The sequence below is a fragment of the Pseudomonas extremaustralis genome, assembly GCF_900102035.1.
Taxonomy (GTDB): domain Bacteria; phylum Pseudomonadota; class Gammaproteobacteria; order Pseudomonadales; family Pseudomonadaceae; genus Aquipseudomonas; species Aquipseudomonas extremaustralis.
Genome location: NZ_LT629689.1, coordinates 3,109,537 through 3,222,797 on the forward strand (window position 1 = coordinate 3,109,537; position 113,261 = coordinate 3,222,797).

At 61.4% G+C, this 113,261-nt stretch carries 108 protein-coding genes, 1 tRNA gene and 2 pseudogenes (2 of these 111 only partly in view); 47 read left to right on the forward strand and 64 right to left on the reverse strand.

All coding sequences use genetic code 11. The annotated features are described in order from the left end of the window. Positions 1-212, reverse strand: partial view of a two-component system response regulator RssB gene (rssB, locus tag BLR63_RS14225; protein ID WP_010566475.1) — the 5' portion only. 970 nt of this gene lie to the left of the window's left edge; only the first 212 of its 1,182 coding nucleotides appear in the window; it begins with the start codon at positions 210-212; its stop codon lies beyond the left edge, outside the window. A gap of 276 nt (positions 213-488) precedes the next feature. On the opposite strand from rssB, the gene BLR63_RS14235 reads away from it, so the two are divergent. Beyond that, on the forward strand, positions 489-785 hold the full coding sequence (locus tag BLR63_RS14235) for a PilZ domain-containing protein (RefSeq protein ID WP_010566473.1): 297 nt from the start codon (positions 489-491) through the stop codon (positions 783-785). A gap of 61 nt (positions 786-846) precedes the next feature. On the opposite strand, the gene BLR63_RS14240 is transcribed toward BLR63_RS14235, so the two are convergent. After that, complete coding sequence (locus tag BLR63_RS14240; protein WP_010566472.1) at positions 847-1,536, reverse strand: MlaA family lipoprotein; 690 nt, start codon at positions 1,534-1,536, stop codon at positions 847-849. 195 nt (positions 1,537-1,731) lie between these two features. Here BLR63_RS14240 and BLR63_RS14245 point away from each other — a divergent pair, with 195 nt between their 5' ends. Together BLR63_RS14245 and BLR63_RS14250 are read left to right on the forward strand one after the other, a co-directional pair. Then, the gene (locus BLR63_RS14245) at positions 1,732-2,340 is read left to right on the forward strand and encodes a hypothetical protein (RefSeq protein WP_010566471.1); all 609 of its coding nucleotides are present in this window, start codon (positions 1,732-1,734) and stop codon (positions 2,338-2,340) included. Positions 2,341-2,450: 110 nt separating this feature from the next. Next, positions 2,451-2,717, forward strand: a complete 267-nt coding sequence (locus BLR63_RS14250) for a DUF4404 family protein (RefSeq protein WP_010566470.1) — start codon at positions 2,451-2,453, stop codon at positions 2,715-2,717. A gap of 152 nt (positions 2,718-2,869) precedes the next feature. On the opposite strand, the gene queF is transcribed toward BLR63_RS14250, so the two are convergent. Together queF and copI are read right to left on the reverse strand one after the other, a co-directional pair. Beyond that, complete coding sequence (gene queF, locus BLR63_RS14255) at positions 2,870-3,700, reverse strand: NADPH-dependent 7-cyano-7-deazaguanine reductase QueF (RefSeq protein ID WP_010566469.1); 831 nt, start codon at positions 3,698-3,700, stop codon at positions 2,870-2,872. 65 nt (positions 3,701-3,765) lie between these two features. After that, the gene (gene copI / locus BLR63_RS14260) at positions 3,766-4,287 is read right to left on the reverse strand and encodes a copper-resistant cuproprotein CopI (protein WP_010566468.1); all 522 of its coding nucleotides are present in this window, start codon (positions 4,285-4,287) and stop codon (positions 3,766-3,768) included. Positions 4,288-4,443: 156 nt separating this feature from the next. Here copI and BLR63_RS14265 point away from each other — a divergent pair, with 156 nt between their 5' ends. After that, entirely contained in the window at positions 4,444-5,124 is a 681-nt protein-coding gene (locus BLR63_RS14265) for a heavy metal response regulator transcription factor (RefSeq protein ID WP_010566467.1), read from the forward strand. Continuing rightward, the gene (locus tag BLR63_RS14270; RefSeq protein WP_010566466.1) at positions 5,121-6,476 is read left to right on the forward strand and encodes a heavy metal sensor histidine kinase; all 1,356 of its coding nucleotides are present in this window, start codon (positions 5,121-5,123) and stop codon (positions 6,474-6,476) included. The genes BLR63_RS14265 and BLR63_RS14270 overlap by 4 nt, the downstream gene beginning before the upstream one ends. Before the next feature lie 99 nt (positions 6,477-6,575). On the opposite strand, the gene BLR63_RS14275 is transcribed toward BLR63_RS14270, so the two are convergent. Genes BLR63_RS14275 through BLR63_RS14285 form a run of 3 tightly spaced genes read right to left on the reverse strand, consistent with a single transcriptional unit; the run spans position 6,576 to position 9,821 of the window. Next, positions 6,576-7,820, reverse strand: coding sequence for a lipoprotein-releasing ABC transporter permease subunit (locus BLR63_RS14275; RefSeq protein ID WP_010566465.1), 1,245 nt, complete (start codon positions 7,818-7,820; stop codon positions 6,576-6,578). A 59-nt stretch (positions 7,821-7,879) separates the two neighbouring features. After that, on the reverse strand, positions 7,880-8,563 hold the full coding sequence (gene lolD / locus BLR63_RS14280; protein WP_162830773.1) for a lipoprotein-releasing ABC transporter ATP-binding protein LolD: 684 nt from the start codon (positions 8,561-8,563) through the stop codon (positions 7,880-7,882). Positions 8,564-8,570: 7 nt separating this feature from the next. Further along, complete coding sequence (locus tag BLR63_RS14285) at positions 8,571-9,821, reverse strand: lipoprotein-releasing ABC transporter permease subunit (RefSeq protein WP_010566463.1); 1,251 nt, start codon at positions 9,819-9,821, stop codon at positions 8,571-8,573. 94 nt (positions 9,822-9,915) lie between these two features. Here BLR63_RS14285 and BLR63_RS14290 point away from each other — a divergent pair, with 94 nt between their 5' ends. Further along, positions 9,916-10,500 (forward strand): PilZ domain-containing protein, encoded by a 585-nt coding sequence (locus BLR63_RS14290; protein ID WP_010566462.1) that lies wholly within the window; start codon positions 9,916-9,918, stop codon positions 10,498-10,500. A gap of 42 nt (positions 10,501-10,542) precedes the next feature. Then, on the forward strand, positions 10,543-11,265 hold the full coding sequence (locus BLR63_RS14295) for a glycerophosphodiester phosphodiesterase (protein WP_010566461.1): 723 nt from the start codon (positions 10,543-10,545) through the stop codon (positions 11,263-11,265). Between the two features lie 42 nt (positions 11,266-11,307). Here BLR63_RS14295 and sthA read toward each other — a convergent pair whose 3' ends face one another. Together sthA and BLR63_RS14305 are read right to left on the reverse strand one after the other, a co-directional pair. Beyond that, positions 11,308-12,702 (reverse strand): Si-specific NAD(P)(+) transhydrogenase, encoded by a 1,395-nt coding sequence (sthA, locus tag BLR63_RS14300; RefSeq protein ID WP_010566460.1) that lies wholly within the window; start codon positions 12,700-12,702, stop codon positions 11,308-11,310. A 188-nt stretch (positions 12,703-12,890) separates the two neighbouring features. After that, on the reverse strand, positions 12,891-13,901 hold the full coding sequence (locus BLR63_RS14305) for an FAD:protein FMN transferase (protein ID WP_010566459.1): 1,011 nt from the start codon (positions 13,899-13,901) through the stop codon (positions 12,891-12,893). A 64-nt stretch (positions 13,902-13,965) separates the two neighbouring features. On the opposite strand from BLR63_RS14305, the gene BLR63_RS14310 reads away from it, so the two are divergent. Both BLR63_RS14310 and BLR63_RS14315 read left to right on the forward strand, forming a co-directional pair. After that, complete coding sequence (locus tag BLR63_RS14310; RefSeq protein ID WP_042947235.1) at positions 13,966-14,499, forward strand: chalcone isomerase family protein; 534 nt, start codon at positions 13,966-13,968, stop codon at positions 14,497-14,499. Between the two features lie 223 nt (positions 14,500-14,722). Then, positions 14,723-15,823: an IS110 family RNA-guided transposase gene (locus tag BLR63_RS14315; RefSeq protein ID WP_042948040.1), complete on the forward strand. Its 1,101-nt coding sequence runs from the start codon at positions 14,723-14,725 to the stop codon at positions 15,821-15,823. A 377-nt stretch (positions 15,824-16,200) separates the two neighbouring features. Here BLR63_RS14315 and BLR63_RS14320 read toward each other — a convergent pair whose 3' ends face one another. Continuing rightward, entirely contained in the window at positions 16,201-17,664 is a 1,464-nt protein-coding gene (locus BLR63_RS14320) for a glyceraldehyde-3-phosphate dehydrogenase (protein WP_042946537.1), read from the reverse strand. Between the two features lie 340 nt (positions 17,665-18,004). Between BLR63_RS14320 and mfd the strand changes: the two genes are divergently transcribed. Genes mfd through BLR63_RS14335 form a run of 3 tightly spaced genes read left to right on the forward strand, consistent with a single transcriptional unit; the run spans position 18,005 to position 24,735 of the window. Beyond that, on the forward strand, positions 18,005-21,454 hold the full coding sequence (gene mfd / locus BLR63_RS14325) for a transcription-repair coupling factor (RefSeq protein WP_010563756.1): 3,450 nt from the start codon (positions 18,005-18,007) through the stop codon (positions 21,452-21,454). Between the two features lie 11 nt (positions 21,455-21,465). Then, positions 21,466-22,032, forward strand: coding sequence for a CsiV family protein (locus BLR63_RS14330; RefSeq protein WP_010563755.1), 567 nt, complete (start codon positions 21,466-21,468; stop codon positions 22,030-22,032). Positions 22,033-22,041: 9 nt separating this feature from the next. Then, positions 22,042-24,735 carry a DEAD/DEAH box helicase gene (locus BLR63_RS14335; RefSeq protein WP_010563754.1) on the forward strand — a complete coding sequence of 898 codons (2,694 nt, stop codon included), beginning with the start codon at positions 22,042-22,044 and terminating at the stop codon, positions 24,733-24,735. A gap of 57 nt (positions 24,736-24,792) precedes the next feature. Here BLR63_RS14335 and nagZ read toward each other — a convergent pair whose 3' ends face one another. Beyond that, positions 24,793-25,791, reverse strand: coding sequence for a beta-N-acetylhexosaminidase (gene nagZ / locus BLR63_RS14340; RefSeq protein WP_193384739.1), 999 nt, complete (start codon positions 25,789-25,791; stop codon positions 24,793-24,795). A 155-nt stretch (positions 25,792-25,946) separates the two neighbouring features. Then, complete coding sequence (gene psrA, locus BLR63_RS14345) at positions 25,947-26,654, reverse strand: transcriptional regulator PsrA (RefSeq protein ID WP_010563752.1); 708 nt, start codon at positions 26,652-26,654, stop codon at positions 25,947-25,949. Between the two features lie 263 nt (positions 26,655-26,917). Between psrA and lexA the strand changes: the two genes are divergently transcribed. Further along, the gene (lexA, locus tag BLR63_RS14350) at positions 26,918-27,526 is read left to right on the forward strand and encodes a transcriptional repressor LexA (protein ID WP_003172575.1); all 609 of its coding nucleotides are present in this window, start codon (positions 26,918-26,920) and stop codon (positions 27,524-27,526) included. Positions 27,527-27,536: 10 nt separating this feature from the next. Further along, positions 27,537-28,010, forward strand: a complete 474-nt coding sequence (gene sulA, locus BLR63_RS14355; protein ID WP_010563751.1) for an SOS-induced cell division inhibitor SulA — start codon at positions 27,537-27,539, stop codon at positions 28,008-28,010. Between the two features lie 30 nt (positions 28,011-28,040). Here the strand turns inward: sulA and BLR63_RS14360 are convergent, their stop codons facing one another. The 7 genes from BLR63_RS14360 to BLR63_RS14390 form a co-directional block, all read right to left on the reverse strand. Then, on the reverse strand, positions 28,041-28,274 hold the full coding sequence (locus BLR63_RS14360) for a hypothetical protein (RefSeq protein ID WP_010212068.1): 234 nt from the start codon (positions 28,272-28,274) through the stop codon (positions 28,041-28,043). A 118-nt stretch (positions 28,275-28,392) separates the two neighbouring features. Further along, positions 28,393-28,914, reverse strand: coding sequence for a DUF6586 family protein (locus BLR63_RS14365; RefSeq protein WP_010563750.1), 522 nt, complete (start codon positions 28,912-28,914; stop codon positions 28,393-28,395). Positions 28,915-29,104: 190 nt separating this feature from the next. Next, the gene (gene topA / locus BLR63_RS14370) at positions 29,105-31,726 is read right to left on the reverse strand and encodes a type I DNA topoisomerase (protein ID WP_010563749.1); all 2,622 of its coding nucleotides are present in this window, start codon (positions 31,724-31,726) and stop codon (positions 29,105-29,107) included. 114 nt (positions 31,727-31,840) lie between these two features. Beyond that, positions 31,841-32,077, reverse strand: a complete 237-nt coding sequence (locus tag BLR63_RS14375; RefSeq protein WP_010563748.1) for a DUF1653 domain-containing protein — start codon at positions 32,075-32,077, stop codon at positions 31,841-31,843. 96 nt (positions 32,078-32,173) lie between these two features. Further along, positions 32,174-33,349 (reverse strand): acetyl-CoA C-acyltransferase FadA, encoded by a 1,176-nt coding sequence (gene fadA, locus BLR63_RS14380; protein ID WP_010563747.1) that lies wholly within the window; start codon positions 33,347-33,349, stop codon positions 32,174-32,176. 29 nt (positions 33,350-33,378) lie between these two features. Continuing rightward, entirely contained in the window at positions 33,379-35,526 is a 2,148-nt protein-coding gene (gene fadB / locus BLR63_RS14385; RefSeq protein ID WP_010563746.1) for a fatty acid oxidation complex subunit alpha FadB, read from the reverse strand. Positions 35,527-36,123: 597 nt separating this feature from the next. Beyond that, positions 36,124-36,561 (reverse strand): hypothetical protein, encoded by a 438-nt coding sequence (locus BLR63_RS14390; RefSeq protein ID WP_010563745.1) that lies wholly within the window; start codon positions 36,559-36,561, stop codon positions 36,124-36,126. A 106-nt stretch (positions 36,562-36,667) separates the two neighbouring features. Between BLR63_RS14390 and BLR63_RS14395 the strand changes: the two genes are divergently transcribed. Next, positions 36,668-37,114: a universal stress protein gene (locus tag BLR63_RS14395; RefSeq protein WP_010563744.1), complete on the forward strand. Its 447-nt coding sequence runs from the start codon at positions 36,668-36,670 to the stop codon at positions 37,112-37,114. A 65-nt stretch (positions 37,115-37,179) separates the two neighbouring features. Here BLR63_RS14395 and BLR63_RS14400 read toward each other — a convergent pair whose 3' ends face one another. Beyond that, positions 37,180-39,099 carry an ATP-binding cassette domain-containing protein gene (locus BLR63_RS14400; RefSeq protein WP_010563743.1) on the reverse strand — a complete coding sequence of 640 codons (1,920 nt, stop codon included), beginning with the start codon at positions 39,097-39,099 and terminating at the stop codon, positions 37,180-37,182. A gap of 213 nt (positions 39,100-39,312) precedes the next feature. On the opposite strand from BLR63_RS14400, the gene BLR63_RS14405 reads away from it, so the two are divergent. Beyond that, on the forward strand, positions 39,313-41,241 hold the full coding sequence (locus tag BLR63_RS14405) for a transglycosylase SLT domain-containing protein (protein ID WP_010563742.1): 1,929 nt from the start codon (positions 39,313-39,315) through the stop codon (positions 41,239-41,241). Positions 41,242-41,305: 64 nt separating this feature from the next. Here BLR63_RS14405 and BLR63_RS14410 read toward each other — a convergent pair whose 3' ends face one another. Beyond that, positions 41,306-43,090: an ABC transporter ATP-binding protein/permease gene (locus BLR63_RS14410; protein WP_162097528.1), complete on the reverse strand. Its 1,785-nt coding sequence runs from the start codon at positions 43,088-43,090 to the stop codon at positions 41,306-41,308. A gap of 245 nt (positions 43,091-43,335) precedes the next feature. Here BLR63_RS14410 and BLR63_RS31495 point away from each other — a divergent pair, with 245 nt between their 5' ends. Beyond that, positions 43,336-43,509, forward strand: coding sequence for a PA1571 family protein (locus BLR63_RS31495; RefSeq protein ID WP_010563740.1), 174 nt, complete (start codon positions 43,336-43,338; stop codon positions 43,507-43,509). A gap of 127 nt (positions 43,510-43,636) precedes the next feature. Here the strand turns inward: BLR63_RS31495 and pdxB are convergent, their stop codons facing one another. Continuing rightward, positions 43,637-44,779: a 4-phosphoerythronate dehydrogenase PdxB gene (gene pdxB / locus BLR63_RS14415; protein ID WP_010563739.1), complete on the reverse strand. Its 1,143-nt coding sequence runs from the start codon at positions 44,777-44,779 to the stop codon at positions 43,637-43,639. Positions 44,780-44,919: 140 nt separating this feature from the next. On the opposite strand from pdxB, the gene BLR63_RS14420 reads away from it, so the two are divergent. Then, positions 44,920-46,302, forward strand: coding sequence for an MATE family efflux transporter (locus BLR63_RS14420; protein WP_010563738.1), 1,383 nt, complete (start codon positions 44,920-44,922; stop codon positions 46,300-46,302). A gap of 5 nt (positions 46,303-46,307) precedes the next feature. Here the strand turns inward: BLR63_RS14420 and tusA are convergent, their stop codons facing one another. After that, positions 46,308-46,559, reverse strand: a complete 252-nt coding sequence (gene tusA / locus BLR63_RS14425) for a sulfurtransferase TusA (protein WP_010563737.1) — start codon at positions 46,557-46,559, stop codon at positions 46,308-46,310. A 27-nt stretch (positions 46,560-46,586) separates the two neighbouring features. Continuing rightward, a complete protein-coding gene (gene rlmM, locus BLR63_RS14430; RefSeq protein ID WP_010563736.1) occupies positions 46,587-47,663 on the reverse strand; it encodes a 23S rRNA (cytidine(2498)-2'-O)-methyltransferase RlmM in 1,077 nt (358 codons plus the stop codon). 196 nt (positions 47,664-47,859) lie between these two features. Between rlmM and acnA the strand changes: the two genes are divergently transcribed. Beyond that, positions 47,860-50,601: an aconitate hydratase AcnA gene (acnA, locus tag BLR63_RS14435; RefSeq protein ID WP_010563735.1), complete on the forward strand. Its 2,742-nt coding sequence runs from the start codon at positions 47,860-47,862 to the stop codon at positions 50,599-50,601. A gap of 121 nt (positions 50,602-50,722) precedes the next feature. On the opposite strand, the gene BLR63_RS14440 is transcribed toward acnA, so the two are convergent. Next, the gene (locus BLR63_RS14440; protein ID WP_010563734.1) at positions 50,723-51,661 is read right to left on the reverse strand and encodes an aspartyl/asparaginyl beta-hydroxylase domain-containing protein; all 939 of its coding nucleotides are present in this window, start codon (positions 51,659-51,661) and stop codon (positions 50,723-50,725) included. 143 nt (positions 51,662-51,804) lie between these two features. Next, positions 51,805-52,779, reverse strand: coding sequence for a cysteine synthase A (gene cysK / locus BLR63_RS14445; protein ID WP_010563733.1), 975 nt, complete (start codon positions 52,777-52,779; stop codon positions 51,805-51,807). Positions 52,780-52,905: 126 nt separating this feature from the next. On the opposite strand from cysK, the gene BLR63_RS14450 reads away from it, so the two are divergent. From BLR63_RS14450 to BLR63_RS14460, 3 genes are all read left to right on the forward strand, one after another. Continuing rightward, positions 52,906-53,982 carry a DUF748 domain-containing protein gene (locus BLR63_RS14450; RefSeq protein ID WP_010563732.1) on the forward strand — a complete coding sequence of 359 codons (1,077 nt, stop codon included), beginning with the start codon at positions 52,906-52,908 and terminating at the stop codon, positions 53,980-53,982. A 213-nt stretch (positions 53,983-54,195) separates the two neighbouring features. Next, positions 54,196-55,041, forward strand: coding sequence for an AAA family ATPase (locus BLR63_RS14455; RefSeq protein WP_003210690.1), 846 nt, complete (start codon positions 54,196-54,198; stop codon positions 55,039-55,041). After that, positions 55,041-56,219, forward strand: a complete 1,179-nt coding sequence (locus tag BLR63_RS14460) for a vWA domain-containing protein (protein ID WP_010563731.1) — start codon at positions 55,041-55,043, stop codon at positions 56,217-56,219. Before BLR63_RS14455 ends, BLR63_RS14460 begins: the two co-directional genes overlap by 1 nt. Before the next feature lie 76 nt (positions 56,220-56,295). Here the strand turns inward: BLR63_RS14460 and BLR63_RS14465 are convergent, their stop codons facing one another. The 6 genes from BLR63_RS14465 to BLR63_RS14490 all read right to left on the reverse strand — a co-directional run bounded on the left by BLR63_RS14465 (position 56,296) and on the right by BLR63_RS14490 (position 60,677). Beyond that, positions 56,296-57,210, reverse strand: coding sequence for a 5-oxoprolinase subunit C family protein (locus tag BLR63_RS14465; protein ID WP_010563730.1), 915 nt, complete (start codon positions 57,208-57,210; stop codon positions 56,296-56,298). Continuing rightward, complete coding sequence (pxpB, locus tag BLR63_RS14470; protein ID WP_010563729.1) at positions 57,207-57,911, reverse strand: 5-oxoprolinase subunit PxpB; 705 nt, start codon at positions 57,909-57,911, stop codon at positions 57,207-57,209. Before pxpB ends, BLR63_RS14465 begins: the two co-directional genes overlap by 4 nt. Next, on the reverse strand, positions 57,908-58,648 hold the full coding sequence (locus tag BLR63_RS14475) for a 5-oxoprolinase subunit PxpA (protein ID WP_010563728.1): 741 nt from the start codon (positions 58,646-58,648) through the stop codon (positions 57,908-57,910). The genes pxpB and BLR63_RS14475 overlap by 4 nt, the downstream gene beginning before the upstream one ends. Before the next feature lie 134 nt (positions 58,649-58,782). Further along, on the reverse strand, positions 58,783-59,325 hold the full coding sequence (locus tag BLR63_RS14480) for a DUF2937 family protein (RefSeq protein WP_010563727.1): 543 nt from the start codon (positions 59,323-59,325) through the stop codon (positions 58,783-58,785). An 11-nt stretch (positions 59,326-59,336) separates the two neighbouring features. Beyond that, complete coding sequence (locus BLR63_RS14485) at positions 59,337-60,113, reverse strand: class II glutamine amidotransferase (protein WP_010563726.1); 777 nt, start codon at positions 60,111-60,113, stop codon at positions 59,337-59,339. Positions 60,114-60,143: 30 nt separating this feature from the next. Next, positions 60,144-60,677: a hypothetical protein gene (locus tag BLR63_RS14490; protein WP_010563725.1), complete on the reverse strand. Its 534-nt coding sequence runs from the start codon at positions 60,675-60,677 to the stop codon at positions 60,144-60,146. Positions 60,678-60,698: 21 nt separating this feature from the next. Between BLR63_RS14490 and BLR63_RS14495 the strand changes: the two genes are divergently transcribed. Then, positions 60,699-62,765 (forward strand): S9 family peptidase, encoded by a 2,067-nt coding sequence (locus BLR63_RS14495; RefSeq protein ID WP_010563724.1) that lies wholly within the window; start codon positions 60,699-60,701, stop codon positions 62,763-62,765. On the opposite strand, the gene BLR63_RS14500 is transcribed toward BLR63_RS14495, so the two are convergent. After that, complete coding sequence (locus BLR63_RS14500) at positions 62,762-63,040, reverse strand: hypothetical protein (RefSeq protein ID WP_010563723.1); 279 nt, start codon at positions 63,038-63,040, stop codon at positions 62,762-62,764. The genes BLR63_RS14495 and BLR63_RS14500 overlap by 4 nt on opposite strands. A 78-nt stretch (positions 63,041-63,118) precedes the next feature. Between BLR63_RS14500 and BLR63_RS14505 the strand changes: the two genes are divergently transcribed. From BLR63_RS14505 to BLR63_RS14520, 4 genes are all read left to right on the forward strand, one after another. Further along, complete coding sequence (locus BLR63_RS14505) at positions 63,119-63,805, forward strand: spermidine synthase (protein WP_010563722.1); 687 nt, start codon at positions 63,119-63,121, stop codon at positions 63,803-63,805. 58 nt (positions 63,806-63,863) lie between these two features. Next, positions 63,864-64,238 (forward strand): YajD family HNH nuclease, encoded by a 375-nt coding sequence (locus tag BLR63_RS14510; protein ID WP_003210675.1) that lies wholly within the window; start codon positions 63,864-63,866, stop codon positions 64,236-64,238. 123 nt (positions 64,239-64,361) lie between these two features. Further along, positions 64,362-64,829, forward strand: a complete 468-nt coding sequence (locus tag BLR63_RS14515) for an RNA methyltransferase (RefSeq protein WP_010563721.1) — start codon at positions 64,362-64,364, stop codon at positions 64,827-64,829. A gap of 67 nt (positions 64,830-64,896) precedes the next feature. Continuing rightward, the gene (locus BLR63_RS14520) at positions 64,897-65,247 is read left to right on the forward strand and encodes a YgaP family membrane protein (protein WP_010563720.1); all 351 of its coding nucleotides are present in this window, start codon (positions 64,897-64,899) and stop codon (positions 65,245-65,247) included. 131 nt (positions 65,248-65,378) lie between these two features. Here the strand turns inward: BLR63_RS14520 and BLR63_RS14525 are convergent, their stop codons facing one another. Then, positions 65,379-66,599, reverse strand: coding sequence for a hypothetical protein (locus tag BLR63_RS14525; RefSeq protein ID WP_010563719.1), 1,221 nt, complete (start codon positions 66,597-66,599; stop codon positions 65,379-65,381). Positions 66,600-66,612: 13 nt separating this feature from the next. After that, positions 66,613-67,062 (reverse strand): YcgN family cysteine cluster protein, encoded by a 450-nt coding sequence (locus BLR63_RS14530; RefSeq protein WP_010563718.1) that lies wholly within the window; start codon positions 67,060-67,062, stop codon positions 66,613-66,615. Between the two features lie 153 nt (positions 67,063-67,215). On the opposite strand from BLR63_RS14530, the gene BLR63_RS14535 reads away from it, so the two are divergent. Further along, complete coding sequence (locus BLR63_RS14535; RefSeq protein WP_010563717.1) at positions 67,216-67,809, forward strand: nitroreductase family protein; 594 nt, start codon at positions 67,216-67,218, stop codon at positions 67,807-67,809. Between the two features lie 109 nt (positions 67,810-67,918). On the opposite strand, the gene BLR63_RS14540 is transcribed toward BLR63_RS14535, so the two are convergent. From BLR63_RS14540 to BLR63_RS14560, 5 genes are all read right to left on the reverse strand, one after another. Next, on the reverse strand, positions 67,919-68,851 hold the full coding sequence (locus BLR63_RS14540) for a D-2-hydroxyacid dehydrogenase (protein WP_010563716.1): 933 nt from the start codon (positions 68,849-68,851) through the stop codon (positions 67,919-67,921). A gap of 107 nt (positions 68,852-68,958) precedes the next feature. Next, the gene (locus tag BLR63_RS14545; RefSeq protein ID WP_010563715.1) at positions 68,959-69,252 is read right to left on the reverse strand and encodes a YcgL domain-containing protein; all 294 of its coding nucleotides are present in this window, start codon (positions 69,250-69,252) and stop codon (positions 68,959-68,961) included. Beyond that, the gene (rnd, locus tag BLR63_RS14550; protein ID WP_010563714.1) at positions 69,249-70,382 is read right to left on the reverse strand and encodes a ribonuclease D; all 1,134 of its coding nucleotides are present in this window, start codon (positions 70,380-70,382) and stop codon (positions 69,249-69,251) included. Before rnd ends, BLR63_RS14545 begins: the two co-directional genes overlap by 4 nt. A gap of 122 nt (positions 70,383-70,504) precedes the next feature. Further along, positions 70,505-71,104, reverse strand: coding sequence for a class I SAM-dependent methyltransferase (locus BLR63_RS14555; RefSeq protein WP_010563713.1), 600 nt, complete (start codon positions 71,102-71,104; stop codon positions 70,505-70,507). A 101-nt stretch (positions 71,105-71,205) separates the two neighbouring features. Beyond that, positions 71,206-72,576 (reverse strand): glutamine synthetase family protein, encoded by a 1,371-nt coding sequence (locus tag BLR63_RS14560; RefSeq protein ID WP_010563712.1) that lies wholly within the window; start codon positions 72,574-72,576, stop codon positions 71,206-71,208. 355 nt (positions 72,577-72,931) lie between these two features. On the opposite strand from BLR63_RS14560, the gene BLR63_RS14565 reads away from it, so the two are divergent. Next, complete coding sequence (locus BLR63_RS14565) at positions 72,932-73,771, forward strand: cache domain-containing protein (RefSeq protein WP_010563711.1); 840 nt, start codon at positions 72,932-72,934, stop codon at positions 73,769-73,771. A gap of 2 nt (positions 73,772-73,773) precedes the next feature. Here the strand turns inward: BLR63_RS14565 and BLR63_RS14570 are convergent, their stop codons facing one another. Further along, positions 73,774-75,291 (reverse strand): MDR family MFS transporter, encoded by a 1,518-nt coding sequence (locus BLR63_RS14570; RefSeq protein ID WP_050901319.1) that lies wholly within the window; start codon positions 75,289-75,291, stop codon positions 73,774-73,776. Positions 75,292-75,357: 66 nt separating this feature from the next. Next, positions 75,358-76,542 carry a 4-hydroxybenzoate 3-monooxygenase gene (gene pobA / locus BLR63_RS14575; RefSeq protein ID WP_179130351.1) on the reverse strand — a complete coding sequence of 395 codons (1,185 nt, stop codon included), beginning with the start codon at positions 76,540-76,542 and terminating at the stop codon, positions 75,358-75,360. Between the two features lie 188 nt (positions 76,543-76,730). Between pobA and BLR63_RS14580 the strand changes: the two genes are divergently transcribed. Next, the gene (locus tag BLR63_RS14580; protein WP_010563708.1) at positions 76,731-77,609 is read left to right on the forward strand and encodes a helix-turn-helix domain-containing protein; all 879 of its coding nucleotides are present in this window, start codon (positions 76,731-76,733) and stop codon (positions 77,607-77,609) included. A 129-nt stretch (positions 77,610-77,738) separates the two neighbouring features. On the opposite strand, the gene BLR63_RS14585 is transcribed toward BLR63_RS14580, so the two are convergent. After that, on the reverse strand, positions 77,739-78,644 hold the full coding sequence (locus tag BLR63_RS14585; protein ID WP_010563707.1) for a LysR family transcriptional regulator: 906 nt from the start codon (positions 78,642-78,644) through the stop codon (positions 77,739-77,741). A 144-nt stretch (positions 78,645-78,788) separates the two neighbouring features. On the opposite strand from BLR63_RS14585, the gene BLR63_RS14590 reads away from it, so the two are divergent. Further along, positions 78,789-79,403 (forward strand): NAD(P)-dependent oxidoreductase, encoded by a 615-nt coding sequence (locus BLR63_RS14590; RefSeq protein ID WP_010563706.1) that lies wholly within the window; start codon positions 78,789-78,791, stop codon positions 79,401-79,403. A 107-nt stretch (positions 79,404-79,510) separates the two neighbouring features. Here BLR63_RS14590 and BLR63_RS14595 read toward each other — a convergent pair whose 3' ends face one another. Beyond that, complete coding sequence (locus tag BLR63_RS14595; protein WP_010563705.1) at positions 79,511-80,386, reverse strand: LysR substrate-binding domain-containing protein; 876 nt, start codon at positions 80,384-80,386, stop codon at positions 79,511-79,513. A 111-nt stretch (positions 80,387-80,497) separates the two neighbouring features. Here BLR63_RS14595 and BLR63_RS14600 point away from each other — a divergent pair, with 111 nt between their 5' ends. The 4 genes and pseudogenes from BLR63_RS14600 to BLR63_RS14615 all read left to right on the forward strand — a co-directional run bounded on the left by BLR63_RS14600 (position 80,498) and on the right by BLR63_RS14615 (position 85,999). Then, the gene (locus BLR63_RS14600; RefSeq protein ID WP_010563704.1) at positions 80,498-82,123 is read left to right on the forward strand and encodes a 5-guanidino-2-oxopentanoate decarboxylase; all 1,626 of its coding nucleotides are present in this window, start codon (positions 80,498-80,500) and stop codon (positions 82,121-82,123) included. Further along, on the forward strand, positions 82,120-83,562 hold the full coding sequence (locus BLR63_RS14605) for an aldehyde dehydrogenase family protein (RefSeq protein ID WP_010563703.1): 1,443 nt from the start codon (positions 82,120-82,122) through the stop codon (positions 83,560-83,562). The genes BLR63_RS14600 and BLR63_RS14605 overlap by 4 nt, the downstream gene beginning before the upstream one ends. Before the next feature lie 176 nt (positions 83,563-83,738). Beyond that, entirely contained in the window at positions 83,739-84,926 is a 1,188-nt protein-coding gene (locus tag BLR63_RS14610) for a cyanate transporter (protein WP_010563702.1), read from the forward strand. 138 nt (positions 84,927-85,064) lie between these two features. Continuing rightward, positions 85,065-85,999: pseudogene (locus BLR63_RS14615) on the forward strand (LysR substrate-binding domain-containing protein). Between the two features lie 3 nt (positions 86,000-86,002). Here BLR63_RS14615 and BLR63_RS14620 read toward each other — a convergent pair. Both BLR63_RS14620 and BLR63_RS14625 read right to left on the reverse strand, forming a co-directional pair. Further along, entirely contained in the window at positions 86,003-86,365 is a 363-nt protein-coding gene (locus BLR63_RS14620) for a 5-carboxymethyl-2-hydroxymuconate Delta-isomerase (RefSeq protein WP_010563700.1), read from the reverse strand. Between the two features lie 55 nt (positions 86,366-86,420). Then, positions 86,421-87,344, reverse strand: a complete 924-nt coding sequence (locus tag BLR63_RS14625) for a LysR substrate-binding domain-containing protein (RefSeq protein ID WP_010563699.1) — start codon at positions 87,342-87,344, stop codon at positions 86,421-86,423. 127 nt (positions 87,345-87,471) lie between these two features. On the opposite strand from BLR63_RS14625, the gene BLR63_RS31500 reads away from it, so the two are divergent. Next, entirely contained in the window at positions 87,472-87,648 is a 177-nt protein-coding gene (locus BLR63_RS31500; RefSeq protein ID WP_162830756.1) for a hypothetical protein, read from the forward strand. A 36-nt stretch (positions 87,649-87,684) separates the two neighbouring features. On the opposite strand, the gene BLR63_RS31505 is transcribed toward BLR63_RS31500, so the two are convergent. Further along, complete coding sequence (locus BLR63_RS31505; protein WP_162830755.1) at positions 87,685-87,831, reverse strand: hypothetical protein; 147 nt, start codon at positions 87,829-87,831, stop codon at positions 87,685-87,687. Positions 87,832-88,030: 199 nt separating this feature from the next. On the opposite strand from BLR63_RS31505, the gene tcuC reads away from it, so the two are divergent. Together tcuC and BLR63_RS14640 are read left to right on the forward strand one after the other, a co-directional pair. Continuing rightward, positions 88,031-89,338 carry an MFS transporter gene (gene tcuC, locus BLR63_RS14635; protein WP_010563698.1) on the forward strand — a complete coding sequence of 436 codons (1,308 nt, stop codon included), beginning with the start codon at positions 88,031-88,033 and terminating at the stop codon, positions 89,336-89,338. Next, entirely contained in the window at positions 89,335-90,093 is a 759-nt protein-coding gene (locus BLR63_RS14640) for a substrate-binding domain-containing protein (protein WP_010563697.1), read from the forward strand. Before tcuC ends, BLR63_RS14640 begins: the two co-directional genes overlap by 4 nt. Here BLR63_RS14640 and BLR63_RS14645 read toward each other — a convergent pair. Beyond that, positions 90,085-90,987 carry a LysR family transcriptional regulator gene (locus BLR63_RS14645; RefSeq protein WP_010563696.1) on the reverse strand — a complete coding sequence of 301 codons (903 nt, stop codon included), beginning with the start codon at positions 90,985-90,987 and terminating at the stop codon, positions 90,085-90,087. The two genes, BLR63_RS14640 and BLR63_RS14645, sit on opposite strands and share 9 nt — an antisense overlap. A gap of 273 nt (positions 90,988-91,260) precedes the next feature. Between BLR63_RS14645 and BLR63_RS14650 the strand changes: the two genes are divergently transcribed. Further along, positions 91,261-91,473, forward strand: a complete 213-nt coding sequence (locus BLR63_RS14650) for a cold-shock protein (protein ID WP_010563695.1) — start codon at positions 91,261-91,263, stop codon at positions 91,471-91,473. Positions 91,474-91,542: 69 nt separating this feature from the next. Next, positions 91,543-91,752, forward strand: a complete 210-nt coding sequence (locus tag BLR63_RS14655) for a cold-shock protein (protein ID WP_010563694.1) — start codon at positions 91,543-91,545, stop codon at positions 91,750-91,752. Between the two features lie 46 nt (positions 91,753-91,798). On the opposite strand, the gene BLR63_RS14660 is transcribed toward BLR63_RS14655, so the two are convergent. From BLR63_RS14660 to dapA, 6 genes are all read right to left on the reverse strand, one after another. Then, positions 91,799-93,424 carry a methyl-accepting chemotaxis protein gene (locus BLR63_RS14660; protein WP_010563693.1) on the reverse strand — a complete coding sequence of 542 codons (1,626 nt, stop codon included), beginning with the start codon at positions 93,422-93,424 and terminating at the stop codon, positions 91,799-91,801. A 288-nt stretch (positions 93,425-93,712) separates the two neighbouring features. Further along, a tRNA-Ser gene (locus BLR63_RS14665) sits at positions 93,713-93,802 on the reverse strand. 83 nt (positions 93,803-93,885) lie between these two features. Next, positions 93,886-94,599 (reverse strand): phosphoribosylaminoimidazolesuccinocarboxamide synthase, encoded by a 714-nt coding sequence (gene purC, locus BLR63_RS14670; RefSeq protein WP_010563692.1) that lies wholly within the window; start codon positions 94,597-94,599, stop codon positions 93,886-93,888. A gap of 27 nt (positions 94,600-94,626) precedes the next feature. Then, positions 94,627-95,385, reverse strand: a complete 759-nt coding sequence (locus BLR63_RS14675; protein ID WP_010563691.1) for an MBL fold metallo-hydrolase — start codon at positions 95,383-95,385, stop codon at positions 94,627-94,629. A gap of 4 nt (positions 95,386-95,389) precedes the next feature. Next, positions 95,390-96,505 carry an outer membrane protein assembly factor BamC gene (gene bamC, locus BLR63_RS14680; RefSeq protein ID WP_010563690.1) on the reverse strand — a complete coding sequence of 372 codons (1,116 nt, stop codon included), beginning with the start codon at positions 96,503-96,505 and terminating at the stop codon, positions 95,390-95,392. A gap of 17 nt (positions 96,506-96,522) precedes the next feature. Beyond that, the gene (gene dapA, locus BLR63_RS14685) at positions 96,523-97,401 is read right to left on the reverse strand and encodes a 4-hydroxy-tetrahydrodipicolinate synthase (RefSeq protein WP_010563689.1); all 879 of its coding nucleotides are present in this window, start codon (positions 97,399-97,401) and stop codon (positions 96,523-96,525) included. 273 nt (positions 97,402-97,674) lie between these two features. Between dapA and BLR63_RS14690 the strand changes: the two genes are divergently transcribed. Both BLR63_RS14690 and BLR63_RS14695 read left to right on the forward strand, forming a co-directional pair. After that, positions 97,675-98,235: a glycine cleavage system protein R gene (locus tag BLR63_RS14690; RefSeq protein WP_003172487.1), complete on the forward strand. Its 561-nt coding sequence runs from the start codon at positions 97,675-97,677 to the stop codon at positions 98,233-98,235. 10 nt (positions 98,236-98,245) lie between these two features. Next, a complete protein-coding gene (locus tag BLR63_RS14695; protein ID WP_010563688.1) occupies positions 98,246-98,719 on the forward strand; it encodes a peroxiredoxin in 474 nt (157 codons plus the stop codon). Between the two features lie 135 nt (positions 98,720-98,854). Here BLR63_RS14695 and BLR63_RS14700 read toward each other — a convergent pair whose 3' ends face one another. After that, on the reverse strand, positions 98,855-99,925 hold the full coding sequence (locus BLR63_RS14700) for an AI-2E family transporter (RefSeq protein ID WP_010563687.1): 1,071 nt from the start codon (positions 99,923-99,925) through the stop codon (positions 98,855-98,857). Between the two features lie 31 nt (positions 99,926-99,956). Next, entirely contained in the window at positions 99,957-100,196 is a 240-nt protein-coding gene (locus BLR63_RS14705; RefSeq protein WP_003172483.1) for a sulfurtransferase TusA family protein, read from the reverse strand. 95 nt (positions 100,197-100,291) lie between these two features. On the opposite strand from BLR63_RS14705, the pseudogene BLR63_RS14710 reads away from it, so the two are divergent. Then, positions 100,292-101,724 (forward strand): annotated as a pseudogene (locus BLR63_RS14710) (M48 family metalloprotease). Positions 101,725-101,798: 74 nt separating this feature from the next. Here BLR63_RS14710 and BLR63_RS14715 read toward each other — a convergent pair. From BLR63_RS14715 to rpoE, 4 genes are all read right to left on the reverse strand, one after another. After that, a complete protein-coding gene (locus BLR63_RS14715; protein ID WP_010563685.1) occupies positions 101,799-103,235 on the reverse strand; it encodes a DegQ family serine endoprotease in 1,437 nt (478 codons plus the stop codon). Between the two features lie 235 nt (positions 103,236-103,470). Next, complete coding sequence (locus BLR63_RS14720; protein ID WP_010563684.1) at positions 103,471-104,433, reverse strand: MucB/RseB C-terminal domain-containing protein; 963 nt, start codon at positions 104,431-104,433, stop codon at positions 103,471-103,473. Positions 104,434-104,449: 16 nt separating this feature from the next. Next, positions 104,450-105,037 (reverse strand): sigma-E factor negative regulatory protein, encoded by a 588-nt coding sequence (locus BLR63_RS14725; protein WP_010563683.1) that lies wholly within the window; start codon positions 105,035-105,037, stop codon positions 104,450-104,452. A 32-nt stretch (positions 105,038-105,069) separates the two neighbouring features. Beyond that, positions 105,070-105,651, reverse strand: coding sequence for an RNA polymerase sigma factor RpoE (gene rpoE / locus BLR63_RS14730; protein WP_003172477.1), 582 nt, complete (start codon positions 105,649-105,651; stop codon positions 105,070-105,072). A gap of 463 nt (positions 105,652-106,114) precedes the next feature. Between rpoE and nadB the strand changes: the two genes are divergently transcribed. Then, complete coding sequence (nadB, locus tag BLR63_RS14735; protein WP_010563682.1) at positions 106,115-107,731, forward strand: L-aspartate oxidase; 1,617 nt, start codon at positions 106,115-106,117, stop codon at positions 107,729-107,731. Here the strand turns inward: nadB and BLR63_RS14740 are convergent. Both BLR63_RS14740 and BLR63_RS14745 read right to left on the reverse strand, forming a co-directional pair. After that, positions 107,700-108,146 (reverse strand): protein YgfX, encoded by a 447-nt coding sequence (locus tag BLR63_RS14740; protein ID WP_010563681.1) that lies wholly within the window; start codon positions 108,144-108,146, stop codon positions 107,700-107,702. The two genes, nadB and BLR63_RS14740, sit on opposite strands and share 32 nt — an antisense overlap. After that, entirely contained in the window at positions 108,130-108,384 is a 255-nt protein-coding gene (locus BLR63_RS14745) for an FAD assembly factor SdhE (RefSeq protein WP_010563680.1), read from the reverse strand. Before BLR63_RS14745 ends, BLR63_RS14740 begins: the two co-directional genes overlap by 17 nt. Before the next feature lie 140 nt (positions 108,385-108,524). Between BLR63_RS14745 and ygfZ the strand changes: the two genes are divergently transcribed. Continuing rightward, entirely contained in the window at positions 108,525-109,466 is a 942-nt protein-coding gene (ygfZ, locus tag BLR63_RS14750; RefSeq protein ID WP_010563679.1) for a CAF17-like 4Fe-4S cluster assembly/insertion protein YgfZ, read from the forward strand. A 35-nt stretch (positions 109,467-109,501) separates the two neighbouring features. Continuing rightward, positions 109,502-110,323: an HDOD domain-containing protein gene (locus BLR63_RS14755; RefSeq protein WP_010563678.1), complete on the forward strand. Its 822-nt coding sequence runs from the start codon at positions 109,502-109,504 to the stop codon at positions 110,321-110,323. Here BLR63_RS14755 and BLR63_RS14760 read toward each other — a convergent pair whose 3' ends face one another. Together BLR63_RS14760 and BLR63_RS14765 are read right to left on the reverse strand one after the other, a co-directional pair. Next, entirely contained in the window at positions 110,324-111,709 is a 1,386-nt protein-coding gene (locus BLR63_RS14760; protein WP_010563677.1) for a sensor histidine kinase, read from the reverse strand. After that, complete coding sequence (locus BLR63_RS14765; RefSeq protein WP_010563676.1) at positions 111,702-112,373, reverse strand: response regulator; 672 nt, start codon at positions 112,371-112,373, stop codon at positions 111,702-111,704. Before BLR63_RS14765 ends, BLR63_RS14760 begins: the two co-directional genes overlap by 8 nt. 235 nt (positions 112,374-112,608) lie before the next feature. Here BLR63_RS14765 and BLR63_RS14770 point away from each other — a divergent pair, with 235 nt between their 5' ends. After that, positions 112,609-113,261, forward strand: the 5' portion of a protein-coding gene (locus BLR63_RS14770; RefSeq protein ID WP_010563675.1) for an OprD family porin. It continues 640 nt past the right edge of the window; the window shows 653 of its 1,293 coding nt (coding positions 1-653); the start codon lies at positions 112,609-112,611; its stop codon lies off the right edge, out of view.

Below are 113,261 nucleotides of genomic sequence, written 5' to 3' on the forward strand. Positions count from 1 at the left end.
ACCTGACGAATCAGTTCGAGGCCGCCCATCTGGGGCATGCGCAGATCGCAGATCACGAGGTCGGGCTTGTCATGCTCGAACACCTGGAGACCCTGTTGACCATTGCTGGCCTGCAGGACGCTGAAGCCACTGTCTTCCAAATAGGCCGCAAGGCTTGCGCGCACTACTTCGTCGTCATCGATTATCAGCAGCGTGGCACTGGTTTTTGGCATGTGGGCAAACGGCGCCAGAATTAGGTTGGCGTAGGTGGCTCGGCAATGGCCGGGCTCACATACTGGATTCGCTTTCTAGCCTCTCTGCCCTACAAACTATGGGGGTTTTTCCCACGCACAATGGTAAAGCAGAGGTGCCCTTCTAAGGCGCAGACGGTACTCCCATCCGCCAGGGGTTTCAAGCTCATGCCGATGGTCGCCGAGCGTCTTTACATCGCAAATCACCGGGAGTTATAAGAACAGCCATCACCACAACACAAAGTAAGGATGGAAGCTGTGAGCGAACACGAGCGCGACTATGCTGAAAAACGCGATTTCATCCGCATGCGAGTGGATGCCGATGTGTCTTTGATCCACGCCGGGCAGGAAATTGACGGGGTTTGCGTGGACCTCTCCAGCTCCGGCATGCAGGTGCAAGCACCTCGCCAGTTCGCGGTGGGCGATCAGCTGACCGTGCGCATCGAGTCCGAGCATGCTGCCCTCGCCGGCCTGGAAGCTGACACCCAGGTAGTGTGGGCGAAGAACGAGGGCGACGGTCAGCATCTGGGGCTGAAGATCCTGAAAATGCGCTGATACCCGCGCACAAAAAAGGCGACCACAGGGTCGCCTCTTTTTCGTTTCAAGACATCGTAGTCTAGAAGTCGTCGACGACCTTGCCATCCTTGACCTTGAACTCGCGGTTCTGCAGGTAGGCGTTGCGGATAAAGGTGTACTTGTCGCCGGTGATCAGCTTCTCGCTGTCGAGCAGACTGGCGCGCGTATCGACGATATTCAGGCCGAAGGTGCTGTTGCGCCAGCCGATATCGTTCATGTAGCGGTAAGGCTGGGTGTAGCTGTCCACGTATTTGGACGGCGCATCACGCAAAGTGCTTGGGCCCAGCAGAGGAAGCATCACGTAGGGACCACTGCCCACGCCCCAATAGCCCAGGGTCTGGCCGAAGTCTTCATCGCTGCGCTGCAGCCCCATTTTGGTGCCGACATCGATAAAGCCCAGCACGCCAAACGTGGTGTTCATCAACAGCCGGGCCGTGTCCACGCCCGCCGCATGCGGCTTGAGTTGCAGCACGTTGTTGGCCAGGTTGCCGACATCACCGATATTGCGGAAAAAGTTGTGCACGCCATCCTGCACGAATTGCGGCGTCACAAATTGATAGCCTTGAGCCAACGGCTTGAGGGCATAAGTATCAACGGTATCGTTGAAGGTGAAGATGGGACGGTTGATGCTTTCCCATGGATCATCTTCCGATGCAGCTTGTGCGGCGAACGGTGCCAGCAGGACAGTGGCACACACTGATAGCTGAGCGAAGTAGTGGCTCCAGCGCATAGCTTTTGCTCCTTGAATGGTCTGTCATGGGCGCTATGCCCTGAATAAGGTGGCCAGTATATGACGGAAATATGCAATTAGGCAGCAGCCTGGAAACGACAGACAGGAAATGTTCAAGATTCCTACAATTCATCGTGCTGTCATAGCGTTGTCATCTTACCCCGATAGCGTCACAGCTATTTCAGGGATGTCGAGATGCGTCACGCCGAGATTGCCACCGCTACCACGCCTGCCTTGACGGCTGTCTTGTTTGGCCTGAGTGGATGCTTGGTGGACTTCGGTTCCCGGGCACGCACCGATTCTCTCCCTCCGGATTCCCAAGCGACGCCGGGCGCCCTGAAAATCCTGCGCAGCCTGAAGGAACAGGGCATCCCCTGCGCCTGGCTGGATGAACTGCCACCCTCGGTGACGACCCCGCTGGCCGCTGCATTGCCGGACTGGCTCAAGGCCGCATCGCCCTCCCCTGTCCGCTGGCCTGCCCCCCATGCCTGCTGGCAAGCCTTGATGGAGCTGAATATCGAGCGCCTGGAAGGCTGTGTCCTGGTCAGCGGCGAGCCGCGCTTACTGCAATCGGCGCTGAACGCAGGGCTGTGGACCATCGGCCTGGCCTCCTGCGGCTCGCTGTGCGGCATGGCCCCTGAACAGTGGCAGGCCCTGAGCGATCAGGAACGCGAGCGCAAACGCGGCAAGGCCACGGTGGCACTGTACGGGTTGGGCGTGCATTCGGTGATCGATCATCTGGGCGAACTCGGCAGTTGCCTGGCCGACATCAGCCTGCGCCAGCTCAAAGGCGAAAAGCCCTGATCAAGATCATGCACAGACGGCGCCGGTAGATTAATCTACAGCTCCTCTCATAGACCTTTCCCGGCGTGCCGTGGTCTATGCCAGTGCCTATCGATAAAAGGAAAACCGCCATGCCTGCCCGCGAAAAACTGCAAGAACAGGTCAACATCCTGCGCGAGCAACTGGAACAAGACCCACCGCTGTCAGCCGAAAAGCGTGAAGCGCTGGAAGCCTTGCTTGCCAAGTTCGAAGTGCAACTTGAACTGGAACCGGCTACCCAGCCACCCAGCATCGCTGACGATGTGAACCGGGCGGTGGAAGGTTTCGAATTGGACCATCCGGGCATTGCCGGGACATTGCGAAATATCGTGATAACCCTGGGCAATATCGGAATCTGACCCCCTTTGTAGGCGCCCGGCTTGCCAGGCGCCTACAAAATCAGGAGCGAGCTTGCTCGCGAAAAACCCGAGAGCACCGCGCAGCTTCAGGTTCCCCGCGTTAATCGTTGACGACTTTCGCGAGCAAGCTCGCTGCTACAGATACGGTGTGTTTATTGGCGGACCAGGCGCACGTTCTGGAACGCCACATCTTCCGTACTGCGATACGGGTTGATATCCAGCCCACCCCGCCGCACATACCGCGCATACACCGTCAACTTCTCAGGTTTCAGCAAACGCTGAAGGTCGAGAAAGATGCGCTCCACGCATTGCTCATGGAAATCCGAGTGCTGGCGAAAGCTCACCAGGTACTCCAGCAGGCTGGCGTGATCCAGTGCCGAACCCCGATAGTCCACCGCCACACTGCCCCAATCGGGCTGGCTGGTGACCGGGCAGTTGGACTTGAGCAGATGGCTGTGCACGCGCTCCTCGACGATGCGCGAATCATCGCAACGCAGCAATTCCGGGCGCGGGTGCTCGTAGTTGCTGACGCTGATATCCAGGTCGTCAATGCAGATACCCGGCAGGGCCTGCACACCTTCGGCCTCGACATCGGCCAGGCTGCGGATGCGCACGTTCACAGGCTTGCCGGCAGCGGCACTGAGATCGGTGCGCAAGATCGCTTCCAGGCTCGGCACATCAGCAAACACGGTCTGGTTGAGGGAGTTGAGGTACAGCTTGAACGACTTGGACTCGATGATGTTCGGCGAATCGGCCGGGATGCTGAACTCGCCAATGGCCACCACTGGCTTGCCCGACGGCAGCAGCCAGGACAACTCGAAGCAGTTCCAGAAATCCACGCCCTTGTACGGCAGGGTTTCGGCGCTCAGGCCCAGCTCAGCCCATTTGGCAGCGCGCGGAATCGGGAACAGCAACGAAGGAGTGTAGGTGCAAATGTATTCACTGGACTTGCCCAGCGGCGAATGTTCGGCTGCGGGATGCATGGCGGAAACCTGGCTAAATAAACCCCGCCAGTCTACCAGCCTTTGCCCCCGCCCTTAACACGCACTCATTTGACGTTGATCTTGCCCACCATGCCCGCCTGGTAGTGCCCAGGAATATTGCAAGCAAACTCCAGGCCCGTGGCCTTGCTGAACGTCCAGGTCAACTCGGCGGTTTTGCCCGGCTCGACCAGTACGCTATTGGGGTCATCGTGCTTCATCCCGCCCATTTCGCCGTGGCCCATGGCGCTATGGTCCATCTTGCCCATGCCGGTGGCGTTCATCATACCGCCGGACTGCATCTGCATCATTTGCTTCTGGTGCTCAGCATGCATGGCCGCGTCGCCCAGGTTGAACTCATGGAGCAACTGGCCTTTGTTGACCAACACAAAGTGCACGGTTTCACCGGCCTTGACATCCAGGGACTTGGGCGAAAAAGACATATCCTGCATCACCACTTCCACGGTGCGCGTGGCCTTGTCGGCAGACGCCGGCTGGCCGAATGCATAAGTATGAGCCGTGTCAGCCATCGCCCCGACACTCAACGCCAACAGGCAGCTCGCCAACAACAGGGGGGTACGCAACGCCATCTCAATTCTCCAAAGGTGTGGGATCAGTCTGTGGACCACTTTAAGATTGCAGCGCTGCCAGCCAGCTGACTGCTAGATTACAACTTTGTCAGGTTGCGCCCCTCCTCTGGCCACCACGGTATAAAGCCCGACGTGACCCGCTGCCAAGAGCTGCCCATGAAACTGCTGATCGTCGAAGACCAACCCAAAACCGGCCATTACCTGCGCCAAGGCTTGGCCGAGGCCGGCTTTACCACCGAGCTGGTGGCCGACGGTACCAGTGGCCAGCACCTGGCACTGACCGGCGACTATGACCTATTGATCCTCGATGTGATGCTGCCCGGTCGCGATGGCTGGCAAATCCTGCAAGCCGTGCGCAACGCGGGCCTGGATACGCCCGTGCTGTTCCTGACCGCCCGTGATGCCGTGGAAGATCGCGTGCATGGCCTGGAGCTGGGCGCCGACGATTACCTGGTCAAGCCTTTCGCGTTTTCCGAGCTGCTGGCGCGCGTGCGCAGCCTGTTGCGGCGTGGCAGCAGCGCACCACAGGAAACCGCCCTGCAACTGGCCGACCTGCGCCTGGACCTGATTCGCCGCCGTGTCGAACGGGCCGGCCAACGTATCGACCTCACTGCCAAGGAATTTTCCCTGCTCGAACTGCTGCTGCGTCGCCAGGGCGAAGTGCTGCCCAAGTCGCTGATCGCCTCCCAGGTGTGGGACATGAACTTCGACAGTGACACCAACATCATCGAAGTGGCGATCCGCCGTCTGCGCTTGAAAGTCGACGACAATTTCCCCGACAAACTGATCCACACCGTGCGCGGCATGGGCTATGTGCTGGAGGAACGGTGCAATTGATCAAGCGCCTGTCCCTGACCAGCCGCCTGGCCCTGCTGTTTGCCGGCTGCACCGCGGTTGTGTCGTTGCTGGCCGGCGTGCTGTTCAACCACGCCAGCGAAGCGCACTTTATCGAGCTGGACCAGCAATTGCTCGACAGCAAGCTGGTCGTGCTGCGCAACACCTTGCAGGGGGTCGACTCGGCGCAATCATTGGCCCGACGAGAAGCGCAACTGCGCGCCGAACTCAATCGCCAGCCCGATCTTGCCTTGCGCGTCACAGCAGGCGAACAGCGCTGGTTCGATGGGGCAGCGGGCGTCACCCTGCCCGAAACCCCTGGCCTGCACAGCCTGCAAAACGCTGGCACCGATTATCGGGTGTACAACGCGTCGTTGCGGCCAGAGCAGCCGGATTCGCCGCAGTTGAGCCTGATACTCGACATCACCCATCACCAGCACTTCCTACAGCGCATGCAGCACCTGATCTGGCTCACCGTCGGCCTGTCGGCGCTGGCCACTGCCTTGCTCGGCGCCTGGGCGGCGCGCAGTGGTCTGCGGCCTTTGCGCCGCATGGGCGAAGTGGCCGCCAGCGTGTCCGCCCACTCCCTGACCCAGCGCCTGCCCCAGCAGCACATGCCGGCGGAACTGGCGGAACTGGCCCAGGCTTTCAACGCGATGCTCGGTCGCCTCGACGACGCGTTCCAGCGCCTCTCGGCTTTCTCGGCCGATATCGCCCACGAACTGCGCACGCCCCTGTCGAATCTGCTGACCCACACCCAGGTGATCCTCACCCAGCCGCGCGCGCTGGAGGATTATCGCGAGGCGCTGCACAGCAATCTGGAAGAGCTGCAATGGATGGCGCAGTTGGTCAACGACATGCTCTACCTGGCCAAAGCCGACCACGGCCTGCTGATACCCAAGCGTGAACCGTTGGCACTGGCGGATGAAGTGGAAGCGTTGCTGGAGTTCTTTGCCCTGCTCGCCGAGGACGCACAGGTCAGCCTGATACGCGAAGGTACGGCTCACGCGGTCGGCGATCGCGGCATGTTGCGCCGAGCCTTATCGAATCTGCTGGATAACGCGCTACGGTTTACGCCGGCGGGTGGCGAAGTGCGAGTAACCATGGCGGAAACGGCACCGGGCGTGACGGTGACGGTGGAGAACAGCGGGGAAGGCATTCCGGCGGCGTTGCTGCCAAGGTTGTTCGACCGCTTCTACCGGGCCGACCCGGCCCGCCATGAAGGCAGCAGCGAACACGCGGGGCTGGGGCTGGCAATTACCCAGTCGATTGTGCGGGCCCATGGGGGGCGAATTTATTGCGAGTCCGAGGCGGGGTGGACGCGGTTTGTGATCGAGTTGCCAAGGATAGTTTGATGCAAGCGGTTCCGGCGCTATCGGGAGCAAGTCCCCCCACATTTTTGATCGGTGAATGCATTCAAATGTGGGGCTTGCTCCCGATAGCAGTCTTGAATCCTACGAATATCTCAAGGCATGTGCCGGCTCAATCTTCGCCGCCCGATACGCCGGGTAAATCGTCGCCAAGAAACTCAACACAAACCCGGCTGTGCAAATCAGCAATACATCCCCACCTTGCAGTTCCGAAGGCAGGTTGCTGACGAAATACACATCCGAACTGAAGATATGCTGCCCGGTCACCCGCTCCAGCCAGCCCACCAGCTCACTCACATTCAGCGCCGCAATCACCCCAAGCACGCCGCCGATCAAGGTACCGACGATGCCGATCACCGTGCCCTGCACCATGAAGATCGCCATGATCTGCCGCGGCGTGGCGCCGATGGTACGCAGGATCGCGATGTCCGCGCCCTTGTCGTTCACCACCATGATCAACGTGGCGATGATGTTGAACGCCGCCACGGCAACGATCATCAACAACAGCAGGCCGATCATGGTCTTTTCCATTTTCATCGCACTGAACAGGCTGCCCTGGGTGTGAGTCCAGTCGTCCGCCTTGTAGGCCGCACCGAGGCTGGCGGCAATGTCCGCCGAGACCTTGGGCGCCGCGTACAAGTCTTTTACCGCCAGGCGCACACTCTGCACCTGGTTCGGCTGCCAATGCTGGATTTGCGCGGCGTCGGCCATATGGATCAACGCCATGGAACCGTCCAGCTCGGCGCCGACCTTGAAGATGCCGACTACGTTCAATCGCTGCATGCGCGGGGTGATACCGCCCGGTGCGCTGCTGATTTCCGGGACGATCAGGGTCAGCTTGTCGCCCACGTTCAGGCGAAAGCGCCGTGCGGTGATTTCGCCGACCACCACGCCGAACTCGCCGGGTTTCAGGTCTTCAAGTTTGCCCCGCACAATATGCTGGGCCACGATCGACACCTTGCCTTCCTGGGCCGGATCAACGCCGCTGATCTCGATCGGTTGCATGGCGCCCTTGTAGGAGAACATGCCGTCCATCTGTGTGAACGGTACCGCAGCGGTGACTTGCGGATTCTTCATCGCGGCGGCAGCCACCGGCTGCCAATCGTCGATCGGGTTCACGCCGACGATGGTGGCATGGGGCACCATGCCGAGGATGCGCGAGCTCATTTCGCGCTGGAAGCCGTTCATCACCGACAGCACCACGATCATCGCCAGCACACCCAGGGCGAGGCCGATCATCGAGGTCATCGAGATGAACGAAACAAAACGGTTGCGGCGCTTGGCGCGGGTATAGCGCGTGCCGATGAAAATCGATAACGGTCTGAACATGGGCTTGCACCGCCTGAAAAAATGAAAAAGCCCGACGCCAGGCGCCAGGCTGAAACGGGTCAGATGGCGACCAGATGACCTTCCTGCAGGTGCAACACGCGGTCCATCTGCCGAGCCATGCTCATGTCATGGGTCACCACCAGGAACGCGGTGCGCATCTGGGTGCTCAGTTCCAGCATCAAGTCCTTGATGCCCTGGGCGGTGTGGGAGTCGAGGTTGCCGGTCGGCTCGTCGAGCATCACCAGGCCCGGGTTGTTCACCAGGGCGCGGGCAATCGCCACGCGCTGGCGTTCGCCGCCGGACAATTCCGCCGGCTTGTGCTCCAGGCGATGGCCGAGGCCGACACGCTCCAGCAATGCGGTGGCACGCTGGCGCGCCTCCGGGATCGCGGTCTTGCCGATCAGCAGCGGCATGCACACGTTTTCCAGGGCGGTGAACTCCGGCAACAGGTGGTGGAACTGGTACACGAAGCCCAGCGAACGGTTGCGCAATTGGCCACGGGCTTTCTCGCCAAGGGCCGACAACTCCTCGCCGGCCAGCCACACGCTGCCCTGGGACGGCGTGTCGAGGCCGCCCAACAGGTTAAGCAAGGTACTTTTGCCGGAACCGGAACTGCCGACGATCGCCACGCGCTCGCCTGGGTGAAGTTCCAGTTGCAGGTTGGACAGCACCACAACCGATTCAGGGCCTTCCTCGTAGGATTTGCCCAGGTTGCGGCAGCTCAGGATTGCTTTTTCACTCATGCCCGATTCACTCATAACGTAAGGCCTGTGCTGGCTGGGTACGTGCCGCGCGCCAGGCTGGATACAGGGTGGCAAGGAAACTCAGGACCAACGCAGCGCCGCCCACCATCAACACGTCCTGGGACTGAACCTGGGACGGCAAGTAGTCGATGAAGTACACGTCGGCGTTGAGAAACTTGTGGCCGATCAGGGTTTCGAGGCCGGCGATGGCGGCGCTGACGTTCAGCGCAGCCAGAATGCCCACCGCCGTGCCGATCAAGGTGCCGACCACACCGATCACCGTGCCCTGCACCATGAAGATCGCCATGATCTGCCCCGGCGTGGCGCCAAGGGTACGCAGGATGGCGATGTCGCCCTTCTTGTCGTTTACCACCATCACCAGGGTGGAAATGATGTTGAAGGCAGCGACAGCGACGATCAGCAGTAACAGCAGGCCGATCATGGCTTTTTCCATACGGATCGCCTGGTACAGATTGCCGTGGGTACGGGTCCAGTCGCGGGCGTAATACTCGGTTTCCCCTAGGTGCTGGGCGATTTCCCAGGCGCCGCGCGGGGCGTCGAACAGGTCGTTGAATTTCAGGCGCAGGCCCTGCACCTGGTCCGGCTGCCAGCGGTGCAGGCGAGCCAGGTCGGTAAGGTTGGTCAGGCCGAGGTAACCGTCGATCTCGCCGGCACCCACGTGGAAGGTGCCGACCACGGTAAAGCGCTTCATGCGTGGAAACATGCCGGCCGGGGTCACGGTGACTTCCGGGGCGACGAAGGTCAGCTTGTCGCCGATGCCCACGCCGAGCTTGGCGGCGGCCTTGTCACCGATGACGATGCCAAAGCTGCCGGGCGACAGGTCGTCCAGTTTGCCCTGCAACATGAACTTGTCGATGATCGAGACCTTGCGTTCCTGGACCGGATCGATGGCATTGAGCAGGATCTTCTGCACCTTGCCGTCGTTGGTCAGCAATCCCTGCATCTGGGTGAACGGCGCAACGGCCACCACCTTGGGGTTCTGCTTGACCTTGTCGGCCAGGCTTTGCCAGTCGCTGATCGGCTCACTCGACTCGATGGTCGCGTGGGGCACCATGCCCAGCACGCGGGTACGCATCTCATGATCGAAGCCGTTCATCACCGACAGCACCACGATCATCACGACCACGCCCAAGGCGAGCCCGATCATCGAGGTCAGGGAAATGAACGACACAAAATGATTGCGACGTTTTGCACGGGTATAACGCGTGCCAATAAATACGAAGAGAGGTCTGAACATGTCGGGGCTTGTTCGGAGGAAAAGAAGACGTCCCGGTGGCGGGGTCTGGTAAGCAGCTTTACACTCAGACCATTACCGTTACCTGGGGTTCGCCATGTCGACATTAGATGAAGAAGAGCGCCGCGAATACTACCGTATCGACGACATGATCGCACTCCAAATCAAAAGCCTGTCGGCCCCGGAAGCAGCGAGCAAGGAAGTATTACTGGATGATTCGCCACTGTTCAATCTGCTCAGTGAACTGCACCTGAGCGAATTCGAAGCCCAACACCTGTTACGCCAGCTCAGCGAGAAGGATCGTACCCTGGCGGCCTTCCTCAAAGTCCAGAACAAACGCCTGGATCTGCTCAGCCAGATCATGGCGCAAAGCCTGCGCGATGAACTCGGCGCCCCGCAACCGGTGATCATTTCCGAAGGCGGCATCGACTTTCAGCACCCGGTCCCCCTCGCCATCGGTGCGCACCTGGCCGTCAAACTGGTATTGATGCCCCAGGCGCTCGGCCTGCTGCTGCGTGCACGGGTCACCCGTTGCGCCCCCAAGGGCGCCGGCTTTGAAGTGGGCACCGAGTTCGAATCCATCCCCGACATCCAACGCCAATTGCTGGCGCGCTATATCCTGCAGAAACAAGCGCAGCAGCGGCGCTTGGCGCGGGAACAAAGCGACGCCCAAAACACCTGAATTCGTTCACCCCGCCAGGACACCTGGCGTAAAGGAGCAACTGTGACCCTGATTTACGGCCACCGCGGTGCCAAAGGCGAAGCACCGGAAAACACCCTGACCAGCTTCCAGGAGTGCCTCAAGCACGGGGTACGTCGCTGCGAGCTGGATTTGCACCTGTCCATGGACGGCGAACTGATGGTCATCCACGACCCGACCCTCAAGCGCACCGCCGACCGGCGCGGCAAGGTCGTCGAGTATTCGGCGGCGGACCTGGTGAAGATGGACGCACGCAAAGGCGGCCCTGGCTGGATCAAGCCATGCCCGATCCCACGCCTGGAAGAACTGTTCGAAAAGTGCGACTTCGACCACTGGCAACTGGAAGTCAAAAGTGCCTCGCGTACCCGGGCCGCCACCACCGTACTGGCCATCCGTGAAATGGCCGTACGCTTTGGCCTGATGGACAAAGTCACCGTGACCTCAAGCTCGCGGGAAGTGTTGAAAGCAGCGGTTGAACTCACCCCGGACCTGTCACGCGGCCTGGTAGCCGAATACGCCTGGCTCGACCCGCTGAAGGTCGCGCAGAACTATGGCTGTGAGATTCTGGCGTTGAACTGGACGTTGTGCACCCCCGAGCGTCTGGAAAAAGCCCAGCGCCAGGGTTTGCACGTGTCCGTGTGGACGGTCAACGAACCTGCGCTGATGCGCAGGCTCGCAGACTTCGGCGTAGATAGCCTGATTACAGACTTTCCCGGTTTGGCCACTGCCACCCTCGAGAATTACTGAAATCGGTCTCCCCGGCCGGCTCAGGCCACCGGCCGGAGCCGCTCAAAAAAGCCGGTTGAGGCCATCATAGGCCGCTACCCGATAGGCTTCGGCCATGGTCGGGTAGTTGAACGTGGTGTTGACGAAATACTTGAGGGTATTTTGCTCACCCGGCTGGTTCATGATGGCCTGGCCGATGTGCACGATCTCCGAGGCCTGGTAGCCGAAGCAATGCACACCGAGGACTTGCAGGGTCTCGCGGTGGAACAGGATCTTCAGCATGCCTTGCGGCTCACCGGCGATCTGCGCACGCGCCATGCTCTTGAAGAACGCCTTGCCCACTTCGTAAGGCACCTTGGCCTTGGTCAGTTCGTGCTCGTTCTTGCCGATCGAGCTGATCTCGGGAATCGTGTAGATCCCGGTCGGCACGTCGTTCACATAGCGCCAGCTGCCATTATCGACAATGCTGCCGGCAGCCGAACGGCCCTGGTCATGGGCGGCACTGGCCAGGCTCGGCCAACCGATCACGTCACCGGCACCGTAGATATTGGTCACACAGGTGCGATAGTTCTCGTCCACCTCGATCTGGCCACGGTTGTTGACCTTGACCCCAATGTTTTCCATGCCCAGCTTGTCGGTGTTGCCGGTACGGCCGTTGCACCACAGCAAGGCATCGGCCTTGATCTTCTTGCCGGACTTGAGGTGCAGGATTACCCCGTTGTCCAGGCCTTCGACCCGCTCATACTCTTCGTTATGGCGCACGGTGATGTTGTTGTTGCTGAAGTGGTAGCTCAACGCCTGGGAAATTTCCGAGTCCAGGAAGCTGAGCAACTGGTCGCGGTTGTCCACCAGTTCCACCAGCACCCCGAGGCCACTGAAGATCGAGGCGTATTCACAGCCGATCACGCCGGCGCCGTAGATGATCAGTTTGCGCGGGGTGTGGCCCAGGCTCAGGATGGTGTCGCTATCGTAGATACGCGGGTGGAGGAAATCGATATCCACCGGGCGGTACGGGCGCGAACCCGTGGCGATAATGATGTGCTTGGCCACCAGCTTCTCGACCACGCCGTTGGGGCACACCACCTCAATGGTTTGCTCGTCGGCGAAACTGCCGGTGCCAAAGAACAGGTCGACACGGTTACGGGCGTAGTAGCCGGTACGCGACGCGACCTGTTTGGCGATGACTTTTTCTGCGCTTTTCAACACATCCGGGAACGAGAACCAGCGCGGCTCGCCAATGGCCCGGAACATCGGGTTGGTGTTGAACTGCATGATCTGGCGGACCGAGTGACGCAAGGCCTTGGACGGGATGGTACCCAGGTGGGTGCAGTTACCGCCGACCTGGCGGCGGCTATCGACCATCGCCACCTTGCGCCCTGCCTTCGCGGCGTTCATCGCCGCACCTTCTCCAGCCGGGCCGGAACCCAGTACTACTACATCGTAGTTGTAGACAGCCATGCGTACTCCTCAGAACAGGCCAGGCCCACGGTTGGACGCCTGGCTAAATCATGCCGCGGCCAGCGGTCATGAAGGACAATGTGGCTCAAGTGTGTGAACCGGGGCACAGTCTATATAAGGCTCAACGCCGCGCACATTAACCCTTGGTCGCGTCGTAGGCCAGTTTTGCCTTTACTACACGGCGGGAATTACGGTTTCAGCGCGGTCATTTGCTCGAACGCCTGATTACTGCGCGTGACGAAAGCATCCCCCTCGCGCAATACAAAGAACGCGGCGATCTGGTGCTGCTCAGCGTAATTCCAGCCTTGCTCCGGCCCAAGGATCAACAGCAACGTCGACAGGCCATCGGCCATCAGCGCCGACGGGTGCAACACCGTCACCGATGCCAGTTGATGGGTAATCGGCGCGCCGGTCCGCGCATCCAGGGTGTGGGAGTAACGTCGGCCATCCTGCTGGAAATAATTACGATAGTCACCTGATGTGGACACACCAAAGCCGTCTACGCGGATGATTTTTTCAGCCACCTGCCGGTCATCGCGGGGTTCTTCCAGCGCGATGCGCCAGGCTGAGCCATCCGGTTTGTGGCCGACAGCCTTGAGTTCACCAGTGGCTTCGGCGAGGTAATCGTGGATACCCAGGCCGCTCAATAGTTCGGCGATGCGATCCACCGCGTAACCGGCGGCAATGCTGTTGAAGTCGACTTCGACGGCGGCATCCTTGCACAGTTGCTCGCCATCGATACGCAGATGCTGGTGGCCGACCCGTTGACGCACCTGCGCCAGCGTCGCGGCGTCCGGCACGCTCAGTTGCCGGGCCTGGGGGCCGAACCCCCACAGGTTCAGCAACGGTTCCACCGTCAGGTCAAACGCCCCCGCACTGGCCTGGGACAGTTGCTCGCCGGTGCGCACCAGTTGCAGAACCGGCGCGGGCATCGGCTGGCAACTGTCGGCTGGCAGGTTGTTGAAACGCTCGATATCGGAGTCGCTGCGGTAGGTCGACATCTGTCGATCAACGGCTCCCAGGATGCTTTCCACTTGGCGCTGGAGCTCTTTCGGCGTGGGTGCCGTCGAGCTTCTGACATACTGGATCGAATAAGTGCTGCCCATGGTCGGACCGCCAAACTGCTCCAGCGTATCGCCGCCACAGCCGGCCAACACCGCAAAACTGCACATCGCCGCTATCTGTCGCAGGCTGCCCATAAACCTAATCGCCGTCGAAAATTGAATTAACCTGTAAGCACACACCTTTCCAGGGCTCACCATTATGCGGCATGCGCTTATCTGTTTATGGCTGATGTTCGCACTCCCAGCGCTCGCCAATGAGGCAGATCGTCTCACCCAGGCGAATTTTCCGGCGCAAGCCCAGCAATTGGAGCTGAAAAACCAGGCCGTGCTGACATACCTCTGGGCGGATGTGTACGCCGCAGCGTTGTATGCGCCAGCCGACATGCGGGCAAAGCCGTCATGGGATCAACAGAAGGCTCTGCGCCTTGTGCTGTATTACTTTCGCGACATTGACCGCAACGATGTCATCAAGGCCGCCACAGCCACCCTGGAACGCCAGCAGGCCAACGCCCGCTTGAAGCCAGAGCTTGAGCGACTGCATGCCAGCTTTCGCAATATCCGCAGTGGTGATCGCTACGCTCTGGATGTACGCCCAGGCCGAGGCTTGAACCTGGAGATCAATGGACAAGTCGTGTTCAGCAGTCGTGACGATGAACTGGCAAGGGCCTACCTGGGCATCTGGCTGGCGCCCAATGGACTGTCAGAGAGCCTGCGCGACAAACTGCTCCTGTAGGAACGAGCTGGCTCGCGAAAAAACCACAAGGGCTGCGTTCTTCCTGAAAGCCCGCGTTATCGTTGACGTTCTTCGCGAGCAAGCTCGCTCCTACAAAAAAAGGCCCCATCAGGCAGCCAGCCCCAACGCCCCCCCCCGTAATTGAATGGACTCGCCCAAGCCGAGGCGTCTGTGCGCCACGGTGGCATTCTTATAGAAAGCCAACGACAGCAAGGGCGAGACCATGAAAAAGCATACGACGATCAACCAGTCTTTGTCAGCCGATGTATCTACCTGCATGAACGTTGCGGTAGATCTTGCCAAAAAGGTCTTTCAGGTGGCCGGTGAGGATGCGCTCGGACAGGTGATATTCGAAGATCGGATCAAGTCACGTGAAGCCTTCCAGGCCTTTCTTCAGAAGCTTCCAGCAAGCGTGACGGTGCTGGTGGAAACCGGGCCAGGCGCTCAAGCATGGGCGCGGTTGCTGCAAGCGCAGGGCAATCCCGTGCGCATCCTGCCCGCTCAGCATGTTGCCAATCATCGCAGCGGCCCGAAAAACGATCGCAATGATGCATTGGCGATCCTGCGTGCAGGCCGCGATTGCACGATATCAGCGGTACCGGTCAAGAGCGCAGCGGCGATGGCGATGCAAGCACTGCACCGAGCCCGGCAGGGATACATTCGGCGACGTACGGCGGTCGGTAATCAGATGCGTGGCTTGTTGCTGGAGCAAGGGGTCTCTATGGCGCAGGGCGAAACAGCCATCAGCCAACGTGTCCCTCGAATACTGGAAGATGCTACTCAGCCATTACCCGATTTGCTGCGTGAACTGATCGCCGAGCTGCTAGGAGAATGGGATCAATTGGGCGAACGCGTGAACGTGTTGACTGGTCGGCTCGAAACAGCGGCCAAGCAGAACGAGACCGCCAAGCGGCTGATGACGGTACGCGGAGTGGGGCCGATCATTGCCACAGCGCTACTGGCCAAGCAAACCGAGCCTGAACGCTTCGCCAATGCTCGACAGTTCGCCGCCTACTTCGGGTTGGTACCCAGCCAACACAGTAGTGGCGAGAAGATCCGGTTGGGCAAGATGAGCAAACAGGGTGATGCTTACTTGCGCAGCTTGGCGATCCAAGGTGCCCACGCAGTTCTAAGACAGGTACGACCGGATTCAGAGCAGCCGGACGACCAGCGTCTACAGCGCTGGATATCCCGCCTGGGACGCAAGGAGGCGGCGGTGCGTTTGGCCAACCGCAACCTGCGCATCCTCTGGCGGCTCCTTCAAAATGACCAGACTTATCGTCGCCAACCAGGCAATAGCCAGGAGGCTACGATGAGTCACTGATCTACAGCGTTCTGCCACCGGGGCGTTAAGCCGCTCCAACCCATGCTAAAGAACATTGACCCCTGGTCAGACCGTCGCGAACTGATGCCTGCGCTCCTACCGGCCCTTGAGGCCTAACTGTAATGGGCATATCGCGAGCTGATCCAATGTTGGCCAGAAGCTGTTTGGGCTTCCTCGAATAGGCCTGATACATAGATGCAACCGGGTAACAATGTTTGAAAAGCGGGTTGAATGTGGGGGCGAGTCCATACATAGGAGCGAGCTTGCTCGCGAAAATCCCACAGGCAGCGCGATCCCGCAGAATGCCAGCGCTATCAGGCGATGCCAGATACAAAAACGCCCCGACAAGTCGGGGCGTTTTCATTTACCGCTAGTGCTTAGCGCGGGAATGCAGGTGGGTTGACCCCAGCCATGTCTTCCATCACACGAACCACCTGGCAGCTGTAGCCGAACTCGTTGTCATACCACACGTACAACACAACACGGTTGTCCTGGGTAATGGTCGCTTCTGCGTCCACTACACCGGCGTGGCGCGAGCCAACGAAGTCGGTGGAGACCACTTCCTGGGAATTGACGAAGTCGATTTGCTTGTGCAGATCGGAGTGCAGCGCCATGTAGCGCAGGTACTCGTTCATCTCGTCGCGGGTAGCGGCTTTCTCAAGGTTCAGGTTGAGAATGGCCATCGACACGTTTGGCGTCGGCACACGGATCGCGTTACCGGTCAGCTTGCCGGCCAGCTCAGGCAAGGCCTTGGCAGCAGCGGTGGCAGCACCGGTCTCGGTGATCACCATGTTCAACGCAGCGCTGCGACCACGGCGATTGCCCTTGTGGAAGTTGTCGATCAGGTTCTGGTCGTTGGTGTACGAGTGAACGGTTTCGACGTGGCCGTTGACGATGCCGAACTTGTCATTGACAGCCTTCAGCACCGGCACGATGGCGTTGGTGGTGCAGGAAGCGGCGGACACGATCTTGTCTTCAGCGGTGATTTCGGCATGGTTGATGCCGTGAACGATGTTCTTCAGCTTGCCCTTGCCAGGTGCGGTCAGGACAACGCGGGCAACCCCTGGACAAGTCAGGTGCTGACCCAGACCTTCGGCGTCGCGCCATACGCCGGTGTTGTCCACCAGCAGAGCGTCCTTGATGCCGTACTGGGTGTAATCCACCTCGGTCGGATTCTTCGCGTAGATCACCTGGATCAGGTTACCGTTGGCGGTGATGGTGTTGTTTTCTTCGTCGATGACGATGGTGCCGTTGAACGGACCGTGTACCGAGTCGCGACGCAACAGGCTCGCGCGCTTGGCCAGGTCGTTCTCGGCGCCTTTGCGCACCACGATGGCGCGCAGGCGCAGGCCGTCGCCGCCACCGGTCTTGCCGATCAGGATGCGGGCCAGCAGGCGGCCGATACGACCGAAGCCGTAGAGCACAACATCGGTGCCTTTGCGGGCCGAGGCGTTCTGCTTGCCAACCACGTCGGCCATTTCTTCACGCACGAACTGCTCGACGGAACGGCCATTGGCCTGGGCGCGGAATTTGGCAGCCAACTTGCCCAGGTCTACCGAAGCCGCGCCGAGCTTGAGCTCGCTCATGGCCTTAAGCAGAGGGAATGTTTCGTGGACGGAGAGTTCGCTGTCATTGGCAGAACGGTGGCGAGCAAAGCGATGCGCCTTGAGAATCGCAATGACTGACTGGTTGATCAGGCTGCGGCCATAGATCGAGCTCACCACATTGTTATTGCGGTACAGCTGACCGATAAGCGGGATCATCGCTTCAGCGAGTGCTTCACGGTCGATCCATTCACCAAGACACTGGTCGGGCTTCTGAGTCACGGGAACCTTCCACATGTAGGGGCTGAAAAAAGGGGCTACATTATGCCGCCCGGCCGCCTCCGGAGCAATGCGCGTCCCACAACAAAAAGCGCTCACCCAAAAAAGCCACCCCGCTACAGCCCAGCAAATACGCGGGCTTCAGAAGGCCATCAGTGGAACGAGCCAAGGGACTTATCCGTAACCCTCCGAAAACCATATGCCTTTTGGCACTACATATTGAGTCAAACCACGCCATTGTTTGTCTTAGCCACCACATTTCTCACAAACCGTAATAGGCTCAGTCAGCAACTGACAGGCGGCACCTGGGGCCGTTACAATTACCGACTTTGTCGCAACGCTTGGAGCTCAACCTTCCGTGCCCGTTCTGCGTCTACCGCAACTCCCTGCCGCGGCAGGTAAACAGCACTGGGGCAATTTGCCCGGTGCCGCCCTGAGCCTGGCCATCGCCGAGGCTGCCAGCGCAGCCAAGCGCTTTACCCTGCTGCTCACCGCCGACAGCCAAAGCGCCGAACGGCTGGAGCAGGAGCTGAGCTTCTTCGCCCCCGATTTGCCGGTGCTGCACTTTCCCGACTGGGAAACCCTGCCCTACGACCTGTTTTCGCCGCACCAGGACATCATCTCCCAGCGCATCGCCAGCCTTTACCGCCTGCCGGAACTGGCCCATGGCGTGCTGGTGGTGCCGATCACCACGGCGCTGCACCGCCTGGCGCCGACCAAGTTCCTGCTGGGCAGCAGCCTGGTGCTGGATATCGGCCAGAAGCTCGACGTGGAGCAGATGCGCACGCGACTGGAGGCCAGTGGCTACCGCTGCGTCGACACGGTCTATGAACACGGCGAATTCGCGGTGCGCGGCGCGCTGATCGACCTGTTCCCGATGGGCAGCAAGTTGCCATACCGCATCGACCTGTTCGATGACGAAATCGAGACCCTGCGCACCTTCGATCCGGAAAACCAGCGTTCCATCGACAAAGTAGAGTCGATCAAGCTGCTGCCGGCGCGGGAATTCCCCTTGCAGAAAGACGCGGTGACGCGCTTCAAGGCGCGCTTTCGCGAGCGCTTCGACGTCGACTTCCGCCGCTGCCCGATCTTTCAGGACCTGAGCAGCGGGATTACCCCGGCCGGTATCGAGTACTACCTGCCGCTGTTCTTCGACGAAACCTCCACCCTCTTCGACTATCTGCCCCAGGACACCCAGGTGTTCTCGCTGCCGGGTATCGAACAGGCGGCGGAAAACTTCTGGAACGATGTACGCAACCGCTACGAAGAGCGCCGCGTCGATCCATCCCGTCCTTTATTGCCGCCCGCCGAATTGTTCCTGCCGGTCGAAGACTGCTTCGCCCGCCTGAAAAACTGGCCGCGCGTGGTCGCCAGCCAAGAGGACGTGGACGCCGGCAGCGGCCGCACGCGCTTCCCCGCGCAAACCCTGCCGAACCTGGCGATTGAAGCCAAGGCCAGCCAGCCGCTCGAAGCGCTGTCCAACTTCTTGGGTGACTTCCCTGGCCGCGTGCTGTTCACCGCCGAATCGGCCGGGCGCCGCGAAGTGCTGCTGGAACTGCTGGAACGCCTGAAGCTGCGCCCGAAAACCGTCGACAGCTGGCCGGACTTTGTCGCGAGCAAGGATCGCCTGGCAATCACCATCGCGCCGCTGGACGAAGGCCTGCTGCTGGACGACCCGGCCCTGGCCCTGATCGCCGAAAGCCCGCTGTTCGGCCAGCGCGTGATGCAGCGTCGCCGCCGCGAAAAACGCGCCGACGCCAACAACGACGCGGTGATCAAAAACCTCACCGAACTGCGCGAAGGCGCGCCGGTGGTGCACATCGACCACGGTGTCGGCCGCTACCTGGGCCTGCAGACCCTGGAAATCGACAACCAGGCCGCCGAATTCCTCACCATGGAATACGCCGAAGGCGCCAAGCTGTATGTGCCGGTGGCCAACCTGCACCTGATCGCCCGCTACACCGGCAGCGACGACGCCCTCGCGCCGTTGCACCGCCTGGGCTCAGAGACCTGGCAGAAAGCCAAGCGCAAGGCCGCCGAACAGGTGCGCGACGTCGCCGCCGAGTTGCTCGACATCTATGCCCGCCGCGCCGCGCGCGAAGGTTATGCGTTCGCCGACCCGAAGGCCGACTACGCCACCTTCAGCGCCGGTTTCGCCTTCGAAGAAACCCCGGACCAGCAAACCACCATCGAAGCGGTGCGCGCCGACATGCTCGCACCCAAGCCGATGGACCGCCTGGTCTGCGGCGACGTGGGCTTCGGCAAGACTGAAGTCGCGATGCGCGCCGCCTTCATCGCGGTGCATGGCGGCAAGCAAGTGGCGATCCTGGTGCCGACCACCCTGCTCGCCCAGCAGCACTACAACAGTTTCCGCGACCGTTTTGCCGACTGGCCCGTCACCGTCGAAGTCATGAGCCGCTTCAAGTCCGCCAAGGAAGTGAATGCCGCCGTCGCCGATTTGGCGGAAGGCAAGATCGACATCGTGATCGGGACGCACAAGCTGCTGTCGGACGATGTGAAGATCAAGAACCTGGGCCTGGTGATCATCGACGAAGAACACCGCTTCGGCGTGCGCCAGAAAGAACAGCTCAAGGCCCTGCGCAGTGAAGTCGACATCCTGACCCTCACCGCAACGCCGATTCCGCGCACGCTGAACATGGCGGTGTCGGGCATGCGTGACCTGTCGATCATCGCCACCCCACCGGCGCGACGCCTGTCGGTGCGCACCTTCGTGATGGAACAGAACAACAGCACCGTCAAGGAAGCGCTGCTGCGTGAATTGCTGCGCGGCGGGCAGGTGTACTACCTGCACAACGACGTAAAAACCATCGAGAAATGCGCCGCCGACCTCGCCGAACTGGTGCCGGAAGCCCGCATCGCCATCGGCCACGGGCAGATGCGCGAGCGCGACCTCGAACAGGTGATGAGCGACTTCTACCACAAGCGCTTCAACGTGCTGATCGCCTCGACCATCATCGAGACCGGCATCGACGTACCGAGCGCCAACACCATCATCATCGAGCGCGCCGACAAGTTCGGCCTGGCACAACTGCACCAGTTGCGCGGCCGCGTCGGACGCAGTCACCACCAGGCCTACGCCTACCTGTTGACGCCACCGCGCCAGCAAATCACCGGCGACGCGGAAAAACGCTTGGAAGCCATCGCCAACACCCAGGACCTGGGCGCCGGCTTCGTGTTGGCCACCAACGACCTGGAAATCCGTGGCGCCGGCGAACTGCTGGGCGACGGCCAGAGCGGGCAGATCCAAGCCGTGGGTTTCACCCTGTATATGGAGATGCTCGAACGTGCGGTGAAAGCCATCCGCAAAGGCGAGCAACCGAACCTGGATCAACCCCTGGGCGGCGGTCCGGAGATCAACCTGCGCTTGCCGGCATTGATTCCCGAAGACTACCTGCCGGATGTGCACGCGCGGCTGATCCTGTACAAGCGCATTGCCTCGGCCACCGACGAAGAAGGCCTCAAGGACCTGCAGGTCGAGATGATCGACCGCTTCGGCCTGCTGCCCGAACCGACCAAGAACCTGGTGCGCCTGACCCTGCTCAAATTGCAGGCCGAGCAACTGGGGATCAAGAAGGTCGACGCCGGGCCGCAGGGTGGGCGCATTGAGTTCGAAGCGCAGACGCCGGTGGACCCATTGGTGCTGATCAAGCTGATCCAAGGCCAGCCCAACCGCTACAAGTTCGAAGGGGCTACGCTGTTCAAGTTCATGGTGCCGATGGAACGTGCAGAAGAACGCTTCAATACCCTGGAGGCGCTGTTCGAGCGCCTCATCCCGAAATCTGTTTGAAGGACGCCCCAATGCGCGTGTTCCGCATTCTGAGCCTGATGTTGGTGGTACTCGCACCCTCGGCCTACGCCGACAGCCCGTACCAAGTGGAAATGATCCTGGTGCGCCAGAACGCGGAACCGGAGCTAAGCAGCCGCGCCGCGCCGGAGGACTGGGACGCCGGGGCCGTGCACCTGGGCGATAAAATGAGCCCGCCGCGCCTGAGTACGATCGTCGACAAACTGCGTGCAGATACCAACTACACCGTGCTCGCCCACAAGGCCTGGGAGCAGAATCTCGGTGAACAGCCGGTAAAAATCGCGATCACCGAGGGCCCGGAACAGTTCGGTCAGTTTCCCATTGAGGGCGTGCTGAGCCTGCAACTGGGTCGTTTCACCGATATCGATGCGGACTTCTGGATCAACCGCTTCGACAGCAACGGCAGCGTGATCGCCAGCGAGCACATGGCCCAAAAGGACGTGCGCACCAAAAACAACCAGCTCAACTATCTGGACGGCGGCCACCTGGCGCTGCTGATCAAGATCACTTCGCTGACCGCCAAACCACCCAGCGCACCACCGCCCGACATTCAGGACTGATCCCGCGCCATGTCCCTGACGTCGTCGCTGACCAAACCCCTGGCCCCCTCGTGGGCCAATCGCTTCAAAGAGCAAAGCCTGGAGCGTGGGCGGCGTTATGCGCTGGAGAACCGCGTGCGCATCGTCGAGTGCGGCGACAGCACCATCGTCGCCAGTTGCGAGGGGTCGGGCAGCAACGTCTACCGGCAGACCATTACCCTGCGCGAATCAGCCAAGGGCACCTTGATCCTGGTGGACAGTCGCTGTACGTGCCCAGTGCACACCAACTGCAAACATATTGCCGCCGTGCTGCTCAAGGTTCAGGAAACCCTGGCCTACCCGGCCGCTGCCCAGGACGCTGAACTGCTGGAAAAACTCCAGGCCGTGCTGGACAACCGTGTGGCGCTGCCACAGGTGGTGATGGAGGATGTACTGCCCGTTCCGCGCTTGTGGCTGGCCAGCGCCGAATTCAGTGCGTTCGAGCCGCGCAACGGCAAGATGCAACGTTACATCCAGCACCGCGCAGCGTTGTCGTTCAACTATCTGGGCAACTATGTCAGCGGGCAAAAGAACGCTGACATCATCGTGCGCCAGGAAACCCAGAGCCTGCGCATCAAGCGCCATCCCGAGCTGGAGCAACCGTATCGCGAGCAACTGCGCCTGCTTGGCTTCAAGATCGCCACACGCCAGAGCAAGGCCTTGCCGGAAAGCGCCGGCGAGCTGTTCGAGATGGTCAATGACAGCGCGTGGCTGAACTTCACCCTCAACGCATCGCCGACACTGCGGGCCGAAGGCTGGGAAATGCAGATCGACGACGACTTCGGTTTCGACCTGAGCCCGGTGGAGGACTGGTATGCCACCGTCGACGAAGGGCCGGAGCGTGACTGGTTCGACCTGGAGCTGGGGATCATCGTCAACGGCGAACGCCTGAGCCTGCTGCCAATCCTGCTCAACCTGATGCGCTCCCACACCGAAATCCTCTTCCCGGAAAAAATCGCCCGGCGGCGTGATGATGAGCTGATCCTGGTGAATATCCCCGCCCTACCCAATGGCGGCCATGGCCCGCTGCAAGTGGCGTTGCCCTATGGCCGACTGAAACCGGTACTGGCAACCCTCGGTGAGTTTTACCTGCAGGAACCCGGCGCCACCACGCTGCGCCTGGCAAAAGCCGATGCGATCCGCCTGAACCCGCTGGAAGACCTGCCCTTGCAATGGGAGGGTGGCGAAAAGATTCGCAACTTTGCCCAGCGCCTGCGGGACATCAAGAACTTCACCTGCGCGCCCCCCGAAGGCTTGAACGCAACGCTGCGGCCTTACCAGCTCGAAGGCTTGAGCTGGATGCAGTCGCTGCGTCAGCTGGAGGTAGGCGGGATTCTTGCGGATGACATGGGCCTGGGCAAAACCCTGCAGACCCTGGCGCACATCCTTACTGAAAAAGCCGCCGGACGCCTGGACCGGCCCTGCATGGTGGTGATGCCCACCAGTCTGATCCCCAACTGGCTCGACGAGGCGGCGCACTTCACCCCGCAACTCAAGGTGCTGGCGCTGTACGGCGCCGGGCGCAAAAAACACTTCGCGAGCCTGCAAGACTACGACCTGCTGCTGACCACCTACGCGCTACTGCCCAAGGACATCGAACAGCTCGCGCCCCTGCCCTTGCACGTTTTGATCCTCGACGAAGCCCAGTACATCAAGAACCCATCCAGCAAAGCGGCCCAAGCGGCGCGCGAGCTGAACGCACGGCAGCGCCTGTGCCTGAGCGGCACACCGCTGGAAAACCACTTGGGTGAGTTGTGGTCACTGTTCCACTTCCTGCTGCCGGGCTGGCTTGGCGACCTCAAGAGCTTCAACCGCGATTACCGCGCGCCGATCGAAAAGCGCGGCAGCGATGTACGATTGCAGCACCTCAACGGTCGGATCAAACCCTTCCTGCTGCGCCGGACCAAGGAACAGGTGGCGACGGAATTACCGCCCAAGACCGAGATCATCCATTGGGTCGACCTCAATGAAGCCCAGCGCGACGTGTACGAAACCATGCGCCTGGCCATGGATAAAAAAGTCCGCGACGAAATCACCCGCAAAGGCGTGGCGCGCAGCCAGATCATCATTCTTGAAGCGCTGCTCAAGTTGCGCCAGGTGTGCTGCGACCTGCGCCTGGTCAACGACGCCAGCCTGCCCTCCCGTGGCAGCAGCTCGGGCAAACTCGACAGCCTGATGGAAATGCTCGAGGAACTGTTCGCCGAAGGGCGTCGGATCCTGTTGTTCTCCCAGTTCACCTCGATGCTGAGCCTGATTGAACTCGAGCTGAAAAAACGCGGCGTCGCCTACGCGCTGCTGACCGGCCAGACCCGCGATCGGCGCACACCGGTGAAGGATTTCCAGAGCGGCAAGCTGCAGATCTTTCTGATCAGCCTGAAGGCGGGCGGTGTAGGCCTGAACCTGACCGAAGCCGACACCGTGATCCACTACGACCCCTGGTGGAACCCGGCCACGGAAAACCAGGCCACCGACCGTGCGTATCGCATTGGCCAGGAGAAACCGGTGTTCGTGTACAAGATGATTGCCCGAGGCACAGTGGAAGAGAAAATTCAGCACCTGCAGAAAGAAAAGTCCGACCTTGCAGCGGGCGTGCTGGATGGGCGGACCACGGGGGATTGGCAGTTGGGCAATGAGGATATCGAGGCGCTGTTTGCGCCGTTGCCCAATAAGCAGGAAAAACGTTGACGGCTAGACCGTCTTCGCGAGCAAGCCAGCTTGCTCACGAAGGACATGCCTGGGCTGTCAGTCGATCAACTGCGCATCCCGCAACGCAGTCAGCGCCGTCAGCCACCGCGGGTCTTGTTTGTAGTCCGTCGAGGCAATCGCCTGGCCCCGCATCCGCGCAATCCGCGCCGACGGCGTGACCTTCATCCGCTGGGCCGCACTGAGCGCCAGCTCGGCCGCCGCACGATCATTGCACACCAGACCCATGTCGCAACCGGCAGTCAGCGCCGCTTCAATCCGACTGGCCGCGTCACCGACCACATGGGCACCGGCCATGGACAGATCGTCACTGAAAATCACCCCGTCAAACTGCAACTCACCGCGCAGGATGTCCTGTAACCAGCGACGCGAGAAACCCGCGGGCTGAGCATCGACTTGCGGGTAAATCACGTGGGCCGGCATCACCGCTGCCAATTGCCGGCTCAGGCGTGCGAAAGGCACCAGATCATTGGCGCGAATATCCTCCAGACTGCGCTCATCATTGGGAATCGCAACGTGGGAATCGGCCTCAGCCCACCCGTGACCCGGAAAGTGTTTGCCGGTGGCGGCCATGCCGGCGCTGTTCATGCCACGGATAAAGGCACCGGCAAGCACGGCGGCGCGCTCGGGGTTACCTTCGAAGGCACGGGTGCCGACCACGGCGCTGCGTTGATAGTCCAGGTCCAGCACCGGGGCGAAGCTCAGGTCCAGGCCAACGGCCAGGACTTCAGTAGCCATGATCCAGCCACACTGCTCGGCCAGGTATTCGGCGTTGGGGTTGTCCGCCAGCGCGCGCATGGCCGGCAGGCGCACAAACCCCTGGCGCAAACGCTGCACGCGACCGCCCTCCTGGTCGACCGCCAGCAGCAAGTCCGGGCGCACGGCACGAATCGCCGCGCTCAACTCCCGCACCTGGCGCGGGTGCTCGATATTGCGCGCAAAAATGATCAGACCGCCCACCTCAGGCTGGCGCAACAGGTGGCGATCTTCGGCCGTCAGCCATGTGCCGGCAATGTCGACCATCAAAGAACCTTGCAGGGCAGCAGTCATAAACCTTCCTTAAATAACGCACACAATCCATCGCCCTCGCGGCGCGACAAGCGCGGCGAGAACGACGGATTGCGAGTAAATAGCTGAATTCGGCATGGGCGGCTAGCTTAGCGGATGCCAGCGGCCACGCCCACCCGGGACGGTCAAACCTTCGCGGGGATTGAAGTGGATTTGCTACGCGGACGCAATTGAGCGGCGACCATGGCCTGGTCGGTCACGCCGGTTTCGGCGCGCATGCCGGCCGCGAGGAACGGTACCATCAGGCGCATCACCTGCTCGATGGAAGTGTTGACGCCGAAATCGGTCTCGGCAATCGCCCGCAACGCTTTGATCCCGGACATGCTGAAGGCTGCGGCGCCAAGCATGAAGTGCACGCGCCAGAACAATTCGATCGGAGGAATACGCGGTGCGGCTTCGTTGACCAGCAACATATAGCGGCGGAACACCTTGCCGTACATGTCTTCCAGGTAACGGCGCAGGTGGCCCTGGCTCTGACTGAAGGCCAAGCCCAACAGGCGCATGAAGATCGACAGGTCGTTACCGCTGCGCGGTTGCACCACCAGCGCTTGCTCAACGAGGATTTCCAACAGTTCTTCCAGGCTTGGCTTATGGTCGGCCTTGGCCTGGCGGCGCTCGAGCTCACGGTCGAGACTCGCACAGAATGGCCCCAGGAAACGTGAGAACACCGCTTGGATCAGGGCTTTTTTCGAGCCGAAATGATAGTTCACGGCGGCAAGATTGACCCCTGCCTTGCTGGTGATCAGCCGCAATGAAGTTTCAGCAAATCCTTTTTCCGCGAACAATTGCTCAGCAGCATCGAGAATGCGTTCAACGGTTTCCGACTGGGCCATGGCTACTCCGCCTGACAAACACTTGTTTGAAACATACGTTTCAGCCTGTGTCTTGTCAAGCCTGTGGGTTCGCTTTCCGGCCGGGCAGTCACCTATTTGAGCGCTATTTAATCACATCCTTTCGACTCTGTAGGCAGCGCTATCTCTGCCGTGTAGGAGAGATAACCGATGACCGTCCAGCGGACGCGCAAAAAAGGATGATTGCCAAGCACAGTCCACTGTATATAATCCCAGTCACTGTATAAAAAGACAGAGCGATCAACATGCTAAAACTGACGCCACGCCAAGCTGAGATTCTGGCTTTTATCAAGCGCTGCCTCGATGACAACGGCTACCCGCCGACACGAGCGGAAATTGCGCTGGAACTGGGGTTCAAATCCCCCAATGCCGCCGAGGAACACCTCAAGGCCCTCGCTCGCAAAGGCGCGATCGAGATGACCCCAGGTGCCTCGCGGGGTATTCGCATCCCGGGCTTCGAAGCCAAGGCTGACGAATCGACCCTGCCGATCATCGGTCGCGTCGCTGCCGGTGCGCCGATCCTGGCGCAGCAGCACGTCGAGGAATCCTGCAACATCAACCCGACCTTCTTCCATCCCCGCGCCGACTACCTGCTGCGGGTCCATGGCATGAGCATGAAGGACGTGGGCATTTTCGATGGCGACCTGCTGGCCGTCCACACCACCCGCGAAGCCCGTAACGGCCAGATCGTCGTCGCCCGTATCGGCGATGAAGTCACCGTCAAACGCTTCAAGCGCGAAGGCAGCAAGGTCTGGCTCCTGGCCGAGAACCCTGAGTTCGCCCCGATTGAAGTCAACCTGAAAGACCAGGACCTGGTGATCGAAGGCCTGAGCGTCGGCGTCATTCGCCGCTAAAGGAGGCATCATGCAGCTCGTTCACACCCCACAACACACACAACTGTCGCTTTTCGAGGCCTTTATGGCCCAACCCCTTGCGCCGATCCTCAAGGAAACGGTCGAGGCGCCCTGGAGCGCCGAACCCGAGGTGTTCAGTGAGCTGTCGTTGCGCGGTGCGGCCGGGAGCTGCCTGAGCCTGCTGGCACCGATTCTTCGCGAGTTGAGCGAGGAGCAGGATGCCCGCTGGCTGACGCTGATCGCACCGCCCGCCAGCCTGACCCAGGCCTGGCTGCGGGACGCAGGTCTCAACCGCGAGCGCATCCTGTTGCTGCAACCCCGCGGCACCCAAAGCGCCCAGCAATTAACCTGCGAAGCCTTGCGCCTGGGCCGCAGCCATACGGTGGTGAGCTGGCTGAACCCGCTGAACGCGACTGCCAAGCAACAACTGATCAGCGCCGCACGTACAGGCGATGCACAGAGCTTGAATATCCGATTGGGGTAATCTGGTGAGCAGGCTTGCTCACCCTGAAACTCAGTGAAGAACCCGCGGCCCATCCTCTTTTTCCGGCTCGCCTTCCGCCAGGCGACCGGCCATCTGCACACCAACACTCAACATGGCTTTTGCCACTTCAACGTGTTGGCCTTGCAGGAACACTTTTGCATCTTCGGAAAAATCCAGAATAACCAGAGAACCTTCGTCCTCAGCACGGCGCAGCTCGATTCGGCCGTCAGGCAACTCAACAATTTCCAGAAAGGACGTCGGCATAAAAGTCTGTTCTCCACGAAAGGCAGGGATTATATCAGTCATCCGCCCGGCCTCGCTGAGGATCTGAGGGGGTTTCTTTACGGCTTGATGAACGGTGCACACGAAATCGAACCCGTCTTCAGCACTCGTTCAGGCCCTCACGAAAGCGCAGCGCCATCTTTTTCAGTTCCTGGCGCCAACCCTCCAGCTCTTCCCGACTCAGTGGCTTGGGCTCATCCTCTTCCAGCGTAACCGCCACGATCAGCGGCTGTGTCACGTCGCCCTTGGGCACGCGGGGAATTCGCGGTGGCTGGAACATGTCGGCATGGGCTTTGAGTAAACGTGCGACCCAACTGTCCGGGTTTTGGGCCATTTCCACCAACTCGGCGAGCTCTGGGATGGCCATGGTCTCCAGCACTTCGCGGCTGATGATCATTTCCGCGCGGGGCGAACCGGCCTGGGGCAAGCGGTAGAACCCGGCAATCTCATGGCACAACCCCAGCAAGGCACCATACAGGTGGAACAAGGCGGCTTCACGCCCCGCCAGAAGCAGCGCGATGGCGTTCATCTCTTTCCCTTCCTCGGCGCGGCCAAGGGCTTCCAGGGACAAACCCGCGAAATAAATTTTCTGGTTGGTACGGGTATAGAGTTCGTTGGCCATGACGGCAATCTCCACAACGAATAGGCGTGATGCTGATATGTAGGAGCAAACTTGCTCGCGAAAAACCTGGGGCCGCCGTTGGGCATCAAGTTTTTCGCGTAATCGTTAACGACCTTCGCGAACAAGCTCGCGGCTACAGCAAGCAAAAGCCGTCTATGCAGACGGCTTTTAGCGTTAACAGACTAGCCGATCAAGCGCCCTGGCGCTTGTCCTCGACCTTCCACTTGCCGCCGTCGTAGAACGCCTTCCAACCGGTAGGCTTACCGTCCACTTCGGTCTGCACGTACTGCTCCTTGGTCTTGCGGCTGTAGCGGATCACGGCCGGGCGACCGTCCGGGTCCTTCTTCGGCGCTTCACACAGGAAGTGGTACTTCGGATCGATCTCATCCTTGTGCGGCACGATCTCCAGCACCAACGGTGCACGGGTCTCGCGGTTTTTCGGGAACTGGCTGGCAGCCAGGAACAGCCCCGAGGCACCATCACGCAGGATGTAGGTGTCGTTGACCTTCTCGCACTTGAGTTCAGGCATTTTCACCGGGTCCATCTTCGGCGGCGCCGCATCACCGCTTTTCAGCAGTTTGCGGGTGTTCTTGCAGGTCGGATTGGTGCAACCGAAGAACTTGCCGAAACGGCCGGTCTTGAGTTGCATCTCGCTGCCGCACTTGTCGCATTCCAGGCTCGGGCCTTCGTAGCCCTTGATGCGGTAGCTGCCCTCTTCGATCTCGTAACCGTCGCAATCCGGGTTGTTACCGCAGATGTGCAACTTGTGTTTCTCGTCCAGCAGGTAAGCATCCATCGCCGTGCTGCAGATCGGGCAACGGTGCTTGCCACGCAGCACCAGCGACTCGGACTCACCCTCGTCATCGGCAGCGATCTCATCGCCCGGCACCAGGTTGACGGTGGCCTTGCAGCGCTCTTTCGGCGGCAGGCTGTAGCCCGAGCAACCGAGGAACACGCCGGTGGACGCGGTACGAATCTGCATCGGCCGGCCACAGGTCAGGCACGGGATGTCGGTCATGACCGGCTGGTTGGCGCGCATGCCGCTCTCAGGGCTTTCGGCCACTTCGAGCTTCTTCTTGAAGTCGCCGTAGAACTCGTCCAGCACGTTTTTCCAGTCGCGCTCGCCTTGGGCCACGTCGTCGAGGTTCTCTTCCATACCGGCGGTGAAACCGTAGTCCATCAGGTTGGAGAAGCTCTCGGACAGACGCTCGGTGACGATGTCGCCCATTTTTTCCGAATAGAAGCGACGGTTGTGCAGCGCCACGTAGCCACGGTCCTGGATGGTGGAGATGATCGCCGCATAGGTCGACGGACGACCGATACCGCGCTTCTCCATCTCTTTCACCAAGCTGGCTTCCGAATAACGCGCCGGCGGCTTGGTGAAGTGCTGGGATGGGTCGAGCTTGATCAGCTTCAGCGTGTCGCCCTGGGCCATGTCCGGCAGTACATCGTCATCGCCGGGCTTGGCGATCTGCGGCATGACGCGGGTGTAGCCGTCGAACTTGAGGATACGGCCCTTGGCACGCAGCTCGAAGTCGCCGGCGCCCACGCTGACGGTAGTGGACAGGTATTGCGCCGGCAGCATCTGGCAGGCCAGGAACTGGCGCCAGATCAGTTCGTAGAGGCGCTCAGCGTCACGCTCCATGCCACTGAGCTTGCTTGGCTCGGTATTGGCATCGGAAGGCCGGATCGCTTCGTGAGCCTCCTGGGCGCCTTCTTTGCTGCTGTAGACGTTCGGCTTCTCCGGCAGGTACTTCTTGCCGAATTCGCTTTCAATATAAGTACGCGCCATCGCCACCGCGTCTTGCGACAGGTTGGTGGAGTCGGTACGCATATAAGTGATGTAGCCGGCTTCGTACAAACGCTGGGCCATCATCATGGTTTTCTTCACACCGAAGCCCAGGCGGTTGCTCGCGGCCTGTTGCAGGGTGGAGGTGATGAACGGCGCCGACGGCTTGCTGCTGGTCGGTTTGTCTTCGCGCTTGACGATGCTGTAGCTGGAGGATTTGAGTTTCTCCAACGCTGCCATGGCCTGGGCTTCGTTCAGCGGCTTGAAGGCCTCGCCTTTTTCGCGGGCCACTTCAAAGCGCACGTTGGCACCCTTGGCGGTGCCCAGGTCAGCGTGGACTTCCCAATATTCTTCGGGGTTGAACGCACGGATCTCGCGCTCACGCTCCACCACCAGCTTTACCGCGACCGATTGCACACGACCGGCGGACAGGCCACGGGCGATCTTGGCCCACAGCAGCGGCGAGACCATGTAACCCACGACGCGGTCGAGGAAACGACGGGCCTGCTGGGCGTTGACACGATCGATATCCAGCTCGCCCGGCTTGGAGAAGGCTTCCTGGATGGCTTTCTTGGTGATCTCGTTGAACACCACGCGCTTGTAGCGGCTGTCATCACCGCCGATGGCTTCCCGCAGGTGCCAGGCAATGGCTTCCCCTTCGCGGTCCAAGTCCGTCGCGAGATAGATGGTGTCGGCATCTTTGGCGAGCCGGCGCAGCTCTTCGATGACCTTTTCCTTGCCCGGAAGGATTTCATACTTGGCCTTCCAGCCATGTTCCGGGTCCACACCCATACGCGAGACCAGCTGCTTGCGCGCTTTCTCTTTAGGCGTGAGCACCGGACCTTCGCCCGCGGCCGCCTTGCCGCGCTTGGCGGCAGGCTCCTTGCTGGCGCTAGCCGAACCGCTGGTGGGCAGGTCTCGGATATGGCCGATACTCGACTTCACCACGTACTCGTTACCCAAGTACTTGTTGATGGTCTTGGCCTTAGCCGGGGATTCCACAATGACCAGCGATTTGCCCATGGATCGGAAAATTCCTGAATTCGAGAAGTGAAAGGCAGTTGGCGCCTGACGCGGCAACGCTATATATAGTGGCAACAAGGTGAGGTCAAGCGCAGCAGTCTGCGCGACCTGCCGTTATTGCCCTGAAAAAAGACTGGGTTCGGCCTGGACCAAAGCAAAGCGCGGGACCTGTTCGCCGTCAACTTCGACGGACTCGAGGAACATGCTCAAAGGGCGCACCCAAAAGCCGTAATCGCCATACAGTGCTTGGTAGAACACCACTTCTTCTTCGGTCTCGGAGTGCCGCGCCACATTAAAAACGCGGTACTGCGGACCTTTATAATGTTGATAGAGCCCCGGTTCGACTTTCATGTTTTGGCCCCCTTACAAAATTTGTTAAAAAAAATAATAAAAATACCGAAAAACAAAAACCGGGGCACTGGGCCCCGGCTTCCGTCAACCCGACGCTTAGATGCGTTCGAAGACGGTGGAAATGCCTTGGCCGAGACCAATGCACATGGTTGCAACCCCGAGGTTGCCGCCATTTTGCTTCATCACATTGAGCAAAGTGCCGGAAATACGTGCACCGGAGCAACCGAATGGGTGGCCCAGGGCAATCGCACCGCCGTGCAGGTTAACCTTCTCATTCATCTTGTCGAGTACTTTCAGATCTTTCAGCACGGGCAAGGCCTGTGCGGCGAAAGCTTCGTTGAGCTCGAAGAAGTCGATATCGGCGATGGTCAGGCCTGCGCGCTTCAAGGCTTTTTGCGTGGCCGGTACTGGACCATAGCCCATGATTGCCGGGTCCACACCCGCCACCGCCATCGAACGAATCACCGCCATCGGCTGGATGCCCAGGTCCTGGGCACGCTGCGCCGACATCACGATCATGCACGAGGCACCATCAGTGATTTGCGACGAAGTACCCGCGGTCACGGTGCCGCCCTTCGGATTGAACGCTGGCTTCAAGGCCGCCAGGCTTTCCAGGGTGGTGTCCGGACGAATGGTCTCGTCGTAGTCGAACAGTTTCAGGAAACCGTTCTCGTCGTAGCCGTTCATCGGGATGATTTCATCCTTGAACTTGCCTTCCACGGTTGCCTTGTGGGCGAGCTGGTGGGAACGCAGGCCGAATGCATCCTGGGCTTCGCGGGTGATGCCGTGCATCTTGCCGAGCATTTCCGCGGTCAGGCCCATCATGCCCGAGGCTTTGGCCGCATACAGCGACATGTGCGGGTTAGGATCGACGCCGTGCATCATGCTGACGTGGCCCATGTGCTCCACGCCACCGACCACGAATACATCGCCGTTGCCGGTCATGATCGCCTGGGCGGCAGTGTGCAGTGCGCTCATCGACGAACCACACAGGCGGCTGACCGTCTGGGCAGCCGAAGTGTGCGGAATCTGGGTCAGCAAGGAGGCCATGCGGGCGATGTTCCAGCCCTGCTCCAGGGTCTGGTTGACGCAGCCCCAGATCACGTCTTCGACTTCGTTCGGGTCGACCTTGACGTTACGCTCCAGCAATTTGCTGATCAGGTGCGCCGACATGTCTTCGGCGCGGGTGTTGCGGTGCATGCCGCCCTTGGAGCGGCCCATCGGCGTGCGACCGAAGTCGACAATCACAACGTCTCTTGGATTCAAGCTCATAAATATTCTCGCTCAAGTGTATGGGACGCTTAACCGAAGAAGCTCTGGCCATTCTTGGCCATCTCACGCAGCTTCGCGGTCGGGTGGTACAGCGGGCCCAAATCAGCGTATTGATCAGCCAGGGCAACGAACTCAGCCACACCGATCGAATCGATGTAACGCAGCGCACCACCACGGAATGGAGGGAAACCAATACCGTACACCAGGCCCATATCGGCTTCGGCGGCGGTCTCGACGATGCCGTCTTCCAGGCAACGCACGGTTTCCAGGCACAGGGCGATCATCATCCAGTTGATGATGTCCTCGTCGGACACCTCACGCTGTTCGTAGATGATCGGAGCAAGCACTTCGTGTACCGACGGATCGGCGACCTTCTTCTGCTTGCCCTTCTTGTCGGTCTCGTAGGCGTAGAAGCCCTTGCCGTTCTTCTGGCCCAGGCGCTTGGCCTCGTAGAGCGCGTCGATCGCCGAGCGGCGCTCGTCTTTCATGCGGTCCGGGAAGCCTTCAGCCATCACGTCGCGACCGTGGTGGCCGGTGTCGATGCCGACCACGTCCATCAGGTACGCCGGGCCCATGGGCCAGCCGAATTTTTCCATGACCTTGTCGATACGCACGAAGTCCACACCGGCGCTGACCAGCTTGGCGAAACCGCCGAAGTACGGGAACAGCACGCGGTTGACCAAAAAGCCCGGGCAGTCGTTGACCACGATCGGGTTCTTGCCCATTTTCTTGGCGTAGGCAACGGTGGTGGCGATCGCCAGCTCACTGGACTTCTCGCCACGGATCACTTCCACCAGCGGCATCATGTGCACCGGGTTGAAGAAGTGCATGCCGACGAAGTTTTCCGGACGCTTGAGGGCCTTGGCCAACAGTGAGATAGAAATGGTCGAGGTGTTGGACGCCAGGATGGTGTCGTCTTTGACCTGGGCTTCCACTTCTGCCAGCACGGCTTGCTTGACCTTCGGATTTTCCACAACCGCTTCGACCACTAGGTCGACATGGCCGAAATCGCCGTAGGACAAGGTAGGACGAATGCCGTTGAGCACTTCAGCCATTTTCGCCGCAGTCATGCGACCTTTATCAACACGACCCACCAGCAGCTTGGCGGCTTCTGCCAGGCCCTGCTCGATGCCGTGTTCGTTGATGTCTTTCATCAGGATCGGCGTGCCTTTGGACGCCGACTGATAAGCGATACCGCCACCCATGATGCCGGCGCCGAGCACGGCGGCCTGCTTCACATCCTTGGCGACTTCATCGTAGGCCTTGGCCTTTTTCTTCAGTTCCTGATCGTTCAGGAACAGGCCGATCAGGCTCTGGGCCGCAGAGGTCTTGGCCAGTTTGACGAAACCTGCCGCTTCCACTTCCAGGGCTTTGTCGCGACCGAAGTTCGCGGCTTTCTGGATAGTCTTGATCGCCTCGAGCGGCGCAGGGTAATTCGGGCCCGCCTGGCCAGCCACGAAACCTTTGGCGGTTTCGAACGACATCATTTGTTCGATGGCGTTGAGCTTGAGTTTTTCCAGCTTCGGCTGACGCTTGGCCTTGTAGTCGAATTCGCCGCTGATGGCGCCCTTGATCAGGTTCAGCGCGGCTTCGGCCAGTTTTTCCGGGGCAACCACAGCATCGACGGCACCGACTTTCAGCGCGTCCTCAGCCTTGTTTTCCTTACCGGCGGCGATCCACTCGATGGCGTTGTCGGCCCCAATGATGCGCGGCAGGCGCACGGTGCCGCCGAAACCTGGGTAGATGCCCAGCTTGACTTCAGGCAGGCCGATTTTGGCCGTGGCCGACATGACACGGAAGTCTGCCGCCAGGCACATTTCCAGGCCGCCGCCCAACGCGATGCCATTGATCGCGGCAACGGTCGGGACGTTGAGGTCTTCGAAATCGCTGAAAATCTTGTTGGCTTCGAGGTTGCCAGCCACCAGCTCGGCATCGGGCAGCTTGAAGTTGTCGACGAATTCGGTGATGTCAGCGCCGACGATAAACACGTCCTTGCCGCTGGAGACGATCACGCCCTTGACCGAAGCATCTGCTTTGATGGTGTCTACGGCCTGACGCAGTTCGTTCAGGGTTAGACGGTTGAACTTGTTGACGGACTCACCCTTGAGGTCGAATTTCAATTCGACGATGCCACTTTCAAGAGCCTTAACCGTGATGGCTTTACCTTCGTAAATCATCAACTGATCTCCACGATATGGAAGCTGAACAGTACACATCGGACGCTGGCCTCTGGTTGGACATTGATAGTTGCGTCAATGCTCACCCCAATGCGCCAGGCACACCCGCCAATGCGATAGTCGGGATTCTGTATGAGCGGTCTGACAGACAAACGCTCAATTCATACGCCCGTTTGATTTGGGTACGCCACCTTCATCCAATTCCGGACAATTGTCAATCGCTCGAAAGGCTGGGGAAAACGCGACTTTCCAGTCATTTTCCGAACCTCGACCCGAAGGCCGCGCGTCGTCAATATCCGACTATTCACGAAATCAATAATAAAAAATGTGTGGGAAAAAACTGTACAGAACCGGATATGCCGCTAGGCTAGCGACAACCGTAACGCGCCTGGATGAATATCCGACGCAGGAAACACAGATTTACCGGCCTGCCTGGCCAACCCCAGCCCGATGATGATGTCGGGCTTTTTATTACCTGCGATTCAAGGCTCCCGTAGGAGCGAGCTTGCTCGCGAAGATCGTCAACGATAACGCGCGCATCCAGAATGTATGCGTCGCTCTTGCGTTTTTCGCGAGCGAGCTCCTACAAGGGATGTGTCAGGCCAGGGCCTTGAGCAGCGCGTCGATGTCCTTCAATACGCTCGCCTCGCCTTTCTCGCCCCAGTACAGGGCGATCATTTGCTCGTCGGCCTCGACCTTGTAGACGTTGGCCGGCAGCGTCGCAAAATACGGCAACAACTTCTCGTCCACACATTCTTCACGCCACCGATTGACCCACACCCCCGGCTCCGACTGCCAATAACTCCATGTCGCCGGCGCACTGCCGCGCCGCGGTCGACAGTACTGCGCACACGGGCTCGGCGGTTCCTGCTTGAGCCAGTGCGGCCACTCCTGAGGGGCCAATTGCATGGCCAGGCCGATGCGGCGCGCTTCCATGCGCAGGGCCATGCGCCCGCTCTGATGGCGCGACGGGCGCAGCCATGCCAGGGGGCTCAGAACCACCACAAGGATTGACACCACTATCCAGACCGTCATATGTGTACTCCCGATTTTCTAGATGAGCGGATTTGACTTGATGCAAAACCTTCCGCTTGGAAAGCAGCCATACTGAATCTATTGCAGTCCCCTGGAGGTACGCCCCATGTCATACGAACATATTCTGGTCGCCGTAGACCTGACCGAAGAGTGCGATCCAGTGATCAAACGCGCCCGCGCCGTCGCCATCGCTTGCGGGGCAAAACTGTCACTGGTGCATATCGTAGAGCCGATGGCCATGGCCTTTGGCGGCGACGTGCCTATGGACCTTTCCCAATTGCAGCAACAACAGTTCGACCAGGCCAAGGAACGGGTTGAACGCTTGACGCTTAAATACCCCGAAGTGACCAAGGAAAACGCCCACCTCACCTACGGCCAACCGCGCCAGGAAATCCATCAAATCGCCAAGGAACACCACTGCGACCTGATCGTGGTCGGCAGCCATGGTCGCCACGGCCTCGCGCTGCTGCTCGGTTCTACCGCCAATGATGTACTGCACGGTGCGCCATGCGATGTGCTGGCCGTAAAACTGATCAAAGACACCAGCAAGTAATACCGATACGAAAAGCCCGGCGCTCACTTACGTGAACGCCGGGCTTTTTATTGCATGGGGATCAATCAGGCATCCAGCTCGGCCCAACGCTCCACCAACGCTTCCAGCTCCTGGTTCAGCGTTTCCAGGGAAGCGATGACGGCGGCGGTTTCCGCCGCCGGGCGCAGATAGAACCCCGCGTCAGCCATTTGCGCTTCGACCGCAGCGATCTGCTGCTCCTTGGCGTCGATCTCACCCGGCAAGGCTTCCAGCTCACGCTGCAGCTTGTAGCTGAGCTTCTTCTTGGCAGCCGGGGCCGCTTCAGGGGCCGGTGCAGGGGCGGCGGCAGGCGTCACCACTGCCGACGTGAGGTCGGCCTTGCCGGACTTGCTCTCGGTCACGCCCAGCAGACGCGGCGAACCGCCCTGGCGCAGCCAGTCCTGGTAACCGCCGACGTATTCACGCACCTTGCCTTCACCTTCGAAGACCAGGGTGCTGGTGACCACGTTGTCGAGGAATGCCCGGTCGTGGCTGACCATCAGCACAGTGCCGTTGAAGGTCAGCAGGACCTCTTCCAGCAGCTCGAGGGTTTCCACGTCGAGGTCGTTGGTCGGTTCGTCGAGTACCAGCAGGTTCGCGGGTTTGCTGAACAGTTTGGCCAGCAGCAGCCGCGCGCGCTCGCCGCCGGACAAGGCTTTCACCGGCGTACGTGCACGCTGCGGGCTGAACAGGAAATCGCCCAGGTAGCTGAGTACGTGGCGGCTCTGGCCGTCGATGTCGATAAAGTCGCGACCTTCGGCGACGTTGTCGATCACGGTTTTTTCCAGGTCCAACTGGTGGCGCAACTGGTCGAAGTAGGCCACGTCGATGCGCGTGCCCTCTTCCACCGTGCCGCTGGTCGGCTTCAGGCCGCTGAGCATCAACTTGAGCAAGGTGGTCTTGCCGGTGCCGTTGGCGCCCAGCAGGCCGATACGGTCGCCGCGCTGCAGGACCATCGAGAAGTCCTTGATCAGGAACGGGCCGTCTGGGTGATGGAAGCTGACGTTTTCCAGCACCATCACTTGCTTGCCGGACTTGTCGGCGGTATCCAGCTGGATATTGGCCTTGCCGGTCCGCTCACGACGCTCGCTGCGCTCGACGCGCAGGGCCTTGAGGGCGCGCACGCGGCCTTCGTTACGGGTGCGGCGGGCCTTGATGCCCTGGCGGATCCAGACTTCTTCCTGGGCCAGTTTCTTGTCGAACAGCGCGTTGGCGGTCTCTTCGGCGGCCAGTGCGGCCTCTTTGTGCACCAGGAAGCTGGCGTAGTCGCCGTTCCAGTCGATCAGGCCGCCACGGTCCAGTTCGAGAATGCGCGTGGCCAGGTTCTGCAGGAAAGACCGGTCGTGGGTGATGAACAGCACGGCGCCCTGGAAATCCTTGAGGGCTTCTTCGAGCCAGGCGATGGCACCGATGTCCAGGTGGTTGGTCGGTTCGTCGAGCAGCAGCAGATCCGGCTCGGACACCAGTGCCTGGGCCAGCAGCACGCGACGACGCCAGCCGCCGGACAATTCGGCGAGGGTTTTATCGGCCGGCAACTGCAGGCGGCTCAAGGTGCTGTCCACCAGTTGCTGCAAGCGCCAGCCGTCACGGGCTTCGAGGTCTTGCTGGACGTGCATCAGCTTGTCCAGGTCTTCCTCGGTGACGCAGTTCTGCGCCAGGTGATGGTATTGCGCCAGCAACTCACCGACACCGTCCAGGCCTTCCGCGACCACGTCGAACACTGTCCGTCCGTCGGCCACCGGCAATTCCTGCGGCAATTCGCCGATCTTGAGGCCCGGAGCGCGCCAGACAGAGCCGTCATCGGGCTTCTGGTCGCCTTTCACCAGCTTCATCATGCTGGATTTACCGGTGCCGTTGCGGCCGATGATGCACACCCGCTCACCACGGGCGATCTGCCAGGACACCTTGTCCAACAACGGCATAGCGCCGAAAGCAAGGGACACATCGCTGAATTTGAGCAGGGTCATACGCTTCTCCAAAAACTGGGCGCGCATTCTACCTGACTTGAGGGTGGGATGCGGCCAGCATTTTCGCTGTCGAGACGTTCTGTAGGACATTTCCGGCGAACTTCAATGAACCGCCCAGCAAAGCTTTCGCGGGCCGCTGGCAAAAGGCTAAGCTAGTGGTAATCAGTGTCGGCGGTGCCGGTGCTAGTCGTGATTTCTTTGCACGGACGTCTCATGCGCAGTCGCCTTTTCAACTTTTTATCTTGTCTGCTTCTTTCTGCCACCGCCGCTCAATCGGCCCTGGCCGTGGACATCACTACTCAACGTCAATATTACGATGAAGCCAAACGCGCCCTGGCCAGGGGCGATACCGGCCCTTACATGCAATACAGCCAGGCCCTGGCCGATTACCCGCTGACGCCTTATCTGGCTTACGACGAACTGACCGCCCGCCTGAAGAGCGCCAGCAACGAGGAAATCGAACAGTTCCTCGCCAAAAACGGCGACCTGCCCCAAGCCAACTGGATGAAGCTGCGTTGGTTGCGCTGGCTGGCCGACCGTGGCGACTGGCAGACCTTTGAAAAGTATTACGACCCCAAGCTCAATTTCGTCGAACTCGATTGCCTGCATAGCCAATTCCAGCTGACCCACAACCTCAAGGCCGAAGGCTACAAGACCACCGAAAAACTCTGGCTGACCGGTAAATCCCAACCGGCGGCCTGTGATGCCACGTTCGCGCAGTGGGCCGCGGATGGCCAACTCACCGAACAGAGAATCTGGGACCGCGCCAAGCTCGCCGCCGAAGCCCGCAACTACGCGCTGGCCAACAGCCTGGTGAAAACCCTGCCGACCCTCGGCGCCCAAGGCCGCCTGATGGTGGACGTAGCGCAAAAGCCCGAGATGCTCAGCGACCCGTCGCGCTTCCTGCCGGCCACCGAGGCGATGTCTGACGCCGTGGGCCTGGGCCTTCGCCGCCTGGCACGCCAGGACCCCGACAAGGCAATGGCCATGCTCGACGGCTATGCCAGCAGCATGCACTTCTCCCGTGACGAAAAAGTCGCGATTGCCCGTGAGATCGGTCTGACCCTGGCCAAGCGCTTCGACCCACGCGCCCTTGAGGTGATGACCAAGTACGACCCCGAGTTGCGCGACAACACCGTTTCCGAATGGCGCCTGCGCCTGCTGTTGCGCCTGGCTCGCTGGGAAGATGCCTACCAACTTACGCGCAAACTCCCGCAGGACCTGGCCACTACCAACCGCTGGCGTTACTGGCAGGCCCGTAGCCTGGAACTGGCCGAGCCGGCAAATCCGCAAGCCCTGGTGCTGTACAAGAACCTGTCGCGGGAGCGGGATTTCTATGGATTCCTCGCCGCTGACCGTTCCAAAGCGCCATACCAGTTGGTGAACAAACCGCTGTTGATGAGCCAGGCGCTGATCAACAAAGTGCGCAATACCCCTGGCGTGCGCCGTGCCCTGGAGTTTTATGCACGGGGCCAGGTGGTGGATGGCCGCCGCGAGTGGTACCACGTGAGCCGTCACTTCAACCGCGACGAAATGGTCGCCCAGGCCCGGTTGGCCTATGACATGAAGTGGTACTTCCCGGCGATCCGCACCATCAGCCAGGCCCAGTACTGGGATGACCTGGACATCCGCTTCCCGATGGCCCATCGCGACACCCTGGTGCGCGAAGCCAAGGTCCGCGGCCTGCATTCGAGCTGGGTGTTCGCCATCACCCGCCAGGAAAGCGCATTCATGGACGACGCGCGCTCCGGCGTCGGCGCCAGCGGCCTGATGCAACTGATGCCCGGCACCGCCAAGGACACCGCGCGCAAATTCAGCATCCCCCTGGCTTCCCCGACCCAGGTGCTCGACCCGGACAAAAACATCCAGCTCGGCGCCGCCTATCTGAGTCAAGTGCATAGCCAGTTCAACGGCAACCGCGTGCTCGCTTCCGCCGCCTACAACGCCGGCCCCGGCCGCGTACGCCAATGGTTGCGCGGTGCCGACCACCTGAGTTTCGACGTATGGGTGGAGAGCATCCCGTTCGACGAAACCCGCCAATACGTGCAGAACGTGCTGTCTTATTCGGTGATCTACGGGCAGAAGCTCAATTCGCCGCAGCCGTTGGTGGATTGGCATGAGCGGTATTTCGATGATCAATAAAGCCTGACGCACACACGAAAATGCCCGCATCGAAGGATGCGGGCATTTTTTATACGCGGCGATTTCAGTGCCCTACCTGTTCCTCCACGCCATCACTGAACTGCAACGCCGCCAACCGCGCGTACAGCGGGTTGCTGGCGATCAACTGCTGATGCGTGCCCACCGCCACCAGCTTGCCCTGGTCCATCACCGCAATGCGGTCGGCGTTCTTCACCGTTGCCAGGCGATGGGCGATGACCAGCGTGGTGCGGCCGTGCATCAACTGCGGCAGCGCCTGTTGGATCAGGTGTTCACTCTGGGCATCGAGGGCGCTGGTGGCCTCGTCCAGCAGTAGGATCGGTGCGTCCACCAGGAGCGCACGAGCGATGGCCAGGCGCTGTCGTTGGCCACCGGAGAGGCCCATGCCAGCGTCGCCGAGATGGGTCTGGTAGCCGTTGGGCATTTGCAGGATGAAGTCGTGAGCATGGGCGATGCGGGCGGCGGCTTCGACCTGTTCGTGGGTGGCGCTCGGGTTGCCGTAGCGAATGTTCTCTTCGACACTGCCGAAGAACAGCGCCGGGCTCTGGGACACCAGGGCGAAATGCCGGCGCAGATCGAGGGGATCGAGTTCGGTCAGCGGGTGTCCTTCAAGCAGGATGCGGCCTTGCTGGGGGTCGTAGAAGCGCAGCAACAGGTCGAAAATCGTCGACTTGCCCGCCCCGGACGGCCCCACCAACGCCAGGGTTTCGCCAGGGTTGATGGTCAGGCTCAAACCGTCGATGGCGTAACTGTCTGGCCGTGAGGGGTAGGAAAAGCGCAAGTCTTGCAGCTCCATGCGGCCGCTGACGCGCTCGGGCAACGTCACGGCGCCCGTGGTCGGTGCATGGATTTCGTTGCTCGACTGCAACAATTCGCCGATCCGTTCCGCCGCGCCGGCAGCGCGTTGCAGTTCGCCGAGCACTTCGCTCAGGGTGCCGACGGCGCTGCCGACGATCAGGCTGTAGAACACGAACGCGGCCAGTTCGCCGCCGGAGATGCGCCCACTGATCACGTCCATGCCGCCGACCCACAGCATCACTGCCACAGCGCCGAGCACCAGCATGATCACCAAGGTAATCAGCCAGGCGCGCTGGGCGATACGTTTGCGTGCGGTGCTAAACGCTTCCTCCACGGTCACGGCGAAGCGTTGTTCGTCCTGCACCTGATGGTTGTAGGCCTGCACGGTCTTGATCTGGCCGAGGGTCTCGGACACGTAGCTGCCGACATCGGCGATACGGTCCTGGCTCAGTCGCGACAGGCTGCGTACACGCCGGCCGAAGATCAGGATCGGCGCCAGCACCAGCGGCAGCGCGATCACCACGATGCTGGTGAGCTTGGGGTTGGTGATGAACAGCAGCACGATACCGCCAATGACCATCAGCGCATTGCGCAGGAATAGCGACAGCGACGAGCCGATCACCGATTGCAACAAGGTGGTGTCGGTGGTCAACCGTGACTGGATTTCCGAGCTGCGATTATTTTCATAGAAGCCGGGATGCAGGTAGATCAGGTGATTGAACACCTGCCGACGGATATCGGCCACCACCCGCTCGCCGATCCACGACACCAGGTAAAAGCGCGCAAACGTGCCCACCGCCAGGCCCAGCACCAGCACCATGAACAGGCCGATGGACTGGTTGAGCAGATGGGGTGACTGGGTCATGAAGCCCTGGTCCACCAGCAGGCGAATGCCCTGCCCCATGGACAAGGTGATGCCGGCGGTAACGATCAGCGCCAACAGGGCGCCCAGCGCCTGCCAGCGGTAGGGCGCGATAAAGCGGCTGGCCAGGCGAATGGCGCGGCGTTGTCGGACTGAGAACATGGAGGGCATCACCAGAAAGAAGAGAGAGGTACCGGTCTTCTTACATTGGGGGAACTTGGGCAAATAACAATGAGTCAGGTTAATTATGCCCGCCGATGCCGGCCCCTAGAGGCTATCGTTCTAACGCCCGACTGGAAATTGCTGTGGGTTTCTGGTGGACTGAGGGCTCGAACCATTGATCGTGCAAGGAGTTGTAACAGCGCGGTCACGCGGGGGTTCTAGAGTAGGTACACACCCTGATGAGGAGACAGGCCATGACCTTGCAAAATAGCAGCAATGCCAAGATTGAAGTGATTCGCCAACCGCAGCCGTTGCCTTGCTCATACATCGATGCAAACGGCTGCGAAGTGCAGATTACCGAAGAGATGATCCAGCAGGCGTGCAGCGAGCTGGAACAGCGACTGGTCAAGCCTGCGCAGCAAGGCTGAAGCGCCCAAGCTCTTTCAGAACCGGCCCCGATGGCCGGTTTTTTTCTGTAGAAGCTGACTGCCAGCGATGACGCGGTTCACCAGAATGAACGCGGCGACTGAAGTTTTTTCACCGGCCAGCCGGCGCCTACAGTAATTCGGCGCCCAGGGCTGAGACGAGTGCCGATATCGCCGCGGACTCTCCATTGACGCGCACTTTCAAGCCATCGATCTCACGGCGCTCCGGGTAATGCTTGCGCAGCAGGTCGAACGCCTTGCGTTGCTCTTGCACGGTTCCCACGAGGCTGCGGCGGAAATCCGCATCATCCCGGCGCGGGTCGTATACGCTGCGGCATAACGTCGCCAGCGCCCAGGCGGGGTCGGTCGAGGCATTCAAGTGCACTTCGGCGAGCCACGGCGGCGGCAGCAAGTCGCTCAGTCGAATGCTCGGCTCCTGCCCCAGATATGCACAGAACGCCTGGTAGATCTGCGCCGTGCCGCGCTGTTTGCCGTCCAGGCTGTAACCGGCGATATGCGGCGTGGCCAGCACGCACAGGTCGGCCAGGTCGACATCCACTTCCGGCTCGCCTTCCCACACGTCCAGCACGGCTTGCAGGTCTTCGCGCGCCAGCAACACGTCGCGCAGGGCCGCATTATCGACCACCGGGCCGCGACTGGCGTTGATCAGCCAGGTGCCGGGCTTGAGGCGGTTGAGGCGCTCGCGGTCGAACAGGTGCCAGGTCGAACCGTTGCCGGACTTGGTCAACGGCGTATGCAAGCTGATCACATCGCATTGCTCGATGATCTGCGCCAGGCTGACGTAATCGCCGCCTTCGGCGCTCTGCCGCGGCGGGTCGCACACCAGCACGTTCCAGCCCAGGCCCTTGAGCACCTTGACCAGCCGGCCGCCCACTTCACCGGCGCCGACCACGCCGTAGGTGCGCGCACCGAGGTCGGCGCCTTCGATTTCGGCCAGGGTCTGCAGGCTGCCCAGTACGTAGTCCACCACGCCCCGTGCATTGCAGCCGGGGGCGCTGGACCACTGGATGCCGGCCTGTTTGAAGTAGTCCAGGTCCAGGTGATCGGTGCCGATGGTGCAGGTACCGACAAAGCGCACCTTCGTCCCTGTGAGCAGCGCACGGTTGACGTTGGTGACTGAGCGCACCAGCAGCACATCGGCCTGCTCGACCGTAGCGCGGTCGATGGAACGGCCGGGCACCCGGCGAATTTCGCCAAATCCTTGGAAGAATGCATCGAGCAGCGGGATATTTTCGTCGGCAACAATCAGCATGGCAGGCTCCTTTGGCGGACCCGCAGTGTACAGGGATCGTGGTGCACGCTTACAAATCGCTAACACAGGTTTTTTCCTGACCGTTATGTCAAGGCGTAGAATCCGTCGTCCTTGCGTTTCGCTCTACTGGATATCTGTACGTGATCACTGCCACCGCCGCCCTCACCCGCCCCGCACGCGTCCGCCGTGAAGTGCGCAACCTGATGACCCTCGCCCTGCCGATCATGATCGGCCAACTGGCAACCACGGCGATGAGCTTCGTCGATGCGGTGATGGCCGGGCGTGTCAGCCCTCAGGACCTGGCGGCGGTGGGCCTGGGCAATTCGATCTGGATTCCGGTGTACCTGCTGATGACCGGCACCTTGCTGGCCACCACGCCGAAAGTCGCCCAGCGCTACGGTGCAGGCGACTACCGCGAGATCGGCCCGTTGGTGCGCCAGTCCTTGTGGCTGGCAGTGGTGGTCGGCATCGCCGGGGCATTGCTGCTGCTTTGCGCCGAACCGATCCTGCATGCCATGAACGTCGAGCCCGCCCTGATCGAACCGTCCATGGGCTACCTGCATGGCATTGCCGCCGGCATGCCGGCCGTCGCGCTGTATTACGTGCTGCGCTGTTTCAGCGATGGCCTGGGCCGCACGCGGCCGAGCATGGTGATGGGCCTGTGCGGGCTGGCGCTGAATATTCCATTGAACTACATCTTCATCTACGGCCACCTGGGCGTGCCGGCCATGGGCGGCGTGGGCTGCGGCTGGGCCACGGCCATCGCGATGTGGGTGATGATGCTCGGCCTGGTCGGCTGGACCCGCTGGGGCCCGGCGTATCAGAGCAGCGAACTGTTCAAGCGTTTCGACTGGCCGCAGTGGTCGGTGATCAAGCGCATATTGGGGATTGGCCTGCCGATCGGCATCGCGATCTTTGCCGAGTCGAGCATCTTTGCCGTGATCGCGCTGCTGCTCGGCGGTTTGGGCGCCATGGTGGTGTCCGGCCATCAGATCGCGCTGAACGTCAGTTCCCTGGTGTTCATGATCCCCTACTCCCTGAGCACAGCCGTCACCGTGCGCGTCGGCCAGGCCCTGGGCCGTGGCGAGCCGCGTGAGGCACGCTTCGCCGCCGGGGTCGGCATGGGCACGGCGCTGGCGTATGCCTGCCTGTCCTGCAGCCTGATGCTGGTGTTTCGCGAGCAGATTGCGGCGATCTACACCTCGGACCCGATCGTTATCCACCTGGCGTCGACGTTGATTGTGTTCTCCGCGCTGTTCCAGTTTTCCGATTCGATCCAAGTCACCGCCGCCGGTGCGTTGCGCGGCTATCAGGACACCCGGGTCACCATGGTGCTGACACTGTTCGCCTATTGGGGCGTGGGGTTGCCGGTGGGTTATGCCCTGGGGTTGACCGACTGGCTCGGCGAACCCAGCGGCCCGAGCGGGTTGTGGCAAGGGCTGATCGTGGGCCTGAGCTGTGCGGCGGGGATGTTGCTGGTGCGCCTGGCGCGCAGTGCACGCCGACGCATTCGCCAACGGTAGGAGCGTCAGTCGGCTTTTTTGCGGATCCAGTACAGATAAGTGCCGGCCTGCTCCTGCTGCCCCACCAGTTCGTGGTCCAGGAAAACGCAGAACTTGGGGATATCGCGGCGCGTCGACGGGTCGGTCGCGATGACCTTGAGCAAGCCGCCAGGCGGCAGGTCGCGGATGTGCTGGTGCAGCATCATTACCGGCTCCGGGCAGTTGAGGCCCGTGGCGTCAAGGGTGCCGTCGACGGCGGTGTCGGTCATATCGCTCATTGATTACTCCTGAAGCAGACGCGCAGTTTAACGGGCCTTGGTTTTCTTCACATCCACCAGCCGACGCAGGTGGCAGGTCACTTCTTCACGGTCGTGGTACAGCTGCTTGCAACCGATTTCCACCCGGATCCCACGTGCCTTGAAGCCTTCCTCGATACGCTCGAGTAAGCGCTTGACCTCGGCGTAACGCTGTTTCATCGGCAACTTCAGGTTCACCACCGCTTCACGGCAATAGCCCTCGCCGATCCAGGTTTCCAACAGCGCGGCATTGCGCGCCGGTTTCTCGACGATGTCGCACACCATCCAGTCCACCGGCTGCTTGGGCACGAAGGTGAAGCCGTCGGCCATCAGGTGTTGCACCAGGCCGGTGTCCATCAGGCTTTCGGCCATGGGGCCGTTGTCGATGGCGGTCACCAGCATGCCCCGGTTGACCAGTTGCCAGGTCCAGCCGCCGGGAGCGGCGCCCAGGTCGACGCCGGTCATGTCGCCGTGCAGGCGCTCGTCCCACTGGTCGCGGGGGATGAAGTGGTGCCAGGCCTCTTCCAGCTTCAGGGTCGAGCGGCTGGGCGCGTCGCGGGGGAATTTCAGGCGCGGGATGCCCATCGGCCACATCGCCGAGTTATTCGACTCGGCCAGGCCCATGAACACTTCACGACCGCTCTTGAAGGTCAGCAGAAGGCGTGGCTTGCTCGGGTCATCCACCAGCTTGCCGGCGTTGATCAGGGCTTTGCGCAGGTGCACTTCGAATTTCTTGCAGAAGTTCGACAGTTCCTTGCCGTCGTTGGTGTCGACCATTTCCAGCCACAGGCTGCCGCACACCGGGAAGCCTTGCAGGTGATTGAGGATCACGCTGATGCGGTCGGTTTCCGGCAGGTCGATGAACACCCCGCGCGCCCACTGCCTTGGGAAGATCAGCTCGGCAAAACGCTGGCCGTGCATCAGGCGCTGGGCGCCGTCTTCCTCGGTGCAGACAAATTCGGCGCAGGCGCTGCCGGTCTTGGCCTTGGCGTAGCCGGAAACGTTCAGGCGCGCGGCGTGTTCCGCGATCTCGGAACAGACTTCGCCTTCAAAACCCGGGCGGCAGTGCATAAAAAGGGTGTTCATCGATTCTCCTGGCGACGCAACGGACTTGCGGTATCGCAATGTCTGTCATGAAAACGCGCGCATGATAGCTGACTTCGGAACCTTGGATCTGTCCATAGAGTCCAGTAATTAGCCAGCTACTGAAAACAGCGCTAGTTTGTTAGTTCTGTTCGTCCCGTCAGGTCCGTAGCCGTGCGGACCATAAGGAGTCATGTCAATGTCATCCCTCGATAGCCTGAGAACCCTTAAAACGTTAGAAATCGACGACAAGACCTACCACTATTTCAGCCTGCCCGAAGCCGCCAAAAGCCTGGGCGACCTGGACAAGCTGCCAATGTCCCTCAAGGTGCTGCTGGAAAACCTGCTGCGCTGGGAAGACGACAAGACCGTCACCGGCGCCGACCTCAAGGCCATCGCCGCCTGGCTCAAAGAGCGCCGCTCCGACCGCGAGATCCAGTACCGCCCCGCCCGCGTGCTGATGCAGGACTTTACCGGTGTGCCGGCGGTGGTCGACCTCGCCGCCATGCGCGCCGCCGTGGCCAAGGCTGGGGGCGATCCGCAGCGCATCAACCCGCTGTCGCCGGTGGATCTGGTCATCGACCACTCGGTGATGGTCGACAAGTTCGGCACCACCAGTGCCTTCGAGCAAAACGTCGACATCGAAATGCAGCGCAACGGCGAACGCTACGCCTTCCTGCGCTGGGGCCAGAGCGCCTTCGACAACTTCAGCGTAGTGCCGCCGGGCACCGGCATCTGTCACCAGGTCAACCTCGAATACCTGGGCCGCACGGTCTGGACCAAAGACGAAGATGGCCGCACCTATGCGTTCCCCGACACCCTGGTGGGCACCGACTCCCATACCACCATGATCAACGGCCTGGGCGTGCTCGGCTGGGGCGTGGGCGGGATCGAGGCGGAAGCAGCGATGCTCGGCCAGCCGGTGTCGATGCTGATTCCAGAAGTGATCGGCTTCAAGCTGACTGGCAAATTGAAAGAAGGCATTACCGCCACCGACCTGGTGCTGACCGTCACCCAAATGCTGCGCAAGAAAGGCGTGGTCGGCAAATTCGTCGAGTTCTACGGCGACGGCCTGGCCGACCTGCCCCTGGCGGACCGCGCCACCATTGCCAACATGGCCCCGGAATACGGCGCCACCTGCGGCTTTTTCCCGGTGGATGAGGTGACGCTGGACTACCTGCGCCTGTCAGGCCGGCCCGCCGCGACCGTGAAACTGGTCGAGGCCTACACCAAGGCCCAGGGCCTGTGGCGCAATGCCGGTCAGGAGCCGGTGTTCACCGACAGCCTGGCCCTGGACATGGGCAGCGTCGAAGCCAGCCTCGCCGGCCCCAAACGTCCCCAGGACCGTGTATCGCTGCCGAACGTCAGCCAGGCCTTCAGTGACTTCCTCGACCTGCAATTCAAACCGACCAACAAGGAAGAAGGCCGCCTGGAAAGTGAAGGCGGCGGCGGTGTGGCCGTGGGCAATGCCGATCTGGTGGGCGAAACCGACTACGAGTACGACGGCCAGACCTATCGCCTGAAAAACGGCGCCGTGGTGATCGCCGCGATCACCTCCTGCACCAACACCTCCAACCCCAGCGTGATGATGGCCGCCGGGCTGGTGGCGAAAAAAGCCGTGGAAAAAGGCCTGACCCGCAAACCCTGGGTCAAGACCTCCCTGGCGCCCGGCTCCAAAGTGGTCACCGACTACTACAAAGCCGCCGGCCTGACTCAGTACCTGGACAAACTCGGCTTCGACCTGGTGGGCTATGGCTGCACCACCTGCATCGGCAACTCCGGCCCGTTGCCCGAACCGATCGAGAAAGCCATCCAGAAGGCCGACCTTGCGGTGGCCTCGGTGCTGTCCGGCAACCGTAACTTCGAAGGCCGCGTGCATCCACTGGTGAAAACCAACTGGCTGGCCTCGCCGCCGCTGGTGGTGGCGTATGCATTGGCCGGCACGGTGCGCATCGACATCAGCCGCGAACCGCTGGGCAACGATCAACACGGTAATCCGGTCTACCTCAAGGACATCTGGCCGAGCAGCCAAGAGATTGCCGACGCGGTCGCCCAGGTCAGCACCGGCATGTTCCACAAGGAATACGCCGAGGTGTTTGCCGGCGATGCACAGTGGCAAGCCATCGAAGTGCCGCAAGCCGCAACCTACGTGTGGCAGAAGGATTCCACCTACATCCAGCACCCGCCGTTCTTCGACGACATCGCCGGCCCGTTGCCGGTGATCCAGGACATCGATGGCGCCAACGTCCTGGCCCTGCTGGGCGACTCGGTGACCACCGACCATATCTCCCCCGCCGGCAACATCAAGGCCGACAGCCCCGCCGGTCGCTACCTGCGCGAACAAGGCGTGGAACCGCGCGACTTCAACTCTTATGGCTCGCGTAGGGGCAACCATGAAGTGATGATGCGCGGCACTTTCGCCAACATCCGTATCCGCAACGAAATGCTCGGTGGCGAAGAAGGCGGCAATACGCTGTATATCCCCACCGGCGAGAAAATGCCGATCTACGACGCCGCGATGCAATACCAGGCCTCGGGCACACCGCTGGTGGTGATCGCCGGCCAGGAATACGGCACCGGGTCGAGCCGCGACTGGGCTGCAAAAGGCACCAACCTGCTGGGCGTCAAGGCAGTGATCGCCGAAAGCTTCGAGCGGATTCACCGCTCCAACCTGGTGGGCATGGGCGTACTGCCGTTGCAGTTCAAGCTGGATCAGAACCGCAAGGCGCTCAAGCTCACCGGCAAGGAGAAGATCGACATCCTCGGTCTGACCGCTGTGGAGATCGTGCCGCGCATGAACCTGACCCTGGTGATCACCCGCGAGGATGGCAGCCGCGAGAAGGTCGAGGTGCTGTGCCGGATCGATACCCTCAATGAAGTCGAATACTTCAAGTCCGGGGGCATCCTGCACTATGTGCTGCGCCAGTTGATCGCCTCTTAGGCGACGCTGTAAATCAAATGTGGGAGGGGGCTTGCTCCCGATGGCGGTGGATCAGGTACAAACATTCAACCTGACCCATCGCCATCGGGAGCAAGCCCCCTCCCACATTTTTGACCGAAGATCAGCCGAAGAGCCACTTCCACAACAGCACCAGCACCACCACTGCCAGCACCGGCCGTGCAACGCGGTAGGCCTTGGGATGCTTGCGCTTCCACTGTTTGACCACACTGCTGATCTTGTCGCTGAACGACTTGCTCCAGGCGTAGGCCTGGTTGATGCCGCCGACGCGTTCGTCATCCAGGTTCTGCGGCGCGGTGGCGCGACCCAGTTGCGCGCTGACCCAACGGTTGATGCGGGTCATCAGCGGACTGCTCAGCGGACGCTCGATGTCGCAGAACAGGATCACCCGGGTCGTGTCTGTCTCGTTCTTCACCCAGTGCACGTAGGTTTCGTCGAACATCACGTCTTCACCGTCGTGCCAGGCGTATTCCTGGCCATCGACGAAGATGCGGCAGGCGTCGGAGTTCGGCGTGGACAGGCCCAAGTGATAACGCAGGGAGCCGGCAAACGGGTCACGGTGCGGGTTGAGGTGGCTGCCGCCCGGCAACAGCGCGAACATCGCGCCCTTGACGTTGGGAATGCTGCTCACCAGCTCTACGGTCCTGGGGCACAGCGCCGCGGCCGACGGCAGCGGTTTGTCGTACCACTTGAGGTAGAAACGCTTCCAGCCCTTCTTGAAGAACGAACCGAAGCCGGCGTCGTTGTTCTTCTCGGCGGCGCGGATGTAACCCTCGTCGAACAGGTGCATGGCCTCTTCGCGGATCACTTCCCAGTTGTCCTTGAGCACATCCAGTTCCGGGAACTTGCTGCGGTCCAGGTACGGCTTGGAAGGCACGGCGGAAAACAGGTACATCAAGGCGTTATACGGGGCGAACAACGCCGAATGGTTGACGAACTGGCGCAACATCGGCAAACGGGCCTTGCCGCGCAGATGCACGTACAGCGTGCTGCCGATAAACACCAGCAACACCGACAGCTTGGCGGCCAAAGAAAAGGTCATGCAGCAACTCCTGGAAATAAGCGCCCGGCCAACAGACTCCCTGCAACGGGAGACCGGACGTAGCAGCCGGGCATGATAAACAGTTGGGCCATTATGCAGAAGGCCCCGGCTGACCGGCTGACACAAATCAACCCCTGTGGCGCTCAGGCCTGGTTTTCCTGATCGGTAAACAGATCGCTGAACAGCATGCTAGACAGGTAGCGTTCACCGGAGTCCGGTAGGATCACGACGATGGTCTTGCCCTGCATTTCCGGCTTCTCGGCCAGGCGTACGGCGACTGCCATCGCTGCCCCGCAGGAAATCCCGCACAAAATCCCCTCTTCCTGCATCAAGCGCCGGGCCATGGCCTTGGATTCCTCGTCGGTCACCAGTTCCACGCGGTCGACCATCGACAGGTCGAGGTTCTTCGGCACGAAACCGGCACCGATGCCCTGGATCTTGTGCGGGCTGGGCTTGATCTCTTCACCGGCCAGGGCCTGGGTAATCACCGGCGACGCCATTGGCTCGACGGCCACCGACAGAATCGGTTTGCCCGCGGTGTTCTTGATATAGCGCGACACCCCGGTAATGGTGCCGCCGGTGCCGACGCCCGCCACCAGCACGTCCACGGCGCCATCGGTGTCGTTCCAGATTTCCGGACCGGTGGTTTTTTCGTGGATCGCCGGGTTGGCCGGGTTTTCGAACTGCGCGGGCATGAAATAGCTGGCCGGGTCGCTGGCGAGGATTTCAGCGGCCTTGTCGATTGCGCCTTTCATGCCTTTGGCCGGTTCGGTCAGCACCAGCTCGGCACCGAGGGCCTTGAGCACCTTGCGCCGTTCGATACTCATGGACGCCGGCATCGTCAGCAGCAGTTTGTAGCCACGGGCAGCGGCGACAAACGCCAGGCCGATACCGGTATTGCCCGACGTCGGTTCGACAATGGTCATGCCAGGCTTTAGTTTGCCGGTGCTTTCCGCGTCCCAGATCATGTTTGCGCCGATGCGGCACTTCACCGAATAGCCGGGGTTACGCCCCTCGATCTTGGCCAGAATGGTCACGCCACGCGGGGCAACGCGGTTGATCTGAACCAGTGGCGTGTTTCCGATGGAGTGCGCGTTGTCTGCAAAGATGCGGCTCATGGCGGGTCCTATTGGTCAATTTTCAGGAAGGCCCCAAGGGTATGCCTCGTGTTGCAACGCGTCCAGTCAGAGGAACGTTGCATGCCTCAGCGCAGTCCACCGCCTACCTGCATGGAGAACTGCCCGATGAAACGTCGCTACAGCTGGCCGCTATGGACCGTCGCCGGACTGGTGGTGGTGCTGGTCGCCCTCGACCTCGCCCTGCCCTACCTGGTGCGCAACTACCTGAATGACAAGCTCGCCGACATGGGCGACTACCGTGGCCAGGTCACCGACGTGGACCTGGCCCTGTGGCGCGGCGCCTACCGGATCAATGGCCTGCAGATCGTCAAGGTCGATGGCAAGGTGCCCGTACCGTTCGTCAAGGCGCCGCTGATAGACCTGGCGGTGAGCTGGCATTCATTGTGGTACGACCATGGGGTGGTAGCCCGGGTGCGCTTTATCAACCCCGAGGTCAACTTCGTCGACGGCGGCGCCGACCAGCAGGCGTCCCAGACCGGTAAGGGCACCGACTGGCGCGCGCAACTGGGAAAACTTTTGCCGATCACCCTGGATGAAGTGCGCATCGAAGACGGCAAGGTCGCCTTTCATAACTTCAGCTCCAAACCGCCGGTGAACATCACGGCCACCTCGGTCAACGCCAGCTTCTATAACCTGACCAACGTGGAGGACGTCAAAGGCAAGCGCGACGCCCGCTTCGACGGCAAAGCCCTGCTGCAAGGCCAGGCACCGCTGGAAGCCAGCGCCACCTTTGACCCGTTGAGCGATTTCGAAAACTTCGAGTTCCGCTTCCGCGCCAAGGATTTGCAACTCAAGCGCATGAATGACTTCGCGTCGGCCTACGGCAAATTCGATTTCAAGGCCGGCACCGGCGATGTGGTGATCGAAGCCCGGGCGGAAAACGGCCAATTGCACGGCTACATCAAGCCACTGCTGCGGGATGTGGAAGTCTTCGACTGGCAGCAGGACGTGGAAAACAAGGACAAGAACATCTTTCGCTCGATCTGGGAGGCCGTGGTCGGTGCCAGCGAGACCGTGCTGAAAAACCAGTCCAAGAACCAGTTCGCCACCCGCGTCGAACTCAGCGGCAGCGTGCATCAGCAAAATGTCAGCGCGTTCTCCGCCTTTTTGGCGATTTTGCGCAACGGTTTCATCCAGGCCTTCAACGCCCGCTACGAACAACCCAAGCCCAGCGCCGGCTGATCCCACCCAGCAACAATGTAGGAGCGAGCTTGCTCGCGAAAGACGTCAACGATAACGCGCACATCCAGACTCTACGCGGCGTCCTCACGTTTTTCGCGAGCAAGCTCGCTCCTACGCTGACTGGCCATTCAGAGACTGAATAGCCCGTCTGCGTTCACAGTCGCCGGGGCTGCGCGGTATAGTCCCGGCATTGATGAATTCGAGGAATGACCGATGAAGTTCGAAGGCACCCAGGCCTACGTTGCCACCGATGACCTGAAACTGGCCGTCAACGCCGCCATCACGTTGGAGCGTCCGCTGCTGGTCAAGGGTGAACCCGGCACCGGCAAGACCATGCTCGCCGAGCAACTGGCCGAATCCTTTGGCGCCAAGCTGATCACCTGGCACATCAAGTCCACCACCAAGGCGCATCAGGGCCTGTATGAGTACGACGCGGTCAGCCGCCTGCGTGACTCGCAACTGGGCGTCGACAAAGTGCACGACGTGCGCAACTACCTGAAGAAAGGCAAGCTCTGGGAAGCATTCGAGTCCGAGGAGCGGGTGATCCTGCTGATCGATGAAATCGACAAGGCCGACATCGAGTTCCCCAACGACTTGCTGCAAGAACTCGACAAGATGGAGTTCTACGTCTACGAAATCGACGAGACCATCAAGGCCAAGAAACGCCCGATCATCATCATCACCTCCAACAACGAAAAAGAGCTGCCGGACGCGTTCCTGCGCCGCTGCTTCTTCCACTACATAGCCTTCCCCGACCGCACCACCCTGCAAAAAATCGTCGACGTGCACTACCCCGACATCAAGAAAGACCTGGTCAGCGAAGCGCTGGACGTGTTTTTCGACGTGCGCAAAGTGCCGGGCCTGAAGAAAAAACCTTCCACCTCCGAACTGGTGGACTGGCTCAAGCTGCTGATGGCCGACAACATCGGCGAAGCGGTGCTGCGCGAACGCGATCCCACCAAGGCCATCCCGCCCCTGGCCGGTGCCTTGGTCAAGAACGAGCAAGACGTGCAGCTACTGGAACGTCTGGCATTCATGAGCCGTCGCGGTAATCGATAATGTTGCTCAACCTGTTCAATGAAATGCGCGCCGCCAAGGTGCCGGTGTCGGTGCGCGAGCTGCTTGACCTGATCAACGCCCTGAAACAGCGCGTGACCTTCGCCGACATGGACGAGTTCTACTACTTGGCCCGGGCGATCCTGGTCAAGGACGAGCGGCATTTCGACAAGTTCGACCGTGCCTTCAGCGCCTATTTCAACGGCCTGGAAAAGCTCGACGACCACTTGCAGGCGCTGATCCCCGAAGACTGGCTGCGCAAGGAGTTCGAGCGTTCGCTGACGGATGAAGAGCGCGCGCAGATCCAGTCCCTCGGCGGCCTCGACAAACTCATCGAGGAGTTCAAGAAACGCCTGGAAGAACAAAAGGAACGCCACGCCGGCGGCAATAAGTGGATCGGCACCGGCGGCACCAGCCCGTTCGGTTCCGGCGGCTACAACCCGGAAGGCATTCGCGTCGGCGATGCCGGCAAGCGCCAGGGCAAGGCGGTCAAGGTCTGGGACCAGCGCGAGTACAAGAACCTCGACGACCAGGTGGAGCTGGGCACGCGCAACATCAAGGTGGCCCTGCGTCGCCTGCGCAAGTTCGCGCGCCAGGGCGCGGCCGAAGAGCTGGACATTGACGGCACCATCGACCACACCGCCCGCGATGCCGGGCTGCTGAACATCCAGATGCGCCCGGAGCGGCGCAACACCATCAAGCTGCTGTTGCTGTTCGACATCGGCGGCTCGATGGACGCCCATGTGAAGATCTGCGAAGAACTGTTCTCGGCGTGCAAGACCGAGTTCAAGCACCTGGAGTACTTCTACTTCCACAACTTCGTGTACGAGTCGGTGTGGAAGAACAACCAGCGCCGCACGTCGGAGCGCACCGCCACCCAGGACCTGCTGCACAAGTACGGAGCCGACTACAAAGTGATCTTTATCGGTGATGCGTCGATGGCGCCGTATGAGATCACCCAGGCCGGCGGCAGCGTCGAGCACTGGAACGAGGAGCCGGGGTATGTGTGGATGCAGCGCTTCATGGCCAAGTACAAGAAGCTGATCTGGATAAACCCGTATCCCAAGGACACCTGGGGCTATACCGCCTCGACCGGGATCGTGCGGGAGTTGGTCGAGGACCAGATGTATCCGCTGACCTTGCGCGGGCTGGAAGAAGGCATGCGCTTTCTCTCCAAATAACCCGCCCTCTCCTACTCAACACAACCTCCACATGTGGGAGCAAGCCCCCTCCCACAGTTCTGGTCCACAGTGTTCTTTAGCCTGTGGTAAACCGCTGCAAAAACGCCACATGCTGGCGATGCGCCGTTTCCTGCACCATCGGCGCCAGGCGCACCGTTTCCCCCGGCAAACACTGCGCCAGCCGCGCCAGCGCCAAGGGCGTGAGCGCACCCAGACGCGGGTAGCCGCCAATGGTCTGCCGGTCATTGAGCAACACAATCGGCTGCCCATCCGGCGGCACCTGGATCGCCCCCAGGGGGATGCCTTCGGAAATCAGCGATGGCCCCTGGTACTCGAGCGGCGTGCCCAGCAAACGCATGCCCATGCGGTCGGCGCGGCTGTCGAGGGTCCATTCGGTGTTGAAGGCATCGAACAGGCTCTGGCCGCTGAACCGGCCGATCTGCGCACCGACGATCACATCCAGTGGCGCTTTGGCCGGTAGCGCGGTGGTGCTCAACACCTTCATCGCCCCGCCGGTACCGGAATAGCCCAACCACCCGCCTTCAGCCAAGGGCTTGCCGAAGCCATCCAGCCCGCCCAGTTCCTCACGCACCACCGTCGCACAACTGCCCAGCACGTCTGGCGCATCGAATCCGCCCGGCGCCGCCAGGTAAGCGCGCGCGCCGCTGAACGGTTGGGTAAAGCGCAAACGCTGGCCCTTTTGCAGGATAAAACCGCGACCGGGGCGGATGGCGCGCTCATCGATATACGCGCCCAGGTCCGCGCCCGCCAACGCCAGCAGGCAATACTCCTCGGCGCGCAGGGTAAACCCGCCCAGGGTGATTTCCACCACCGGCGCGTCCAGCGCATTACCCAGCAGCCAGTTGGCCCAGGACATCGACACCCAATCCAACGCCCCGCCCTGGGTCACGCCCAGGTGGCGCACGCCAAAGCGGCCGGCGTCCTGCAACAGGCACAGCGGGGTGCTGGCCTCGATCGTCAAACGGCTCATGCCTGCGCCTCCAACGGCGTGTCATCGCCTCCCAGGCGGATGAATTCGGCGTGACCCACGGGGTCGAAGCGCACCGTATCGCCCGGTTGCATCAGGCTGTAACCGTCGCGGTCGCGGTCGAACAGTTTGGCCGGGGTGCGGCCGATCAGGTTCCAGCCACCCGGCGACACCGTCGGGTACGCCGCGGTTTGCCGTTCGGCAATGCCGACGCTGCCGGCGGCCACGCGTTTGCGCGGGGTGTTGAGGCGCGGCGTGGCGAGGCGTTCATCCACCAGCCCCATAAAGGCAAAACCGGGAGCGAAACCGAGGGCGAACACCTGGTATTCGTGGGCGCTGTGGCGGCGGATCACCTCGTCGACGGACAAGCCGCTGCGCTGGCTGAGCACGGCCAATTCAGGGCCGACGCTCAGGTCGTACCACACCGGCAGCACATGGCACTGGCCGCTGCCCTGGGCCTGGGGTTGCAGATCGGTCAGGGCCTGGCCGATCAATTCCCGCGCTTGCGCCGGGTTCAACACGGTGAGGTCGTAATGCACCATCAGCGTGGTATAGGACGGCACCAGGTCCACCAGCGCCGGACCGAACCCACTGCGCAGACGTTGGGTGGCGGCCAGCATCCACGGCATATTGGCTTCGGCGATCACCTCGAACAGACGCACCATCAGGCAGTCGATGGCTACCACTTCGATGCGTGGTTTCATGCGGGCTTCAAGGCCTCGCGGATGCGTTGCACCGCCGCCACCGAGCTGGCGTTGTCGCCGTGCACGCACAGGGTTTTAGCCTGCAAGACCAGCGGGCTGCCATCGCTGGCGGTCAGGGGTTCGCCACGGTAAATCGTCAGCGCTTGCTGGATGATGGTCTCGGCATCGTGATGTACGGCGCCGGGCAACTGGCGCGACATCAGGTGCCCCTTGTTGTCGTAGCCACGGTCGGCGAAGGCCTCGAACCACAGGATCACGCCATACTCATCGCCCAGGGCCTTGGCCGCGCTGTTGTCACGGGTGGCCATCAGCATCAACGGCAGGTCGCCATACGCCGCGACGGCCTGGATCACGGCGCGCAGTTGCGCGGGGTTGGCCATCATGTCGTTGTACATCGCACCGTGGGGCTTGACGTAACTGACCCGCCCGCCTTGCGCACGGCAGATCCCGTCGAGGGCACCGATCTGGTAGTGCAACAGGTCCTGGATTTCCTCGGGCGTGTAGGCCATGGAGCGGCGACCGAAGCCTTGCAGGTCCTGGTACGCCGGGTGCGCGCCCACTTGCACACCGTGCTTGAGCGCCAGGCCGACGGTCTTGCGCATGGTGCTCGGGTCGCCGGCATGGAAACCGCAGGCCACATTGGCGCAATCGATGAACGGCATGACCTCGGCGTCCAGACCCATGGTCCAGTTGCCAAAGCCCTCGCCAATGTCACAGTTCAGTAGCAGGCGGCTCACGGTGGTTGCTCCTGTAGGCTCTGTTTTTTTGTAGTGTGGGATTTTTTACGCAGCACGCGCAACTTGTCCTGACACTTGGGGCCGGAGAACGAAGCATTGGCGCAAGCCCGCGCCTACAGGGGAGCGATGGGTCTTCAGAGGCCCTTGAGGTCACGCTCTTCGATCGGCCGGCTCTGGCGCAGGCGCTTGCCGCCGAGCACCACCCAGTCGATCAGCCGGAACAGGCACTCCAGGCCGAACGACAGCAGCATCGCCCCGCCCAGGCCCCAGCCCATGGCTTCGGGGGTCAGCAGGATCTGGTAGCTATAGCCGTTCCAGGTCTCCAGGCGGATATCCGGGTCGGCTGCCACCGCCACTTGCAGGGCGCGGATGTACCAGGGGCCTTGCATCGCCTGGAATTGCTTGTCCAGCGCCAGTTGGCGATCGAGCATCGCCCCCAGGCTCTTGGCATCGCTCTGGAACACCGGGTCGTCGCTGGCGCGGTAGTGGGCCACCAAGGCCTGCAAGTCGCCGTTGAAAAACTGCTGGGCAGTGGATTCGAACCCGCGCAGGCCGGTCTGGGCCTCGATCAGGTGAGCTTCGACGCGCTTGGCGTAATCGTTGATGAACCCCGGTACTTGCACACCGACCAACAGGCCAATGGCAAACAGCACCAACCGCAGATAACTGAGCAACATGGTCGATATCCTTACTCGGTAACGCCCTGGCTGACGCATTCTCCGCGTCGCCACAGGCTCCATTGGCCCGGTTCGTAGCGGGTCCAGTTTTCGTTGTCGGTCAACGGTTCGGTGGCAATCACCGTCACCACATCGTTGGGGGTGGTTTCGGCCTGGAAATCGACGATCACGTCGACATCTTTCAGCCGCGCCGGGCCAAACGGTGCGCGACGGGTGATCTGCGCCAATTTGGTCGAGCAGTAGCAGAACAGCCAGTCACCATCGCTGAGCAGGCAGTTGAACACACCTTTGCTGCGGTATTCGGCGCAAGCGGCGATCAGGTCCGGCAGCATCCGTTCGATCTCCACCGGCTCGGGGAAGGCTTCGCGCACACGGTTGAGCAGGTCGCAGAACGCCGCCTCGCTGTCGGTATCGCCGACCGGGCGGTAGAAGGTGGCGCGGGGAGCGAAGTCGGCCAACTGGCCATTGTGGGCGAAACACCAGTTGCGCCCCCACAGTTCACGCACGAACGGGTGGGTATTGGACAGGCACACCTTGCCGACGTTGGCCTGGCGGATATGACCGATCACCACTTCACTTTTGATGGGATAACGCTGCACCAGCAGCGCGACTTCCGATTCGCTGCTGGCGGCCGGGTCCTGGAACAGACGCAGGCCACGGCCTTCGTAGAAGGCGATGCCCCAACCGTCGCGGTGGGGGCCGGTACGCCCACCGCGCTGCATCAGCCCGGTAAAGCTGAACACGATATCGGTGGGGACGTTGGCACTCATGCCCAATAATTCACACATGCCAGGGCTCTCGATGCAGGGCAGTCAACGTTAAAGGCGCGGTTCGACCCGCATACCGCTGACCGGTGCCGGACGACGAAACGGCTCGTCGTCATCTTCCGGCTCGGCGGCCAAGGCCGCATCGGCCGCGGCCTTACGCTCGCGGCGGGCGTTGGCGGCGCGCTCGATGGGCCAGCGGATCAGCACAAACACCAGGTACACGCCAAACGCGATCATGGTGTACATGAACAAATCGGAAATCGCCCGCCAGGCGTTATTGCCGACCTTGAGCACCAGGTCCAGCGCCGTGATGGCCACGGCCGGCGCGAACTGGGTCTTGACCGGGTCGACAATGGTCGGGCTCAACAGCAGCACCGCCATCAACAATTGCAGCGGCTCGCGCAGCCAGCGCCAGATCCAGCGGGTCATGCGCCACCACACCAACAGGCAGCCCAAAGCGGCGAAGGCGTAAAGGCCCCAAGCGGTCAGATAGTCGTTCTCGGTCATGGTGTCCATGGCAAGGTAGGCAAACAGGCCGCTATGATAACGGCTTTTACGTGTCGCGGCTGCAATGCCTGCCACCATCCGCCAGACAGAGAGTGATCCATGCCGCCATCGACCCCCATCACTGCCGCTCCGATCGCCCGCCAGGCCCCAGGCCCAGACCCTTATGCCTGGCTGCAAGAGCGTGACAGCGCCGAAGTGCTCGATTACCTCAAGGCCGAAAACGCCTGGCAGGAAGCCCAGCTCGCCGACCAGGCCGCACTGCGCGAAACCCTGTTCGAGGAGATCAAAGGCCGCATCCTCGAGACTGACCTGTCGCTGCCCTACCCTTGGGGCCCCTATCTGTATTACACGCGCACCACCGCCGGCGACGAGTACGCCCGCCACTACCGCTGCCGCCGCCCGGCCGATGACAGCCACCAGGTGGATGAAAGCAGTGAAGAACTGTTGCTCGACCCGAACGAGCTGGCCAACGGCGGCTTCTTTTCCCTCGGCACGTTCAGCATCAGCCCCGACCACCAGCGCCTGGCCTACAGCCTGGACACCAGTGGCGAAGAGATCTACACCCTGTACGTGAAGGAATTGGCCACCGACAAGGTCAGCGAACTGGCGTTCGACAACTGCGACGGCAGCATGACCTGGGCCAATGACAGCCTGACCCTGTTCTTCGGCGAACTGGACGACACCCACCGTCCGCACAAGCTGTATCGCTATCGCCTGGACGGCACTGCCGCGCAGGAAGTGTTCCATGAGACCGACGGACGTTTCTTCCTGCATTGCTACCGTTCAAGCTCCGAGCATCAGTTGCTGCTGGCCCTGGGCAGCAAGACCACCAGCGAAATCTGGGCGCTGGACGCCAACCAGCCGCACCTGGATTTCACCTGCCTGGCGCCACGGGTCGAAGACCATGAATACGATGTCGACCACGGCAAGCTTAACGACGAGTGGACCTGGTTCATCCGCAGCAACCGCGACGGCATCAACTACGCGCTGTTCGTCGCCGCAGACACCGGCCATGTGCCGACCGAAGCCGACTGGCAGAACCTGATCCCCCACAGCGATACGGTGATGCTCGACGGCGTCAGCCTGAATGCCAGCGCCATGACCTTGAGCCTGCGCATCGGCGGCCTGCCGGTGATCGAAGTGCACCCCCAAGGCGTGCCGGCCTATCGCGTGGAATTGCCTGACGCCGCCTACAGCCTCTATGTACAGAACAGCCTGGAATTCTCCAGCGACAAGATCCGCCTGCGCTACGAAGCGCTGAACCGTCCGGCCCAGGTCCGCCAATTGGAACTGGCCAGCGGCGCACAGCAGGTGCTCAAGGAAACCCCGGTACTCGGTGTATTCAACGCCGACGACTACATCAGCCAACGCCTGTGGGCCACTTCCGTCGACGGCACCCAAGTGCCGATCAGCCTGGTGGTCAAACGCGACCAGCTCGGCAAACCGACGCCGCTGTACCTGTATGGCTACGGCGCCTATGGCCAGAGCCTCGACCCGTGGTTCTCCCACGCGCGCCTGAGCCTGCTGGACCGGGGCGTGGCCTTCGCCATTGCCCACGTGCGCGGCGGCGGCGAACTGGGCGAGGCCTGGTACCGCAACGGCAAGCAGGCACACAAGCAAAACACCTTCAGCGACTTTATCGCCTGTGCCGAACACCTGATCGCCCAGGGCCTGACCACCGCCAAGCAACTGGCCATCAGCGGCGGCAGCGCCGGCGGCCTGCTGATCGGCGCGGTGCTCAACCAGCGCCCGGAACTGTTCCAGGCGGCGATTGCCGAAGTGCCGTTCGTCGATGTGCTCAACACCATGCTCGATCCCGACCTGCCGCTGACCGTCACCGAGTACGACGAATGGGGCAACCCTGAAGAACCCGAGGTGTATGAACGCATCAAGGCCTATGCGCCGTACGAAAACGTCAGCGCCCAGGCCTACCCGGCCACGCTGGTGATCGCCGGCTACAACGACAGCCGTGTGCAGTACTGGGAAGCGGCCAAGTGGGTGGCCAAGTTGCGAGCGACCAAGACGGACGACAACCTGCTGCTGCTCAAGACCGAACTGGGTGCCGGCCACGGCGGGATGAGCGGTCGTTACCAGGGCATTCGTGACGTAGCGCTCGAATATGCCTTTGTGTTCAAGGTGCTGGGGCTAGCCCCACAATCGCTCTAACCGCCGGGGGTTTTCGGCTTGCTGTCGCTCGGCAGCAGGCCGGGCACGTTCTGGTCCTTCGGTGGCGTCGGCAACACGATGGGCACCAGGGGCGGCGAGCCGTTTGTCTTGGGCACGGCCGGTGGGCTGACTTGCGGGTAGAGCGTCGGGGTGGGCGTCCCCGGCGCACCGGGGGTGGGCGCGGGGGCGACGGGGACGGTTTGCAACTCCTGAGCCTGCGCCGCACCCAATGCGAGCGCGCCGAGCACAATGACCGTTAGAATGCTGCACTTCATCGATGGCTCCATGGCCTGACCGGAATGTCGTAAGGCTACTCCCAACCGCGCAAGAATGCCCTTCCCAATGAGATCTCCATGAAACGTTTCGTTCTGCTGGACACCACCCCGATCCCCGACAACGGCGGTGCCTTGTGCCTGTTCGAATACGGTGAAGATTTTGTCATCAAGATCCAGGGCGGTGACGGCGGCCAGTTGATGAACACGCGCATGCACGGCTCCGAAGACGCGCTGGCGGAAATTCCCTGCCGCAAAGTCGCCGGTCGTCCGGGTTCGCGGGTGTTGATCGGCGGCCTGGGCATGGGCTTCACCCTGGCCTCGGCGCTCAAGCATTTGGGCAAGACCGCCGAAGTGGTGGTGGCCGAACTGGTGCCCGGCGTCGTGGACTGGAACCGCGGGCCGCTCGGCGAAAAATCCGGCCGTCCGCTGTTGGACCCGCGCACGGTGATCCGCATGGAAGACGTGGCCAAGGTGCTGCAAGCCGAGCCCCAGGGCTTTGACGCGATCATGCTCGACGTCGACAACGGCCCCGAAGGCCTCACGCAAAAGGCCAACAGTTGGCTGTACTCCGCCGGCGGCCTGGCCGCCTGCGCCAAGGCCCTGCGGCCCAAGGGCGTGCTGGCGGTGTGGTCGGCCAGCGCCGACAAGCTGTTCAGCGACAAGCTGCGCAAGGCCGGTTTCAAGGCCGAAGAAGTGCAGGTGTTCGCCCATGGCAACAAGGGCACGCGGCACACCATCTGGATTGCAGAAAAGCTCAAGGGCTAATTGCGCCATGATTGGCTAGAATCAACCTACCCGTGACCACCCAAAGACAGGAGCCATGATGAGCTCGACCAACCCGCCCTCCCACACCGCCAAGCTCGACCGCATCCTCGCCGATGCCCAGCGCGACCGGGAAATGGGCTACCGCGACAAAGCCCTGAAAATGTACCCCCACGTGTGCGGCCGCTGCGCCCGTGAATTCGCCGGCAAGCGCCTGAGCGAACTGACCGTGCACCACCGCAACCACAACCATGACGACAACCCCCAGGACGGCTCCAACTGGGAGCTCTTGTGCCTGTACTGCCACGACAACGAACACTCGCGCTACACCGACCAGCAGTACTTCGGCGAAGGCTCCACCAGCAGCCCGACCATCGCCAAGGCCACGCACAATCCGTTTGCGGCGTTGGCGGGGCTGATGAAGAAAGACGACTGACACCGGGTCGTGAGGGGGCCTGCGGTGAAGAAGCGGCTTGTTGTGGCAGGCCGCTCCTCCACAGGCACATTGTTTCGGCCATTGCCCGTATAATCGCGGTTTTTCGCCAAGGCACCCTTCCCCGTGGGCAATAAACGCTACAGCTGCATCGGTCTGTATAACCCCAAATCCCCCGAAAACGTCGGTTCGGTCATGCGCGCCGCCGGTTGCTACGGCGTGGCCTCGGTGTTCTACACCGGCGTGCGTTACGAGCGCGCCCGGGATTTCATCACCGACACCAAGAAGGTCCATCACGACATTCCGCTGATCGGTATCGACGACCTGAAGAAAATCCTGCCCCTGGGCTGCATCCCGGTCGCCGTGGAGTTGGTCGAAGGCGCCCGCCCGCTGCCCGAATACACTCACCCCGATCGCGCGCTGTACATCTTCGGCCCTGAAGACGGCTCGCTGGATAAAGACATCCGCGACTGGTGCGAAGACGTGGTGTACATCCCGACGACCGGCTGCATGAACCTCGCCGCCACCGTCAACGTGGTGCTCTACGACCGCATGGCCAAAGGCAACAACACCCGTTCGGGCCCCAAATACTGATTGTTCGGGAACATCCCGCGCCCGCGAGCAGTCAGCTGCATACATTTGCCCTTGTTGGAGACGGATCATGAGCGACAGCAAAACCTTGCGACCTATCATCGAACACGCGCCCTTTCACCCCCAGCCCACGCAGAACGTGCATGGCTGGGAACGCATCGCCTCGGTAGCCGGCGGTGCGATGATGGTGGGCAAAGGCTTGCGCCGTGGCGGGATTTTCGGGCTGATCCAGGTGGCGATCGGCGGGGTGGCCCTGACGCGCGGTTTCACCGGGCACAGCAGGCTCAAGGACGCGCTGGAACAGGGTCGCCAGGACCTGAACAACGTGCGGACCCGGATCGAGCGCGCCGGTGCCGAGTTGAAGAACCTGAAGACGAAAGCGCAAGTGACGGCCGACGAGACCACGAAAACCACTGGATGAACCAAGTCTTCTGTCTGTTCTCGATACCAATGTGGGAGGGGGCTTGCTCCCGATAGCAGGGTGTCAGTCACTGGATTGGTGACTGGCCCACCGCTATCGGGAGCAAGCCCCCTCCCACATTCTGTCCTGCCTCAGTGCAACAGCTTGGAGTCCAGCACCACCGACGACTCGCCGATGATGCTTTCGGCCAGTTGCACGAACTCCGCGGTGGTGATGCTGTTGGCGCGCATCACCGCTTGCGCGAGGTCATCCAGGGAGCGCTTGTTGTGGGTCTTCACGCGGATCTCGCGGTCCAGCTCCTGCAACACCACCACCGCCCGTGACACCGTCGCACCGCTGACGTGCTCGCCGCGCAGGCTGGTCACGTCCTTGCCTTCACGGGTCAATCGCGCCTGGATCGCCTGATACCGCTCATCGGTAATGCCGCCGGCACGGCGCAGCAGTTCGATGGCGTAATACTCCCCCAGCCCCTCGCTGATCCAGTCACTGGTGTCGTGGTCGTTGAAACGACCGATCGCCTGCACCACTTCACGGAGCAGCGGGCTGCTGCCGTTTTCGCCGACCAGCGGCGTGCGGCTGTTGAGGTAGATCGAGTCGCGCGCCGAAAACGCGCCACGGCGCATCGGGTCGCTGGCACCAACCACCAGCAGTTTGGCCGGATGACGCGGGAACGCGGCCTCCACTTGAGGCCAGACGAAAGTCAGCAAGGTCAGCACATCCATGCGCCGCATGGCCTGGCCCTTGGGCGACGCGACGGTCACTTCGGTCTCGCCCAGGCGTACACGGCGGCTGCCGAGGTTGCCGGCGAGCATCCAGCCGGTGGGCCGGTCGAACAGGCGCGAGACGTTGTCGATGCGAAAGCTGTGCTTGCCGATGCGCGGCCAGGCGGTTTCGACGCTTTTCCAGCCCGCCGGCAGCTCGAACACCAGGCGCGAGACCAATTCGGTGCCGTCCTGCTGGTCGAGCCGTGCGGTCGGTACCAGGTCTTCACCGCGAAACAGCGCCCAGCTCGGCGTCATCCGCGTTTCATAAATGCCCGGTTTGCGCGCATGGGTAAGGCGTACCCGGTAGGTCAGGCTGGCCTTGCTGGCCCCCGGCTGCCACAAACCCCGGTGGTCGGTGACGTGCCATTGGCCATCGGCCTTGAAATCGCTGTAGTCGCCGTTATGACCCAGGTCGAAGTTCAGGCTGCGTACCGCCGAGCCCTGGGACAGGCTCACACGCACCTCGGCCTGATCGCTCTGGGGTAACAGCTTGACGTGATAATCCAGGTCGACCTTCTTCGCGCACCACGCAGGCATGCTCAACGCCAGCAACGCGAAGGCTGCCGCCAGCTTGGGTTCCAGCCTCATACACACTCCTTGTTCAGCCTGCGCGGAAGATCAGGTAATCCTCCCAGTCTTCTTCGGGCACGCTGCCTTCGCTGAGCATGCGCCCGGACTGGGAAATACGTTCGTGGTGCACGGCGTCGCGGTCGCCGCAGACCAGATGGTGCCACAGCGGCAAATCCTTGCGTTCACTGACCAAGCGGTAGCCGCAGGTGGGTGGCAGCCATTTGAACTGGTCGGCATGCCCCGGGGTGAGCTGGATGCAGTCGGGGACCGAGGCGCGGCGGTTGGGGTAGTCGGTGCACTGGCAGGTTTTCAGGTCGAGCAGTTTGCAGGCGATGCGCGTGTAATAGACGCTGTTGTCGTCCTCGTCCTCGAGTTTTTGCAGGCAGCACAGGCCGCAGCCGTCGCACAACGACTCCCACTCCTCCTGGTCGAGCTGTTCAAGGGTTTTGCGTATCCAGAAAGGTTCGACTTTGGCGGCCATGGCTCTACATCGGTATCGGTGGGTGAAAAGGCCGCCAGTCTAGTGCCCAAGGCCACTGCGGCCAAGCGCTTACGACTGGCGGTGTTACAAGACTTGTCAGTCTAGCGGGGGCGCAGTAGCTTTGAGCGCCGAATTGACGATCAGGAACTGCCCATGAGCACCTCCCCCCGCGTTGCCGATTACCCGATCAACCCCCAGTTCACCGCACGCTGGTCGCCTCGCGCCTTCACCGGCGAGAGCATCCCGCAGGAAACCCTGCTGAGCTTTTTCGAAGCCGCGCGCTGGGCGCCATCAGCCTACAACTCGCAACCCTGGCGTTTTCTCTACGCGCGCCGCGATACGCCGGACTGGGAACGTTTCCTGGGGCTGTTGAACGAATTCAACCGCGGTTGGGCGCAGCACGCATCGGCCCTGGTGATCGTTGCCTCGAAAACCGACTTCACCGCGCCTGGCGCCACCGAGGAAACCCCGGCACTGTGGCACACCTTCGACACCGGTTCGGCCTGGGGCCACCTGGCGTTGCAGGCCAGCCTCAGCGGTTGGTACACCCATGGCATGGCCGGTTTCGATCAGGAACTGACCCGCAAGGAGCTGAAAATTCCGGACGGCTATGCCCTGCACGCGGCCATCGCGGTGGGCAAGCTGGGGGATAAATCGAGCTTGCCGGAATACCTGCAAGCCCGTGAAACACCGAGCCCGCGCAAACCGTTGAGCGAGCTGGTGTCCGAAGGCGACTTCAGCCTCTGAGCCTAAGGCTCCGTAGGAGCGCGCTTGCCCGCGATGGCGGTGTATCAGTCGATGCAGCCGGCACCGCTAGAACGCCATCGCAGGCAAGCGCGCGCCGGCTGTTTTCGTCTCAGTAACCGCGCTCGAAATCCACTTCGCCACGCAACGCTTGCTTGGCCTGATACGCCCGCACGTTCTGCACGAACAGCTCCACCATCATCGATGGCGAAGTCGGCGCGGAGCTGTGCCCGGTCAACAACAGGCCCCAGGCGGTCCAGAACGGATGACGCTGCGGCAGCGGCTCCTGGCGGCACACGTCGATCACCGCACCGGCCAGGTGCCCTTCTTTCAAGGCTTCGACCAGGTCGGCATCGACCACGGCCACGCCGCGTCCGACGTTGATAAACAACCCGGTCGGCTTGAATTGCTTGAACAGCGCCGCATCGTACAGGTCATGGGTATTGGGCGTGTTGGGCAGCAGGTTGATCACGTAGTCCGCTTCGCCCACCAACCGGCCCAATTGGTCGATACCGGCCACTTCGATGAACGGCGCCTGTTCCCGCGCGGTGCTGGCGATGCCGTAGAGCTTGACGCCAAAGGGCACGAGGAACTCCGCCACACGCTGGCCGATATCGCCGCAGCCGACGATTAACGCGGTGCGCCCCGCCAGGCTCTGGCCCATGCGGTTGTCCCACTTGCGCTCGACCTGGCTGACCAGCCGCGCCAGCACTTCGCGCTCATGGCCCAGCATGTAGGTGAGGACGAACTCGGCCATGACCTGGCCAAAGATGCCGACCGCGCGGGTCAGGCGATAGTTGCGCGGCAGGCCTTCGGCCAGCAGCGGCGTGATGCCGGCCCAGGTCGATTGCAGCCATTGCGGACGATGGCCCTGGCGCAGCAGGGTCGCCAGCAGGTCCGGTTGGCCCAGCCACACCGGGCAATCGGCGGCCAGGCGCGACAGCTCGGCCGAGTCGCCGCTGGTCAGCACCTCAAGGTCCGGGGCCGCTTCACCCAACAGTCGGGCGTAGAGAGGATGATCCTGTTCAGCAATCAGAACACGCATGCTTCAAACCTTTCAAAAACAGTGCAGACGGCCGCCCACATCCTTGCGGCCAGCGCCCGATAATACGATTCCATGGATGAATGTGCCCTGAACAGGGCATCGACCGATCACATCGGGTCGTTGCGGCGCAGCAGCTCTTCGGGCAAGTGTTCGATGTACTCGTCCTCGGCCGGTGGCATTTGCAGGTGGTAGCCCTGCTTTTCGAGGTTTTCCAGCACCACCGCGATGTCTTCGCGCGACAGCTTGCGCTCCGGCGTGAGCACCATGTCAAACGCGTGATGGGCCTTGCCGAAGGCTTGCATCAAGGGTTCCGGCACACGCTCCAGGGCATCGCTTTTCAGCACATACAGGTACATTTCGTTGCGTTTCGAACTGCGATAGATGGAGCAGATACGTTTCAAGGCTGTTCTCCGGCAGTGGCCAGGCTGTCGAGCAGCGCCTGGCCCATCAACTCGCGGCGCCAGCCACGCAGCGAGTCTGGCAATTGGTAAGGCCCATCGGGGTAGCCACTTTTGACCAGGGCTTCGAGGGTTTTCTTGCGCAGCATCAGTTCGGGCGCCATGTCGAGGCGCTCGGCGAACGTCTGGCCAAGGGTGCGCAGTTGCTTGATCAGCGCGGCGGCATCCACCGGCAGCGGTTCAGCCACGGCGGGCGGCCATTGGTCCATGGGCAGGCTGGCGGCACGCTTGATCAGGTCCAGCAGGAACTGGCCATCCTGACGCACGGTGCGCGGGTGCATGTCTTCGATCTTGCCCAGGGCGGCGAGGTTATCCGGCTGGGATTTGGCCAGGGGCCACAGCGAGTGTTCGCGCACAATGCGGTTGCGCGGCAGGTCGCGGGCGCGGGCTTGTTGCTCGCGCCAGGCGCACAGCTCACGCAGCACGGCGAGCTGGGCACGGGACAGTTTCCACGCCAGCTTGGCGTCGCGGTACACCTCGTACGGGTCGACTTCACGGCGCAGGTTGGCCACCAGTTCCGCACCGTCTTCCAGGACCCAGGCGTATTTATCCTCCGACAGCCGCGGGCGCAGGCGGATGTAGACCTCGGCCAAATGCACGGCATCTTCGGCGGCGTAGCTGATTTGCGTCTCGGACAAGGGCCGCTGCAGCCAGTCGGAGCGGGTCTCGCCCTTGGGCAACTCGATATCCAGCACGGCTTGCACCAGCCGCGAGTAGCCCATGGAGAACCCGAGGTTCAGGTAGGCGGCCGCCAGTTGGGTGTCGAACAACGGCACTGGCAGGCTACCGGTCAGGCGCAGCAACACCTCAAGGTCTTCGCTGCAAGCGTGCACCACCTTGATCACCGCCGGGTTTTCCAACAAGGCGGCCAGGGGTTGCCAGTTGTCGATGGTCAGGGGGTCGATCAGGTAAGCGCGAACGCCATCACCGATCTGGATCAGCCCGGCGATGGGATAAAAGGTGTCGACCCGCATGAATTCGGTGTCGAGGGCGACGAATGGCAACTGCTGCCATTCGGCGCAATGCTGGCCGAGGCTATCGTTGTCGCAGATCCAGTGAATATCGATGGCCACACGGCTCTCCCTTGAAGAATGGCGCGCAGTATATATCGCGAAAGGGACTTGCGAGCATCCGCAGTGCACAGGCAGTCATGAAAACTCAGACAGAAGATGAAGAATAGTCCGACAAGCGGGAGTCATCCTCTCTTACATAGAACGTAGACCCGCCACTGGCTGGAACCCGGCATGAACTCCTGATAGCTCAGGACCTTGAAACCGGCCTGGCGAAACTCCGCTTCCACAGGGGTACGCGACGGCACCGACACGATCACCGTGTCGCGGCTGACGCGGTGAAACTCGCGCAGCAACGCCAGGCGCCCTTCGCTGCTGGGCACATGACGAAACAATTCCAGGCAGAAAATGCAATCCACCGCATTGGCCGACAAGCCAATGGAAAACGCCGAACCCTGAAACGTCTTGACCCGTTTGAGCAAGGACGCCGGGTGGTGGGTCAGTGCGTGGTCGAGCATGGCCTGGGAATTGTCCGAGGCCAGGATCACCCGATTGACGTGCTCGGCCAGCACCGGCCAGAAACGCCCCGAGCCGCAGGCCAGATCCAGCACGAGCCCCGGTTCGCCGGCGACTTTGAGCGCCTGGCGCACCAACCACTCGTCGCGCCACGAGGCCAGTCGCCGGCGCAGGCCGGGCGGACGCGTGTCACCGCAGACCCTGGCGTGTTCCCGGCCACACTGCTCGGCGTATTCAATCTCGATGGAAGAAAGGGGTGGTGACGACATCACGGGCTCATGTGAGTTAAACGGTAATGAACGACTTCGATTCGCAGCTTAACCAGCGCTACGTGAAAAAAAGGTCGAAGCCGCCACTGCCGTCAATCGGCTCACGCCTGATGCAAATACCAGCGCCAATCCTGCTCTCCCACCTCGCCCATGAACTGCCGGTATTCCGCCCGTTTCACCGCCAGGTAGACGCCAAGGAACTCACTGCCAAAGGCTTCCCGCGCCCAGCTTGAGGTTTCCAGCGCACGCAGGGTGGTGAGCCAATCGGTGGGCAACAGCGCATTGGCCTGGGCGTAGCCGTTGCCTTCCACCGGGGCGCCGGGGTCGCGTTGTTCGCGGATGCCACGGTGGATGCCGGCGAGGATCGCCGCAGCGGCCAGGTAAGGGTTGGCGTCGGCGCCGCAAATGCGGTGTTCGATATGCCGGGAATGGGCCGGACCACCAGGCACGCGCAGGCTGACGGTGCGGTTGTCGACGCCCCAGGTGGCGGCCAGCGGCGCGTAGCTGTTGGTCTGGAACCGTCGGTAGGAGTTGGCGTTGGGGCAGAACATCAGCAGCGAATCGAGCAAGGTGTCGAGCATGCCGCCCACCGCCTGGCGCAGCAGCGGCGTGCCGTCGGCGGCGTCGCTGGCGAACAGGTTGTGGCCCTCGGCATCCGCCAGGCTCACGTGCATGTGCATGCCGGTGCCTGCCAGGTCGTCGAACGGTTTGGCCATGAAGCAGGCGGTCATCCCGTGTTTGTGCGCCACGCCTTTGACCAGGCGTTTGTAGCGCACCGCTTCGTCCATCGCCTGTAGGGCGTCGGTGCGATGTTCCAGGGTGATCTCCACCTGGCCCGGAGCGTATTCGGAAATCGCCGTGCGCGCCGGGATGCCTTGCAGTGTGCAGGCGCTGTACAAATCTGCCAGGAACGGTTCGATCTGCTCCAGTTCGCGCAGGCCATAGACCTGGGTCGAACGCGGGCGACCACCGTCCACATCCCGCGCCGGTTGCGGGCGGCCATTGGCGTCGGGTTTCTGGTCGAGCAGGTAGAACTCCAGTTCCGCCGCCATCACCGGGTAATAACCGTCGGCCTTGAGCCCCTCGATCACCTTGGCCAGCACATGCCGGGGGTCGGCTACCGTGGCGGGCAGGCCTTCGGTGGGGTGCATGCTGACTTGCACTGCGGCAGTCGGGATCAGGCGCCAGGGCATGGGTTGCAGGCTGCCGCTGATGGGGTAGGCGCGGCAGTCGATATCGCCCACCTCCCACACCAAGCCGGAATTTTCCACGTCGTCGCCATCGATGGTCAGGCCGAGGATGGTGCTGGGCAACGGCCGCCCGCTTTCATACACCGCCAACAGTTCGTCGCGGTGCAGCAACTTGCCGCGCGGCACGCCGTTGTTGTCGAGGATAAACAGCTCGAACATTTCGATGTGCGGGTGCTGTTCAAGAAAGGTGTGGGCTTCGTGCAGGCTGGCAAAAACACTCATGGGCGTTCTCATACGTTTGCGTCAGGCAGGCGCGCAGGCGCCGCCGGGCAGATGCGCGCAGGTGCGCGTCATCCATGGGATAGATCAACGTAGGAGAGAGGAATCTGGCGGGCGCGCGTGTCGGCAGTGGAACAAGGCCCAGAAGGCCAGCGCGGACGGCAGTGTCGCGGCGTGAGTGTCGGGAAGGCCGTCCATACGCAAATCACAATGAGGAAGATGGGTGCAGCGTCACACGCCTGGACAGGCGGTTCAATTCACCGATGACGGAGTAGGGTTGCAGCGCGACTAAACATTCCTCGCACCAGGCCACAGCCGTCTACGCTGTTGTCACACCAATAAGATAGAGGGACAGGACATGAAGGGACTGCTGCGCATCACCTGGCTGTTGCTGTTGGGTTTGAGCCAGGTTCACGCCGCGACGGCTCAGGAGGAGGATGCCCAGGCCGCCAAGGCGCTGCTGGAAAAAGCCCTGGCCTACTACCAGAGCAACGGCGATAAAGCGTTGGCCGCATTCAGCCGCCAGGGCGAGTTTGTCGACAAGGACCGCTATGTGTTCGTGATGGATACCCAGGGCGTACTGCTGGCCAGCGGCGGGCCCTCCTCCGCGTTGATCGGTCGCGACGTGTCCGAAGTGCTGGGGCCGGATTTGCGCCAGTCATTCAAGAACGCGCTCCAGGTGCCGGAAGGCCAGGGCATCCAGCAGGCCGATTACCGTTGGCAGAACTGGAACGACGGCAAGGTCGAACGCAAGCATGTGTTTTATCAGCGCGTGGGCGAGCGCATCCTGGCGGTCGGTTATTACCTGCCACGGGCGTCCCCGGAACAGGCGCGCGCCCTGCGCGACAAGGCCGCGAAGGTCCTGCTCGCGGATGAAGCCGGCACACTCAAGGCAATCAATTCATTGCAGGGCGGCTTCCTGCAGGATGATCTCTATGTGTTTGTGGTGGACCTCAATACCGGGCGCTATGTGGCCCATGGCACCAACCTGCGTTTGATCAACACCGACTTCAGCAAGGTCAAGGACCCCGACGGCAAGCCGGTGGGGGCGCCGATCCTCAAGTTGATGGCCGAGCAGGACCAGGGCGAATACCAGTACCGCTGGAAAAACCCGGTGACAGGCAAGGTCGAGAACAAGCACGCCTACTTGCGCAAAACCGGGCATTTCATGGTGGCGGTGGGTTACTACAGCCCTTGAGGCTACCCGGCCTTGTCTTCGCGACCGCGCAGCATCCGGTTGGGCATCGCGAGCGCCGCCGCCAGCCCCAATAGCGACACGGCGGCGCTGACCATCAGCAAATGCCGGAACGTCAGCGCCAGCTCCCCGCGCAGCGCCTCCTGCGCCGGGCCTGGAGCGGCGTTGAGGCCATCGAGCAAGACGTTGCCGGAACTGCCCTCCGCCACCAACGCACCGCTGGCCAAGTGGGCGAAGCTGGAATCCTGCAACAGCGCCAGCAACAACGCCGACATGCACGCCACGCCCACCGCGCCGCCGAGGGAACGGAACAGGTTGGTGGTGCTGGTGGCGACGCCGATGTCCCGTTGCTCCACCGAGTTCTGCGCGCCCACCAGGGACGTGGGGAACTGCATGCCGCCAGCGATCCCGCACAGCAGCATGAACACCGCGGTCAGCCCCAACGCCTGGGGTGCGCTGAAGGCCATGCCGAGAATCGCCAAGGGACTCAGCAGCGCGCCACCGAGAATCATCGGTTTATAACGCCCGGTCACCGAGGTCAGGCGCCCGGCGCAATAGGCGCCCATCGGCAACCCCATCGCCAAGGGCAACAGGTGCAAGGCGGCGCTATCGGCACCGGCGCCGGTCACCGTCTGAAAGCGCAGGGGCATGAGCACCGTCAGGGAAATCGCCTGGAAGCTGGTGAAAAAAATCGTGCACCAGCACAGCACTGCGTTGCGGTTGGCGAACAGGTGCATCGGCAGCAAGGGCTCGCGCGCGCGGCGTTCGTGCCAGACAAACAGGCTCAAGGCCACCAGCGCACAGGCCAACAACCCCAGTACGCGATCCTCATGCCAAGAGTGGCCCTGGCCGATTTCGGTGATGCTCAACAGCAAGGCGGTCAGCCCGATGATCATCAGCACGGTGCCGAGGTAATCGATGATCGGCTTGCGCTGCGGCAACGGCAGCCCCACCAGCGAGCGATGGGCCACGTACCAGGCGCCGGCGCCCAACGGCAGGTTGATCAAAAACACCCAGCGCCACGACAGGTACTCGGTCATGTAGCCACCCAGCACCGGCCCGGCCACGCTGGCCACCGCGTACATGCTGCTGAAATAACCCTGGTAGCGCCCGCGCTCACGGGGCGGGATGATGTCGCCGATGATCGCCTGGCTCACCGAAATCATGCCGCCGGCGCCGATGCCCTGCAGCACCCGCGCCAGCACCAGTTGCTCCATGCTTTGCGCCATGCCGCAGAACAGCGAGGCCAGGGTGAACAGGCCCATGCCGATCAACATCATCGGCCGCCGCCCGTACAGGTCGCCGAGCTTGCCGTAGATCGGCACGGCCACGGTCATGGCCACCATGTAGCCGGAGATCACCCAGGCCAACAGGTTGACGTCGTGGAAGCGCGCGGAAATGGCCGGCATGGACACGGCGACAATGGTCTGGTCCAGGGCCCCGAGGAAAATCGCCATCATCAATGAGACAAGGACGCTGCGCACGGCGGGAATGGGCAGTGCGGGCTGATTGAGCTGAGTCACGGCAGAACCTTCAAGCAAGGCCCGTGGGACGAGGTGGCCCACGGGAATGCTGGCTACGATAGCAGGCTACTCAATAGCTTCGTAAGGAAGTCCGACGTAATTCTCGGCAATGGTTGTGCGCCCCGCCTGCGAACCGATGAAATACGCCAGCTCGCTCTCGGCAATGCGCTGGCTGAAGCCATCGGCCTCGGGGAACCGATGCAACATCGAGGTCATCCACCAGGAAAACCGCTCGGCCTTCCACACCCGCCGCAGGCAAATCGCCGAGTATTTTTCCAGCAAGTCCACGCGCCCCTCGCGGTACACCTTGAGCAAGATCCGAAACAGCGTGCTCACGTCGCTGGCCGCCAGGTTCAAACCCTTGGCCCCGGTGGGCGGCACGATGTGCGCGGCGTCCCCAAGCAGAAACAGGCGCCCGTACTGCATGGGTTCGACCACAAAACTGCGCAGCGGCGCGATGCTTTTTTCGATCGATGGGCCGGTCACCAACTGCTCGGCCAGGTGGCTGGGCAGACGGGTTTTCAGTTCGTCCCAGAAGCGCGCGTCCGACCATTCGTCCAGCGGTTCGTCGAGCGGCACTTGCAGGTAATAGCGGCTACGGGTCGGCGAACGCATGCTGCACAGGGCGAAGCCGCGCGGGTGCGTGGCGTACACCAGTTCATCGTGCACCGGCGGGGTGTCGGCCAGGATGCCCAGCCAACCGAAGGGATAGACCCGCTCGAACACCTTCAGCGACTCTGCTGGGATCGATTGGCGTGCGATGCCGTGGAAACCGTCGCACCCGGCGATGTAGTCGCATTCCAGGCGAAACGCTTCGCCCTCATGCTCGAAGGTCAGCCAGGGTCGATCACTTTTAAGATCGTGAGGCTGGACATCCCGTGCTTCGTACAGCGTAGTGGCACCGACCGCGGCGCGGGCGGCCATCAGGTCGCGGGTGACTTCGGTCTGGCCGTAGACCATCACCGACTGGCCGCCGGTCAGACCCTTGAGGTCGATGTGGGTGAGTTGGCCATTGAGTGCCAGTTCGAAGCCATCGTGCACCAGGCCTTCGCTGTCCATGCGCTGGCTGACGCCCGCCTGCCTCAGCAGGTCGACCATGCCCTGTTCCAGCACGCCGGCACGGATGCGGCCGAGAACGTAATCGGCGCTCTGGCGCTCAACAATCAGGGTTTGGATACCGGCGTTGTGCAACAACTGGCCGAGCAACAGTCCGGAAGGGCCGGCGCCGATAATGGCGACTTGAGTTTTCAGCGTTTTCATTATTTTTATGTCCGCAAGCTTCGCCCGAACGGATCGGGTGAAAGAGTTGTCATTGGTCTTGTTGCTGACATTTTTCACTTGAGTGGCCGGCATAAGAAGGTGAAAACTGAGCCAAAACCTGCGCTTTTTGCCAATCGGGGCGATTACCGCACCACTCTGCCGAGTATCGGATTGAAACCATGACCAAAACCGCGATTCCGGTCTTCAAGCTTTACGGAGAAAGCCTGCAATGGCCGACCCCTGATTTGTTGCACTGCGAAACCATTTCCCGGCGCAGTCGGGAATACCAGTGGGAAATCCAGCCCCACCGGCACGCGGACCTGTGCCAGTTGCTGTACGTGCACAAAGGCCAGGCACAGTTGGAAATCGAGGGCCGGCGCACCACGTTCAACGAAGCCACCCTCCAGGTGCTGCCGCCGCTGTGTGTGCATGGGTTTCGTTTCGATGAAGAGGTCGAAGGCTACGTGTTGACCCTGGCGGCGCCGCTGGTCAGCCATTTGCAGGCACAGTTGGGCACGACGGTCGACGGACTACAGGTGCTGGGCAGCTATCCGGCGGGCAAGGACAGCGAATACCTCAACGGTCTGTTCGCGCGCCTGCAGGACGAATACGCCGATGAACTGCCGGCCCGGGACATGCTGATGCACGCCCTGGTCAGTGAGGTGCTGGTCTGGATCAGTCGCCAGGCGATCCAGCGCCGTCACCTACGGGCACCGCGAGGGCGTGAATATTTCCGGCGCTTTACCCAACTGGTCGAACAGCATTACCGCGAACACCCGAAGATCGAGGATCTGGCCCACAAGCTGGGGATCTCGGTCTCACACCTGAATGGGACGTGTCGGGAATTGGGCGGGCAACCGGCGCTACAGATCATGCATGACCGCCAATTGCTGGAAGCCAAGCGCCTGCTGACCTACACCAGCATGACCATCAATGAAATGTCGGAAGTATTGGGCTTTTCCGACCCGACCAACTTCTCGCGGCTGTTCCGCCGACGGGTCGGGTTCTCACCCAAGGCATTTCGCGAGCACCTGAAGGCAGAGCCGCCGACTACCTGAGCGCACTGAAACGACCGGTATGGGGAACTGGCACAGACCTCTGAGCGGATCTACAGGGTGCTGTTGAAAGCATAGGTGAGCCAGGGCAAGTTGCCATTATCGGGCGACATTCAACCCGTTGATACAGGGTCAGAGACCGATGTCCCACACCGGTTCTTCCGGGAACCTCTGCACCAGGAAATCCAACAGGCTGCGCAACGCCGAGGGCATGTGCTTGCGCGAGGCGTAGACCGCGTAGATGTTCATGTGCCGGGGCTCGGCGTCGGGCAACAGGCGCACCAGTTCACCCCGGCGGATGTAGTCCCCGGCCTGGTAACTGGGCAGCATCGCCACGCCGGCGCCGGCCAGTGTCACGCGCAACAACGTGCTGGCCTCATTGGCGGTGATGTTGCCGTGCACCGGCACCGAGATGTGCTCGCCGCCTTCTTCGAAATGCCACAGGCTTTTGCCGAAATAGGCGTGGGTCAGGCAGTTGTGCCGGGCCAGGTCTTCGACTTTGCGCGGGGCCGGATGGGCCAGCAGGTAAGCCGGCGTGGCACACACCACCGAACGACAGACGGTCAGGCGCCTTGCGATCAGGTTAGGGTCCAGGTCGTTGCTGGTGCGGATCGCCAGGTCGATGCGCTCGTCCACCAGGTTCACCGTGCGGTCGAGCACCTGCAGGTCAACCGTGACCAGCGGGTAGCGCGTGACGTACTCGGCGATGGCCTGGGCCAATTGCGCCTGGGCGAACGAGGTGCTCACACTCAAGCGCAGCAGCCCGCGGGGCGCGTCATCCGGCTCGCTGACGGCGGCCTGCATGTCGCCGCACAATTCGAGCAATTGTCGGCAACGCGGCAGGGTTTCCGCACCGGCCGCCGTGAGACTGAGTTTGCGCGTGGTGCGATGCAGCAGGCGCGCGCCGATCCAGTCCTCCAGCTCAGCCAGGTAGCGCGACACCACCGGGCGCGACAGGTCCAGATGGTCGGCCGCCGCAGACTGGCTACCCAGGTCCACCACGGTGACAAACACGCGCATTGCTTGAAGACGATCCATGATTTGCCCGATTTCAGAAACAAACTATGTCCCAGCATCGCATTTTTAGTTGCGTTTGGTGCAACTAAGCTCTGTTCGCCAACGCCGCCAAGGGCGAAATGAAATGGTGAAGCGTTTCAAACCCCAACCGTACCGGAGAACGTCATGAGCAAGATCGCAATCATTGGAGCCACCGGCCGTGCCGGCAGCCAATTGCTGGAAGAAGCACTGCGTCGTGGGCATAGCGTCATTGCCATCGCACGCCATACCGACACGCTGGCCGCGCGTCCTGGCGTGACCGTGAAACAAGTCGATGCGCTGGACGCCGCGGCCCTGCAGCAAGCCGTCAGCGGCAGCGACGTGGTGATCAGCGCGGCGCACTTCGCCACCCTGCCCGCCGCGTCGGTGATCGACCCAGTGAAAAAGGCCGGGGTGAAACGCCTGCTGGTGGTGGGCGGCGCCGGTTCGCTGCTGCTGCCGGGCGGCGGGCGGGTGATCGACAGCGAGGGCTTCCCGGCGGAGTACAAAGCCGAAGCCAGCGCAGGGGCGGCGTTTCTCGACGTGCTGCGTGAGGAGAAGACCCTGGATTGGAGCTTCCTGTCGCCGTCGGCGGAGTTCGTGGAAGACAAGCGCACCGGCACCTTCCGTCTGGGCCAGGATGACTTGCTGGTGAGCAGCGAAGGCCGCAGTTGGATCAGCTTTGCCGACTTCGCCATCGCCCTGATCGATGAAGTGGAAACGCCGAAGCATTCGCGCCAACGCTTCACCGTCGGCTACTGACACAACGCCCTGTGCAGGAGCGAGCTTGCTCGCGAAAAACGTCAACGATCACTCGGGGTATCTGATACCCCGCAGCGTTCTCGGGTTTTTCCCGAGCGAGTTCGCTCCTATAAGGGCTGTGCGGCCTGATCGACCAGCCAGTTCATCAACGCTTCCAGCCCCGCTGACGGCTGCGTCCCCGGCGGATACACCAGAAAATAGCCCATCCCCGTCGGCACCCGCAGTTCGAACGGCGTCGCCAGGCGCCCGGCCTTCAAATCCTCGCCAATCAACGCGCTGTCGCCAATCGCCACTCCGGAACCCTGGGACGCCACGGTCATGGCCAAATCCAGCGTTTCAAAATGATGCCCCTGGCTCAAATTGTTCACGCGGGTATTCGCCGCCGTCAGCCACAACGCCCAATCCCGCTCGTCCCGCGTGGGGTGCAGCAGCACCTGTCGCTGCAGATCCGCTGGCGTATGCAGGCCGTCGAGCAGTGCCGGGGCGCAGACCGGAGTGAGTTGTTCGTCAAACAAGTGCCGTGCCTCGGCCGATTGCTCGGCGATGGGCGCATAGATCACCGCCGCATCGAATTGCTCGCGGCGAAAGTCCACGGTGTAGGCCACGGTGGTGGTGAGCTCCACCGGCACGTCCGGGCGTTCCCGTTGCCACTGCATCAGGCGCGGCAGCAGCCAGCGCATCACGCAGGTGGAGGCCTTGAGTTGCAAGGTCGCGCGGCGGCTGCCGATGTGCTCCACCGCTTCGCCGATCAAGCCGAAGACCTGTTGCACCCGCAGCGACCATTCACGCCCCTCTTCGGTCAGGCTCAAGCCCCGCGCCTGACGCTGGAACAGGGCATAACCGAGGTGGCTTTCCAGCCCGGCGATCTGGCGACTCACCGCGCCCTGGGTGATGTGCAGCTGCTCGGCGGCGCGGGTGAAGTTGCAGCATTGGGCCGTGACCCAGAAGGTGTGCAGCGCAGGCAACGGCGGGAGGCGTTTCATAGGGGCTGAGCCATGACGTGGAGACATGGCTAGTATGACTTTTTATCGTTTGTTGCCGCTACGGGCCTGCCGTTCCAATACCGCTCCGAATCCATAACAAGAGCGACCCCTATGGCGACCTGCGGCGAAGTGTTGGTCAACCTCCTGGAAGGCTACGGCGTGGACCAGGTGTTCGGCATCCCCGGCGTGCACACCGTGGAGCTGTACCGTGGCCTGGCCCGTTCCAGCATCCGTCACGTCACCCCGCGCCACGAACAGGGCGCCGGTTTCATGGCCGACGGTTACGCGCGCACCAGCGGCAAGCCCGGCGTATGTTTCATCATCACCGGCCCCGGCATGACCAATATCACCACGGCCATGGGCCAGGCCTACGCCGACTCGATCCCGATGCTGGTGATTTCCAGCGTGCAATCGCGCAGCCAATTGGGCGGCGGGCGCGGCAAGTTGCACGAGTTGCCGAACCAGAGCGCGCTGATCGCCGGAGTGGCGGCGTTTTCCCACACCCTGATGTCGGCGGCGGAACTGCCTGGCGTGCTGGCGCGGGCCTTTGCGTTGTTCCACGCCGGTCGACCGCGCCCGGTGCACATCGAGATCCCGCTGGATGTGCTGGTGGAAAACGCCGATGCGTTGCTGGGCAGTGCACCGGTCAGCGTGGCCCGTGCCGGAGCAGCACCGTCGGCGGTCAAGCAGATGAGCCAGTTGCTTGCCGCGGCCAAGCGCCCGTTGATCCTGGCCGGTGGCGGCGCGATTGACGCTGCGCCCGAACTGACGCACCTGGCCGAAACCCTTGGCGCACCGGTGGCCCTGACCATCAACGCCAAGGGCATGCTGCCCGCCGCGCATCCATTGTTGATCGGCTCGACCCAAACCCTGGTCGCCACCCGCGCGCTGGTGGCCGAAGCCGATGTGGTGCTGGCCATCGGCACCGAGCTGGCGGAGACCGACTACGACGTGACCTTCGCCGGCGGCTTCGAGATCCCCGGCGCGCTGCTGCGCATCGACATCGACCCGGACCAGACCGTGCGCAACTACCCGCCGCGCGTGGCGCTGGTGGCCGACGCGCAGATCGCCGCTGCCGCCCTGTTGGACGCGCTGAACGGCCAGCCATTGCCAGCTCGCAGCAGCACCTGGGGCGCTGGACGCGTGGCCCGTCTGTGGGCCGAACTGACTCCCACCTGGGACACCGCGACCCGCGCGCAAACCCTGCTGCTCCACGCCGTGCTGGAGGCCCTGCCCGACGCCGTAATGGTGGGAGATTCGACCCAGCCGGTGTACAGCGGCAACCTGACCCTGAACCTCGACCACCCGCGCCGCTGGTTCAACGCCTCCACCGGCTACGGCACCTTGGGCTACGCCCTGCCCGCGGCCATCGGCGCCTGGCTGGGGCGTGGCGATGGGCAACCGGTGGTGTGCCTGATCGGCGACGGCGGGCTGCAATTCACCCTGCCAGAACTGGCCAGCGCGGTGGAAGCACGCACGCCGATCATCGTGCTGCTGTGGAATAACCAGGGCTATGAAGAGATCAAGAAATACATGCTCAACCGCGCCATCGAACCGGTTGGCGTGGACATCTATACGCCGGACTTTATCGCGGTGGCCAAGGCCCTCGGCGCGGCGGCAGAAAGCGTCCACAACGTCGAACATTTACGCACCGCATTGCGCGTCGCCGCTGATCGCCAGGGGCCGACGCTGATTGAAATCGACCAGGGGCTTTGGATGAAGGAGGTAGCGCGATGAGTGCAGTATTGAACGGTGTGTATATCAACGGTACATGGCGTGCCGGCCACGACGTGTTGGAAGTGATCAACCCGGCGACCGAGGCGAGCCTGGCCCACGTCAGCGTCGGCGATGGGAACGCCGTGAGCGACGCGGTCGATGCGGCCAGCGTGGCGTTTGTCGACTGGTCCAAAAGCACCGGCCATGAGCGTGCCGCGCTGCTGCGCAAGGTCGCGCAAGGTGTGGGGGCGCAACGCGAGCAGTTGATGCAGTTGCAGTCCCGCAACAACGGTAAGCCGCTGTTCGAAGCGGGCATCGATGTGGACGACGTGATCGCCACCTTCGACTACTACGCCGGCCTCGCCGAGCAGTTGGACGCCGACCAGGACCGCGCGGTGGCGCTGCCCAGCGACGACTTCAGCGCACGCCTGCGCCGCGAGCCGTGCGGTGTGGTGGGGTTGATCGTGCCGTGGAATTTCCCCATGGTGACCACGGCCTGGAAACTCGCCCCGGCCCTCGCCGCCGGTTGCTGCGTGGTGCTCAAACCCTCGGAAGTCACGCCGCTGGCGGAGTTGCAACTGGCCCGAATCATCGCCGACGCCGGCTTTCCCGCTGGCGTATTCAACCTGGTCTGCGGCACGGGCCTGGCTGTCGGTGCGCCGTTGGCCGCCGACCGCAGAGTGGCGAAGATTTCCTTCACCGGCAGCAACGCCGTCGGTGTGCAGGTGATGCAGCGCGCCGCCGAAACCATCAAAGGCGTGAGCCTGGAATTGGGCGGCAAATCCTCGCTGTTGGTGCTGGCCGATGCCGACCTCGACCTCGCCGTGGAACTGGCGTGCGGCGGCGGTTTTTTCAATGCCGGGCAGATGTGTTCCGCCACCAGTCGGGTGCTGGTGGCCGACAGCCTGGCGGATGATTTCCTGCAGCGTTTGCAAGCGCGAGCTGAAGGGATTCGCGTCGCGGACCCGTTTGCCGAGGACGTGGAAATGGGCGCGCTGATCAACCGCACGCAGTATCAGCGGGTGCTGGGGCATATCCAACGCGGCATCGAAGCTGGCGCGCGATTGTTGTGTGGCGGTGAACGTCCGGCGGATCTGGCGAAGGGCTATTTCATTCGCCCGACCGTATTCACCGACGTGCCGTTGGACAGCGCATTGTGGAATGAAGAAATCTTCGGCCCGGTGCTGTGTGTACGACGCTTCGCCACCGAAGACGAAGCTATCGCCCTGGCCAACGACAGCGATTTCGGCCTGGTGGCCAGTGTGGTCAGCACCAACACCGCCAGCGCCGAACGGGTAGCCAATGGGTTGCAGGCAGGCATGGTGTGGATCAACGCGCCGCAGGTGATCTTCCCGCAGACGGCATGGGGCGGTTACAAGCAGAGCAGCATCGGCCGCGAGTTGGGACCGTGGGGGTTAGCGGCGTTTCAGGAGCTCAAGCATGTGATCCGGGCTAACTGATCACTGTGCCCAGGGGGCTGCAGGCTAATGGTGAACAGCGCGCGCCACAGAGCGCCTGTATGCCACAGCCCCCACCTTCGACATCCGCAATTTTTCAATAGCCCCTGCGACTTTCTCATTTGCCCCCCTCCCCCGTGCATGGCCTGATTCGCCCTTGACTATTCAAGGCCCGTCCCATGGAAAACATTCGCGCAAAACCCACCACCGCCCTCTGGCTGATGATCAGTGTCGTGCTGGTCGCCCTTAACCTGCGTCCATCGATGGCCGCCGTAGGCCCGCTGTTGTCATCGATTCGCGCCGATGTACCGCTGAGTTTCAGCAGCGCCGCATTGCTGACCATGTTGCCGGTCATGGCCATGGGCCTGGCGATGTTCTTCGGCATGGGCCTGGCCAAGCGCATTGGCGAGCATCGCAGCATTGTGCTGTCGCTGCTGGTGATTGGCCTGGCGACACTGTCGCGGTTGGTGCTCGACTCGGCGCTGGAACTGATCGTCAGCGCCATCGCGGCGGGCATGGGGATTGCGATGATCCAGGCGCTGATGCCGGCGCTGATCAAATCGCGGTTCAGCGACAACGTTTCGCTGTTCATGGGCCTGTACGTCACCGCCATCATGGGCGGGGCAGCGTTAGCGGCGTCGTTCGCGCCGTTCGTGCAACTGCACACCGGCAGTTGGCGCATCGGGCTGGCAATCTGGACGGCGCTGGCATTGCTGGCCCTGGTGTTCTGGTGGGCCCAACGCTCGGCATTGCCGCCATTGCCCCAGGCCGACCCCGGCCCTCAGGAGGCGTTTTTCGGCAACCGTCGTGCCTGGTTGCTGGCGGTCTTTTTCGGCCTCGGTACCGCGTCCTACACCTGTGTGCTGGCGTGGCTGGCGCCGTACTACGTGGAGCAAGGCTGGAGTGAACAGAATGCCGGTCTGCTGCTGGGTTTCCTCACGGCGATGGAAGTGGTGTCCGGCCTGATCACCCCCGCCATCGCCAACCGCCGCCGGGATAAACGCGGCGTGGTCGCGGTGTTGCTGGTGCTGATCATCCTCGGGTTCTGCGGCCTGATCCTCAGCCCCCAACACCTGAGTTTGCTGTGGCCATGCCTGCTCGGCCTGGGCATCGGCGGCCTGTTTCCCATGAGCTTGATCCTGTCCCTCGACCATCTGGACAACCCGCGTCGCGCCGGTGGCCTCACGGCGTTCGTGCAGGGCATCGGTTACCTGATCGCCGGCCTGTCGCCGCTGATCGCCGGGATGATCCGCGACCGGCTGGGCAGCTTTGAATGGGCCTGGTGGTCGTTGACTGCCGTGATCGTGGTGATGCTACTGATCGTCACGCGCTTCGACCCACGGCATTACGCGCGGCATATCCGCTGACGTCGTGTTGCAAACAGTATTTGTCCCATGCAAAAAAATAGAAACGCCCTACAGAGCTTTCTATTGGCACGTACGTTCCGTTAAGCTTTTGCGCTGCCTTGTGCTGAGTTCGGTGCAACGGGTTTACGGACGGAACCGATGTTAAACAGCAACTTGCTCAGAAAACTCGATATGCAGGACTTGATGGTGTTTATCGCCGTCTACGACCAGAGCAGCGTGACCGAGGTGTCAGAAACGCTGTTCGTCAGCCAGTCCACCGTGAGCTACAGCCTGAAGAAACTGCGCACCAGTTTCGAGGATGAGCTGTTTATCAACACGCGGGCCGGTATGCGTCCTACGTACAAGGCCAGCACCATGTACGGCCATGTTCAGAAGATTCTGGAAAGCATCAACCTGTGCCACGCCGGTGGCCAGGTTTTTGACCCGACGCAAAAGGCCGTGACCTTCAATGTCTGCGCGCCGGAATACTTCGAACAGTTGATCCTGCCGCGCCTGTTGAAGAACTTCGACCGCGCCGACCTGCCGGTGATCGTCAATGTGCAGAAGCTGGAAACCGACATCCCCGCCGATGACCTGCGCGAAGGCCGCCTCGACTTGGTGATCTGCTTCGGTCCGAACTTCCACCGCGCCCATAAAGACTTCAAGACCCAGATGCTGCTGGAGGACGACCTGGTGTGCGTCTTCGATAAACGCTCGGCCCCCGGGAGCCGGCGTTCAGCCTGCAAGCCTTCGCCGAACGGCGCCATGTGTTTCCCACGCCGTGGACGTCCGACACCAACATGATCGACGGCTGGCTCGCGCGCCAGGCCCACAAGCGCCAAGTGGTCGCCCGGGCCAATAGCTACAGCGCGGCCTTGAAGATGATCACCGGCACCGACTTCATCATCACCCTGCCGCGTCGCGTGCAAAAACTGCTGGCGCCGGCAGCGCTGTTCGGCTGCTGCGAGGCGCCCAACGGGTTGCCGGGGTTCACTCTGGATATGCAGTGGAATGAAACCAGTGAACAGGACAGCGCCAATATCTGGTTTCGCGAGCAGGTGGTGAAGGTGTGTGCGGATCAGGGTCTGTTGTAAGCGTCAGCCAATGACGACTTTGCTGTAGGAATCACGGTCCATGTCTACCACCTGGACACTCAGTTGAACCTGCAGGTCCGCCGGCCAGTCCCCCAGGTCCTGCAACGCGGCCAACAGGCTGTCCGACAACTGCTTCTTGACCTGCGCGGAGCGCCCACTGAGCAGCGACAACTTCACCGCGATAAAGCCGCGCGGGCTCAGAGAAGTGCCCACCTGAAAACGCTCGAGCTTGATTGCCCGGCTTTTGATATCGAGCTCGGAGCCGAACTGCCCGGACACCATCAGCACGTTGTTGAGCCGCAACAGGATTTTCTCGACGGCCAGGCCAGTCAGGTTGGCGGTGTATTCCAGGTGCAGGTGCGGCATGGAGGGCTCCGAGTCATTCGTAGGAAGGTTCGTAGATATAACACGGTTAAAGGCATCAGGCCTTTTTCGCCAGGCCGCGGTCACTCATGAAGGCTTCCAGCCGCGAACGCACCCAGCGCTCAGCCGGATCGGTGTCCACATGGCTGAGCCAGACCATGGACAAATCCAGGGTCGGCGTCTCGAACGGAAACGGCTCGCAGAACAGATTGCCCGACTGCGCCATGGCCTCGGCGGCGTAGTCCGGCACGCTGGCGATCAAATCCGTGCCCGCCAGCAGGGCCGGCAACGCGCTGTATTGCGGCACCGATAGCACCACGTGGCGCTTGCGACCGACTTCCGCCAGCCATTCATCGGCGAACCCGGACACGTTGGCGGTGTGGGACACCAGCACATGGGGGCGTGCGCAAAACTCATCGAGGGTCAACGGCCGGTCCGAAGCATCGGCGCGCACCAGGAGCGGGCGGATATGGCGCAGCAGCTTGCGCTTGGCATTCGCCGGCAGGCCGCGGGTCTGGGTGATGCCGACGGTGATATCGCCGGAAGCCAGCAAGTCGGGAATGCGCCAGTAATCCACATGCTGCACCACGAACACCACCATCGGCGCTTCCTGGCGCAAGGCGCGCAGCAGCGGCGGCAGCAGGCCGAACTCGACGTCATCGGACAGGCCGATGCGAAAAGTCATGGTGCTGACGGAGGGGTCGAAATCATGGGTCAGGCTCAAGGCCGACGACAGCGAATCCAGCGCCGGCGACAAATGCTGGATGATCTCCTCGGCTCGCGCAGTGGGCTCCATGCGGTGGCCGACGCGAATGAACAGAGGGTCGTTGAACAGGGTACGCAGTCGGTTGAGCGCCGAACTGATGGTCGGTTGGCCGAGAAACAGTTTCTCCGCTACCCGCGTCACATTGCGCTCCAGCATCAGCGCCTCGAACACCACCATCAGATTGATGTCGGCCTTGCGTAACTCATTGCGATTCATCGGCGCCTCCCCCTTTCCCACAACAGGCCGCAGTGTAGAAAGCCCGGAGGGCCGCGTCTATGCGCACACTGTTCATCTGGCGGGTTTGGGACTATAAACAGCGCTCAAAGGTCACAGGAACACCACCGTGCTGGTCATTCTCGTCCTGGTCATCCTCCTGGCCGGGTTTTGTCTATGGGTCATCCGCTTCATCGCCCACCCCACCGTCCGCACCTTGTTGCGGGTGTTCGTCGGCCTGTGCCTGGCGGCGGTGGTGGCCTATCTGATGCTGGCGGCGGGGTTTCCAACGTCATTACTGGTGTAGCCCCGCTCGCACAATGGGCCTGGCCGGCCCTGATCGTCACGGTTTGAGCGGACGTTCCTGATCCCGCTCGGAAAGCTCCGTACCGTCGTCCGGGTGCTTCCAGGTCTGGGGTTTTTCTTCCTCATGGGGTTGCCGGGGTTGTTCTCGCTCCGGTGCTTCGTGCTGCTTGTGTTCGTTACCCATAGCCACCTCCCATCCGTAAGTGTTGGTTACACCTGAGAGCATAGAACAGGACACGTCATGTGGACGTGCCCTGTCGATTAATAACCTGAACGCATCAATAAATCTGAATTATTCACTTATCATTTCTAAATGTGTCAGCCACTATCTAAAGTCTTAAGCGAAACAAGCATTTTAAAAAGAACGCTGGAGACACAAAACCATGACTAACCCTTCCCGGCCCGACTCTGCCCGTTCGAAAGTGGGTGCGGTTTTCCGCGTTACTTCGGGCAACTTCCTTGAGCAGTTCGACTTCTTCCTGTTCGGTTTCTACGCCACCTATATCGCTGCCGCGTTCTTCCCCGCCGCTAATGAGTTTGCGTCATTAATGATGACCTTCGCCGTGTTCGGCGCAGGCTTCCTGATGCGGCCATTGGGGGCGGTGATTCTGGGCGCCTACATCGATGACGTCGGTCGACGCAAAGGGTTGATCGTGACCCTGTCGATCATGGCCAGCGGCACGCTGCTGATCGTGCTTGTGCCGGGTTATCACACCATTGGCCTGTGGGCACCGTTGCTGGTGTTGCTGGGCCGCCTGCTGCAAGGCTTCTCGGCCGGCGCCGAGCTGGGCGGGGTGTCGGTATACCTGTCGGAAATGGCCACCCCCGGCCGCAAGGGTTTCTACACCAGCTGGCAATCGGGTAGCCAACAGATCTCCATCGTGGTCGCCGCCGCACTGGGTTATGGCCTGAACGTGTGGATGGAACCGGCGGTGGTTGCCGATTGGGGCTGGCGTATTCCGTTCGCCATCGGTTGCGTCATCATTCCGTTTATCTTTCTGCTGCGGCGCAACCTGCAGGAAACCGAAGAGTTCGCCAACCGCACACACCGCCCGACCATGCGTGAAGTGCTGGCAACCCTGGCGAAGAACTGGACCGTGGTGATCGGCGGCATGCTGATGGTGGCCATGACCACCACGGCGTTCTACCTGATCACCGTGTATGCACCGACCTTCGGCAAGACCGTGCTGCAACTGAGCACCTCCGATGCGCTGCTGGTGACCTTGCTGGTGGCCGTGTCGAACTTTGTCTGGCTGCCGATCGGCGGCAGCCTGAGCGACCGCTTCGGTCGCAAACGGGTGCTGGTCGCCATGACCGTGCTGACCATTCTCACGGCGTACCCAGCGCTGTCCTACGTGGTAAATGCCCCCAGCTTTGCCCGTATGCTGGAAACCCTGCTGTGGTTCTCCTTCCTCTACGGTATGTACAACGGCGCCATGATCCCGGCCCTCACCGAAATCATGCCGATGGAAGTGCGCGTGGCAGGTTTCTCCCTGGCCTACAGCCTGGCGACCGCGATCTTCGGTGGATTTACTCCGGCGATCTCCACTTGGTTCATTCACATCACCGACGACAAGGCCTCGCCGGCCTACTGGATGATGTTCGCCGCGACGTGCGCCTTGTGCTCGACCCTGGCGCTCTATCACCGGGTCAACACCCGTGGTCAGGTGATGCAGGGCGCGTCGTCATGAAAGCACTGTTGAACACCCTGACGGCCCTGACCCTCGGCGCTCTAGCGCTGACGGCCCAGGCCGAAGCGCTCAAGGTGATGACCTCCGGCGGTTTCACCGCTGCCTATAAGTTGCTGGGCCCGCAATACGCCCGGCAAAGCGGAGACACCCTCGAGACGCTTCTCGGTCCGTCCATGGGCAAGGCGCCGGAAGCGATTCCCAACCGCCTGGCCCGTGGCGAACAGGCCGATGTGGTGATCATGGTCGGTTACGCCCTGGACGAACTGATTAAGCAGGGCAAGGTCGACCCCGCTTCCCGGGTGGAACTGGCCGACTCGCGCATCGGCCTGGTGGTCAGGCAAGGCGCGCCAAAACCCGCGATCGGAACCGATGCCGAACTCAAGGCCGTGCTGAGCCAGGCCAAGTCGATCGCGTATTCGGACAGCGCCAGCGGCGTGTATGTCGAAAAAGAGTTGTTCAAGAAACTCGGCATGCCGGCCAAAGGCAGCATGATCGAACGCCTGCCGGTGGCCGAACAGGTTGCCAAGGGCGACTACGAGGTAGGTTTGCAGCAGGTCGCGGAGTTGTTGCCGGTGCCGGGTGTGACGTATGTCGGCAAGCTCCCGGAAGATGTGCAATCAGTGACGCGCTTTGCCGCGGGTATTCCGGTCAATGCCGAACACCCGACCCAGGCCAGGGCGTTGCTGCACTACCTGGCGTCGCCCGAAGCCCAGCCGGTGGTGCAATCCACCGGCCTGGACTCGGTGTCACGCTGACCGAAACGGCGTCTCCCGCACCAACCGCTCCAACTCCAGCGCCGCCGGCGGCAATGTCCGCCCGCGGCGCTTGATCAAGCCCACGTTGCGCATCACCTGCGGTTCTACCAACGGCACACTCACCAGAATCGGGTGATCGTCCGCCGGCATCGCAATCGACGGCACCATCGCCACGCCCAGCCCCGCCTCCACCAGCCCGATCATCGTGGTCACGTGATGGGTCTCGCAGATACTCGGCTTTTTCACCCGCACTCCGCGCAGGGCCTGGTCCAGCAGGAAGCGGTTGCCGGAGGTCTTGTCCACCGAGATGTAGTCATGCTCATAGGCTTCGGCCCAGGGCACGCTGACGCGCCCGGCCAACGGGTGGTCACGCCGACAAGCCAGCACATAGCGCTCCTGCAACAGCAGCTCGAACTCCACCTCATCGGCCAGGCTGCCGCTGAAACTCACGCCGAAATCCGCCTCGCCACTCTCCACCGCGTTGCACACCTCGCCGGCGCTGGCGTCCAGCACCCGAATGCGAATCTTCGGATACAGCTTGTGGAATTCGGAAATCACGTGGGGCATGAAGTAGTACGCAGTGGAGGGCACGCAGGCGATGGTCACATTGCCCATGCGCGTGGAGGCGACGTTGCTGATACCCATCAGGGCGATATCAAGGTCGTCGAGAATACGCTCGACCTGCGGAAGAAAAGCACGGCCGACCATGGTCAGGCTGACGCGCCGCGTGGTGCGCTCGAAGAGTTTGACGTCGAGGGCGGACTCCAGTTTTTCGATGCGACGACTAAGGGCCGGTTGCGAGATGCGGATGGCTTCGGCCGCGCCGCTGAAACTGCCCTTGTCTACCACCGCGCGGAAGGCTTGAAGGTCGTTGAGGTCAAAGTTGATGATCACGGAGGTGGCCAGTGTGGTCGAGGTGGAGAGCATTATCGTCGGGGAGAGAACAGGGCGCCATGCGCGCTGCAACGGCGGTTCGACTCTCGCAGAAACGTGGCGCAAAACTTCGCAGTATCCCTCAACGGCACGCGCGGCGAACCTGTCATGAATGACAGTACCGTCGGTCATCCACTGCATTGACGGGGTGCGCCTTCGCGACTTTCATTATGGATACCACCACCGACGACGCATCGGCGGCGGCGACACATAAGGGTTTCGAGGATACGAGCGATGAGCGACAGACAAAACGGCACAGTCAAATGGTTTAACGGTGAAAAAGGCTACGGCTTCATTACCCCGGAGAACGGGCCCGACCTGTTCGTGCACTTCAGGGCCATCGAAGGCAGTGGGTACAAGACTTTGGAGGAGGGACAGAAAGTCTCTTTTGAAGCCGTACAAGGGCAAAAAGGTATGCAGGCAGACAAAGTCCGACTGATAGGCTGAAAAACCTTCGAATGACCGGTTCCCCCCTGGTCACGACGCCACTTATTGCACTGAAAAAGGAGAACGGCCATGCCCAGTAAAACTCCACAGACTGCAATCTCCACCCGCAGCGGAACCGCCACCTACGACGCGCAAGATATTTTCTTTCGCAGCACCACCGCCCTCGGCGGTCAGGCCCTGCGTGAGGGTCAAACGGTCACCTACGAACTGGTCAGGGGCCCGGGAGGCGAGTGGCAAGCAATCAACATTGAAATCGTGGAGGCCTCGACACTGAATTAGCCTCCGTCCGCGTGCCGCAACCCCATCGTTGGCGGCACGCCTTTCACTACAGTTGAAAACGCGCCACCGCGTCATTGAGCGCGACCGCCAACTGCGCCAGTTCATGGCTCGAACCATTGATCTGCCCGGCGCCGGAAGACGATTGCGCCGACAGGTCGCGAATATTGACGATATTGCGATCGACTTCCTTGGCCACCTGGGCCTGCTCCTCTGCCGCGCTGGCGATGACCAGGTTTCGCTGGTGAATCTGGTCGATGGAGTCGGTGATCTGGCTCAACGCCCCGCCCGCGCCTTCAGCCAACGCCAACGTATCGGTGGCGCGCTGGGTACTGGACTGCATCGAAGTCAGCGCCTGGTCGGACCCCGAGCGCATCGCCGTCACCATCTGGTCGATTTCCAGGGTCGATTGCTGGGTGCGATGGGCCAGTGCGCGCACTTCGTCGGCCACCACCGCAAAACCACGCCCGGACTCCCCGGCTCGCGCAGCTTCGATGGCGGCATTGAGGGCCAACAGGTTGGTCTGCTCGGCGATGGAGCGAATCACGTCGAGAACCTTGCCGATATCCCGCGATTGCTCGGCGAGATGCTGTACCAGGGTCGCGGTTTCACCGATGTTGGAACTCAAGGCTTGAATGGCACTGACCGTTTCGCCCACGCGATGCTGGCCTTCGCGCGCAGTCTCATTGGACAGCCGCGTGGACTCGGAAGTCGACACCGCATTGCGCGCCACTTCATCCGCCGCCGAAGTCATCTCATTGACCGCCGTGGCGGCCTGCTCGATTTCAGCGGTCTGTTTTTGCAGGCTGCGGCTGCTTTGATCGGTAATGCCGTTCAGGTCGGTGGCGGACGACGCCATCTGCCCCGCCGACTGGCGAATCAACTGCAAGGTACTGCGCAGGTTGCCTTGCATGGTCTGGAGGGCGACGAACAGGCGAGTCACTTCGTCGTCGCCGGTGATCTCTACCGTTTGGGTCAAGTCACCTTGAGCGACGTTCTCTGCGGCCCTTACCGCATGACTCAGCGGCCCGACGATACTGCGCGTCAACAACCACGCCAGCACCACGGTACTCAAGCCCGCCACGATCACAAAGCCAAACACCATGGTGCGCGAGCGGCTGTACTGCGACTCGGCCGTCTGGCCCTGCTGGTTGATCTGGGCGTTGTAGTAGTCGGCCAACGCATTGAGCTGAGCACCGGAGCCATCGACCACGGTTTTCATGTCCACCAGCAACAACTTGTTAAGCTCAGCGCCCTGCTGCTTGTCGGCAAGGATGAACGACTGAGCCAACCCCTGCTGGTACTGGCGCAGCGAAACCTGGAACTGGTCGTAGAGCGTGCGCACCTCAGGGGTATCGATCACCGCATCGAGGTCGGCCAACCTTTTCGTCAGGTCCTGGCTGCGGGTGTCCATCTGGCTGCGGTATTGCGGGATGCTTGCGGGGTTCGGGTCCAGCGCCATACGCAAAGAGATCGTACGAATGCGCAGCATAATCTCGCGAATATCCGCCACCAGCCGCATCTTCGGCACCAACCCACTTTCAACCTGCACCGCACTGGCGCGGATACTGGCCATGTTCGACAGCGCGAAAAAACCCAACAGGGCCACGAGCAAAGCAATCAAGGCAAAACCCAGACCCGCACGGCGGGCGATGGACAGGCTGCGAAGGGACATGTTTGGGGCGCTCTCCAATAAGGGATACGACATCGTATGAGAGCATTTCGGCTTGTGGAGGCAGGACTTTAGCGACGTTCAGGAAAGTGCTGTGGGAGATTTCCACCGAACTGGAAACAAGTGGAATCTTCGCCCCTTCTTTTTTGCGCTTCATGACGAAACGGAGTGCGCATGAGCGTCCAAGGCACACAAGGACGCAGGCTTATGAAGCAAAGCGCTTCCCGACAGACTCAGACAGAAACGAAAAAGCCCCGTAGCTTATTCAGCTACGGGGCTTTTTCTATGTAATGGCGGAGAGATAGGGATTCGAACCCTAGGTACCGGTGAAGGTACAACGGATTTCGAATCCGTCCCATTCGGCCACTCTGGCATCTCTCCAACGGCGCGCATCATAACAGCCTGTTTCGCGGATGCAAAGCACCGAAGCGATTTTTTTCCGTGCTATCAGATGCTTGCGTCGATTACAGCGGTACGCCGAGGCGCTTGGCGACTTCTTCGTAGGCTTCGATCACGTCACCGAGGCCTTGGCGGAAGCGGTCTTTGTCCATCTTCTTCTTGGTGTCTTTGTCCCACAGGCGGCAGCCGTCGGGGCTGAACTCATCGCCCAGGACGATGGTGCCGTCGTGGAACACGCCGAATTCCAGCTTGAAGTCCACCAGCAGCAGGCCTGCGTCGTCGAACAGCTTGCTCAGCACGTCGTTGACCTTGAGGGACAATTCCTTCATGCGCGCCAGTTGCTCAGCGGTGCCCCAGCCGAATGCCACCACGTGGGATTCGTTGATGAACGGGTCGCCCTTGGCGTCGTCCTTCAGGAACAGCTCGAACGTGTAAGGGTTGAGCTTGAGGCCCTCTTCCACGCCCAGGCGTTTGACCAGGCTGCCGGCGGCGTAGTTACGCACCACGCACTCGACCGGGATCATGTCCAGTTTCTTGACCAGGCACTCGTTGTCGCTCAGCAGTTTGTCGAATTGGGTCGGAATGCCGGACGCTTCGAGTTTCTGCATGATGAAGGCGTTGAACTTGTTGTTCACCATGCCCTTGCGATCAAGTTGTTCGATGCGCTTGCCGTCGAACGCCGAAGTGTCGTTGCGAAACAGCAGGATCAGGCGGTTGGCGTCGTCGGTCTTGTACACCGACTTGGCTTTGCCGCGGTAGAGTTCTTCACGTTTTTCCATGATGGGCTCCGCTTTGAGTGAGGTGGGCTAGGCGATGTGTCGCCAGTCGAGCCCTGAATCTTGATCGGCCAGTTGCAGCCAGTCCGGGTCGCACCCAAGGGTATCGACAAAACATTGCCGGGCCAGCTGCGGCAGGTTGTTCTTGCTGCTCAGATGGGCCAGGACCAGATGTTGCAGGTCTTGCCAGCCCAACTCATACACCAGGTACGCCGCCTGGTGGTTGTTCAAATGTCCCAGTTCGCCACCTACCCGCTGCTTGAGAAAGTAGGGGTAATGACCGCGAGCCAGCATGTCTCGGCAGTGGTTGGACTCGATCATCAAGGCATCGAGGTCCCGGTAACCGTCCAGCACCTTGGCGCAATAGGAGCCCAGGTCGGTAAGTACGCCGAAGCGGCGCTCTCCGTCACTGAATACATATTGCGTGGGTTCCTGAGCGTCATGCGCTACCGCGATCACATCGATGCTCAACGCACCGATCTGCAGTTGCTCACCACCGGCCAGGAAACCTGCGGGTTCAATGGGTTTGCGCATCCCGCGCAAGGTGCCGCGACTGAGGTACACCGGGAGATTGTAGCGCCGAGACAGCAAACCCACGCCATGCACATGGTCGGCATGTTCGTGGGTCACCAGAATCGCGCTCAGCTGCGAAGGGTGAACCCCCAGACGCAGCAGGCGTCGCTCGGTTTCCCGTAACGAGAAACCACAATCCACCAGCACATACGTGTCGTCATGGGCGACCAGCGTACCGTTCCCTTGGCTACCGCTGCCGAGAACGGCAAAACGCACCGGATCAGCCCAGGTTGTCTTGAATCACGCCCAACACTTTGCGCGCTGTTTCAGCCGGCGCAACGGTATTGATGTTCTTCTCGACGGTGACTTGCACGCTTTCGCCAACCTTGCTCAAACGAACCTGATAACGCTCGGCGCGAGTCTCGATTTCTTCCTTGGTCGGCTTGCTGCCGAACAATTTGCCGAAGAAACCTGGCTCTTCATCTTTACGTTCGGCCTTTTCCGCCACGTTGATGTAGTAGAGGCCCAGGCTGCGGTTGATGTCTTCAACACGCCAAGGGCCCTGCTCCAACGCGCGACCTACGCTGGCCCAGGCACGGTCCAGGTCTTCGCCAAGGTTCAGCACCACGTTGCCGCTGCCATCTTCGGTGAGGCTGACGCGGCTCGGGGTGTCGTAATCACGCGCGGCGAGCAGGGAAACGGAACCGCCCTTCTCGGAAATACGGCTCATGCTGGCCAGCATCTCGTCGACCAGTGCCGAGTCGACGCCGGTGTTGACCGAGCGATTGGTGAAGTCGACGTTGGCGGTACTGCCGGCAGGACGCTCGGCGCTGACGACGTAGACTTCACTGGTGTTGCGTTGCACGCCAGGCTCGATGCGCACACGCACGCGGGCCTCGCTGTCGGCGGCGACACCGCCGGCCTGCAGGCGCTTGGCCATGGTTGCGGACAGTTCACTGCCCTGCTGCCATGCCGTGGTGAACTCACCCGTCTGTGGACGCTGTTCGTCGATACGGAAACCGTTGTCCTGGAAGAACTGCACAGCTACCGGCCAGACTTCGGCAGGAGGACGCTGAGCCACGATCCAGCGTGAGTCACCGCTCTTCTGCAGACTGTAGTCGCTGGCCTCCGCCACGGCCGAGATCGGCTGAGGACGTGGCACTACGTACTCACCCCTGGTGGTGTCGTCGGCAACGTTACGTGGAATCGGCAGCAATGGGTCAAGGCGCTTGGCGACGTTGACGTCCGGCGGCAGTTGCATCGGTTTGGTTGCTTGTGCTTCCAGGTAATCGCTGCCGCGGTCACGGAAGTAGCCTTCCGGGCCCCAGATCCAACCGCAGCCACTGGTGCTGGAGATAATCAAGGCAAGTGCGGAAAGTCCGGCCAATCGCTTCATGCGTAGTGCTTCCTCAATTAAACCAGGACGCCGGACTGGCGCAGGGCCTGTCGCAGCGGTTCGTGACAGGCTTCGCTGAGACGGGTGAGCGGCAGACGGATACCGTCCGGAATCATGCCCATCTCGAACAGCGCCCATTTCACGGGAATAGGGTTGGATTCGATAAACAGTGTCTTGTTGAGCGGCATCAGCTTCTCGTGGATCGCACGGGCGGTCACGGCATCGCCGGCAAGGGCGGCGGCGCACATGTCGCTCATGGCACGCGGGGCCACGTTGGCGGTCACGGAAATATTGCCCTTGCCGCCCAACAGGATCAGCTCGACAGCGGTGGCGTCGTCACCGGAATACACCAGGAAGTCGCTGCTCACGCCGGCCAGGATGTCCTTGGCGCGCTGCAGGTCGCCAGTGGCCTCCTTGATACCGATGATGTTCGGTACGGTGGACAGGCGAATTACGGTCTCGGCCTTCATGTCGCACGCGGTGCGACCCGGAACGTTGTAGAGGATCTGCGGGATATCGACGGCTTCGGCAATGGTGCGGAAGTGCTGGTACAGACCTTCCTGCGTCGGCTTGTTGTAGTACGGGGTCACCAGCAGGCACGCGTCGGCGCCGGCTTTCTTGGCGTTCTTGGTCAATTCGATCGCTTCACGCGTCGAGTTGGCGCCCGTACCGGCGATCACGGCGATACGACCGGCGACACGCTTGACCACGAATTCGATCACCTGGATGTGTTCTTCCACATCGAGGGTGGCCGATTCACCTGTGGTGCCGACCGCCACAATGGCGTTGGTGCCTTCTTGCAGGTGGAAGTCCACCAGTTTGCCAAGGCTGTCCCAGTCGAGATGACCTTGTGCATCCATGGGTGTGACCAGTGCCACCATACTGCCCGCAATCATGCAACCGCTCCTGCCGGAAAAAGAGAGCCGTAATGGTACTGGCGCCAAGATGCTTGCACAAGCGAAGTACCGCCTGAGGATGCGTTCTGGAGCAACTAAACGACGGGCAATGCCATCATTGGGCCAAAGCGCCGTGGAGAGCACGCTAAAATCCGGCCGTTCGCGCAATGAAACCGCCACCTCCTATCCCTTGGCGACGCTTTTCGCTACCCTTCAACCTTTGATCGATACAGCCCTGAGCGTATCGACCGCTCATCGTTTTAGGAAGGCTGCATGTCCACCCCCACAGTTCGCGAACAATTCCTTGTTATCAGTGCCCTCGGCGCCAACCCCATGGAGCTGACCAACGTCCTGTGCCGCGCCAGCCATGAAAACCGCTGCGCCGTCGTGACCTCGCGCCTGACCCGCCATGGCGAGTGCAGTGCGCTGGTGCTGCAGATTTCCGGCACCTGGGATGCCCTGGCGCGCCTGGAGACCGGCCTGCCAGGCCTGGCCAAGAAGCACGATTTCACCGTCAATGTGGTACGCAGCGCTGCGTTGGAGAATCGTCCCCAGGCCCTGCCTTACGTAGCGTATGTCAGCTCGGCGTATCGCTCGGACATCGTCAATGAGCTGTGCCAGTTCTTCATCGACCACAACGTCGAGCTGGAGAACCTGACCTGCGACACCTACCAGGCACCGCAAACCGGCGGCACCATGCTCAATGCCACGTTCACCGTAACCTTGCCGGCCGGCGTGCAGATCAGTTGGTTGCGCGACCAGTTCCTGGACTTTGCCGATGCCCTGAACCTCGACGCACTGATCGAGCCATGGCGCCCACAGAACCCAATGTAAGGAAGCCCCCATGGCAGTTGTCATCGACAAACCCGTAGCTGATTTCGAAGCCCAGGCCACCAGCGGCCAGACCTTCAACCTCGCCGCGCTCAAGGGCAAGCAAGTGGTGATCTACTTCTACCCGAAGGACAGCACCCCAGGTTGCACCACCGAAGGCCAGGGCTTCCGTGACCAGTACGCGGCGTTCAAGACGGCCAATACCGAAGTGTTCGGCGTGTCGCGCGACAGCGTGAAGTCCCACGAGAACTTCAAGGGCAAGCAGGAGTTCCCGTTCGAGCTGATCAGCGACAAGGATGAAGCGGTTTGCCAGCTGTTTGACGTGATCAAGCTGAAGAAACTGTACGGCAAGGAATACCTGGGTGTGGATCGCAGCACGTTCCTGATCGACAAGGATGGCGTGCTGCGCCAGGAATGGCGCGGTGTGAAAGTACCAGGGCATGTGGATGCCGTGCTGGCGGCGGCGCAGGCGTTGAACCAGGCCTGAAACCCATCAATTTGTCGAAAAAGCTTTTGTGGCGAGCGAGCTTGCCGGCGCTGGAGGGCGAAGCACTCCTGGATTTAAAGGACTGCTTCACAGCCCGGCGGCGGCAAGCACCCTCGCCACAGTTCACCTGGACCGCTACAACAAAGGCGCCACCACCGGCTCTTTTCGCGGCCACGCATCCAGCACCGCCTTGAACAGCGTCGCCAGGGGAATCGCAAAGAACACGCCCCAGAACCCCCACAACCCACCAAACAACAACACGGCGCAGATGATCGCCACCGGGTGCAGGTTGACCGCCTCCGAGAACAACAAGGGCACCAACACGTTGCCATCCAGGGTCTGGATGATGCCGTACACCGCCATCAGGTAGATGAACTGGTCACTCCATCCCCACTGGAACAAGGCGATCAAGGTCACCGGCACGGTGACCACCACAGCGCCGACATATGGCACCACCACGGAAATACCTACCAGCAATGCCAACAGAGCCGCGTAGTTCAGGTCCAGGGCTATAAAAGCAATGTAGGTCACGCCGCCGCAGATAATGATCTCGATAACCTTGCCGCGGATGTAGTTGGCGATCTGCCGATTCATCTCCTCAGCCACCCGCGTGATCAGCGCCCGCTCGCGCGGCAGATAGCCACGCACCCAGCGTCCGATCATCGCGCTGTCCTTGAGGAAGAAAAACACCAGGATCGGCACCAGTACCAGGTAGATCATGATGTTGACCAACAGCGGCAGGCTGGACAGGGAAAAGGTCAACGCCCATTGCCCGAACTTTCCGATTTCACCGCGAGCTACTTCAATGGCTTGCAGCACCTGCTCGTCCGACACCAGATGCGGATAGCGCTCCGGCAACAGCAGCAACAGCGATTGCCACTTGGCGAGCATGCCCGGCAACTCGTTGAACAGGGTGATCAGTTGATGCCACAACAGTGGCAATACCACCACGATAAACACCACCAGCAGCCCCATGAACAAGGCGAATACCAGCCCCACCGCGACCGCACCCGGCAAGCGCAAACGTTCCAGGGTAGTGACCAGGCCTTGCATCAGGTAAGCCAGTACCATCCCCGTCAAGACCGGTGCCAGCATCCCGCCCAAGGTGAGCACAGCCGTAAAGGCCAGAAACAGCAGGACCGCCAGCACTACCGCTTCTTCATCGGAAAAGTAGCGCTGAATCCAGTCTCGTAACACTTTGAACATCAATCAACCTCGGAAGGGTAGGGCGAACGGTTCAGGCCTTGCGCAACCAGTAACGATAAACACCGGCGACGTCTTCTTCATGCAACAGGGTATGACCGGCCAGCTTGGCGAACGTGCGGAAATCACGCTGGGAACCTGCGTCGGTGGCAATCACCTTGAGCACGGCGCCGCTGGCCAATCGATTGAGTTCCAGCTTGGCCTTGAGCAAGGGCAACGGGCAATTGAGGCCGCTGGCATCGAGTTCGGCATCAAAGGCTACAGCGTCGGTCATGGTTTTACTCCGCAAACGCGTTCGGGCTGCTTAGAATATCTGGTCCGAAGCTCAGTGTCCGGCTACAGTAAGCTCTTTGTCGAAAGGCTCTGTGCATGACTTTTTTGCGCCCTACCCTGCTGACGCTGGCTTGCCTGCTGGCCTCCCCAGGCTTCGCCGACGACCTGCCGTCACTAGGTGACGCCAGTTCTGCCATTGTCTCGCCCCAACAGGAATACCAATTGGGCCGGGCATGGCTGGCCTACCTGCGAGGCCAGGTCTCGCAGCTCAACGATCCGCAACTCAAGGATTATGTCGAAACCAGCGTGTACAAACTGGTCGAGACCAGCCAGGTCAATGACCGGCGCCTGGAGTTTATCCTGATCGATAGCCCGCAACTGAACGCATTTGCCGCCCCGGCGGTATTGTCGGCGTCAATGGCGGCCTGTTCCTCAATGCCCAGACCGAAGGGGAATACGCCTCGGTACTGGCTCACGAATTAGCGCACTTGTCCCAACGTCACTTCGCCCGTGGCGTTGAAGCACAACAGCGCATGCAGCTCCCGATGATGGCCGCCATGTTGGGCGGTATTATTGCAGCCGCCGCCGGTGCTGGCGATGCGGGGATTGCCGCGATTGCAGGCACCCAGGCCGCGGCGATCCAGGAGCAACGGCGGTTCTCGCGCCAGAATGAACAAGAAGCGGACCGCATCGGCATCCTCAACCTGGAAAAAGCCGGTTATGACCCGCGCTCCATGCCGACCATGTTCGAGCGTCTGATGCGCCAATACCGCTTCGATGCGAAGCCGCCGGAGTTCCTGCTGACTCACCCGGTGACCGAATCGCGGATCGCTGACACGCGCAACCGCGCTGAGCAGTCCAAGCCAGGCGGCAAAGAAGACAGCCTGCGCTACCAGCTGATTCGCACACGGGTGCAGTTGCAATATGAGGACACCTCAGGACTCGCCGCCAAGCGCTTCCAGGCGCAACTGGACGAGAATCCGAAGAATGACGTGGCACGCTATGGCTTGGCCATCGCGCAGATCAAAGCCTCACAGTTCAAGCAAGCGCGGGAAAACCTGCAGTCCTTGCTGGCCAAGGCGCCGAATGACATCACCTACAACCTGGCGCAAATCCAGCTGGATATCGACAACAACCACCTGCCGGATGCCCAGCAGCGCACGGACAAGATGCTGGTGCAATATCCGGGCAACTATCCCCTGAACCAGATACGCGTAGACCTGTTGCTCAAACAGAACCGCACTGCCGATGCGGAAAAGGCCTTGGATGGGCTGCTCAAGTCACGCCCGGACGATCCGGATGTGTGGTATCAAGTGGCCGAAACCCGCGGCCTATCCGGCAACATCATTGGCTTGCATCAAGCACGCGCCGAATACTTCGCCTTGGTGGGCGATTTCCAGCAGGCCATCCAGCAGTTGGATTTTGCCAAACGTCGCGCCGGCAACAATTTTCCATTGTCGTCACGCATCGATGCACGCCAGCGTGAGCTGATCGAGCAGGAACGCCTGGTGAAAGGAATGATGGGCTAAACCCGCCGGCCACAAAAAAAAGCCCCGCCTTCGTAAACCGAAGGCGGGCTTTTTATTGAGTGCCGGCTAGCGGATTACTCGGCCAGCTTAAAGGTAATGAAGCTTGCACGACCTTGACGCAATACGCGCATCGATACCGAGCGATTCTTCGGCAATGCCTTGGCGATGTCGGTGAACTGCTTGGTGGTCTCGATCGCCTGATTGTTCAGATGGGTAATTACGTCACCTGGCTGCAGGCCAATCAAAGCTGCCGGACCGTCCTGCACTTCCTTGATCACTACGCCGCTCTTGAGATCGAAGGCTTTCTTCTGCTCCTCGGTCAACTCGGCCACGGCAATGCCCAGGCGGTTGCTGCTGCGCTCGACACCCGGCTTGGCATTACCCAGGGCATCCAGGGTCGCGCCCTCTTCAGGGATGGCCCCCACGGTCAGCTCTACGTTCTGGCGCTTGCCGCCACGGATCACTTCCAGCTTGGCTTTGCTGCCAGCCTTGAGCGCGCCAACCAAGTGCGGAAGGTCCGCCGACATAATGATCGGCTGGCCGTTCATGCTCAGGATCACGTCGCCGACCTGTAGGCCGCCTTTGGCAGCCGGGCCGCCATCCTGGATTTGCGCGACCAGGGCCCCAGCCGGTTTTTCAAGGCCGAAGGATTCAGCCAGGTCCTTGTTCACTTCCTGGATCACTACGCCCAACCAGCCGCGACTGACCTTGCCACCGCTTTTGAGTTGGTTGGAAACGTCCATGGCCACATCGATCGGGATTGCGAACGACACACCCATAAAGCCACCGGAGCGGGTGTAGATCTGCGAGTTGATCCCCACCACTTCACCAGCCAAGTTGAACAGCGGACCACCGGAGTTGCCCGGGTTGATCGGCACGTCGGTCTGGATGAACGGCACGTAGTTTTCGTTGGGCAGGCTACGGCCAATGGCACTGACGATACCTTGGGTCACGGTGTGGTCAAAACCAAACGGCGAACCGATGGCCACGACCCACTGCCCAGCCTTCAGATCCTGGGATTTGCCCAATTTCAGTACGGGCAGATCCTTACCGTCGATCTTCAGCAACGCCACGTCGGAACGTGGATCGGTACCGACCAGCTTGGCTTTCAACTCACTGCGATCAGCCAGGCGGACGAGGATCTCGTCAGCATCGGCAATCACGTGGTTGTTGGTCAGAATGTAGCCATCGGGCGAGATGATGAAGCCAGAGCCCAGGGACTGAGCTTCACGCTGGCCACCGCCACCACGAGGTGCCCGTTGTTGCGGCATGCCACGTTCAAAGAACTCGCGCAACATCGGCGGCAGGCCTTCCAGGTCCGGCATCTGCTGGTTGGAGACTTTGCGCTCCGGCAGTTTTTGCGTGGTACTGATGTTGACCACGGCTGGCGAGGCCTGCTCGACCAATTGGGTGAAATCAGGCAACTCGACCGCTTGCGCGGGCACGGCCTGAGCCAGCACCAACACCGTGGCGACTATGGATAAGTAAGACTTCAAGCGTGGTATCGACATACAGCTCCCGTTACGACGAGCAGGGTTGAGCGACAGGGTTCAGGAAACGCCGGAAACCAGGACCGACATCTCTGTTCCGCGAACAAAACAAGGTCAGCGCCGACAAGCGCTGACCTATAAAAAACATGAGAGTTTTTTGCAAGTGAAAATACTGGTCCAGACATTTCATGTCACTCGGCAGACAACCTCGCATGGACATAGAGTGAAAGGCCAGAATGAACATAAGATTAACGACTCACGGCTGGGCGGCAGGCTTTTTTTCACCGCGCACCGACAGCGCAATGCGCTCGGCAGTGCCGATGGGAATTTCGCCAACCACCGTGACCATCATTTCACCCTCCACCGTATTCAGCCGGCGCGACACTGCTACCGTCGGACCCAACTGGGTACGCGTTTCCATGACGCCTGATTCGCTGATCGGTTCAAGGAACACCGAAAACCGTGCCAGCCCATCTTCATACATCCGGCTGTCGACTGTGGTTTTACTCTGGATGTCTTTGCGCGCACTGCTGCTGGTGAGTTGAAAGCCCGGAGGCAACCACTCCAGGCGCCAGTCTTCGGCAGGTTTCACCTCTGGTGCCTTGGCCGTAGCGGCTGCAATAGGCGTGCAATCGCCAGTGGGTTGCAAGTCGCGATCATCAGGCATGACCGAGGTGTCCAATCGCGTGAACTGGAAACGCTCCAGCAACTGCCCCTGATCGTTCAACAGCAGGGATTTAAGAGGCAATGCGGTTTCACGGTCCAGATGCAACTCAAAGCCATAGCGGTATTGGTCACGCGGGGTGATAGACACAATCACCGCTTTTCGACCGGCCACGCGGGAATTCCCGATGACGGCCAGTTCATAGAATTGCGTGAGTTTTTGCGGATCAAGCGCGCGTGAAGGTGCATCACGCGAATTGCCGAGGTCGGCGACAAGAGTGCCGCTGACGCATTGCGTCCGACCGTCTACCCGCACGACTTCCTGGGCCGAACCATCGAGCTGCAACAGCCGCTCGCGGACCTGACCGTCCTGGACACGATGCCAGATGTCATGGGTAGAGAAACTGCCGTTACGCTCGTAGACGAACGTACCTTGAAAGCTTTGCTGTTGCTCTGCACGCCCAAGTCGAGTCAGCCAGTCTTGGGCTTCATCGGCGTGGGCAGGAAGTGCAAACCAACCACTGAGCAAAAGCGTAAGGAGCGGTATGGCGCGCATAGGGCTCCCTAACGGTTCAACGGTTTTCCAAGCTTGCTGCGCGAGCGTATGGCAGAGCGCTTTCAGTGCCTTTCAAGGCTGATTCCTGTGCGTGTTGGCGCAGGTAGCCTGGAAGACGCTGGTCCTGCCAGCCGGATTGCCCTTGCAACACACCGTTAGCCATGGGGCCGGTGGTGTCAGAGCTTTCCTTGTAGCCGGCCAGTACAGCCGGGCCTTTGACTTGCGGACCGGCCATGACCGGTTGCTGAGTCTGCTGAGCCAGTTCGGCACCGGCGATTTCGTCCTGGTTGTACAGGCGAACACCAGCCAACACCGCAACAGTCACCGAGGCAGCTACTGCCAGGCGCCCCAGGCTACGCCAAGGACCACGAGCAACTTTTGCCGGAACGGCTTCATCAGCCAGCGCAGCAGAAACAGCCGCAGCAATATCCAGACGAGGGATTAGAAGATCCTTGTGCATCACCGCCCGAGCGACTTGGTAACGAGACCAGGTATCACGGGTTTCGGCATCATCGAATGCGTTGAGCACTCGACGAAGTTCCAGTTCATCCGCTTCGTTATCCATCACTGCGGACAGCGATTCCTGCAGGGCATCACGACTCATGGCGGTTCCTCTCTTGGCTGTCGCCGCTGTCTTTAGTTTTCCTGCAACAACGGTTGCAAGGCTTTGTCGATGGCTTCCCGGGCCCGGAAAATCCGTGACCTTACAGTCCCCACCGGACATTGCATGACGCTGGCAATGTCTTCGTAACTCAGACCATCGAATTCACGTAAAGTTAACGCTGTACGCAAATCTTCTGGCAGTTGCTGAATTGTGCGATGAACGGTGCCTTCGATCTCGTCGCGCAGCAATGCACGCTCCGGCGACTCGAGATCTTTGAGGCCGTGATCACCATCGTAAAATTCTGCATCTTCGGAACTTACATCACTATCCGGTGGGCGACGTCCGCGGGACACCAGGTAGTTCTTCGCCGTGTTGATGGCGATGCGGTATAGCCATGTGTAAAACGCACTATCACCGCGAAAATTGCCAAGTGCACGGTACGCCTTGATAAAAGCTTCCTGTGCAACGTCCTGCGCTTCATGGGTGTCGTGCACAAACCGCACGATCAACCCGAGAATTTTGTGCTGGTATTTCAGCACTAACAGATCAAAGGCTCGCTTGTCGCCACGTTGTACGCGCTCGACCAGCTGCTGATCCTCTTCCTGGGTTAGCATGAACACTCCTCGTTGTACTTGAAGGAGGCTTGCATAACTAAACGATCAGGCTTGCAAACATAGACTCGGACTTTTCGCAAAAGTTCTCCCCCTCCAAGCAAGTTTCCGGCACGCACTGATTTGGCACACACGAAAAACGCAGTACGGGCAAGGCCGACTGCGCGAATAATCTTGTCGCCGGTGTCCTGACGCGTCCGATGCTCCCGACGGGCCTATAAACTCGACGCTTTCCCAGCTTTCGGGCAACCTGCTATTGAGTCGGGGCTTATGCAAAAAGTTCCCGCTTCAACAACCGGCCGATTTTACCCAAGCCGTGCACCGTAATCTCACATTGCCACGAATGCCCGGCTATTGTGCCGCTCCCCCCTCTATATACTAGTAGCCCGTGTGACCCTTTGATTCGCCGATCCAGGCGTCCTGTTCGCGCCTCCCCCTGTGGATCGCTTTTTGCGGAATCCTTCAAATGAGCCAACAGTTTCAACACGATGTTTTGGTGATCGGTAGCGGCGCAGCAGGCTTGAGCCTTGCGCTCACCCTCCCCAGCCACCTGCGCATTGCAGTCCTGAGCAAGGGCGACCTGGCCAATGGTTCGACGTTCTGGGCCCAGGGCGGTGTCGCTGCGGTGCTGGATGACGCCGACACAGTGCAATCCCACGTCGAAGACACCCTCAACGCCGGCGGCGGCCTGTGCGACGAAGGCGCGGTGCGCTTTACCGTCGAGCACAGCCGCGAGGCGATCCAATGGCTGATCGACCAGGGCGTGCCCTTCACCCGCGATGAGCACGCGGGCAGTGACGATGGTGGCTTCGAGTTCCATCTGACCCGTGAGGGCGGCCACAGCCACCGCCGCATCATCCATGCGGCCGATGCGACCGGCGCAGCGATCTTCAAGACCCTGCTCCACCAGGCGCGCCAACGCCCCAATATCGAATTACTCGAACAACACGTCGCCGTCGACCTGATCACCGAGAAGCGCCTCGGCCTGCCAGGCGAGCGCTGCCTCGGTGCCTACGTGCTCAACCGTACCAGCGGCGAAGTCGACACCTACGGCGCACGCTTCACCATCCTGGCTTCCGGCGGCGCCGCCAAGGTCTACCTCTATACCAGCAACCCCGACGGTGCTTGCGGCGATGGCATTGCCATGGCCTGGCGCTCGGGTTGCCGGGTGGCGAACCTGGAATTCAACCAGTTCCACCCCACCTGCCTGTACCATCCCCAGGCCAAGAGTTTCCTGATCACCGAGGCCCTGCGTGGTGAAGGCGCGCACCTGAAACTGCCGAACGGCGAACGCTTCATGCAACGCTTTGACCCGCGCGCCGAACTGGCCCCGCGCGATATCGTCGCCCGCGCCATCGACCATGAAATGAAGCGCCTGGGCATCGACTGCGTCTATCTGGACATCAGCCACAAACCCGAAGCGTTCATCAAGACCCACTTCCCGACGGTGTACGAGCGCTGCCTGACCTTCAACATCGACATCACCAAAGGCCCGATCCCGGTGGTGCCCGCCGCGCACTATACCTGCGGAGGCGTGATGGTCGACCAACATGGGCGCACCGATGTGCCCGGTCTGTACGCGATTGGCGAAACCAGTTTCACCGGCCTGCACGGCGCCAACCGCATGGCCAGCAACTCGCTGCTCGAATGTTTCGTGTATGCACGTTCGGCGGCGGCGGACATTCTCGAACAACTGCCGCACGTCCCCGTACCCACCGCCCTGCCCCGCTGGGATGCCAGCCAGGTGACCGATTCGGACGAAGACGTGATCATCGCCCACAACTGGGACGAGCTGCGGCGCTTCATGTGGGACTACGTGGGAATCGTGCGCACCAACAAGCGCCTGCAACGCGCGCAACACCGGGTGCGCCTGCTGCTGGATGAGATCGATGAGTTCTACAGCAACTATAAGGTCAGCCGTGACCTGATCGAACTGCGCAACCTGGCCCAAGTGGCGGAACTGATGATCCGCTCGGCCATGGAACGCAAGGAAAGCCGGGGCCTGCATTACACCCTCGACTACCCGCAGATGCTGCCCGAAGCCCGCGACACTATTCTGGTGCCAACCACCTACGGCGGCTGAATTTAAGACGAACCCGCAGCCGCCGGTGCACATCGGCGGCCTGCGAATCCTTCGGTACGCAGATAGAACGCACCCGCCACTCGCCCGGCACCCGGTAGCGCAATACCACGATCAGGGGCAATGCCAGGCTGTCGGGGCGCAATTGCACGGCATGCCAACCCCGTGCGGCGCTCCACAATTGCCAACCGTCCTCATCGCGGCGCAGGCCACGAATCGACGAACGGTGAGTCAGCAGGATATGGCGCGGCACGACCCAGACGGCGTGAGCCAGGCATAACAAGATGCCAAGGCTGGAATAAGGTAAATCGAGCGATAACAGCGCACCCAGCGCGAACAGCTGGGCAAGAAGATAGGCCGCCAGCAACAGCCGTGAGGCCTGCCAGCGGCATTCGAAGCGATTACTTGGGCTGAACACGGTCCAGGATCATCCGTACCATGCGTTGCAGCTCCGGGTCTTCGGACTCGGCGCGCTCCATGAACCAGCCGAACATGTCCTGGTCTTCACACTCCAGCAGCCGCACGTAAACGTTGCGATCCACCTCGTTAAGGGTTGAATAAACCTCCCTGACGAATGGCACCAGCAACACATCCAGCTCAAGCATGCCGCGACGGCTGTGCCAGTAAAGACGATTGAGTTCTACATCTTCGACCATGGAGCGCTCCTTAAATAGGGTGCAAGTATACAGGCCCCACGGCACGGGAATAGTCGGCTTTGGTCGCCCCATACGGAAACTATCCATTTGCCGGGCGCCCCTCTATGATGCACCCATGACCTTTTGACCTGCGATGACCCATGGCTGACTCTGCTTTCTTCTGCTCCCTGTCCCACGAAGGCGTTCTCGCCGTCCGCGGCTCCGACGCTGCCAAGTTCCTGCAGGGCCAATTGACCTGCAACCTCAATTACCTGAGCGACACGCAAGCCAGCCTCGGCGCGCGCTGCACGCAAAAGGGGCGCATGCAATCGAGCTTCCGCATCCTGTTGCAGGGCGACGGCGTATTGATGGCCATGGCCACCGAGCTGCTGGAACCGCAACTGGCGGACTTGAAGAAATACGCGGTGTTTTCCAAATCCAAACTCACCGATGAAAGTGCCGGCTGGGCGCGCTTCGGTTTGTCGGATGCGGACTCGGTCCTCGCAGGTCTCGGCCTGGAACTGCCGGCCGAGGCCGATAGCGTGGCGCGTTCCGAGCAATTGATCGCCATTCGTGTGTCCCCCGGTCGCACGGAACTGTGGGTGCCTGCCGAGGCAGCCGAGGCCATACGCAGCCAATTGGCCGCTCAATTGAAAGAAGCCGATCTGAACGAATGGCTGCTGGGCCAGATCCGCGCCGGTATCGGCCAGGTCATGCCGCAGACCCGCGAACTGTTCATCCCGCAGATGCTCAACCTGCAGGCCGTGGGTGGCGTAAGCTTCAAGAAAGGCTGCTACACCGGCCAGGAGATCGTCGCGCGCATGCAGTACCTGGGCAAACTCAAGCGTCGTTTGTATCGGCTGAGCCTCAGCACGACGCAAATGCCCGAGCCAGGCACCCCGCTGTTTTCGCCCAGCCATAACAGCTCGATCGGCGAAGTGGTGATCGCGGCAAAAGCTGACCAAACGATTGAACTTTTGGCCGTATTGCAAGCCGAAGCTGCCGATAGTGGCGATGTGCATCTAGGCACACTGGAAGGCCCCGGTTTGCAGCTGCTCGACCTTCCGTACCAACTCGACCGTGACCGAGAGATCCAGCGCTAGTCGCCGTACTTTGTGCAACACCTTAGAGATCATGAATGAACAAGCTGGCTGAAGAAGTCCAACAGGCTTTGGTGACGGCCATCGACAACGATGAGCTGGTTTTACCGACATTGCCGGAAGTGGCCCTGAAGATTCGTCAGGCTGCGGAAGACCCGGAAATCAGCATCAGCCATTTGAGCAAAGTGATCGGTCGCGACACCGCACTGTCGGCGCGCCTGATCAAAGTGGTGAACAGCCCCCTGTTGCGCGCGACCCAGGAAGTGACGGACCTGCACACCGCCATCACGCGCCTGGGCACCAATTACAGCAGCAACCTGGCCATCGGGCTGGTGATGGAACAGATCTTCCACGCCCGCTCCGAAGTGGTCGAACAGAAAATGCGCGATGTCTGGCGCCGCAGCCTGGAGGTCGCAGGTGTCAGCTACGCCCTGTGCCGCAGTCACAGCCTGCTCAAGCCGGACCAGGCGGCGCTCGGCGGCCTGGTGCATCAGATCGGTGTGCTGCCGATCCCGACCTACGCCGAAGACCATTACGAGTTGCTCTCTGACCCGGTCAGCCTCAACCACATGATCGAGAGCATCCACCCGATGCTGGGCGATAAACTGCTGCATGGCTGGGACTTCCCGGAGATGCTGGTCAACCTGCCGGGCCAATACCTGAACCTTGAACGCGACTCCGCCAGTCTCGATTACATCGATCTGGTACAGATCGCCGTGCTGTATTGCCACCGTGGCACCGATCATCCGCTGGCGGACGTGCAGCTATCCAATGTGCCAGCGATGAAAAAGCTGCGGGTCGATCCCTACAGCGACAGTTTGCGTGCAGAGCTGGATGAAGCACGCTCGATGTTCTACTGATCAACCGGCGATAAAACTCACCCGCACCTTCAAGCCCGCGTGCTCGCCATCGTGCAGACTGATCTGCGCCAGGTGCGCCCGGCAGATTTCACCGACGATCGCCAGCCCGAGGCCTGAGCCCACGCCCTGCTGGCTGCGTCGGTAGAAGCGCTCGAATACCCGGTCGCGCTCATCCAGTGGGATGCCTGGCCCGTCATCTTCCACTTCCAGCACCGCCGGCGTCGTCACCCGCAAGATCACATTGCCACCTGACGGCGTGTGCGCCAGGGCGTTGTCCACCAGATTGCTCAGCAGTTCGTTCAGCAATGTCGGTTCGCCGCGCAGCCACACCGGCTGATCGGCTTCCAACGCCAGCGCCACGCCACGAGCATGGGCCAAGGGCGCCATGGCCATTCCCAACTCACGGGCCAATTGGCTGAGGTCGAGGCGTTGCGCGCCGCCTTCGGCAATCGCGCGAGCGCCGTTTTCGATACGGGCCAGGGACAGCAATTGATTGGCCAGATGGGTCAGGCGGTCGGTGCCCTGGGCCGCGGCTTCCAGGGTGCTGCGCCAGGTGGCCGGGTCTTCGGCGCGCAAGCCCAGTTCCAGGCGCGCCTTGAGCGCCGCCAGCGGAGTACGCAGTTCGTGAGCCGCATCGGCAATAAACTGCGCCTGACGCTCGAACTGGCCGCGCAGGCGTTCGGTGAAGTGGTTGAGGGCACGCACCAGCGGGCCGAGTTCATGCTGCACTTGCACCAACGGCAAGGGCCGCAAATCGTCGGGTTGGCGCTCTTCCACCGCCGTGCGCAGGCGCTCCAGTGGACGCAGCGCCGCGCTGACGGCAAACCACACCAGCAGCAACGCGCCGATGGCGAGCAAACCCAGGCGCAGCAAGGTGTCGGCGGCCAGGCTGCGGGCCATGCTGACGCGAGCTTCATCGGTTTCGGCCACGCGGATTTCCGCCATGCCGTTCATGTTCGGTTCGGAGACCGCCTTGAGCAGGCTCACCACCCGCACCGGCTGGCCCAGGTACGTGGCGTCATAGAAACGCGCAAGCGCCGGGTAATCATCGGTGCGCGGCGTGCCGGGCGGCGGGCCGGGGAGGTTTTCGTAACCGGAGATCAGCTTCTGATTGATGTCGTTGACCTGGTAATAAATCCGACCGGCGCTGTCGTAGGCAAAGGTGTCCAGGGCCACGTAAGGCACATTGGCGCTCAGGGTGCCGTCCACTTGGGTCAGGCCGGCGGCGATGGTGCGCGCCGAGGCCAGCAGGGTGCGGTCATAGGCGGTGTCGGCCGCTTCGCGACCGTTCCAGTACGCACTCATGCCACTGGCCAGCATCAACAACACCAGCAACAACGCCAGGTTCCATAGCAGGCGCCAGCGCAGGCTGCTGGGCTTATGCATCGCGGGCTTCCAGCAGATAGCCCAGGCCACGGAACGTCACGATGGCGATGGGTTGGCCGTCGAGTTTCTTGCGCAGGCGATGTATGTAGATTTCGATCGCATCCGGGCTGGCTTCTTCGTCGAGACCGAACACCTGGGAGGCCAACTGCTCCTTGCTCATCACCCGCCCCGGACGTGCGATCAGCGCTTCAAGCACCGCCTGCTCGCGGGACGTGAGGGTCATCAACTCGCCACTGACCGTGAAGCGACGGGTGTCCAGGTCGTAGACCAGCACACCACAGGCCTGCTGGCGCTCGCCCCCCAATACGCTGCGCCGCAGCAGGGCCTTGACCCGCGCCTCCAGTTCCGTCAGTTCAAAGGGCTTGGCCAGGTAGTCGTCGGCACCGAGGTTCAGGCCATGCACCCGGTCTTTCACGTCACTGCGCGCGGTCAGCATCAGCACCGGCAGATTTTTCCCACGCGAGCGCAAACGTGCGAGCACCTCGAAACCGTCCATGCGCGGCAGCCCCACATCGAGGATCGCGGCCGCGTATTCCTCGCTGCTCAAGGCCAGGTCCGCCGCCACGCCGTCGTGCAACACGTCGACGGTCAACCCCGTGCTCTTGAGCGCCTGAGCGACACTTTCGGCCAGTTGCAGATGGTCTTCGACCAGGAGGACACGCATGGATTTCTACCTCGTTCGGGGGTGGTCGATGCCACGCTTTGCCGGGCAGTTTACAGCCGCGGCCTGGCCTGTGAAGCCCGAAAACATTGAAAGGCGACTGAAAGGTTAGTGAAAGCTTCGCCCTTTAGCATCCGGCAACGGTGGCTGATACCCACCCAGCTACCTGACCCGTAGCGACCGAAAAACGCCTCGAAGCGTTTTCGTCAAAATAAGAACAATAACGGAGTGCACAACGATGCTGTCGACACAGCCCCAGGCTTGCATGCCTGTACGTTTTTCCCGCCTGACCCACACCGCCCTCGCCAGCGCCGCAGCCCTTGCCGGTTTTTCGCCGCTTGGCCAGGCTGCCTTCTTCGAAGACAGCAGCGCGACCCTGGAAACCCGCAACATGTACTTCAACCGCGACTTTCGCGACGGCACCAGCGCCCAGCAATCCAAGCGCGACGAATGGGCCCAGGGCTTCATGCTCAACCTGCAATCGGGCTACACCGACGGTACCGTCGGCTTTGGCGTGGATGCATTGGGCATGCTCGGGGTCAAGCTCGACTCCAGCCCCGACCGTACCGGTACCGGCCTGCTGCCGACCCACGACGATGGTCGCGCCGCCAACGAGTATTCCAAGCTGGGCCTGACCGGCAAGGTGAAGATCTCCGCCACCGAACTGAAAATCGGCGCGCTGATCCCCGAGTTGCCGATCCTCAAGCCCAACGACGGCCGCATCCTGCCGCAAACCTTCAACGGCGGCCTGGTCACCTCGAAAGAATTCAAGAACCTGGTGTTCACCGGCGGCCGCCTGGATAAAGCCAAAGACCGCGACGACACCAACTACGAGGACATCGCCCTCAACAACAAGAACAGCCGCTTCGTCAGTGGTGCCACCGGCAAGCA

Bases quoted from the DNA above. Each gene is read 5' to 3' on its own strand.
- BLR63_RS14240 (WP_010566472.1), bottom strand. From the start codon at position 1,536: ATGCGCTGGAGCCACTACTTCGCTCAGCTATCAGTGTGTGCCACTGTC.
- BLR63_RS14245 (WP_010566471.1), top strand. From the start codon at position 1,732: ATGCGTCACGCCGAGATTGCCACCGCTACCACGCCTGCCTTGACGGCT.
- BLR63_RS14250 (WP_010566470.1), top strand. From the start codon at position 2,451: ATGCCTGCCCGCGAAAAACTGCAAGAACAGGTCAACATCCTGCGCGAG.
- queF (WP_010566469.1), bottom strand. From the start codon at position 3,700: ATGCATCCCGCAGCCGAACATTCGCCGCTGGGCAAGTCCAGTGAATAC.
- copI (WP_010566468.1), bottom strand. From the start codon at position 4,287: ATGGCGTTGCGTACCCCCCTGTTGTTGGCGAGCTGCCTGTTGGCGTTG.
- BLR63_RS14265 (WP_010566467.1), top strand. From the start codon at position 4,444: ATGAAACTGCTGATCGTCGAAGACCAACCCAAAACCGGCCATTACCTG.
- BLR63_RS14275 (WP_010566465.1), bottom strand. From the start codon at position 7,820: ATGTTCAGACCGTTATCGATTTTCATCGGCACGCGCTATACCCGCGCC.
- lolD (WP_162830773.1), bottom strand. From the start codon at position 8,563: ATGAGTGAAAAAGCAATCCTGAGCTGCCGCAACCTGGGCAAATCCTAC.
- BLR63_RS14285 (WP_010566463.1), bottom strand. From the start codon at position 9,821: ATGTTCAGACCTCTCTTCGTATTTATTGGCACGCGTTATACCCGTGCA.
- BLR63_RS14290 (WP_010566462.1), top strand. From the start codon at position 9,916: ATGTCGACATTAGATGAAGAAGAGCGCCGCGAATACTACCGTATCGAC.
- sthA (WP_010566460.1), bottom strand. From the start codon at position 12,702: ATGGCTGTCTACAACTACGATGTAGTAGTACTGGGTTCCGGCCCGGCT.
- BLR63_RS14305 (WP_010566459.1), bottom strand. From the start codon at position 13,901: ATGGGCAGCCTGCGACAGATAGCGGCGATGTGCAGTTTTGCGGTGTTG.
- BLR63_RS14310 (WP_042947235.1), top strand. From the start codon at position 13,966: ATGCGGCATGCGCTTATCTGTTTATGGCTGATGTTCGCACTCCCAGCG.
- BLR63_RS14315 (WP_042948040.1), top strand. From the start codon at position 14,723: ATGAAAAAGCATACGACGATCAACCAGTCTTTGTCAGCCGATGTATCT.
- BLR63_RS14320 (WP_042946537.1), bottom strand. From the start codon at position 17,664: ATGTGGAAGGTTCCCGTGACTCAGAAGCCCGACCAGTGTCTTGGTGAA.
- BLR63_RS14330 (WP_010563755.1), top strand. From the start codon at position 21,466: ATGCGCGTGTTCCGCATTCTGAGCCTGATGTTGGTGGTACTCGCACCC.
- BLR63_RS14335 (WP_010563754.1), top strand. From the start codon at position 22,042: ATGTCCCTGACGTCGTCGCTGACCAAACCCCTGGCCCCCTCGTGGGCC.
- psrA (WP_010563752.1), bottom strand. From the start codon at position 26,654: ATGGCCCAGTCGGAAACCGTTGAACGCATTCTCGATGCTGCTGAGCAA.
- lexA (WP_003172575.1), top strand. From the start codon at position 26,918: ATGCTAAAACTGACGCCACGCCAAGCTGAGATTCTGGCTTTTATCAAG.
- sulA (WP_010563751.1), top strand. From the start codon at position 27,537: ATGCAGCTCGTTCACACCCCACAACACACACAACTGTCGCTTTTCGAG.
- BLR63_RS14360 (WP_010212068.1), bottom strand. From the start codon at position 28,274: ATGCCGACGTCCTTTCTGGAAATTGTTGAGTTGCCTGACGGCCGAATC.
- BLR63_RS14365 (WP_010563750.1), bottom strand. From the start codon at position 28,914: ATGGCCAACGAACTCTATACCCGTACCAACCAGAAAATTTATTTCGCG.
- topA (WP_010563749.1), bottom strand. From the start codon at position 31,726: ATGGGCAAATCGCTGGTCATTGTGGAATCCCCGGCTAAGGCCAAGACC.
- BLR63_RS14375 (WP_010563748.1), bottom strand. From the start codon at position 32,077: ATGAAAGTCGAACCGGGGCTCTATCAACATTATAAAGGTCCGCAGTAC.
- fadA (WP_010563747.1), bottom strand. From the start codon at position 33,349: ATGAGCTTGAATCCAAGAGACGTTGTGATTGTCGACTTCGGTCGCACG.
- fadB (WP_010563746.1), bottom strand. From the start codon at position 35,526: ATGATTTACGAAGGTAAAGCCATCACGGTTAAGGCTCTTGAAAGTGGC.
- BLR63_RS14390 (WP_010563745.1), bottom strand. From the start codon at position 36,561: ATGACGGTCTGGATAGTGGTGTCAATCCTTGTGGTGGTTCTGAGCCCC.
- BLR63_RS14395 (WP_010563744.1), top strand. From the start codon at position 36,668: ATGTCATACGAACATATTCTGGTCGCCGTAGACCTGACCGAAGAGTGC.
- BLR63_RS14400 (WP_010563743.1), bottom strand. From the start codon at position 39,099: ATGACCCTGCTCAAATTCAGCGATGTGTCCCTTGCTTTCGGCGCTATG.
- BLR63_RS14405 (WP_010563742.1), top strand. From the start codon at position 39,313: ATGCGCAGTCGCCTTTTCAACTTTTTATCTTGTCTGCTTCTTTCTGCC.
- BLR63_RS14410 (WP_162097528.1), bottom strand. From the start codon at position 43,090: ATGCCCTCCATGTTCTCAGTCCGACAACGCCGCGCCATTCGCCTGGCC.
- BLR63_RS31495 (WP_010563740.1), top strand. From the start codon at position 43,336: ATGACCTTGCAAAATAGCAGCAATGCCAAGATTGAAGTGATTCGCCAA.
- pdxB (WP_010563739.1), bottom strand. From the start codon at position 44,779: ATGCTGATTGTTGCCGACGAAAATATCCCGCTGCTCGATGCATTCTTC.
- tusA (WP_010563737.1), bottom strand. From the start codon at position 46,559: ATGAGCGATATGACCGACACCGCCGTCGACGGCACCCTTGACGCCACG.
- rlmM (WP_010563736.1), bottom strand. From the start codon at position 47,663: ATGAACACCCTTTTTATGCACTGCCGCCCGGGTTTTGAAGGCGAAGTC.
- acnA (WP_010563735.1), top strand. From the start codon at position 47,860: ATGTCATCCCTCGATAGCCTGAGAACCCTTAAAACGTTAGAAATCGAC.
- BLR63_RS14440 (WP_010563734.1), bottom strand. From the start codon at position 51,661: ATGACCTTTTCTTTGGCCGCCAAGCTGTCGGTGTTGCTGGTGTTTATC.
- cysK (WP_010563733.1), bottom strand. From the start codon at position 52,779: ATGAGCCGCATCTTTGCAGACAACGCGCACTCCATCGGAAACACGCCA.
- BLR63_RS14450 (WP_010563732.1), top strand. From the start codon at position 52,906: ATGAAACGTCGCTACAGCTGGCCGCTATGGACCGTCGCCGGACTGGTG.
- BLR63_RS14455 (WP_003210690.1), top strand. From the start codon at position 54,196: ATGAAGTTCGAAGGCACCCAGGCCTACGTTGCCACCGATGACCTGAAA.
- BLR63_RS14460 (WP_010563731.1), top strand. From the start codon at position 55,041: ATGTTGCTCAACCTGTTCAATGAAATGCGCGCCGCCAAGGTGCCGGTG.
- BLR63_RS14465 (WP_010563730.1), bottom strand. From the start codon at position 57,210: ATGAGCCGTTTGACGATCGAGGCCAGCACCCCGCTGTGCCTGTTGCAG.
- pxpB (WP_010563729.1), bottom strand. From the start codon at position 57,911: ATGAAACCACGCATCGAAGTGGTAGCCATCGACTGCCTGATGGTGCGT.
- BLR63_RS14480 (WP_010563727.1), bottom strand. From the start codon at position 59,325: ATGTTGCTCAGTTATCTGCGGTTGGTGCTGTTTGCCATTGGCCTGTTG.
- BLR63_RS14485 (WP_010563726.1), bottom strand. From the start codon at position 60,113: ATGTGTGAATTATTGGGCATGAGTGCCAACGTCCCCACCGATATCGTG.
- BLR63_RS14490 (WP_010563725.1), bottom strand. From the start codon at position 60,677: ATGGTGGCAGGCATTGCAGCCGCGACACGTAAAAGCCGTTATCATAGC.
- BLR63_RS14495 (WP_010563724.1), top strand. From the start codon at position 60,699: ATGCCGCCATCGACCCCCATCACTGCCGCTCCGATCGCCCGCCAGGCC.
- BLR63_RS14500 (WP_010563723.1), bottom strand. From the start codon at position 63,040: ATGAAGTGCAGCATTCTAACGGTCATTGTGCTCGGCGCGCTCGCATTG.
- BLR63_RS14505 (WP_010563722.1), top strand. From the start codon at position 63,119: ATGAAACGTTTCGTTCTGCTGGACACCACCCCGATCCCCGACAACGGC.
- BLR63_RS14510 (WP_003210675.1), top strand. From the start codon at position 63,864: ATGAGCTCGACCAACCCGCCCTCCCACACCGCCAAGCTCGACCGCATC.
- BLR63_RS14520 (WP_010563720.1), top strand. From the start codon at position 64,897: ATGAGCGACAGCAAAACCTTGCGACCTATCATCGAACACGCGCCCTTT.
- BLR63_RS14525 (WP_010563719.1), bottom strand. From the start codon at position 66,599: ATGAGGCTGGAACCCAAGCTGGCGGCAGCCTTCGCGTTGCTGGCGTTG.
- BLR63_RS14530 (WP_010563718.1), bottom strand. From the start codon at position 67,062: ATGGCCGCCAAAGTCGAACCTTTCTGGATACGCAAAACCCTTGAACAG.
- BLR63_RS14535 (WP_010563717.1), top strand. From the start codon at position 67,216: ATGAGCACCTCCCCCCGCGTTGCCGATTACCCGATCAACCCCCAGTTC.
- BLR63_RS14540 (WP_010563716.1), bottom strand. From the start codon at position 68,851: ATGCGTGTTCTGATTGCTGAACAGGATCATCCTCTCTACGCCCGACTG.
- BLR63_RS14555 (WP_010563713.1), bottom strand. From the start codon at position 71,104: ATGTCGTCACCACCCCTTTCTTCCATCGAGATTGAATACGCCGAGCAG.
- BLR63_RS14560 (WP_010563712.1), bottom strand. From the start codon at position 72,576: ATGAGTGTTTTTGCCAGCCTGCACGAAGCCCACACCTTTCTTGAACAG.
- BLR63_RS14565 (WP_010563711.1), top strand. From the start codon at position 72,932: ATGAAGGGACTGCTGCGCATCACCTGGCTGTTGCTGTTGGGTTTGAGC.
- BLR63_RS14580 (WP_010563708.1), top strand. From the start codon at position 76,731: ATGACCAAAACCGCGATTCCGGTCTTCAAGCTTTACGGAGAAAGCCTG.
- BLR63_RS14585 (WP_010563707.1), bottom strand. From the start codon at position 78,644: ATGGATCGTCTTCAAGCAATGCGCGTGTTTGTCACCGTGGTGGACCTG.
- BLR63_RS14590 (WP_010563706.1), top strand. From the start codon at position 78,789: ATGAGCAAGATCGCAATCATTGGAGCCACCGGCCGTGCCGGCAGCCAA.
- BLR63_RS14595 (WP_010563705.1), bottom strand. From the start codon at position 80,386: ATGAAACGCCTCCCGCCGTTGCCTGCGCTGCACACCTTCTGGGTCACG.
- BLR63_RS14600 (WP_010563704.1), top strand. From the start codon at position 80,498: ATGGCGACCTGCGGCGAAGTGTTGGTCAACCTCCTGGAAGGCTACGGC.
- BLR63_RS14605 (WP_010563703.1), top strand. From the start codon at position 82,120: ATGAGTGCAGTATTGAACGGTGTGTATATCAACGGTACATGGCGTGCC.
- BLR63_RS14610 (WP_010563702.1), top strand. From the start codon at position 83,739: ATGGAAAACATTCGCGCAAAACCCACCACCGCCCTCTGGCTGATGATC.
- BLR63_RS14620 (WP_010563700.1), bottom strand. From the start codon at position 86,365: ATGCCGCACCTGCACCTGGAATACACCGCCAACCTGACTGGCCTGGCC.
- BLR63_RS14625 (WP_010563699.1), bottom strand. From the start codon at position 87,344: ATGAATCGCAATGAGTTACGCAAGGCCGACATCAATCTGATGGTGGTG.
- BLR63_RS31505 (WP_162830755.1), bottom strand. From the start codon at position 87,831: ATGGGTAACGAACACAAGCAGCACGAAGCACCGGAGCGAGAACAACCC.
- tcuC (WP_010563698.1), top strand. From the start codon at position 88,031: ATGACTAACCCTTCCCGGCCCGACTCTGCCCGTTCGAAAGTGGGTGCG.
- BLR63_RS14640 (WP_010563697.1), top strand. From the start codon at position 89,335: ATGAAAGCACTGTTGAACACCCTGACGGCCCTGACCCTCGGCGCTCTA.
- BLR63_RS14650 (WP_010563695.1), top strand. From the start codon at position 91,261: ATGAGCGACAGACAAAACGGCACAGTCAAATGGTTTAACGGTGAAAAA.
- BLR63_RS14655 (WP_010563694.1), top strand. From the start codon at position 91,543: ATGCCCAGTAAAACTCCACAGACTGCAATCTCCACCCGCAGCGGAACC.
- BLR63_RS14660 (WP_010563693.1), bottom strand. From the start codon at position 93,424: ATGTCCCTTCGCAGCCTGTCCATCGCCCGCCGTGCGGGTCTGGGTTTT.
- purC (WP_010563692.1), bottom strand. From the start codon at position 94,599: ATGGAAAAACGTGAAGAACTCTACCGCGGCAAAGCCAAGTCGGTGTAC.
- bamC (WP_010563690.1), bottom strand. From the start codon at position 96,505: ATGAAGCGATTGGCCGGACTTTCCGCACTTGCCTTGATTATCTCCAGC.
- dapA (WP_010563689.1), bottom strand. From the start codon at position 97,401: ATGATTGCGGGCAGTATGGTGGCACTGGTCACACCCATGGATGCACAA.
- BLR63_RS14690 (WP_003172487.1), top strand. From the start codon at position 97,675: ATGTCCACCCCCACAGTTCGCGAACAATTCCTTGTTATCAGTGCCCTC.
- BLR63_RS14695 (WP_010563688.1), top strand. From the start codon at position 98,246: ATGGCAGTTGTCATCGACAAACCCGTAGCTGATTTCGAAGCCCAGGCC.
- BLR63_RS14700 (WP_010563687.1), bottom strand. From the start codon at position 99,925: ATGTTCAAAGTGTTACGAGACTGGATTCAGCGCTACTTTTCCGATGAA.
- BLR63_RS14705 (WP_003172483.1), bottom strand. From the start codon at position 100,196: ATGACCGACGCTGTAGCCTTTGATGCCGAACTCGATGCCAGCGGCCTC.
- BLR63_RS14715 (WP_010563685.1), bottom strand. From the start codon at position 103,235: ATGTCGATACCACGCTTGAAGTCTTACTTATCCATAGTCGCCACGGTG.
- BLR63_RS14720 (WP_010563684.1), bottom strand. From the start codon at position 104,433: ATGCGCGCCATACCGCTCCTTACGCTTTTGCTCAGTGGTTGGTTTGCA.
- BLR63_RS14725 (WP_010563683.1), bottom strand. From the start codon at position 105,037: ATGAGTCGTGATGCCCTGCAGGAATCGCTGTCCGCAGTGATGGATAAC.
- rpoE (WP_003172477.1), bottom strand. From the start codon at position 105,651: ATGCTAACCCAGGAAGAGGATCAGCAGCTGGTCGAGCGCGTACAACGT.
- nadB (WP_010563682.1), top strand. From the start codon at position 106,115: ATGAGCCAACAGTTTCAACACGATGTTTTGGTGATCGGTAGCGGCGCA.
- BLR63_RS14745 (WP_010563680.1), bottom strand. From the start codon at position 108,384: ATGGTCGAAGATGTAGAACTCAATCGTCTTTACTGGCACAGCCGTCGC.
- ygfZ (WP_010563679.1), top strand. From the start codon at position 108,525: ATGGCTGACTCTGCTTTCTTCTGCTCCCTGTCCCACGAAGGCGTTCTC.
- BLR63_RS14755 (WP_010563678.1), top strand. From the start codon at position 109,502: ATGAACAAGCTGGCTGAAGAAGTCCAACAGGCTTTGGTGACGGCCATC.
- BLR63_RS14760 (WP_010563677.1), bottom strand. From the start codon at position 111,709: ATGCATAAGCCCAGCAGCCTGCGCTGGCGCCTGCTATGGAACCTGGCG.
- BLR63_RS14765 (WP_010563676.1), bottom strand. From the start codon at position 112,373: ATGCGTGTCCTCCTGGTCGAAGACCATCTGCAACTGGCCGAAAGTGTC.